Source organism: Fodinibius sp. GM108 (assembly GCF_058386985.1).
Map to the genome: position 1 here is coordinate 1 of NZ_JBYEIR010000003.1, position 115,343 is coordinate 115,343.

The window sequence follows — 115,343 nt, forward strand, 5'->3', positions numbered from 1 at the left end:
TGATGGTTGAAGATCTCTAATCTAAGTGAGGACCTCCTTTTTGGAAAGATCCCGCGCATTAAGGGACGCACCTCGCCAATTCTTTGCCGCTATTGGTTTTAAAGTAAATCTTTTGTTAGTTGCTAATTCAATAGTAATGCGCGTGCAGCTTATGCGCTATATCGTTATACAGCTTGCTGCGTCGTGGCTGGCACCAAGCATTTTTCTATGCACGACCGCGCTTCTTTTAATCAGACCATAGATCTTCCATGAAGCGACTTCTCGCAGGTATCCTCCTTGTTTGTTCCTTCACAGCACCGGCACTCGCTCAGAGCATTCCTTCTGTGGACAGTACCCATGTCGTCGCTGTCCACGCTGGCCAGCTCATTGACGGAACCGGAGCGGAGCTCCGTGAAGACGTCACGATCCTCATTCGTGGCGAACGTATTGCGGCAGTCGGCGCGGAGGTCGAGGTCCCCGACCAGGCCCACGAGATCGATCTCTCAGAGGCCACGGTTCTCCCGGGACTTCTCGACATGCACGTCCACCTTACCCAAGACCCCGGTTTGCGGAAGTCTTCACAAGGCGGACCCCGGGCTACAGCGCTCTTGTCGGGGCAAAAAACGTGCGCAAGACCCTACTTGCCGGATTTACCACGGTCAGAAACACCGCCGATTTCAACTGGTCGTCGGTGGGGCTCAGAAACGCAATTGAGGATCGTCTTCTGCCGGCCCCCCGTCTCTTTACGGCCGGCCGTTCCATCAGTATTTCCGGGGGCCACGGAGACCCTACCAACGGCTTTAGGCCGGGGACGGTGAAGGAGCTAGCCCCTAAGGAGGGAATTGCGAACAACGAGGCCGAAGTCCGAGAGGCGGTTCGCAAGCAGATCAAGCATGGGGCCGATCTGATCAAGATTCAGGCCACCGGTGGAGTGCTGTCTGAAGGCGATGAGCCGGGCGTCCAGCACATGACCGAAGAAGAAATGCGCGTGGCCGTCGAAACGGCCGAAATGATGGGAGTCAAGGTCGCTGCTCATGCCCACGGGACTACCGGCATCAAGGCAGCGGTCCGGGCTGGGGTCCACTCGATCGAGCACGGAACCTTGATGGACAAGGAGGCCATTCAGCTCATGAAAGAACACGGGACCTATCTCGTGCCGACCCGGATGGCTCCCCACACGGCCGTCCAAGCAGCGGAGGAAGGACGCCTTCCTCCCCACGTGGCCGAAAAGGCCCTGAAGATTGGGCCGAAGAGCCACGATCGTTTTCAAAAGGCGGTAGAAGCGGGCGTCAAGATCGCCTTCGGAAGTGATCCACCTCTCTTTCCCCACGGTGAGAACGCTGAAGAATTTGCGCTTATGGTCAAGGGGGGAATGGCGCCGATGGAGGCAATTATTGCCGCTACCCGGGAGGCGGCGAAGCTCCTTGGCGAATGGGACCGGCTCGGGAGCGTAGAGGTCGGAAAATACGCTGACCTTGTGGCCGTAAGCGAAAATCCCTTAGAAGACGTAAGCGCCTTAGAGGAGGTAGACTTTGTCATGAAAGGCGGGATCGTCTACAAACTGAAAGGACAACCTGTCGCAGCACCGGGCGGAACGCGAGGGCTGGGCCTCGAGAGGCGGGACGAATGAGAAGCAAAATGCACTGTATAACAAATCATTGCAGCCGACAACGGGCTGAGGCTGTTTTCGAAGGTTGGTGCCTCATGTGCTCTCTTCGTTCGTTTCGAAGTCCGTCGCGGCTGAATTAACATAAATCACTCATAGTGTATGAACATATTTGAAGTACTCAAATCAAGGTAATTCAAGATTACATGAACCCAGTATTTCTACAATGCTGGGATATTTACTTGATACCCATCGCGATCACGGTTTGGGGGATACTTTTTTTAGAGAATTTCTGTCTCTATTAAACAAAGAGAATAATGACAAAAGGATTTTTATGTAAATCGGTACACCGGAAAAGCAGAGTCGTTATTTGATGAAATTAAGAAAATAGAGAATGAACAATAGTAATTATTGTACCTAACCCCTTTAAAAAGGAAAATGTCAAGCAGATAGTCCTCACCCAGGGTTCTTCTTCTCACTTCTCATTCATAAATCCTCATTTCAAACCATTAGCTGGCAACCGGTGTCGCCGATCAAGCTCGGATTACCTGCCGGCATCCAAACCTCCGACAGCTGTCGGAGCTTATCTTCTGCCAATGTGAATCATGAGGTCCTCCTTAGTATCGTTTTGGGTTATAAGGTTGTCCATTTTTCCACAGCGCCCACCGGCGCCTGCCGGTTATACGCAATGTCGTTAGCGCTCGTAGAACTATCCAACTTGAATTTGCTTACTCAAAAGATGGTATTAATTTAAATTTCAGGCTAATACATAGGGAAAATTTCAAAAATAGTATGAGTAAACAACGATCTGAATATTTGTTTCCTTCAGGTTCCCGATTTGGGAAAGACAACCTAGTACTTCATGCAAGGGCCAAACGACACTCTGTTGAGAAGTTTGAAGGTACGTTATCTATCAAAACGGTTTTTCGGGGACGGGTTGCCTGGATTATCAACGGGCGCCCCCTTTACGTGGATTCCAACACATTTTTGATTCTTAACGAAGGAGAGAGATATTCCTTAAATATTGATGAACAACAACCAGTAGAAACCCGGTGTGTGTTTTTCCGACGTGATTTTATCGAGCAGATAGCCTACGAGATAACAAATCCCGTTGAGGGTTCTCTTGACGATCCTTCTGGAAGAACTTCTCCTGTGTATTTTCCAGCACGACTCCACCTAAACACAGATAATTTGCTATCCAAAGTATGGTCATTGGTTAAACAATATAGCTCTCAAATCCAGCCAAGTGGATTTCAGGAAGATCTTTTGAAGCTATCAGTAGCTCTGCTAAACCTGCACGACGGAATTACCGATCAAATTTCAAAGGTACCTGCAACGAAAGCTTCCACACGGGAAGAACTTTTTCGGCGGCTCCAGATTGCAAAGGAATATCTTCATAGTTGTGTAAATCAGACTGTCTCTCTAGAAGAAGTAGCTAAAACAGCTTGTTTGTCTCCTTATCATTTTCATCGAGTATTTCGACAGACCTTTCAAATAACCCCCCACCAATATTTAACAGACCTAAAACTAAAGAGAGCTCATTCATTATTAACCAGAAATCAAAGCGTGTCCGAAACAGCAAATGCAGTCGGCTTTAAAAGTATTTCTTCTTTTAGCAGGTTATTTTCAAACTATTTTGGGTTTTCACCCTCCACACTCATTGAAAATTAGCAAGATTCGACAAATCGTCTTTATGAGAAAAAAACTATAATTAGATGTTAACCATAAAGGAAAAAGAGCATCTATTATGAATCTTACACAAATTGGTCAAATATCACTTACCGTCGATAATGTTGATACTGCAGAACATTTTTATGAAAAGACTCTCGGTTTGCAGAAACTGTATCGTTTTAACCATCTTATTTTCTTTAATTGCGATGGTATCCGGTTGTTTATTACTGAACCGGAAGAGGGAGACTTTTCTCCTGCAAGCTCCATTCTTTATTTCAAAACATCGGATATAGCGGATGCTGTACATAAATTAGAGGCGAAAGAAGTATCATTCATTCAAGAACCTCACTTGGTCACCGAAATGGAAGATCACGATCTCTGGATGGCTTTTTTTGAAGATCCTGCCGGTAATACGCTCGCGCTTATGCATGAGGCCTCTAAAGGATATAATCCATCTTTAATACAACGGCGCTAACCCGCGCTTCAGCTCGTATGTGGATCGCCCTGCCTCTCCAGATACTGGTCGCTCTTTCTCGGCTTTTTTAAGAAACTGCTTTTACAAAGTTGGGCTGCAACAAGTGGTCCCTTTTCCAGAATTTTTGCTGGTTTCTTCAGATTGTCGCGAGTGTTGCCCCTCGGATCGCTCCCTTCTGCTTGTATTTTTGGCTGCAGTTGTTAATTTGGTTTTCCGGCAGAATCCACGCCGGGGAATTTTATGCGGTCTTTAATTGCTTGTTCTCAAAATTCACAATAAAATGAGGCGAATATGAAGTATCAACAAATCATCAAACGATATTATCAATCGTACAATTATGCCGACAAAGAGGCATTGAGAGAAATTTTAACCTCTGATTTCAAACATATTAGTGATTTTGCAACCTATACTAATCGAGATGAGATGATTGAAGAAATTTGGCCTACAGTTGGTCAATCGTGGGCCGAGGATCTGCAAATATTTGGATCCCATCCCGAATTCATGGTTCGTTATAAAGTGGTAGGTGGTGAGAGACCATCTCAAAACCAGTCTAATTATATTAGATTCGAAGGTGACAAAATCACTGAAATAGAAGTATTTATGGGACGAGAATTGGAATAAAAATGGTCGGGCTGTATTTACAAGTAATCTATTGGATTTACGAATTTTAACTGAGGTGATCGCTTAACAAAATCGCGTAGTATAGGAGCATGACCTGATCCAAAGATCACAATTATACGATCACCTTGAGTTGCCATATTTTCAATATTAGCAAAGATGTAGATGTTTCGCTTATACCACTCAGCAACAACTTCAGCCCCGACGTGTGATGAATCATCTCCCACCGATGCAATGCGCGCATATGGCTCTCGACTTTTCTCAAGTTGATTCTGCTGGTTTCTCAATATCAAAGCCTCCCTTATTGTTCCATGCAATGTAACGCTATCTTCATAGGCTACGGACTCTCTGTTAAAATAATCTTCAAAATAGTTTACAAATGTGGTGTCATTTTCTTTTGCATACTTTTGAACTTTTCGGAAAGCAAAAGGGGTCTTGTAGTTAATCGCATATACTTTATCGTGATTAAATCGCTTTGCAAGTCGAAACCCAATTTGCTGATCTTCAGATCGAGTAAGTGAGTGATGATCATTTTTGTATTGATCAAACAACAGATTTAAACTATCCGACTCAGCAGGTAATCGTTCAACCGCTATTTTCGTCGGTTTAAATTTTGCAAGTGAATCTACGACGGCCAAAATTTCTTTCTGTTTTTTCGGAGACTTTACATCCTTAACTTTTGAATTGTGGACATCTTTGCCCGGATTGGCGAAATGGAAGGTTCCTAAAAATCATTACTTCAGCAGGCCTGTCAGCCGTAGGAGTCTGGGCAGAAGCTTCAATATTAAACAAAAAAGAAATTAGTAGTGCTAAAAGAACTCGAGCATTCATTGATATAATATTTTTGATGTTAGAAAAGCTATGAGCAAAAAAGACTATAGGTAATCTAACGGATCAACCAGTTTCATTTCAGGGTTGGCTTCAACTAAATCACGTAAAATTGCTGAGTGACCCGATCCATAAAAAACGATAATACGATCACCGGGCTCAGCGATATGTTCAATATTGGCAAAGATTCGAATATTTCGATGATGCCAATTGGTAACAAGCTCAACACCCGGATAATCAGAGTTGTCGCCGACCGTTGCCGCCTTAGCATACATCTGTCGTTGGGCATCTTCGAAAAGAGAAGAGTTTGAATTTTTAAGAGCTTCCCGGACCGTTCCCTCTCGTTGTATTTTATTGGCTTTTTGCATTAACGTCTTTCCCCAATTCTGTAAGTACTCATTAAAATTGGTGTCATTTTCTTTGGAATACTTTTTCAATGGATCAAGATCAAATTGATACTTGTAGTCAACGGCATAAATGTTGTCATGTCCCGACATTTTTGCCAACCGGAAACCCAGCTGCTGGGATTCTGTTCGTTTTAGCTCGTACCTTTCTGCTTTGTATTCAGCATACAGACTATCTATGAATGACTGCTGATGAACCTGGGATTCAATTGCTATTTTATCAGGTTGAAAATCTTGTAACGATTTTGTTACTGATATTATCTCCTGCTGTTTTTTGGGTGTCTTTACATCTGCGGCATTAATATTAAACTCATCCTGATTGGGATTAGCGAAGTGATACGTGCCCACTATCATAATTTCAATAACCGGACGTTCTGGGTTTGGATGAATTTCCACAGGTTGAGAATTTGAGACAATAGGCGAGACAAGAAAAAAAGATAAAACTGTTATAAAAAAATAAAGTGTATTGTTATAAACATTCATTTGAAATTATTTTTAATTGCATAGCTATTTTACAAAATACAAGTACGAACGATGTAACTTTATGTTACAAATATAGTCTTTATGAAAAGTATTAAGTACCGCTAACCCGCCTTCAGATTACCACTAAGAAAAAAACTTACTTTGGTGGAATAATCCGCCGCTGGCCAGCCGGGTGACCTAGCTAACCTTGGGGTTATTATTCTCATATTTAATTTTTTATGGTCACCCTTATATAACTTAGTGTATTGACAATAAAAGGTGATGGTTATGAAATTTAATGTTCTTCCTTTTCTCGCACTTCTATTAGTTTTTACTTCCTGTACAATTTTAGGGAGTGATTCAACTAAATCTCAAATCGTTGGAGAATGGGAATGGATTAAGTCGACTGGCGGATTTGCTGGACATACTGTTACTCAGGATTCAACTGGATATTCTAAGCAACAAATTCATTATAGTGACAATAATGATTTTTCATTTTTTCGAGCGGATACTTTGGTAATATCCGGCAGATATTTAATCGAGAAGGATAATGGAAATCCAGTTATAAAGTACAATACATCTTACCCTCCGAATCAAAAAGTGGAATTTGATAACAATGATATACTGATACTTAAGGATAGATGTTTGGACTGCTATATAAGCACATATAAGCGTAAAAAATAAAAACTCGTCCCGTGAATAAGCGACTGCAGTTTCACTTGGTTCAAGCTTATCACAAATGATTGGTTTTCAGTGATCAGCCGTGATTACAATATCTGTACTACCTTAATATTTAATTCATATATCGATAACACCGGAAATAAACTTAAACATTTGGCCTGAATATTATTAATATCATTTTGGAAGTACCAAGACAAGTTAGTTCTTAAATAGCTGAAAATTTGGTGACAAAATTCCAATCAGTAAAATAGAGCTCTCAACCTGTAATCTTGTAGATACCCATCAACGTCATGAGCCTCTTCCCTTTTCCAAAAGAACTTCGGTTGAAGAAAAGCCCAGCTGCCGGTTTCGATTTGGGTAGTTTCCGTATTACATTTGAAATTAATTTCTACGTCGACCTGTCATCAGGTTTATAAGTAAGATTGATTAATAGAGATAAAAAGTTCAATACTATTCAAATGAGTCGTTTTAAAGGGGAAGGTTCAAAAAATTATAATCAGCGAATTTCCAAATTAATCCCGGGTTATGAGTTATTGCATCAACTCACTGCAGCTAAGCTTAACATATTGCTTCCCCGAAAAGCTAACATCCTGGTGGTTGGAGCTGGGACTGGAAATGAAATTCTTAAGCTCTCAATAATTAATAAAAGTTGGCAATTTACTGCTCTCGATCCCTCTAAGGATATGCTGGACATTGCCTACTCACGATTTAAAGAAAATGGAATTCAACAGCGGGTAAAATATCATAATGGCACGATAGAGAGCTTTAAAAAAACACAGAAATTTGATGTGGCCCTCTGCTTTTACGTCATGCATTTTATACAAACTTTATTAGATAAGGAGAATCTTTTAAAATCTATTCGAGATCATTTGAAACCAAAAGCTGATCTTCTCATTGCAGATCTGATGAAACCCCTTTCTGATAATGATAGGCTTGCCCAAGGCGAAGTAAGTCAAATGATGGGATTAACGGCAGAAGAAGCAGAAAATATGCTTTCCAGACTATCCACGGATTTCTATCCGCTTAATCGGGATGAACTTACTTCATTAATAAAAACAGCGGGATTCCAAGATATAACCCCCTATTTCCAGGCTCTACGCTTTTCGGCTTTCCATATTGCCAACTGAATTGTGTTTCAACTGAGACAAGTCTTATGCTTTGTTTCTTGTTTTTGCTTCAGTAATTCAAGCTTAGTACTCTTTAAATAAATCCAATACTGCAGTACAAATTGGTAAGTGGCAATTTCAATCCTCAAGACTATGTCATCAATAAAATTTTCGTATGGCCCCAGATGTTAGTTCGCTATAGATAACTGGATTATTTCAATAACTTTAATTTTCCTAATCAGTAGCTATGTGTTAACTTTCCGAAGTATAAATAGTTATAAATTTTAAACTTACATCAAGAGAGAGAAATATGGATCTTATCAAAATTATTTTCGCTGTTATACTCCCTCCCCTCGGCGTATTTCTGGAAGTTGGATTAACGGGTGCTTTCTGGTTAAACATTTTGCTTACTCTGCTCGGCTATATCCCCGGAATAGTTCATGCAGTTTGGATAATAGCTCAAAAATAATCTGCCTGTGGAAATTTTCTCCCAGAACTTCCAAGAGGAATTATAACACGTAACATGTTGATATGGCCCGAAACAGCATTCTGATACTATTGTGCCTCGTGGTTATGATTACTTTACCGCAACCATTAGACGCACAAGATAAAACTCAAACTCAGGAAAGTGACGAGACCTCCGTCCCGGAACAAGTGGATGTAAAACCGGCAGTCGAAGATTCCGAAATCCAAGAGCGTCTGTCGGGAATTTTATCCGCTACGGGATGGTTCACCGAAACAGAAGTAGAGGTAAATGACGGTGTAGTATTTCTCAAGGGATCAACAGAAACGGTTGAGTATAAGGAATGGGCAGGAGATTTGGCTCGAAATACCCAGGATGTGGCGGCAGTCGTAAATCAGATTGAAGTTACAGAACCTGATATCTGGAATTACGAACCTGCTTTTACTGGTATGCAAGAGCTGGGAAACAGTATTATGCGCTCATTTCCATTCATCGTCTTTAGCATACTTGTTTTACTTCTTTTTTGGGGAATTTCATTGCTGGTTGCCAAAGCTACTCGTGCTTATTTAAAAAATCGGGAAATGAATATCCTGTTGCAGGATATAGCCGCAAGAAGCATTGCAGTGATCGTCTTCTTGTTTGGAATATATGTTGTTTTCCATATTGCAGATTTAACAGGTGTGGCTCTAACTGTTCTGGGCGGTACGGGATTATTGGGAATTATACTGGGTATTGCTTTCCGTGATATCACAGAAAATTTTCTTGCCAGCATATTTCTGAGTCTGCAAAACCCTTTTCATGCGGGAGATCTCGTGGAGATCAACGGTCAGAAGGGTTTCATCGAACGCCTTACAATCCGTGCAACTCTGCTTATGACTTTGGACGGGAATCACCTGCAAATTCCCAACTCCACGGTATTTAAAAGTAGTATCCTCAATTTGACAAGCAATCCGAACCAGCGGACTACATTTATTATAGGTATCGGATATGATGACAGTATTGCCGTGGCTCAAGAACTTGGAGCGCAGATTTTGAAAGATCATCCTGCAGTGCTGTCTGAACCTGCACCATGGATTCTGGTGGATAAACTAGCTACTTCTACCATCAACCTACAGTTTTATTTTTGGGTAGATGCAAGTAGGCATAACCTGCTAAAAGTCAAGTCATCTGTGCTGCGTCAAGTGAAATCAGCTTATCTGAAAGAAGGTATTTCCATGCCTGATGAAGCCAGAGAAATGGTGTTCCCAAAAGGTGTACCTGTACAAATGACAAAAGATGATTCCGCCACAACAACTCCTCGCAGGGGAACTGGAAAAGCGGCTGATGAGCAGTATGACGATTCAAAAGTAGCTACCGATGCCGAAGGGCGCTTGAAGAGTAATGATGAAGAAATTCGTGAACAGGCCCGCAGATCTCGCTCACCCGGAGAAGGAGAAGATCTCCTCAAGTCTTAAATAAAGAGGAGAGTTTAAGAGAGTGTAAATCTAACTCTGTCTAATTATTAGTCTTCCTCGTGGTTACGGTTGATGTCAAGAGGAGACCGATACCCCAAATTTTATTCAGCTTTCTTTTACCTTTTCAGGTTAAAAAGAAACTAAATAAATTGAGGGCTCTGCGAATCTCTGTGGATTCCTCCGCGCCCCTCTGCGGTATTTATCCCTATTTTTACTACAGCTCAAGAATAATAAAATTTTCGACTCCCTCTTTTATTTTCTCCCTTCACATAGTTCATGAGCATAGGCCAGCAGCCTGTAAGGATGATCCCAAGGAATGTTCAGCATTCAGGACCTACCTAACTTCCCTGAGAGGTGTAAAACGTAATTTAACCCTGCTCCACCTCTTCCTGAATAGCTTCCAATAGTTCATCGCGTTTCATTTTTGAACGACCTGAAATATCTCTTTCTGAAGCTATATCATATAGTTCGTTTTTACTCATTTCACTGAAGCCATCCTTTTTTAGCTCCTCATTTTTATCTTCTTCCTCCCCGTCATTAGCAATGGCGTCCAGCAGTTCATCACGATTCATTTTTGAACGTCCGGAGATGTCCCGCTCCGCTGCAACATCATATAGTTCGGATTTAGTCATCTGGCTCAACCCATCCAGCTTTTCTTTGGGAACTACCTCTTCGGTCTCTGCTTTCATATCCTCCTGAATAGCTTTCAGCAGCTCGTCACGTTTCAGTTTAGAACGACCAGAAATATCCCGTTCCTTAGCTATGTCGTAAAGTTCCTTTTTGGTCATATGTTTAAGACCGTATATCCTCTCTTTTTCTTCATTTACCGTATAGGGAATCTCTTCATCTTCTCCCGCCTCTTTTATATCCTCTATGACTTTCTCCAGGAAGGCAATTACCTTTTTCCGCTGTGTCTTCTCATTGATATTCCACTCACCCTTGTTGGCCCGCAGATGAGCAACTTTAAATTTTTTACCGTCGAGACAGGTCATATAATTGTTGGCGTCCAGCTTGTCTACACGCTGGTGTGCTACAATCAGCCAGTTATAGCCGGTACCTACAGGCGCTCCGGATCCTTCCGGCGCCTTACCCGCTCTGGTTTTCCTGGTCTTATAAAAAACGTCCCATTCTTCAGGAGTTTTTTTCCGTTCCTTCCATTCTCCTTTGGCATAATACCACTTGTGTTGGCCGCCAATTTTCATTCCCGTATATCGCTTACCTTTGAACTCTTTGTACTTGTTGTACTTCTTATCTTCATCAGACATAACGCTATTGCTTTAGGACTGTGAATATGAAAATCTGCCGGGTTATTCACCTCTCTTTGAACAAAATTACATTTCGCATGTTCCACTTTACTAGATAAAACGTGCAGTTTACATACTCTTTTTCACAAATCAGTGTGCGATTTCAAAAGCGCGTTTCCACAGTGTTTCATCCCCCTCTTTTAAGACTTCCAACAATGCTCTCATCTCTCTCAGGTAGACACGGGCAAACCCCGGATCTTCTTCCCGAATGCTTTTGGAATTGTGAATCAGATCCGCAAGCTTGACCGTTTTCGCCTTTGGAGCTGCTTTTTTCAGATGCTGCCGATCTCTTTCTTTTCTTACTTTTCTATTTCCGTCTTCGGGTTTGCTGATATCGGTAAGCATCTCAACATATTTTGGAATTGGATCTCTAAATTCACTGTTGATTTCGTCCTGCGTAGTATGAGTGTCCTCCACTGTATCATGAAGCCAGGCGGCCGATAGCATGGCTGTTGTATGGGGAACGCTTCGTACAAGTTCAGCCACAGCATAAGGATGGACGATGTAAGGTCTGCCTGAATACTTTCTCTTTTGATTGATCTCAGAATGCCTTTTATGGGCAAATATCATAGCCTTCCGCTCCACTTCATCCATTTCTCCAGGCAGATCAATTATTGTCTGCAGCTCGGCTATTGCTCGGCGTTCTTCATTCATATTAATTTCATGATTTGTTAAATAACTCTGGAGATTATCCTTATTTAAAACGAAGTCAGGTACGTTTTAGTTTATTTTGCCGAGATGATATGTCAGCATTAAATATATTTTTGAACATAATCTCGTCTGCTTTGTACAATAGACTTCATCAAGAGATAATTTGAAAGTGTCAGGATATGAGTTCACTTATCATTATATATATCGCGAACATTATTATGGTCAGTTGGGTAAGCATTACAAGTCTGTTGTTCCCAAAAACAGCAAGGCGACTTGTATTCGCTAATGCTTACAATGATCCAAAACTTCTCAAACTGGTTGGATCTTTATACATGCCAATCTTTTTGTTGTCCTTACTGGGTTTGTTTTTTCCTTTAAAAATGAGCGTGATCCTGTTATATCAACTTATCTACAAATTTGTCTGGATCGTAGTCGCAGGTCTGCCTGCCATATTTAAAAACTACCCCTATCCCAAAGTTATGGCTGTCGTTTTTGTAATTTATCTGATCGTACTGCCCTTTATCATTCCCTGGGAATATCTGTTTTCTTGATAGAAACCGCATTAATTAATTTAATTTATTTCTCTCTTATTGATCAAAAATAATAGCGTATACCAACAGCACCGTTGCCTGCTAATTCTATTTCAGGCGTCAGACCTAAGATGGGAGCCGCTTCCACAAACATATCAAAAGGGATGTTAGAGAAAACGTAATTTAATCCGACAGGTACTCGTGCCCCGACTGCGGCTTCATCGGCAAAAATAATTCGTCCGCCCAGACCGTAGTACAATGCAAGATTATCAGGATCACTAAACCATGAATGCAGCAGAAAATCAGCATGAAGATGTAACGCCTCACCTTCCCTGCCTGTGAGCGACCATGCCGCTCCGATATCAAAAGCTGATCGGCTACTATTCCAGGATTTAACCGATATCCCTGTTGGTTCTCCAAGTAAAAAACCCAACCCTAAATTACCCCTTTCCTCGTCTATAATTTGTGCTTCAGTGGTATTCGGACTTAAAACAACTGCCAATCCAATAACAATTACGACTCCAAGTAGCTTCAGTGATTTCATGATTTTTTGGTTGATGAAGAGTTACTATTTGTATGTTTTTCTCTCTATTAAAGTAACCCGTGTTGGTTTCTAAAGTTTCAACCGAATTTAGTGAAGTCAGTATATGCTTCGTCGCTCTCCTGTGTCCTGACGTGAAAAACCAGGATCTGTTAAACATTCAAGGAGCTGAGCCTATTCTATGACAGGAACGGCGGATGTATTTCCTGCAATCCAGCTTGTCATCTCACGAAAAACTTCTCGGTAAGGTTTTACAGCAGGCCAATCTTGTTTTGTAGGCTCAATGAATTGAGTTCGTTTTTGCTCTCTAATTTTACTTAGAGCCTCAATAAGCTCCTGCTTTTGCTCATCGGAATAAAAGTCATTGTTCTTTATCTCTGCGATTTCTTCTTCATGGTCTGCCCTGCTCTCCGCCAGCTCTTCAGATATATCTATTGCCGAAATAGCGGCATGAATGCGTTCTTTTACGGCATCAAACTCATCTACCGCCCACCCATTTGATTGTAAAAGATCTGCTCTTTTAGTATAGAATTCTTGCACTACATCGTCATAAGCGGAGGCATTATTTTTCATCTTCTTTTGAAGTTTTGCTACGGCAATTCTGGTTTGCATCCAAGTTTTCACTTTCTGTTTAGTCAACAAAAGAGAATCAGGATGTGTGGTCTTTTTGTCATAAAAAGAGATAGCTGATAAATAATTCACGCATGCTGATTTATCCGGTAATGAATAACTGCCAATAAGCACTGTCATGATAAGCAGAAAAGAAATTAAAGATGCGGGCCTTAGAATCATTATAACAAGTCAGTTATTATTTATAACAATCTACAAAAAACCTCATCAACAGTCATCAGTGATAAGGTTTTGCTTTTTTTACTAATGATAACACTTCTGTATTTGCAGTTTTCTAGCTGTCATTCAATATTAAACTATCTATTACATTAAAGGTTGCAGCGGAATGATCTTCTGCTTCTATTCATTTTCATGATAAAATAAATACCTATTTAATTTAAAAAATCAGGTTATGCATAATATTAATTATAGCCTTTTGATAATTTCAATAGCTTTATTTTTGGGATGCGGGGGATCCACAGGTACCAACCAAAATTTTAATTTTTCGGAAGACAATGGTGGAATAACCCTGCCCGACGGATTCCAGGCTGTTGTTGTCGCTGACAGCGTAGGTCCCGCAAGACACATTACCACAGACGACAATGGAGATATTTATATAGCTCTTTCCGAAGAGCAGAATGGGAAAGGCATTGCTGCGTTGCGAGATGAAAATGGCGATGGACAGGCCGATATTGTAGAGTACTTCGGAACTCTTACGGGTACAGGTATTCGTTACCACGATGGATATCTTTATCGCAGTTCCGATACATCTATTGTGCGATATGAGCTAAATAGTGATGAATTAGTTCCCGAATCAGAAGCAGAAACGGTAGTCGGTGGATTTCCTGATCAAAGTTCACATGCTGCCAAATCTTTTACTTTTGATAATTCTGGTAACCTGTATGTAAATATTGGCGGACCTTCTAACGCCTGTCAGGAAGAAGCTCGAACTCCCGGTTCACCCGGTATGGACCCCTGCCCTCAGTTAGAAAATCATGCAGGTATCTGGCAATTCGATGCTAATACGACCGGACAGACAATGCAGGATGATGGAACTCGCTACGCGACCGGAATCAGAAATTCCGTTGCTCTAAACTGGAACGAAAATGCTGATCAACTTTATGTAGTACAACATGGACGCGATCAGCTGAATTCTCTGTGGTCGGATTATTTTAATGAAAAAGATAACGCTGAACTACCGGCTGAAGAATTTTTACAAGTAAATGAAGGTGATGATTTTGGCTGGCCCTACACTTATTACGACGGGACTAAGGATCAGCGAATGCAGGCGCCCGAATATGGCGGCGACGGTGAAACACCCGCCGAAGGTGACTATGAGGATCCAATAATGGCTTTCCCCGCCCATTGGGCTCCTAATGACCTGCTTTTTTACAACGGAGATCAATTTCCTGAGAAATACCAGAACGGAGCATTTGTTGCCTTCCATGGAAGCTGGAATCGTGCTCCTGAACCTCAACAAGGGTACAACGTGGTCTTTGTACCATTTGAGGACGATAAGCCCGCAGGTGATTACGAGGTTTTTGCTGACGGATTTGCGGGAGCGGATACACTCCGTTCCCCCGGAGAAGCCGAGCATCGTCCCATGGGGCTGACTATTGCTAATGATGGATCTCTGCTAATTGTTGATTCAATGAAAGGGAAAGTTTGGCGGGTCATAAACACTGATTAAATTTAACTACTGAATTATTTATCCTCTGCCCTCATCATTAGTCATGATGAGGGCTTTTTTTAGCAGTTATCTCTCTGCCATTTTGATACAGAGTCAAGCGATCCGGCTGTTCTCCATCGTTGACTGAAAATTGGATTTTCGCATTTACAGCTTTATAGACAAAAGTTTTTTCTGATTTTGGGTACACAGGCAGTTTATTCTGTCCCGTTAGCTGAACATAAAGCTGATTGTTGTTATGGCTTACACGAAATGACGCGCCATTTCCAACCCGATATTCTCCCACATATTTTTCAAGCTGATCGGCGGTTAGTGAAATAAAATTATCTAACTGATGATCCTGATCAAGGATATGAAATCCGATATCATCAATACTCTCATTGGTGTTGCTCAAAACTATAGCTCCTGTTTGATTTTCAAGATTCATCCCGATAAATGAATGAAATCCCCCGGTGCCTCCATTATGCCACAGAATACTATCGGCTTGGGTAGAAAGTATCCATGCCATACCTATTTTATCCTGAATTTTTCCTTGCTCTTCATTGATATCGAACAATATTTCCTGGGACTTTTGTATAGCCGCTTGCAAATCGGTATTCCTAAAGCCAAGATGTGCCTTTAGGAAAGACGTCATATCAGCGGTGTTAGATGTCAACGCACCGGCTGCTTTAATTGGTCCAAAATCCCACCGAGGCACCTCTTCTCCGGCTCGATGACCACTAGCGACAGAATGGGCTTGTGAATTAATACTTACTCCGCTGCTCGTCATATCAAGCGGCTCCAGGATCTGCTTCTTTATCACCTGCTCATATGAGGCATCATATTGATGCTCAAGAATGTATCCTACTATAGCCATGCCCAGGTTCGAATATGCAAATTGTGCTCCCGGTCTACGGGGTAATTCATACTCCGACAAAAAGGCCTTTAGCTTAGATTCCGTATATCCATCATACGGATTTGAAGCATCTTCAACAGATAAATTACCAGGAACTTTTGGAAGCCCCGATGTATGAGTCAGCAAATGTTTTAATGTAATGGATTGTCCTTCATATTCGGGCAAATCAAAATCTGTCGGGAGTAAATTTTCGGCATTGGAATTCAGCGAAAGTTTCTTTTCTTGAATAAGATTTGATATAGCCAGAGCAGAAAAAACTTTCGTTATTGATCCTATTTCAAAGATTGTATTCTTATCTACCGCTGTATTTTCTTGTTGAGTTAAAGTGCCTTTTGTATAAAAAGATGTTTCTGCCTCTGGCGAAACATAGCCAACGGCAACACCTACCATCGGACCGTTATCAACTTTCTTGTCAATAATTTCCTGTGCCTTTTGTGGTATGGTATCCTGCGAGATGGCTGAAGAAATTATTAGAAAAACGAAACAAAATCCGATGACAAATATTCTACAGAAGGTTTTCATTATACTGATAGATTTACGATTAACATTTGTTTAATTATTTGACTCTGTAATGGAGTCGATGGCCTCATTTATTTCCAAAATGAGAGGATCATATTTGTGTTTGACTGTATTTTGATTATACCTCCACACTATAAGAGCAACAATAAGTACAAGTGCCATATAGCCGATCTGAAATAGTAGACTGGTCTCAAATCCAATCGTAATTAAAAATAAGCCGGCAGTAATCGGGGCGATATACCACCATGCAATATTTTGTGATAACTTTTTTTGACGTTTTACTCGCTCCAATTCTTTGTTAAGATGTTTCTTCAGAGAGTGATCAGGTAATTCTGGTGCATCAATCTTTTTTATCTGATTCTTTTTAAGCGTATACCAGATAAAGATGCCGGCAAAAATAATGACAGCGCTTCCTGCTTTTATCCAGATTGAATGTGAGTACAGAAGATAATATCCAAAAATCATGATCAGGATGATGCAGGTTATAATTTCCAGCCGGTCACGTGATTTAATCTCTTTCTCCAGCGCCAGCATTTTGTTGTTGATCAGCATCATAATTTCTGATTGTGAGTAATCCTGCTTCGTATCCACTTCCTGTTGTCGCCAGATTTTCTTCATTTCATCAATTTCCATCGTCAACACCTATTATTTTTGAAAGTTTTTTCTTAATTCTGTTCAATTTCACACCTACGTAATTTTCTGTGATATCAACTACATAACTAATTTCAGTGTAGCTAAATCCTTCTAAGTGCATGGTAATTATAGCTTTTTCGGAATCATCTAATGTTGAAATAGCTTCATAAATTTTGTCTAACTGCTCATTTTCACCAGAGCGATATGAGGAGTTTTCACGATTCTTTTTTGCTGCTTTTCTCTCCTCTTTAAAGTCAGAATGATATTTTTTTCGGGTATTTTTTCGCCGATTGAAAGAGATAGCTGTGTTGATAGCCAGCCTGTAAATCCAGGTATCAATGTTAGCCTCACCATTAAAAGATGGTAGTGACCTCCAAATCTGAATAAGTATTTCCTGGAAAAGATCATCTTCATCGGCTTTCCGATCGCAGTAAACCCGACAAAGATGGCCGAGCCGATCTCTGTTATTCTGTATAATTTTTGTGAACTCTTCTTCTGAAATATCCACCAGTAAAATTAAATTCGGTTTAATTAACCTCTTACATTATGTTAGTCGTTTTTCATTTGTAAAAACTTACAGATAATTTTCCCCTTTGATTTATTTTGGAATAAATATAGCTCATAATTTTATTTAGCTATTACTAGTAGAGACCATTAATCTTTATATCAACAGTATATGGCAGCTTCTTCTAAAAAAGTGATATATGCAGCGCTCATCGGAAATGCTCTTATCGCTATAACTAAATTTTTCGCCTCTTTCATCACAGGTAGTTCGGCCATGCTTTCCGAGGGTATTCACTCTTCTGTTGATACGGGTAACCAACTGCTGCTACTTTTAGGTTTGAAGAAAGCAAAACAGCCGGCTAGTAAAGAATTCCCATTCGGTCATGGCAAAGAGGTATATTTCTGGAGCTTTGTGGTAGCTATTATGATTTTTGCTGTGGGAGCCGGAATTTCTACTTATGAAGGCATCCACAGCGTGATGGATCCTCATCCTATAGAAAACCCGCTGATCAACTATATCGTACTGGGACTGGCAATGATCTTTGAAGGATTCGCTCTCTATTTTGCCTGGAGGGAGTTTGATAAGGCGCGGGGTAAGCGAGGATACTATGAAGCCGTGCGAAAGGAGAAAAATCCCACTATCTTTGTGGTTTTATTTGAAGATACGGCCGCAATGTTGGGATTAGTCGTTGCATTTTTGTCAATTGCCATCGGGCAATTGACAGGATTACATATACTAGATGGCGTTGCCTCTATAATTATTGGAATAATATTAGGCGCCACAGCCGCTTGGCTGGCTTATGAAACAAAAGGTTTGCTTATTGGTGAAAGTGCCGACCCTGAAATTGTATCCGGAATCAACAAAATTACATCCACCCATTCGGCTATATCCAGCGTTAATGAAGTTCTGACTATGCACATGGGGCCTAACTTTATCTTAGTAAATCTAAGTCTGAATTTTAAAGACAAGCTTAAGATTTCAAACCTCGAAGCCGATATTGAAATACTCACCAAAGAAATCAAACAAGCATTTCCCAGGGTTAAGCGCGTATTTATTGAAGCTGAAAAAGCTCGGGAGTAATTAAAAATTTAATAGAAGGCATCTAATGGATCATCCACAATACACTGGCATTTTAATAATTTTGCTAATGATTACCAGTGTAACTACCTCAAAGGCACAATCTGCAGATACAACATCAGATAAAGAACAATCGGAAAAAAGGTATGCCAATTTTTTAGATAAGTTTGAGTGGGCCGACTCCCAGCGTTCGGACCTTCATGAGATTAATTTCATCGGTGGATATTCTTTTCACTCTACACGCGGGTTTTGGGGCAAAATTCCTCAGGCACGACTCAGTATTTTTACCTTACGGTATAATCGAAAATTACTAGTTGTCAGCGACGTTCACCTTCTGGAATATGTGGGTGAAGTCAACTTATCGGCCAACTATCAGATTTCAGAAACTATTAAGTATCCGGGAGGCTCGTTTTCCGGTTACGGGTTTAGTCCTTTGGGTTTTCAACTCAATGTAAATCAACAAAATGATGTACAACTTTTCTTTAAATCCTCAACAGGGTTTATGTTTTTTGATGAACCTTTTCCGGATCAACGAGGCGTAAAATTTAACTTTACACTCGAGCTGGGTGGCGGCCTTGAATTTATAATCGCCGAGCATATGTCGCTATCTGTCGGATATAAGTATCATCATATGTCCAACGGACAGATCGGCCAAATAAATCCGGGGGTTGATTCAAATGTTTTTTATACAGGCATAACTATTTTTTAAAGGAAAATTACCCGCCTTTTTTGTTTAAAGAAGGTTTTGAAAATCGGGTCATCCTGTCCACCAGCCCCGTGGAACATACCAACGGGTTCCAGCCGGCGGATCAGAATCTATAGATGAAATACAGCTTAAAGCTTTAGATGAAACCTTAGCAACAGATGCTTACCCGAAAGCATTCGGGACAGCATGACATAGTTGGTTTTCAAAACCTCTCTTAAACAAATTGTTCTTCCGCTCGTAAACGATTTCGAATCCCAATAAAAACAAACCTAATGCGAACGAAGGCTATTGTTACTTTTGTCATTACTTTATCCTTCTTAATGATTGAATTTCCTGCCCTGGCACAAGAAAATTCTAACAATAACCAAGAATGGAAGAAGTATGATCTGGAATATCGAATGTTCCGAGCATCACTGACTCCAGGTCTTAGTACAAATGGATTTAATGCCACAAATTACGCATCAAAATATTCACTGAACATTCTGGCAGGTTTTAACGGTGCGCTCGTTGACAGTGGCTTTGAGCTGGGAGGAATTTTTAACGGGAATAAATATTATGCTCACGGTGTACAAATTGCCGGATTGGTCAACTATTCCGGCAAGGAAACTGCAGGGATCCAACTGGCGGGATTGGGAACTGTGAGCGGAGAACAGTTGCAAGGTATTCAACTATCCGGACTGGGAAATTGGTCGGGCGACAATATGCAGGGAATTCAGGTAGCGGGGCTTTTTAACCGATCTCAGGGTACGTTGCAGGGGCTCCAGACAGCGGGTGTGCTTAATATGTCTCAAGATGATATGCAGGGACTCCTATCTTCTGGAGTAGCAAATATATCGATGGGCAGTATGCAGGGACTGATATTTTCAGGAGCGTTAAACATAGCGCGTGAAGATATGCAAGGCATTTTAGCTTCAGGAGGAATAAACTACTCCCGATCTTTTCAGGGAATCGGGATGGGTAGTATTAACATTACCAAAGAGTTTCAAGGGATTCAGGCCGGAGCTGTAAATATTGCCGAGAATGGTCAAGGTATACAGTTGGGTATTATCAACTTCGCCAATGAATTTGAGGGCGCTCCGATAGGAATAATCAGCTATTATGGCAATGGACGCCAAAATATTGAAGTCTGGTCCAGTGAAACTGGGTTTACCAATGCAGGATTAAAATTAGGTACTCAGGAGGTTTACAATACGATTTCAATTGGTGTAAACCCATTCCTCAATCGAGATGTCTGGCAAGTAGGTTGGAGTATTGGTAAGCTCGATAGGTATCGAAATCACTATGAATACAAAGACTTTTCGTTTCATAAAATTAATGAAGGCGGCTGGACTAAAGATTTAAACTCTTTATTTAAATATCGGCTGTTATTCGGAAAAGAAGTTGCAAATGGACTCAATATTCATGGCGGTCCGACCTTTAATATGCTGGTTTCCAGTTTGTCACAGAGCAGTGACTATACGTTTTATCGGCTCTTCGATATTGAAACCAGCAGCCGGCAATATGTTTTCTGGATTGGAGGTAGTGTAGGAATAGAACTGTTTTAGTATTTGATATTCTATTATCGGCCAAGCAAAACCTCTCTGGCAATTCTGTCATTGACCCGAAGTATTGGGAGGTTGGACTGATCTCACAACAAGAGAGGAAACGAATGGAAGATCAGCCTGTATTGTTATACATTCGGATAAAGAAATAAATCATTTGCTATGAGAATATTTTTACCATCTATTCTGCTAGTGCCAATACTAATTTTTTCCGGCTGTACGGAACCAAAAATAGATAAAAAGAATGATGTAAAAGTATCCGCCGTGGCAGAAAAAGAGATGTTGGCTTCCCAAGCCAGTGATACTATGGAATACGAAGTAACAAAATCGGAAGAGGAATGGCGTGCTCAGCTTTCACGAAGCGAGTACAGAATTCTGCGTAAAAGAGGTACGGAACTGCCTTATGTAAACGAATATTATGATAATAAGAAAGAAGGCGTTTACTATTGCAGGGCGTGCGGACAGCCCCTATTTACATCAGAAACTAAGTATGAGTCAGGTACGGGGTGGCCTAGCTTTTGGCAGCCGATCAAACCATCTGTAGTGGGTGAAAAAGAAGACAACAGCCTGTTTATGACTCGTACTGAAACGGTTTGTGCTCGCTGCGGTTCACATCTTGGACACGTCTTTGAGGATGGGCCTGAGCCCACGGGACTCCGATACTGCCTAAATTCCCAGGCATTAAACTTTAAAGAAACGGATCTCTCCTCTATTGATCCGGATACACTTTCTATCCTCAATGAATGAATCTTTTGTTCTCAGCCCCCGTAAATAATCCAGTATCAAATTAAGGCCCTAGTTGAAAAGACGGTGCTGAAAGTTATATTAGGGTGACGAAAATATCCCTAACAAAAAAATTGTACTATGGCTGAAGATGCAAAGATTCTACTAGAGGGGCAGTTTAATCCGAAGATAAGAACCTATTTGCTGGTTTACGGATCTTTAATTTTGACCATAACCATTGTGGGAATTGTATTGCTGCCTGTTTACTGGATAGCCGGTCCTCATTTTCTAAGGAAGTATTTTGAGCGATTGAGTGCAGAATTAACCACTCGTGCTCTGCGCTTCGAAAAGGGCGTTATTTTTCATGTTGAACGAACGATCCCGCTGGATAAGATTCAGGACCTCACCTTTAAAGAAGGTCCGCTGCTAAAGTATTTCGGCCTTAGCATTCTTAAAGTTGAGACCGCCGGAGGCAGCAATCAGGGACAGGCGGATCTTACTTTAATTGGAATTGTAGATGCATCCAACTTCAGACAACGCGTGCTACAGCAACGGGATAAGGTCACTGAAAATAAATATAGTGATGATTCTGGCTTCCAAACGAGTGAATCTACCCTGGCAGTTCTTAAAGAGATTCGAGATTCACTGAAGAATATCGAAGGGAAGATTAGTTAGCTTCTTTTTAACAAGATTATCTAAGATGTCCATGTTTTTAATAGCTGATATCTTTGCAAAACCTAACATGTCATGCTGAACCTTTAGTCCTGAACTTGATTCAGAGATCTCTTTCAGCATCTATTGCAATGAGACGATAGATGCTACTAGTTGGTACATCCAGTGATAGACCCTGAAATAAATTCAGGGTGAATTCAATATCCTCCACTGTTCCGAGGGAGTTGAACTCCCGAGGTGATATAGTTCGAGGGTACAACCCTCTCAGAACTATCTTTTGTACTTTTATCTCGTTCCCATGCTCTGAGTAAGAACGAGTATAGTTGAGGATAACAAGTAGTTAGCACCCAACCAGGCAGAAGTCTGAACTCAACCAAGGCAAAGACTACTTTAGTATCTCTTTGGAGAAGCCTCAACTTTTTCCTCGTGGTCAACAGTCCTACCAGCAATTCTGTCGTTATAAAAGTAGAAGAGTCCCATTGCAATCGCCCACTGCACAAACACCGTTGCCAATGAAAAGGTGCTTATCGGGTTATACCAAGCTTCAACAGAGGCACTTTGATATATCCACCAGATGAGCAGCGATACCACCTCAACCGGTACTACATACTTTATGATGAAATCCCACCAGCTGCCAAGCGTATATCTTCGCTCTTTTACATTTACTAATGTTGAGCGGAATTTGGTCGGATTGAATTTAATGATCGCAAACGACATAAATGCGCCAGAAACCAGCAATCCTATTCCCCAGACGGTATCCTGATTGACCAGGAAATCGGTAGAGATGGCGGAAGGCAATCCGAATAAAAAGCCGGTAGCACAGACTGCAATTGTAGCTCTGGAGCGTGAAATATTCATATCAATCAAAACGCGGCTGGCTAACTCAATCATAGAAATAAGGGAACTAAAAGCAGCAAATGTAAGACCGAGGAAAAAGATAATCGCAAAAAATCGTCCGCCGGCCATCTCGTTGAAAAGCTGCGGCATCCACATAAAGGTAAGGCCGGTACCTGCCGGACCTGATTCCTGCATAATATTCAGGATTTCACCGTTGGCCATACTGCTTCCCAGCGTCCCAAAAACAGTAGAGAAAATAGTAACTGCAGCAAGCAGTGAAACGATATTGTTACCTATCCCCGTCTGGAAGGCACTAATAGTTACATCATCGCTGCTACGCATGTAAGCAGCGTAGGTCAGAATTAGTCCCCAGGCGGCACCGGTATCCCAGGCATTTTGTGTTAGAGCCTCAATCCAAAGCGTTGGTTCAGACAATGTTGACCAGTCAGGTGTAAAGAGGTATTCAATCCCCTGAAAGCTGCCCGGAAGCGTCAAAGCTCGAATCATTGCCACCACTACCACAACAAGCAAAGACGGTATTAATATCTTGTTGATCCGCTCGATCGATGAAATACCTTTTATGACAATAAATCCACCGGCACCGATCATCAATGCATGAAATACAGAAGGCCAGGCCGTCCCCTGAAATCCATACCATACTGTTTCGGCCTGTTCCACATTAGCGGGCAAGGTGGCGGTCACAGATTCTATCAAGTAGTACAGGCACCATCCCGCTACCACGCTGTAGTAAAACATGATAGCCGTGGCTACAAAACCAATAAAGGTGCCCATCCAGGCATATTTTTTACCAACCAGTTTGATAAAAGAGCCTACAACTCCTTTGCGTCCATTGCGTCCGATCCCATATTCGGCGATAATCAGAGGGATAGAAAACAAAAACAGACACGAAATCCAGGCAATAAGAAAAGCACCGGCTCCCTCCTGCCCCCCATTCTGTGCGGCGATTCGGGGGAATCGCCAAATGTTGCCGGTACCTACAGCGATGCCTAATACACTGAGAATCAATCCCAATTTGGACGAAAATAGATCGTTACTGCCTGTTTTGGAACTCATAAATAATTATTTGTTATCGATTTTATCTGATTGGCCGGTAAAAAAGCCCGCGCCTATTTTTAATGATTTTTTTTGGGAGTGGCAACCGAATGTGAAACGAATATCAGGATTTAAAAATATTTATCAACTTTTACCGTTAAACAACTCTTATTCGTTGGCTTCTAATTCTCCTCCAACATTTTGATTCTATCTGACCTATGGCTATTATTGCCTGCTGACAAAAAGGAATAAATGAGCATTAAACATATAAATTAACTGGCCCGAATGTTTTCAGAACACAAGACTACTAATCGAGCTTTAGCCTTATTTACCTTTGTTGCTTCTCTTATCTTATATGTCATGACGATGGCCCCGACGGCAAGTTTTTGGGATGCCGGTGAATTTATCGCCGTCGGTCATGGCCTGCAGGTGAATCACCCTCCCGGGGCTCCTTTTTATTCGCTGCTGGGACGTATTTTCTCGATGTTCATGCCCACAGCATATATAGCGGCCAGTATCAATTTTATCAGTGCTCTCAGTTCCGCACTTACAGTAATGCTGCTTTATCTTATTGTCGTCCGACTTGTTCGGGAGTGGAAAGGCGATCCCGAAAAGATGATAACCATTGACAGAGTTGGAATGTACGGTGGAGCACTTCTCGGAGCTTTTACGTTCGCCGTCACGGATACGTTCTGGTTTAGCGCCGTTGAAGCCGAGGTTTATGCCCTCTCACTTTTCTTTACAGCCATGGTAGTATGGTTGGCGCTGGTCTGGGCAGAAAGGCATGATGAACCATACAATGAGCGCTGGCTTATCCTGATCGCCTACCTGTTCGGTATTGCTTTGGGAATTCACTTGCTGAATCTGTTGGCCCTGTTCTTCGTCGGACTGATTGTCTACTTCAAAAAGCAGGAGTTCAATTTTACATCTTTTGGTTTAGCCACGGCTATTGCCTGCGGAGCTTTTTTGCTGATATATCCCTTTACCGTGCAGGGGATCCCCTCTTTGATGGAAGCAGTTATAGACGGTAGTTATGGTTTGATAGGTCCAGTAGGATTCGCGATTCTTGTTGTGCTTATTCTGGTTTCTGGACTTTACTACACGCACAAAAATGGTTATCGAATGGCAAATATTGTTATTCTCTGCTATGCGATGATTATGATTGGTTATTCCTCGTATTCACTTATCTTCATCCGCTCTATTGCTGATCCGCCTATCGACGAAAATGATCCGGAAACAGTTGAAGCTTTTATCAGTTATCTTGAACGAGAGCAATATGGAGAAACACCGTTGCTGACCGGTCATACTTTTGATAATACACAGGGGAATATTAATCGGGATGAGGAGGTATTTTTCCCCCGTCGTTATTCGACCAATCCGCAACATATCCAGCAATATGCCCGGTACTCCAGTGACCTGGATTTCTTCTGGAACTACCAGATAAAGCATATGTATATCCGCTATTTCAACTGGAATTTTATAGGTCGCGACTCTGATATTCAGGATGCCAGCTGGCAATCCGGGTTTACAGAAACCGAAAACGAAGACAATCCGGCCCATAACAGCTACTTTTACTTACCATTTTTACTGGGCATTTTTGGTATGCTGTTTCACTTTCAGAAGGATTGGAAACGAGCCTTTTCGGTGATGGTATTATTTATTATGACCGGCTTTGCCATTATCGTATTCCTGAATCAGACACCCATGCAGCCGCGCGAGCGGGACTACGCCTACGTGGGATCATTCTTTGCATTTGCAATATGGATTGGTATGGGTGGCATAGGAATAGTAGAATTAGTTAAAGATTACCTGAACTCCAGTAAGGCCGCTGCTTTTGGATTTTTAGCCTTACTGTTTGCAGCATGTCCCCTTTGGATGGGCATGGAAAATTATCACGATCATGATCGGAGTGAGCGCTATGTTGCGCCGGATTATGCCTACAACCTGTTGCAGTCCACAGCTCCCAATTCGATCATCTTTACCAATGGCGATAATGACACCTTCCCACTCTGGTATTTGCAAGAGGTTGAAGGGGTGCGCACAGACGTGCGAATAGTCTGTCTGAGTCTGCTAAATACCGACTGGTATATTAAACAGCTGCGTGATCAGTGGTCCCACGAATCTCCGCCACTTCCCATTTCGCTTACTGACGACGAAGTTGACGAGCTAACGAGCGGCTTATCTCTGCATCAGCCTGATACGATTAGGATTCCGGTGAATAAAGAGCTGTTGCGGGATGCTTTCTCTGATGACAATCAGTACCGGGAAAAGATTGGAGTTAAACCTGATACTGTTGACGAGATGTATACCACAGGCGTCGACTTTGAAATTCCTGTAGATTCACTTGATGATGAAGTTGCTTGGTATTATGAAGGACGATCGGCCGGTGCCGACAGGCAGGGAAATGAACGTTATTATACACAGGTACAAGATGAAGTAATTCTTGATATCCTGAAAACAAACCGCTGGCTGCGACCGGTCTATTTTGCCAATACCGTCTCGCACCAAAGCCAGATGAACCTGCAGCCCTATTTCCGTTTCGAAGGCAAAGCATTTCGTGTTGTCCCCCAGCGCCACGATGGCGGTAGATACGGCTGGATCAATCCCGATATACATGCCGAGAGACTGGAGAATTTTCAGTTTCGCGAGTGGAACAATCCCAATGCCTATTTCGATGAAAATATTCGCAAGATGATGGGAAATTATCGTTTCAGTATCACTGAATTAGCTACCAAGTATAATGAAATCGGCAAACCTGACAGCGCCAATTACTGGCTCAAATGGGGAGAAGAGCAACTACCATTCCGAGTCAATAGTGATAATTTAAACTCGATTATTCTGTATGCTTACAAATATGCTGAAGTGGGTAATACCGAAGATGCTGTTAAATTAGCCCGCAAAGCCGAGGATAAACTTTTGGCCGATCTGAAATCCGGTATGGATGACTATGATGAGATTCAATCACAAATAGCCCGCTTGCAAAATGAGATGGAAAATGCTCGTTCTAATGCCAACGTGGATGCTCAACAACGGATAAAAAGTCGCTTTCAGAACATTAATGATCAGCGTCAGAGCATTGCCCAGGATATATCTTTTGCCGTTACTCACTTAACCATAATACAGCGTATACAGTTTTTGGACGGCAATGATGAACAGGCCATTAACCTGGCGGAACAGGTTAATGAAATTACTACCGGACGGCTGACCATGCCTACTACAAAAGAAGAGAATAAAGAACAAGTTGATCAGTATCAGCTGTAGCAATAGTAAGAGGTCTTTGTGAAACCAACGTGTCGCCCTGAATAAAACTCAGGTTAGGGTTCAGTATAACATGCTTGGTTTTGCAAAAGTCCTTAGAAATATATCTTTACTTTGATGCTAAAAATTTCTAATTCTGTACAGGGAATAGTATATTTCACAGAATCAAAACAATGATTGCATAAAGATTCGAAAATGGTCCATCAGTTTACCAAAGAAAATATTGATGCTATCGCAAAGGTTTTAGGTTCAAAAGCCAAACCTTTAGGTAACGATGTTTACAGGCTTGAGGTTATCAATGAAGAAGAAAACCGAAAACTGGCTCTTGAAATCCATTTGGGAATGGATGTCAATGGCGAAGATATGAATATGGTTTCGGTATATGCGCAAAATACATTTTTGCAGTTGCATAACTGCACCGCCTTTATCGCCAGTGATATGCTCAAGCAGGTAACCTTTTTTGGACGCCAGGGGAATCGTACATCCGGTCTTATCGTTGAAGAGGCAGCTGGTTGCAGCTTATATGCCAATGTAAGCGAGTCTGTGCTTAACAGTGACTTTACCCAGCTGCCTGAAGATTTAATGATGTGTGCCATCGCCTTATCACTCACCGAATCGGTCGATCTGGATAACTTTTCCTTCGATGAAGATTGATTGACATGGCTGACTCTCAGCCCGATATCCAGGTTTTTAACGAAACATCTCGTGACATTCCGATTGCCTCATTCCTGTTTCAGAAGTTGGCAGATGCCCTATCCCAAAAAGAAAATTGCCGGTTTAATTTTGTAGAGGTTGTATATGTAGACGAGAATGAGATTGTCCGGATCAACAACGAGCATCTCGATCGGGATTACGTAACGGATATTATCACGTTCCGCTATGACGAATCTGATGCAGATGAAATCGAAGGGACGATGTTTTGCTGTGCTCCGCGCATAGCAGAACAAGCCGAAGAGTTTAATGAATCCCCGGAAAGAGAGTTTTTACGCATTTATATACACGGTCTGCTGCATTTGATAGGCTATGAAGACAAATCAGATCAGCAGAAAAAAGAAATGAGGGATAAAGAGGAAACATATCTCGATTTGGCAACAACATTGTAAAAAAGAGCATTTGCTCCAACCTAACTACTTGTCCATATTTACGTAATAGCTGTAGTGGTTTAATTGGATGAAATAATCATGAGCAAAAATCAGCTGAGTACCGATAAAAAATCAGAAAACGCGCTCGATATCGCGAAGAATAAAACGCGTCAGCATGCGCGTTATCTCTGGCAGATTGTGGCTCGTTACACACGTATTGAGGAGATCACTAAATCCCCTGCTCCTGACGATAAATCAGGCCCCGAACGCAAACAGTTCCACAGCTCTGCCCTTTTAAAAGCCCTTTCTGCTGTCCCCTACTTGCTAGTTCTCACTTTTACAATCTCTTTCTTTTGGGATTTTGAAGGCGCCTCTGCAGAATTGTGGGGGCAGACTCTGCAGTTCCAAGGTCTTTTGAAAATTCTTAGTGTAAGTGGACTTATCGGCTTTTTCACCAACTGGCTGGCCATTACAATGCTTTTTAAACCCGCCGAAAAGCGTCCTATTTTGGGACACGGTTTAATTCCAGCGCAAAAAGACCGTATTGCCTTCCGTCTTGCCCAGGCTGTTTCTGATGATCTGATCAATCCTGATATCATCAAGAAAAAGATCAGTGAATCGAATGTGATTGGCCGGTATCGTGAAGAATCCACAAAGTATATCAAAAACATTATTGATGATCCGGCTTTTCGTGAAGATCTGAAGCAGTGGGTAGTGCAATATCTGGATGAGATGATAGCCGACCCAGAAATTCGTGCTGCCCTCGCAGAACGTATCCTTATCCAGATTGAGGAGGCACTCCATAACAAAGCATTCGAGAAAGTAGCTCTGAAAGCCTACACCTTTGTCAAGGGACAAGAGATGCAGCACATCATTGAAGAAGCACTTATTGAAATTCCCACCTCTGTTGAAAATGGATTGGATAAACTGGATGATCTGCTTGATCAGCTGCCTAAAAAAATAGATGAACACAGTAACGCTATTGAAAATATTGTCACCACATTGCTTTACAAACTCATCAACCAGCTTGATGTCCATACATTGGTTGAGGATAATTTACGGAGCTATGATGAGCAAAAAATTTCTGATATCATCCGAACCTCGACCAATGAGCAGCTTCGTTATATCAAATACCTGGGCGCTGTATTAGGCGTTATCGGGGGCTTTGTAATCTGGGAGCCACTGATTAGCGTTATCATACTTGCAGTACTTTCTGGATCTATCCTTCTGTTGGACCAGTTGCTTTATAAACAGAAAGCTGTCAGATAGGTTATACCTTTCGTAGAGTCCACTTAAGTATTTAAGGTTGTGTATATTAAGATTCACGTTACGTACCTCTGCTGCGTGATGGAAAAAAGCAATAATCCTCGTTGAATGTCAGGGTTAGGCATCCTGACGAGATATTCAGGGAACTTACCATTTGTCTTCTTGTTGAACCTCCGCTTGAAGATAAATTATCAGACTAATATAAATTTCGTAGCATAATCCCCTATCGCCTGAAGATGAATCATCAGGCTACGAACGTGAAAACCAAAGCTCACTTTAAGTGAGCTTTTACAAATTATTCTTAGCCCATGGATTCATCCGTGGGCAAGAGTTGATCTCAAACTAATAGTTTCTCCTAATCTATACCTTATTCCCAAGCTCCTGCTTGGGAATGTATAGTCTTAGGAAGAGCATCTTCGGAACGAGGATAAAATGACGAATATAGTATTAGAGAGCCATCCGGCCGCTGGTCTTGCGGTCACAAAACCCGCCGAATGAATCCCTCCACACAATTTGGTCAGTAGAATTTCCGGTGGTTCAATGATGGAATTTTTCGTCTGGCTTTTTGTATCTCTTTGGGATCAATTTCTCCGATTGCATATCCCGGCTTGGATCCGGCATCCGCGATAATATTGCCCCACGGGTCTACAATCATCGCATAGCCCCAGGTTTGCCTGTTTTGACCGTGTAAGCCGGTTTGAGCAGGTGCAAACACATATGATGTGTTTTCAATAGCACGAGCCTTTAGCAGCGTTTTCCAGTGGACTTGCCCTGTAGTGTACGTGAATGCGGAAGGCACAGAAAGAATTTCAGCCTCTTGCTCCGTTAACTTGCGATAGAGCTCGGGAAATCTAAGATCATAACAGACCGAAAGTCCCCAATTGCCGATTGTATCATTTTTATAGACAACAGGTTTGGTTTCACCTGGCTCGATATAATCCGACTCGCGGTAAGCTTCTTCATCGCTCAGATCCACATCAAAGAGATGAATCTTATTATAATTGGCCAACTCTTCACCGTCAGGTCCGATTAATGTAGCATGATTATATACTTTGTCTTTGCCCGCCGGTACCGGATAACTTCCGCCAACGATATATACTTCAAACTCTTTTGCGGTTTCTGCAAGAAATGTTGACACACGCTTCTCAATCTTGTCGGCGTTTTGTATTCGCATTGAAAGTCCGCCGAGGAAGGCGAAATTTTCCGGTAGTCCTACTAACTCCGCCCCATCATCGACAGCATCATTAATAAATTCATACGCCTGATCGAGATTATCTTCCAGATCAGTTTGACTGTTCATCTGTATGACGGCGGCTTGATATGGAAAAGAAAACATAAAACTGGTTTTTAGATGAATACTAAAATGGTAAATCTGTAAGATCCATACTGAGGCTATATAACAACAAATAAAAAAGGTGTGACATTTATTGCCACACCTTAGAGATTATTATAAAATGATAAATACTTGGAATCCACCTCAGAGGTGGACTCCAAGTAATAAATAATTAATTAGTTATTTGCTTCCGCTCCGCGGTCCAGGTATTCATCATACAGTTGAGTATGGCGACTAATCATCGGGATTTTCTTCCCGTTAATGAATACCTGCTCAATATGGTTCATCGGCTCAAAAGGATCGCCATCGGCAATAAACAGGTTCGCCTGTTTGCCTTCTTCTATACTGCCAAGTTTGTCATCCACGCCAAAAATTTCGGCGGCATTAATCGTAATGGCTTTCAGGGCTTCTTCTTGACCTAAACCATAGTTCGCAGCAAAGCCTGCATGATATGGTGCATTGCGCACATTCTCCACATCGCCAGTAGCAATAGCCACTTTTACACCAGCTTCGTGCAGCAATCCGGGATTTTGATACGGCCGCTGATAATTGTCATAGTCGCGCTCAGGCGTATAAAGCGTTGAAACCAGTGCCGGAAGATCCGCATCTGCAATTTCATCGGCAACACGCCATCCGTCCTGCACGCCAGCCAGGATAAATTCTGCATCTGGTCGTTCTTCGATCCATTCCAGCGCATTCAGGATATCTTCTTTGGCATCTACCGATACAATTACCGGGATCTCACCATTAACAACTTCTCGCATGGCTTCCATCTTTTTATCCACATCAGGTTTACTTTTGTTTTGCGGATCATCTTCGTAAGCAGAAACCATTTTGTCATAGAACTCTGCTTTAGACCAAAAGTCGTTAAGCTCTTTCAGATCCTGCTTATACTCTTTCTCAACTTCTTCCTCAGTACGGTCGTCCCACCAGCCGCCTTTCTTGGAACTCGGCCAGTTCAGGTGCAAGCCCGCATTGGGTGTTACCGCCATAGAATCCGGTGTATAACCATACAGATCGATGAGTGTAGCCTTTCCTGCCATGCGTCCCGATACCGGCATTGAAATAACATGAGTTACCCCGTTAACACGCGTCACCGGAATACTGACACTACTGGGATTGATTGCTGTAAATGCGCGGACATGGGGATTGAAATCACCCAGTTCTGCCTGATCATTTGTAACAGCAACCGCTCCTATTTCCTGCAATCCTAATTGTGTCCCGGCATCAAAAAAACCGGGATACACATGTTTGCCGGAGGCATCAATGCGTTCAAAATCAGGAGTGATTTTAGCATTTTGCCCAACACCAACAATTTCTTCACCGTCAATCAGGACAACCCCATTCTCGATCACACCATTGGTAACCGTATGGATAGTTGCGTTAGTGATGGCAAACTTGCCTGTTTCTGCTTTTTTTGTAATCTGTGCCTCTGCACTTGTCCCCAGAAACAATACCAAGAGACAAGCCGATACAATTGTTTTTAAATACTTCATAATATGATTTGCGTCTTTGGTCATTTCAATTAGTTGCTCTGGAGTTTCATGCCTTGTTTGGTAAAGCGGATTTCGGCTCCTTGCAGACAAGAATCAGACTGGCGTCCGTTCTCTTTATACCAGCGTCTGCTTCCCTCATCAAAATCAACTTCCGGGTTTGGCTCCAGTCGCATATCATCGGGATCTTCATACCGATCGAAATATTTCTTTCCATCCACAAACGTTTGTTCTGCCGTACTATAGATACTAAGTGGATGTCCATCCCAGATCGCAATGTCGCCGTGCTTGCCTTCTTCTATACTGCCCACCTTATCATCGATACCCAGCTGTACAGCGGGATTTATAGTGATCATTTTTAACGCATCCTGCTTGGAGGTGCCGCCGTAATGCACAGCTTTTGCTGCCTCATGATTGAGGTGACGAATCAACTCTCCACTGTCAGAATTGATACTGTTTCTAACGCCGTTGTCATTTAAAATAGAGGCATTGTAGGCCGTAGAATAATAGACCTCGAACTTGTATGCCCACCAGTCGGCAAAAACTGAGGTATGTGCATTATGCTTCTTCAGCTCGGGTGCCACCTTGAAGGCTTCATTCGCATGTTGAAAGGTGTAATTTTCGATTCCATAATCATCAAAGACACGCATCAGCATGTGTATCTCATCGGCACGGTAAGAGTGTGTATGCACTAATATCTCACCTTCCAGAATATCAACAAGTACTTCAAGACGCTCATTTTTTGCTACCGGAATGGGCGGAGTATTAAGCTGGCCATTTTCATAGGCTTCTTTGTCGTCAAGGTACTCTTGGCGGTTTCGCTGATAATCCAGTGCAGCATCAAAATTATCGCGGATGACCTGTTCAACACCCATTCGTGTACGGGGCTGAACGTCAAACCCTTGTCCGTGGACGCGTGTTGGATTTTCGCCGAGCGCAAATTTGATAGTACGTGGTGCACCCTCAAAACGCATTCCGTCCATACCGGTTCCATAACGCAGTTTGAGCGTTTCATTTTGCCCACCAATCACATTGGCAGAGCCATGCATCAGGTGAATCGAAGTAACACCACCAGCCAGTGCCCAATAAATGTTGATATCATTGGGATCGATCGACTCTTCCATGGAAACTTCGGCTGTCACAGGATTGGTCCATTCGTTAATGTCTACGCCCGCAATATGCGAGTGCGCATCGATAATACCCGGCATCACATATTTGCCGGAGGCATCGATGGTTTCCACTCCGCTCGGTGCCGAAAGATTCTGACCAATGTCAGTGATTATCCCATCTTCTATTAAAACATCTGTATTCTCTTTATCTCCGTCGGTGATGGTCATCACCGTTCCGTTTTCAATCAGTACGGAACCTGTATCCTGTGCAAAGCTGCTGAAGCTCAAACACAGTGCAAAAATCAATAACAATACCTTCTTCATAGTGCTTATTGTTTAGAAGATTCTGATTCAAATTCTGTGATCTCGCCGTCTGTGACCGAATACTGAGCTTTGGCCTCTTCATTCGTAAACGGCTCCGTAAAAACAGTAAAATTAGCCATTTGTCCCTGTTGCAGGTCGCCAAATTTCTGATCATATCCGAGAATATCAGCCGTTGACTGCGTAAGCATCTGCAGCACTTGCGTCTCGGAAAGATCCCCCTCTTCTATCAGCGTGTTTATATTCTTTTTGATGTCGGAAAGCGTTAAGCCGTTGGATGCATATCCAACTGTAACACCGGCATCAAGAAGCTTGGCAATATTGGTAATATGAGCTTCATAAGCCTCGAGCTGCTTATCGCGGAATATCCGCATCTCTTCGGTTACCTCTTCTTCTATCTCCTGCTCTTCATCCTCTTCAGCAGCTCTCCATTCGGGTTCTTCGGGCAGATCGATACTGGCCAATACAGGGATATTTCGACGATTGAGTTCATCGGCTTTTTTGTAAGCCTCTTTGCCGGATACGATTACAACATCAAACCCAAGTTCATCCTGCAGCCAAAAAAGTCGCTCGATATTCTCTTTTGTATCAACCACAAAATAAAGCGGCTGCTCTTGCTCCATCACCGGATATAATGCTTCTAAAACTTTATCCTCTTCCGGTGCAGAATAGTTCGATGATGTGGATGCATAATAATTCTGCTGCTCCTGTAAAGCTTCAGCATCATTAAAAAGCTGACGAAACTGACTCATCAGTCCCATAGTTGTAGACGGATATGCTGTTCCGCCGGCTTCTTCAAACTGGGCCAGAACACCAAGACCGCTTTTCAGCAGTTTATCTTCAGTATCTTCTCCATTGATCGAAAACAGATCAACCTGTCCGGCCAACATACGACCCTTTAAACTTAATGCAGCCGTTGTAAAGCCGTGTTTGGGAGCTCCTTCCAATGTCTTATCATCCCATTTCAGCAAATCAGAAGGAGTACGTTCTGGTTGGATACCAGCCCGCTCGTAACTGGGATTTCCCGGCTCATCAGGTGTTCTTCTGTTTTCTTTAAGTTCCGGACTTCCCCAGTGAGCTAAGCCATCTATAAAGCCGGGATAGACATGCAGGCTATCTCCTCCGTCACGAACATATGCATCAAAAGGAATGGGAACATTTTCTCCAATGTCGGTGATTACCCCATTTCGCCAAACAATAGTGCCACTTTCGATTGTATTTCCGTCTGCAGTGTGAATGGTCACATTGTCAAAGGCCTCAGCTGGTGAGGATTGCGACCATGCCTGCAGAGAAAACACCATCAGAAGGGCAGTACAAAAAGCTGTAATACGCGCTAACTTCATAAAAGATAGTGTTTAGATTTTAGGTTTTGAGCATTCGAATAATAACATTTTAAGGAGCTTTCGAAAGCCCTTAAAAGATAAAAGATGTAAAGCGTATCGCAGATTAAGTTGATTTAGCTGATTCCACTGATTGATCTGATTAATCAGATTTCTCTGATTACAGATTGTATATCAATTTTGATATGTAATTCGTGATGCGTAAGCCTGACTGCCTCACTTTTCACTGACATACTGATCACTGTCAACTGCACTTAAACCTGCAAAACGCCTGTTTTAAATTCTTCGATTTCCGGGTTGTAGTTGGCGCATTTTATAGAATGAGAAATTCGGTCGCGGGTTTCGATGGGATTAATGATACCATCTACCCAAAGACGGGCGGCAGCATAGCGGACATCAGTTTGCTCTTCATAGCTTTCACTGATTTCTTTCATAATCTCCTGCTCCTCTTCTTCCGTTATTTCTTTGCCCTGTTTTTCAAGGGATGAAACCCTGATTTGCGTCAACACTTTCGCTGCTTGCGTACCCCCCATAACCGCAATCTGTGCCGATGGCCAGGCATACATAAACCGCGGATCGTACGCCCGTCCACACATAGCATAGTTGCCGGCCCCATAGCTGTTACCAACAACAATCGTAATTTTTGGTACCGTGCTGTTTGATACGGCGTTCACCATTTTGGCCCCATCTTTAATTATACCGCCATGCTCGCTGCGCTTGCCGATCATGAATCCGGTAACATCCTGCAAAAAGACAATTGGTATCTTCTTTTGATTGCAGTTCATAATGAATCGGGCCGCTTTATCCGAAGAATCGGAATAAATGACACCGCCAACCTGCATTTCTCCTTTTTTTGTCTTGGTAATCTTCCGTTGATTTACAACAATACCTACACTCCAGCCGTCGATGCGGGCGTAGCCAGTAATTAAGGTTTGCCCATACCCTTTTTTGTATTCTGTAAATGAATCCTCATCAACAATACACTCTAAAATATTATACATGTCGTACGGTTTGGTCCGATCATCAGGGAAGAGATCAAAAATTTCAGTAATATCGCGGGCCGGCTCAACCGGCTCTTTACGATTGAATCCGGCCTTGTCAAATGGACCTAATTTGTCAACTAAATCTCGAACTGTATGCAAACACTCTTCGTCGTCTTCCATCTTATAATCAGTAACTCCGCTGATTTCGGTATGTGTGGTGGCTCCGCCCAGCGTTTCATTGTCTACATCTTCGCCGATAGCGGCCTTTACAAGATAGCTGCCGGCTAAAAACACGCTCCCGGTGCCATCGACGATAAGTGCTTCGTCACTCATAATTGGCAAGTAAGCTCCTCCGGCCACGCAACTGCCCATGATGGCAGCAATCTGTGGAATCCCTTTGGCACTCAATTGGGCGTTATTTCGAAATATTCGCCCGAAATGCTCTTTATCAGGAAATATTTCGTCCTGCATCGGAAGGTAAACCCCCGCAGAGTCTACGAGATAGATAATCGGAAGATGATTCTCCAGTGCTATTTCCTGGGCACGCAGATTCTTCTTTGCTGTGATAGGAAACCAAGCTCCCGCTTTGACGGTCGCATCATTGGCCACAATAACACAATCGCGTCCGTTGACAGATCCAATGCCGGTTACTACGCCGCCTGAAGGACACCCTCCTTCATCTTCATACATCTTATAGCCGGCCCACAGTCCCAGCTCATATAATCGAGTATCATCATCTATCAGCATATCGATGCGTTCGCGGGCTGTCATTTTACCTTTATCATGATGCTTTTTAATGCGCTTCTCTCCCCCGCCCTTTTTAATTTCAGCTTCGGTTTCATTTATTTCCTGAATTATCGTTTTCAAATCCCGCGATGAAGTTGAATTATTTGAACTCATAACACCTGCTTATTTTATGAATACTAGTATATAACTGTGAAGCGTTTCAAAAATAAAGAATTTTAGCAATCGCAAAAGCATTTGTTTGTGTTTATTTCGCTTCAAGTTCATTAATTTGAGACCTAATTATTAATAAACCTGCAGACCTGTGAAAATTTCTAAACGATATCTGTCCGCTTCTTTTATTCTTCTATTTTTAGTTTGTACAGTATCAGACCTGTGGGGCCAGCGCAATGTAACCTATCGCGAACTGGCAATGCGTAATCAACAACCAAATGTGTCATTCGATTTTATAACATTGCCGGGTAACAATGATAATACGGTTAATTTTGTATCGATCTTTAGCCTTCCGTATAACTATCTGCCATTTAAAAAGTACCAGAATCGATCATCTGAAAATGAATTTTTCAGTACGGTAAATCTAAGCTTGGAAGTGTTTGAAGCAGGAAAAGAGAATATCAATCCTAAAAGAGGCGGACTCAGAAATATTGATGTAGAAGGTCTGGAACCGGCTGGACGATCATTTTGGTCTGATACCGCTTTTGCCAAAAATTACGAGCAGAGTCAGTCTAAAAAAGAATTCTTAAGTGGACATATAAGCGTTTCTCTGAAACCGGGTAATTACCATTATATATTGCAGATGAAACGTGGTGAAGAAAAGGATAGTCGCATTTCACGCACACAATCCAAGCATATTGAGCCATACAGTAAAATGAGCATTGGCAGTATCATTATGGGAGAAGAGATATCGAAAAAAGACGGTAATCCGCGATTTAAACTTTCAACGATGGGTAAAAACGTAGAATACACCAAAGATTTTTACGCTCTGGCCTATCTGCCACAGTTCGACAGTGAAGCTAATTATGAATTACAGGTCACAAGCTTAACTGTTGCTAATGAAGATACAAGTACCCAAAATCAAGTTTACAGTACTGAATTAAACCCCGATAATATCCGTACAGGAATTAAGCCTCGAATAAAATCATCCGAGGATGGTTCTTATCTGAAATTATCTGATGCTGATGACGGCTTTACCTATGCCCTTGTAAAAATCCCCAACAGTAACTTCCCGAATTCTCTGTACCGCATGACCGTAACCAAAGAGGGAGAAAAAAAGCCCGCCGCACAAAGTTCATTTCGCTCGCTGTGGATTGACATGCCCACAAGTCTTCTGAGCCTCGATGTGGCTATTGATATGCTGCAATATATCGTAGACAGGGAGACGTTAAATAGGATTTCCCGCGGCAGCCGCGCAGAACGAGAAAAGAAATTCCGTGAATTCTGGAATAAAAAAGATCCCACACCGAAGACGGAATTTAATGAGCTGATGGCAGAATACTACCGTCGAATAGATTACGCGTATGAAAATTTCACAACCGAAGAAATGTTGGGGTATAATAGCGACCGGGGTGAAATCTATATTAAATTTGGCCCGCCCAATGATGTCCAGCGTAAATATCCCACAAACGACTCAACAACAGAAATCTGGAAATATGATAACCGTAGATTTGTATTTAAAGCAACTACCGGATTCGGTGATTTCAAGCTGGTCTCGGACGAAACAAGATAATAGACTGAGTTTTATTTTATGAGCCAATATATTGTAATAAGCGCCGGCGATTTTAACGGGATTGGTCCGGAGGTGGTATTAAAAACCTTGCACTCCAATAAGTTAGAAGAAATTACTCCAATCATTCTAAGCAGCTCTGAGGTGATAGACTTCTACACGGACCTGTATGGAATCCGGATTGATTATCACCATATACATACATTCGATGAAACTGAAGATAATGTAATTAATCTCTTTGAGAGCTACAGTGATGAAAATCCCACTGTTGATCCCGGAAGCTTCACTAAACAATCCGGAAAATGTGCAATGTTGGCCGTTGAAAAAGGCATTGAATTGTGTATGTCGCAACAGGCTGATGCTCTTGTAACTGCACCGATATCCAAGGAGGCGGTAAATTTGGCCGGATATAATATTCCCGGGCATACCGAATTCCTGGCAGAACATACCGGCACTAATAACTTTATGATGATGCTGGTACAGGATAAGCTACGGGTAGGTTTGGTTACGGGACATATTCCCGTATCAGAAGTTAGAGAACAACTTTCTGTTGAAACCATAATGCAGTACATCCGCACGATGCATAATTCTTTAAAACGGGATTTCAACATTGTCAATCCCGAAATTGCGGTGCTGGGGTTAAATCCCCATGCCGGTGATGGGGGGGTCATTGGGAAGGAAGAGCAAGAAATTATCCACCCTGCCCTAAATAAAGCACGTAAAGAAGAAATCAGCGTTTCAGGACCGCATCCTGCAGACGGATTTTTCGGCAATCGCAAGTATGAATCCTTCGATGGTGTTTTAGCTATGTATCATGACCAGGGGCTTATTCCTTTCAAAACGCTCTCTTTTGGCAAAGGCGTGAATTTTACGGCAGGGTTGCCGATCATCCGAACGTCGCCTGATCACGGAACCGCTTTTGATATTGCTGGAAAGAATAAGGCCGATCCATCTTCGTTTAAAGAAGCTTATATGTTGGCTATTAAGTTGGCCGGAAATCGTAAGAAGCAGAAAATAACATAATGCCCAAACCCAAAGAACAACCATTATATTCTAAACTGGCGGATATCTATGATACCGTCATGAAGGATGTGAATTATGAGTTATGGGCGGACTTTATCGATGCATTGATTCTTGAGCACCATCCGGATCCCCAAAAGATACTGGAACTTGCCTGTGGTACAGGCTCAATTTCGCTGTATCTCGATGAGTTGGAATGCTATGAAATTGTTGGCACTGACAAGTCGCCGCAGATGATTGAGAAGGCGCGTAAGAAAAATGAATCCATGCGTTGCAATGTTGAATTCCGGGTTATGGATTTTTTAGATATACAGTTGGACCAAACTTTTGATATATCTTTTTGCGTTTTTGACAGCGTCAATTATCTGCATTCGGCGGACAAAGTGCTAAGGTTTTTAGAAGAAAATCAGAAAACTCTAAAGCCCGGCGGACTCCTTATTTTTGATTTCACCACTCCCAAAAACTCTATCCAGGCTATTCAATATCTCAATAACGAAGAAGGTTATACGGATGACAATCACCGCTATTTTCGACAGAGTTCATATGATCCATCACAACAGATCCACAAAAATGAGTTCAAAATAGAGAAGCTGGATGACGATCAGGAAACAGTATTAAGACAGTTCCGCGAAACACATCAACAAAAAATATATACGCTGCAGCAAATGCTTGACATTATTAACCAAACAGCGTATAAGATAATAGCAAAATACAGCGGCTTCGATTTTGAAGAAGCTGATGAAAAAAGTTTAAGAATTACAATGGTGTTACAATGTCCCAACAATCGGTAATCGAATTTAACAACGTTACGGTTTCGTATAACCATAGACCGGTGCTCAAAGATGTAAACTTTGCACTTGAAAATGGGGAGTTCACGTACCTTATCGGCCAAACCGGAGCCGGTAAAAGTTCTTTTCTTCGCCTCATTTATCACGACCTTCTTCCCGATCAGGGTAGTGTTCGCGTTGCGGATATGGACGTTACTGTCCTACCGGATGATAGAGTCCCCTACTTGCGCCGCCGGTTGGGTATTGTATTCCAGGATTTCCAACTACTGCCCGATCGCACCGTCTACGACAATGTTGCCTTTTCACTGCAGGTAACGGGAGAAAAAAAGAATTTCATCAAGAAACGGGTGCTTGAGGTTTTGGGAATGGTGGGACTCAGTCATAAACGAAAGAACATGCCCGACGATCTGTCCGGCGGTGAAAAACAACGCGTTGTGATAGCGCGTGCACTGGCCAACGAGCCTCGAATTCTTCTTGCTGATGAACCTACGGGCAACCTGGATCCGGAAGCTTCAGAGTCGATTATGGAGCTCTTGAAGAAGATTAATAATCGCGGTATGGCAGTTTTAATGGTCACCCACGATTATGATACGGTCAAGAAATATCCCTTTCGAACATTAAAACTCAGTGATGGGAGATTGAAGGAAATAGACGTTAAAAAACTATGAGTTCTTCCTTATTAATTGTAGTAAAAAACAATAATCCCGCAGAGAGATAGTTTGATAAGGCATATCAAGTTCTCTTGTCAGAGATAAAACCCTTAATTTATACTAGCTAAATATCTCTTATTAGCCCTAGTATAGCTCACTGTGATGAATTTGCGCAAAAGAACCCAAAAAGTACGGGAAGCAGCTCTTCGACTGGGCTTTAATGCCTGCGGATTCGCCAAAGCCGGTCGTCTTGAAACGGAAGAGCGTCGCCTTCGGGAATGGCTTAACCAAGACCGCCACGGTACTATGGGCTGGATGGAGAATCATTTTGATAAACGGGTGGATCCTACAAAATTGGTACCGGGTGCAAAATCTGTAGTTTCAGTTATTGGGAGTTATTACCATCCAAAGCACGAAAAACAAATACAACAAGAAAATCAGCCCAAAATTGCCAAATATGCACAGGGACGGGATTATCACAAGGTGTACAAAAAAAAGTTAAAGAAACTTTTTGCCGAGACTGAACAACTGCTGGGAGGACTCGAGGGACGTGTATTTGTGGATTCGGCTCCGGTGCTGGATAAAGCGTGGGCCGTACGTGCCGGACTCGGCTGGATGGGGAAAAATTCAAATATCCTCAATAAAAATATGGGTTCGTTCTTTTTTATCGGTGAAATGATTGTTAATGCTGAATTTCAATACGACAGCCCTGTTACTGATCACTGTGGCAGCTGTACGCGCTGTATTGATGCTTGTCCTACCGATGCTATTTATGAGCCCTATCGTGTGAATGCCAATAAGTGCATTTCATATCTGACGATTGAACTTAAAGAGCAGATTCCGGAAGAATACCGCGATGAACTCGGAGAATGGATGTTCGGCTGTGATATCTGTCAGGATGTTTGTCCCTGGAATCGCGACGCCAAATACGGAACTATGGAAGATCTGACCCCGCGTGATAAAATCCTGGATCGGGATATTGACTTTTGGGAAGAGCTGGATATCAAACAATATGATGAACTCTTTGAAGGCAGCGCTATTCGCAGAGCAAAATTTGAGAAGTACAAAGATAATGTGGCGGCGGTGGCGGGAAACGTAAACCGCGATACGTAATTCGTGATCCGTAATACGTGAACTATGTATCTCAAAATATCCCAGGGAGCGATAACAGATTACACATCACGTATTACGGATTAAAACTGCCCCTTCTTATCTTTGAGTGCTTTGTAAAGGAGTTCTCGTGCTCGAAAAATATGTGCCTTCACTGTACCAAGCGGCAAATCCAGCACTCTTGCAATTTCTTTATAGCTTTTCTCTTCCATATGCCGCATTTCAATTACCTTGCGGTACTTTTCCGGAAGATTTTTAATAGCATTCTGTACAATTTTTTGACGCTGTTTGCGAATTATATCCCTGTCAGTACCCGCTGACTCATCCTCCAGCTGCATATCCATTTCGCCGTCTTTCGTCCGCATCGGCTCATCAATGGAAAGCGTCTTCAATTTCTTTTTTCGCAAATAATCGATCGTGTGATTAGTTGCAATGCGGTACAACCATGTGGAAAAAGCGTAATTTGTGCTGTATGTGTTTAAATTATCAAAAGCTTTGACGAACGTCTCCTGAACAAGATCTTCAACCTGCTCCTTATCTTTAATCATTTTTAAGATATGGAAATAGAGAGCGCGCTCATACTTATCTACAAGCTGAGTATAAGCATCCTCATCACCACCAATGGCCCGTTTGACTAATTTATCATCCTCAAGACTACTCTCGGAGGCATTTTCGCGAGGCGACTCATAATCTGTTTCGTTAGTTTTCGTATCGTCTGGCATTACAAAAATAAAAATTGAGCTAGTAGCGTATTACTTTAAGGCACATAACATACTGAATCATAAACATTTTTCCCATACGCTTTTCAAGACATTAGAACTGTTTTTAAAAGTATGAGCTTATTATAAAATTTTACATATTTATTATAAGTATCTGATTGTGAGTTTTAACTCACCAGATAATCTTTCATCAGGTAATAATTTAAAAAACAAAATAAAAAGAGGGAGAGACTATGAAAAAGCTATTAACATTAAGTTTGGTCTTAGTTCTAACGCTACTAATCCATTCCAACGCTTTTGCCCAGACAGGATTTTCTACAGGTCCCGGGCTAGCTTACGGTACCGACATTGAAGCCATTGGTATTCAGGGAAGTGCCGTATATGGATTCACTGAAGAAGTGAGAGGTGCAGCTGACTTAACAATATTTTTTCCCGATGAGGAAAATGGAGTGGACCACTCTTTCTGGACAATTAATGCCAACGTCCATTATCTGCTAATGGTTGATGACGGGAGTAATTTTTATGGATTAGCGGGACTCAACTATGCCACGCAAGAAGTCTCGAACGGAACTTCTATCTCTAACTCCGAGGCAGGGCTAAATCTTGGAGGCGGAGCCGAATTCGGGATGGAATTTGGCGGTATATATTTAGAGGCTAAATATGTCATCAGCGACTATGACCAACTTGTATTGTCAGGCGGAGTTCGTTTTGAAATATAACTGTAATATGTCTTTGGGAGGTTGGGATTGGTTTTGACTCTCAAACTCCCCAGACTTCAACATCAGCTAGTAAATGCCTGTTTTGAGTAGCTGACTGCTAGCTTCCATTCTCTTTACATTAAAAGAAATATAAAAGGCGCTCTAATTGGGGGCGCCTTTTATTTTCGTTGCACTTATCTATTCTATTTTCTCATCATATCTTTTTTTTAAAAAAATCTGACCTCATTTAAGAAAATTTATCGCATATTAAATGTAACCTGTTTTACAACAGGCTAGTAGGGAACACTTCATCAGTTTGTAGTTCTTACTTAACAATACTTAATAACTTAAATATCAGAGGCGATGAAAAAACTAATAATCGGATCATTGTTTTTAGGGATACTTTTTTTTGCAAATCAAGACGTAACAGCACAATCCTTTCAGGAAGGAGATGCTGTTATTAATGGAGGATTAGGACTTGGCAGCACATATTCTTGGGCAGCCGGATTAGGTGTTCCATTAGGAGCAGGATTAGAATATGGTGTCGCAGATCTTGAAGTCGGTTCTATAGGTGTAGGAGGTGACTTTGGATTTATATCTGGCACTGGGGTCAATATCATGTATATCGGTGGTAAAGGTTCATACCATTTTAATGATTTGTTTGAAGTCGAAAATGATGATTTAGACTTCTACGGCGGACTGGGAATCTATTATCGAACCTTTAGCTGGGATTCCAGCTTTATAGGTTCTTCAGATGGCATTGTTGCCGGCTTCCATGTTGGTACAAGGTACTATTTCTCAGATAATATCGGTGGATATGCCGAGCTCGGCAATAACTGGGCATGGCTTAACCTGGGAGTTGCTATTAAGTTGTAACTAAAACCCCTTGTATTTCTCGTTCCCTGGAAAGCCAGTCCAAAATAATAATATCGTGGGCTGGCTTTTCTTTTTTTCGCTGAATCAGCCGAAGAAGGGATATAACCTTGATTGAAAGTTGACACAAGCTTTTAAAAGATATCTTCCTTAGATATTAAGAGAATCAATGATAAGACCGTGTCGGATCCCTCCTGTAGAGATCGTTAACTGATCAAAGTTATACGTTTTCATTACTTGTTCCAAGATCAACAACCCTGCGAGAAAAATATCTGCCCTGCCCTTCATAACTACGGGATATTTTTTCTTCAACTGCGACGCCGGTAACTTGCTTATGCGTCGGATATATTCTGTAACTTTCACTCCGGATAAAACATGTCCCGTCAACTCTTCACTTTTATATGTCTCTATCTGCTTGTCAATAAATGCTAATGATGTAGCCGTTCCGGCTACACCGATTAAGGTGGCTTCTCTAGATATTTCAAATGTATAAGAATCAAGCATTTGGCGAATAGCTTTTCGGCAGGTCTCAATTTGATCTTGATCAGGCGGATCATCCCTCAAGAATCGCTCGGTAAACCGCACACATCCCATATCAAATGAATGCCGGTCTGTAAGTTTTTGTCCGTAGCCAAAAGCTAATTCAGTACTACCTCCGCCAATATCAACTATAAGATTTTCTCTGTCTGCGGTTTGATTATCGAGCATGCCCAAGGCCCCCAAAAACGTCAGATATGCTTCATCATCCCCACGTAATACCTGAATAGTGAATCCAGTTGTTTCTGTTACCTTCTGCAAAAAATAAGACTGATTTTGAGAATCGCGTACGGCACTTGTAGCTGTTACATGGATATCGGTCAGTTCAGGATATTCACGCTCTAGCAGATTTTTGTAATGTTTTAATACATCGATGACACGCTCAGCAGCTTCGTCGGATATTCGTCCTGAATGATCGACGCCTTGTCCCAGTCGCGGCACTCGTTGTTCCTCTTTTAAAATAATCAGACCACCTTCCCCAGCTTCGGCTACCAAAAGAAGAACGGTATTTGTGCCGATATCTATGGCTGCTTTCATAGGGTCTTTTTCTGAGCATGAATGGCTACCCATTCATTTTCCTGTACACTATTAACTATGGTAAAACTTTCTGCTAATTGATCCTCAACAGTTTTCTTATCTCCTTCTAATAATCCTGATAGAACAAGTTTTCCTTTTTCTTTTAGTGCACGTTCGAGATCAGGCAATATTTCGAGGATAGTATTTCGCTCTATATTAGCCAAAATGACATCGGCTTCTTCTCCCTCGGGAATAACTTCCGTCGAGCCTTGTTTTACTGTAATGAAATCCGAGACCTCATTCAGTATAATATTTTCCTCGGTATTGGAAATACTCCATTCATCAATATCAAAAGCAAGTACGTATTTAGCTCCCAATTTTATGGCTGCTATGGATAATATACCCGTTCCTGTCCCTGCATCAACAACCTTGTCCCCTTTGTTTATAACGTCATTTAATATCCTCAACATCAATCGTGTCGTCTCATGATATCCCGTGCCGAATGACATTTTGGGATCAATTTCCAGTAAAATTTTGCCATCGGGAACTGGTTCATTCGACCAGGTAGGCTTAATAAAGAACTGCTCAACAGTCTGAGGTTGTATCGTCTCCTCCCACTGCTCATTCCAATTTTGGTCCGCTACAACTTCCTCTGAGCTAATAAATCCATCACCGGGATAAGCGGCAAGCAAGGTGTCGATACGTTCACGATCAGTTATCCCAAAATTTTCCTTTGTGATATAGGTGATAATTTGATCTTCACGCTGTTCAAATGAGTCGAAACCCATATCAAAAAGCTCGGCAATTAAGCTTTCCTGATATTCATCAGATACTTCAATGACTAATTTGATATACTTCATAAAACCTGTTGATTAAGCTTCAGGCAAATTACTGAGAAGTTGTTATCCGATTATAAATCAATTCTGTTAACACATCTCCCACTCCGCTCAGTGTTTCTTTACTGATTATAGACATATCATCGTTATGTGTGTGCCAATAAGGAGCAAATTCGGCTCCATCAACAGACGGCTTATGACGGATAATATCAATTGTCGAAATACCTAAAATACGATTAACTACTACATGATCATCTGATATGGCATTTCCTTCGATATCTAAAAAAAGACTGTCGGCTTGTCCTTCATTCGCAATGTTCCACAACTCATTAACCAGTGCCGGAGCTAATTGCATAGAATATTGCTCCTTTGGAAATTGAGCATTCTCTCCGCCCACCATATCCAATAAAATAGCGAAGCGCGGTGAATACCCTTCAACCGGTGGATTTTGAGACCAATAACGTGAGCCTAAAAAATACTTGCTCATATCGCCCTCTCTACCGTAATCTTCACCGTCAAACAGTACAATATCAACGCCAACAGGCGGAGGATTGTTGCTGAAAATACGGGCCAGCTCCAGCAAAACTCCCACACCACTTCCACCATCATCTGCTCCAAGAATAGGCTTATTTGTGTCTGAAGCAGCTTTTTCAGCACGGGGACGGGTATCCCAATGAGCACAGAGCATGATACGATCAGTACTTTGGGGATTAAAGGCCGCAATAATATTTGTCATTGCTAACGTATCTCCCTCGTAGCTCATTGACGTAAAATGTTGAGGATATACACTGCGTTCTCCGGCATATTGCGTTAGTTTTTTCAGCAGATACTCTTTCGTTAGCTGATGCCCCTCGGAGCCGGGATTACGGGGGCCGAATGATACCTGCCGTTCTATAAATCGATAGGCACTGTCAGAGTTAAAGCTGGGTACTTCCCTGCCCTGGGACTCAAAATTTAACCGGGGTTCCTCACTTCCGCTGCATGATAACATTACCAAACCTGCAAAAAGAAGAAAAAAGAAAAGTTTGAGGCTATTCATTTTCTCGATGAACCATCGTTGACGATGACTGGCTGACAGGGAATATCACTGTATCCATAATGTTTACATGTGGCGGTCGGTTGGCTACAAAATGAATAATTTCTGCAATATCATCGGCCACCAGCGGGGTAAGATCTTCATAAACTTCGGCAGCCTGTTCTTTGTCACCTTTAAAACGGACCTCGCTGAACTCTGTTTCAACAAGTCCGGGCGATACCATACTCACCCGCACATCCGTACCATGCAGATCTTTTTTTGTCGCTTCGGTAAACGCTTTAACAGCATGCTTGGTAGCACAGTATACCGACCCGCTGGGATAGCTTTCGTGTCCTGCTATGGATCCGATATTGATAATATGTCCGCTGTTCCGCTCTTTCATCTGCGGCGAAATGAGACGGGTCATTGTAACCAATCCTTTGATATTGGTATCGATCATCGTATCCCAATCGTCAAAATTGGCATTATAAACGGCATCCAGTCCCAGTGCCAGCCCAGCATTATTAATCAAGATATCGATGGTTTGAGACAGATCGGAGACAAACTTTTTGCAAGCCTCGTGATCGCGAATGTCGAACGAAGCAATTTCTGCCTGAATATCAAAATCGGATGTCAATTCTGTACTGATTTCTTGGAGTCGCTTTTCCCGGCGTCCTGTTATGATGAGATTACATCCCGACTCTGCAAAAATTCCAGCCGTGGCTTCTCCAATACCCGAAGTAGCACCCGTAATGATTGCCCATTTTCCCTCAAGCCGATTCTGCATAGTGACCTATGTTTATTACCCTAACTGTTCTACAAGACGTGCAGCATTAAAAAGTTTTCCTTCCTCAAAAGGTGCTGCCATAAACTGCATGCCGAATGGCAATCCGTTGGAATGTATTCCGCCGGGAATGCTTATTCCACAAATACCGGCCAGGTTAGCTGAAATAGTGTAAACATCATTCAAATACATCTGCACCGGATTATCCATCTTTGCTCCAATATCAAAAGCGGTAGTTGGCGCTGTAGGTGAAACTATGACATCCACATCTTCAAAAGCGTCGGTAAAATCCTGCTTAATAAGCCTGCGCACTTTTTGAGCTTTGGCGTAATAGGCATCATAATAACCGGCACTAAGGACATAAGTACCCAGCATTATTCGTCGTTTTACTTCGGGTCCGAATCCTTCGGTGCGGCTTTTTTTGTACAGGCGGATAAGCGAGGAATCCATTTCATCGAGCTTTTCGCCCAACTTTACTTTTTGATCGCCCTCGGCTTTCTTGATCTGTTCCTCTAAGGCCTGTCTTTCTTGTTTTAATTCTTTCTCAACCTCTTTGACGTCGGCACGATGTCCGTAGCGAATGCCATCATAACGAGCCAGATTGCTTGAAGCTTCGGCTGTGGCCAGTATGTAATAAGTAGCTATCCCATATTTCATATGCGGCAGGTGAATAGGTACAAGCTCCGCTCCATTCTTTTCCAGTTCGCCAAGCTTACTTTGAATACCGTCACGAATCTCATCATCTAGTCCTTCACCAAAATATTCTTCCGGCACACCAATTCGAATATCAGAGTCAGGATTTTTAACAAAGCGTCGATAGTTTGGCACTTTACGGGTCGAAGATGTGTTATCATTGTTGTCAAAGCCCGCGATCGTTTCGAGAAGCAGAGCCGCATCTTCAACCGTATTGGTGAGCGGACCAATACAATCAAAGGAAGAAGCAAACGCTACAAGTCCATGGCGCGAAACGCGTCCATATGTAGGCTTGACCCCCACTACTCCACAATAAGAAGCCGGTTGCCGAATAGAACCTCCGGTATCGGATCCCAGAGAAGCCGTACAAAATTCCGCTGCCACTGCGGCGGCGCTTCCGCCCGAAGATCCACCTGGTACTTTGGAGGTATCACGAGGATTGCGGACAGGACCGTAAATGGTGTTTTCGTTGGACGATCCCATGGCAAATTCATCCATATTTAATCGCCCCAGAAGAATGGCATCCTCATTACGCAACTTTTCAGTTACAGTAGCGTCATAAACGCTCTCGAAATTAGACAGGATATTAGATGCGCAAGTAGTTTGCTTATCCTTTTCACAGATCAAATCCTTGACTCCCATAACCATGCCGGCCAGTCGTCCGGCACTACCGTCATCAATACGCTGCTGGATCTCCTCTGCTTTTTGTAGTGCCTTCTCCTTATCGAGGTTTACAACGGCGTTAATCTCGTCGTTGTCTTGCTCAATTTTTTGGATGTAGTAATCTGTAATTTCCGGAAGTGAAACATTACCAGATTCCAATTGCTGTTGAATCTGGCTCAAGCTAGAATAATTCAATGGACTATTTTATGATTCCTTGGTTAATCTTGCTTTTTAGTTTGAACGTCTTCTTTTGTACCGGAGTTAAATCCTTCTTTTTGTCCTTGCTCCAGTTCCTTTTTAATCTCATCGGATGCTTTGCGAAATTCAGTAATACCCTGCCCTATTCCACGAGCCAATTCGGGTATCCTTTTTGCTCCAAAAAACAAAAGAATAACCAGCAAGATTATCAAAACTTCAAAACCGCCAAAACCACCAAACATATGATATACCTCTTTAAATTTGGTTATTAATTAATAACGAGGGAAGATAACAAAATTTTCCGGACTTTTGAGCCTATCCTCCAGAAAAAACAATACTTGCCCTTAGATCAGATTAGAGAAACCTCTTTCTTAGCCTGATGATTTATCTTCAGGCGGAAGGTTAAAAATTACTTCCAAATGATAAGACTGTCAATTAATATTGTATCAACATGCTGGACCAAACAGCGAAAATAGATTTCAACCTTTTTCTCTATTACCGAAAGCTCCAGTTTCTAAATTAAATCTCAATAAAAAGAATAATGGCATACTATTTATATTATACCTCATTTTGAGGTACTATATTTAAAAATTACTTGACAAAGTCGCTAAAGATATATTTCCTATTAGATACAGTTAATTAAATCTCTTTATAAGCTATTATAGCAAAAGGAATTTTATCAGAATATCTGATGGAATGAATTAAACATACGTTTTGTATGAAGCTTTGAAGAACAATACAAAACGCTCTACCGCGTTGGGTAAAACCCCGGCAGGGCAAAAATGATTAACTAAACTACTGACAGTGCACTTGATAATGAGGAATATTACTTGAATTTAAGGTCTTAAACCTTTTTATATCGTGCTAAGAATTTTATTTGAACTCAAAACCACAAAGAACTTTTTATGATTTGGACTGTAGAACTAGCAGCGGCATTAGATGATGCACCTTTTCCTGCCACGCGGGAAGAACTAATTGAATGGGCAGAACGAAACGGATTGCCTCAACAGGTGCTCGATAACTTGTATGAACTAGAAGAAATTCAAGAAGGCGAAGATGTTGTATATGAAGGCATTGAGGATATTTGGCCCGACTATATAAGCACCGAAGATTTCTTCCACAATGAAGAAGACGAAGGTTTTAACTATGATGATGTTTAAGATCTGATTATAATAGTTTTTATTATTGCGGTTGCATGATTTTTTTTCGTGCAACCGTTTTTTTTGAATCACATTAACATCATTCGTCTCTTGAAATCCAAAGGTGGTCTTTTATTCTGTACATTTCTTTTAGTTTGCGGGTTATTTCTCCGCACTGAAAAAGGACTGTCCCAAAATGTTATTGCCGAAGGCGATACCACAGATAAAGTTGTTCGTATTGTCCGCTTTGTTGGCAATGATAACGTAAAAGATAATACCCTTAAAACCCTTATCCGCACCCAGACAAACCGGGAGTTTTTGGGGATCCCCCGCTTTACGCCCTGGTATTTTATCTGGAAGCTTACCAAGAAGTTCGGTGAACCTCCCAGCTACCTCAACAGAGCTACCGTTGCTAATGATATAGAACGTATTGAACAGTACTACCAAACGATTGGCTTTCTTGATGCCGAAGTAGATACTAATATTGTAGAATATAAAGAGGATCGTGTTGAAGTTTCGTTTCTGATTGAAGAAGGCAATGCCTTTCATATTAATACGCTTGGCTACATGGGGATGCCAGAATTTGAGGATTCTACCCTGGTACCGCGCTTCCTTGAACGAAGTGCTCTTACCCGTGATCGCATTAATGACTCCACATTTACCGTAAGACAGCGCTATTCGCAAAATCAGCTCAACGAAGAGCGCAGCCGGATCATAACCTTTCTAAAGAATAATGGCTATGCTTCAGTACAACGGGATTCGGTGAATGTACTCATAAAACAGGATTCTGCTGATCGGCATCAGATGGACGCCCTTTTCACTATCAATACGGGAAAGAAATATACTTTTGGTAATCTGTATATGAGTCTGCAAGGTCCGGATGATGATACGGGGAATTATGACAGCGGTGATACACTCCGCAAACCTCCTTATGCACTGGGCGACAATGCAATTTTCATTCAGAAAGAGGAAAGTGCACAGACTAAAACCAGCCTCTTGACAGACCAAGTACTTTTTAAACCGGGTGATACTTTTAATCATTCTCTTTACATCCGCACGGTCAATGAGCTTCAAAATCTGCGTATGCTAAATATCCGACAGTTCGGACTTAGCGAAGATGGTTCTTTACCCGATTATTCACGGGATGAAATACCTGTAATGTTTTCATTGCAGACGCTGCCTAAACACTCCATAAATCTGAATCTTTTTGGTATGGAAAGGTATGGATTTGGAGCCGGTGCAGGTGTTACATACACTAATAATAACCTGTTTGGCAAAGCCGAAAATCTACAACTCGGGGTTAATGGAAGTTTTGAATACGTTACCTCCGAGACCATACAAAGTATCCCCTCTGATTCTGCCAGAGAATCTGTTGATGGGCAATTTTTTCGAAGTTTTGAAACACGGGCAGAATATTCCCTGCCCCGCCTGATTTTTCCTTTTGCTGCACTTGATGATTTTGTATTCTTCTCTAATGCCCGTACCCGATTTTTACTCTCATTCACGAGATCAAATCAGCTGCTTTTCGATATTAATTCAGATATACGTTTTAATACCCGTTATGAGGTACAGCATAGCAATCGATTTACCAGTTTTCTGGATTTGCTTGAACTTGATTTGCTAGATACCGATCCTGACCCGGACTTTGAACAGTCACTGAAAGAAGAATTTGGAGAAGATTCTTTTGAATACCAGCGTATTCTCGAAGATTTTCGTCCACAGGTCTCTTCCATTTTGCGCTATACCTTTCGCAGCCAACGTACTGACTTGATCAAAAGAAACTATGGCTATTTCAGCGAATATTCTATCGCTACTGGTGGCAATCTTCCTTATTTAACTGATCGCTATATTATCACTCCGGATACTCTGGAAGGAGATCTTCCTTCCCTTATCCCTACCAGTGAAAACAGCCTGGCCTACAGCCGCTTTATCAAAGGCACAGCCGATTATCGAAAGTATATTCCCATCGGTAATAACGCCGTATTTAGTTATCGCGGATTTGCCGGAGTGGCTCTGCCCTATGGAAACAGCAGATCGATCCCCCTAAACCAGCGGTTTTATGCAGGTGGTGCAAACGACATTCGCGGATGGGATATCTACAGTCTGGGACCCGGAGGAATCCAGTCTGATGATGTAACAATTAACGGAGGTGAAATAAAATTACTCGCTCAAACTGAAATCCGCCAGCGTCTGGCGGCCAACTTTCTTTCTACGGATTGGATTGGAGCCTGGTTCACCGATGCAGGCAATATCTGGTATGGACCTCGTACGGAATTTCCCTCATCAGATGAGCAGGCAAACGGACAACCAGTTATAAGCCAACGAGAAGAAGTAATAGAGATGGGAAAATTCAAATATGATGAATTTTATAATCAAATTGCCGTCAGCTCTGGAATCGGATTGCGTTTAGACTGGGAATATGTGGTAGCACGCTTTGATTTTGCATTTCGTATTCACGATCTACAAGAGGGATGGTTTAACAATCGAAATGCCTATTTTACATTTGGAATTGGACACTCTTTTTAGAAATCCTGATAGTTAACATATTTCTGTTAAATTAAGTAGCTATCAGGTAAGTCACTTCAAATCAATAGTTAAAGTTATGTTTGGATCAGAGCAGTTTAAAAAGACGAAAAAAAAGGCTGATATCATTTTCAACTCCCGGTTCTTAAAAAGTCTGACAACGCTCGAACGGGCCGAGTTTATACAGTACTGCCATCGTCGTCAATATAAAAAAGATGAGTATATCTACTATCAGGGAGATCCGGGTACGGGTATGTATTTCATTGAAGAAGGTAAAGTAGAGCTGATTGTCGAACCTGATCCCGGTGCAAATGGTGACATCCAAAGTTATGTTATTCAGTCACCAGAAAGTTTTGGAGCTTTGTCTATCGGCTATGAACTTCGGCGAATTTCGAGTGCAAAATGCTTAACTGATTGTACACTCAGGGGATTTTTCAAACCTGATTTTGAAACATTGAAGAAACGACACCCTGCGATTGCTGTTAAATTCATGGAGACCCTTGCTATGATTGCCATGAAACAGCTCGAGATTGTAACCAAAGAACTTCAAAAAGTTAGTACAGCTGAACGGGCTTTTTCACTGCAATTCAAAACATATCTCTCCCCAGAAACAGAAGAAACTGCAGAAAATGAAGATAAAGAAAGGAGCTGATGTTGAACTCGAAATTGATTCAGCGGCTTATAAAGGAAAAGGAATTGGAAAAATAGATGGTCTGGCCGTCTTTGTACCAAATACGGCGCCGGGAGATCGGGTTAGGGCCAGAATTATCAAAAAGAAGAAAAATTATCTTGAGGGGAAGCTGCTCGAAATTATTGAAGAAGGCCCGAATCGCATTACACCGCGTTGTCAACATGCGCGTAATTGTGGCGGATGTAACTGGCAGCATGTCTCCTACGACCATCAGCTGGCATTTAAACAAGAACAGGTGCAGGATCATATGCACCGCATCGGCGATTTAACCCATCTGGAAGTGAATGAGACCATCGGTTGCGATGATATTTTCTATTATCGCAATAAGATGGAGTATTCAATCGGACATAAACGTTGGCTAAGTCGCGAAGAGATTGAACGCGATGAGTTTGTTAGCGACCGCTGTTTTGCCGCCGGCCTGCATGCTCCGGGGCGTTTTGACAAGATCCTGAACCTGAATGAGTGTCATCTTCAGGATCCGATCTCTTACGAAATATTAGATTTTGTCCGAAGTTGGTGCAAAGAATATGATGTACCGCCGTTCAACCGAATAGATCACGAGGGATTTATGCGCAATGTGGTGATTCGAAAAGCCTATTATACTGATGATCTGATGGTCAACCTGGTGACTTATCAGGACGATCAGGAAATTATGAAAAATCTTTCGGATGCTCTGCTGAAAGAATTCCCGGAAGTTACTACGATTGTTAACAATGTAAATGACACCCGGGATCCTACAGCGGTCGGTCGCTATGAAAAAGTTATTCACGGCCCTGGCTATATCACCGACCATATCGGCCCCTATCATTTTACGATTGATGCCAATGCTTTTTTTCAGACCAATACACGTCAGGCCGAGCGACTGTACGAAGTAGCAAAAGACTATGCGGATATTGAACCTGGCGACATCGTTTATGATCTGTACTGTGGTGTAGGAACCCTTAGCCTTTTTCTAAGTGGTAAGGCTAAAAGTGTTGTGGGCATAGAACTAGAAGAAACAACCATTAATAACGCCCGGAAAAATGCTGAAGAAAATGATGTCGGAAATGTCTCATTTATTGAAGGAGATATGAAAGATGTCTTTACCAAAGAAGTTACCGATCAGCATGGTGAGCCGGATTGCCTGATTACCGATCCTCCGCGTGCCGGTATGCATCCTGATGTAGTAGAGCGGCTAAAGGAGTTACAAGTACCGAAGCTTGTATATGTAAGCTGCAACAGCTCTACTATGGCGCGGGATCTCAAGGAACTGAGAGAGGAGTACGACATCCTGGAAGTACAGCCGGTAGACATGTTCCCACAAACCTATCACATCGAAACAGTGGCCAAACTGCGGTTGAAAAGTAGCGGGTGAACAGTTTCAATAACTATTTTACCGGTATTAATTTAAGGCATACCGGCTGTGAAACCTCAATTTCTTTTCCGGTAGGTGAAAGGTCTCCTGTTTCTTTATCCCTCTGAAAAATTACAATATTATTGGTATGGCGATTTGCCGCCAATAGATATTGACCTGTGGGATCGATCACAAAATTTCGCGGATGAATGCCACCCGAGTCATACGACCCGATCTTTGTCAATGTCCCCTCTTGTTGGTCAATGGAGTAGGCAACGATATTATTTAAATCTTCTCGATTTGAGGCATAAAGATACTCTCCATCGGGCGAAATATGAATATCTGCTCCTGATACAGCCCCCTCATAATTCTCCGGTAACGTGCTTATTGTCTGAATTTTCCGCAGAGAGTCAGACCCAGATTCAAAAGCAACTACAGTACCATTTAGCTCATTGACTATGTAAGCAAAGTTCCCATCGGGATGATACGTCAGATGACGAGGCCCGGCCCCTGCTTCGGCCTGATAAGTAAATGATGGTTTCTGACGCAATTCCAAGATTTCTTCGTCAAAAGCATATGCATATACCTTGTCGGTGCCTAAGTCGTTAACTAACAGCTGGCTGTTATCCGGTGAAATAAAGGTACAATGTACATGCGGACTTTGTTGCCGATCTTTATTGATACTGCTCCCCTGATGCTGGATATTTGCACTAGCTTTACCCAGGGAACCATCTTCTTTTACAGGAAACATCGATATTGATCCTCCGAGATAATTTCCGATAAAAACTGCCTGTCCACTGTTATCAATGCTTACATAGCAGGGAGCACCACCCAGGCTTGATTGCTGATTTAAAAAGGTCAGGGTTTCCTTATCTTTATCAAAAGCAAAGGCGCTAACCGAAGCTTCAGCAGAATCAGCCAATTCATTTACTGCATAAAGATGGGAATGATCGGGTGAGAGGGTAAGATAGGATGGATTTTCCACGCCTTTTGTTACCCCCAACGAATCAACGCTTCCGTCATCGGCATTAAATTTATACAGATAAATGCCTTCACTGTCTCCATCGGTATATGTTCCAACAAAGAGGTAATATTCCGAAGATGAAGTCGCGGAATTGCATCCCCAGCCAGTAATGATGAGCAGGCTTCCCAGCAATAAATATTTAACTGTTGTCATAAATCTGTATTTAAAACATGAGCGATATTTGAACAAAATGTATTCAAGCTTAGGGAATCATTTGATCAATGGAAAGGGGATTGAAGCCACGCATTTTTCTTGAACGAGCGTTCCGGCAGCTGTACGAATGTGCACACGGCACGCCCGGACCAGAAATATTCCTTTCGGCTCTTATCTTGATCACCTATCTCGTCAATCAACGAAGCCGCTCGCGGAAGAAAAAAATATAATTAGCGCGGGAATTAATTCCCGCGCTAGTGATTTACCGTATTCATCAATACTTGGCAGGTCTTCCCTCTTCCGGAATTGATTGTTCTATAAAATTCCGAATGTCATCATTGGAAGTTTCCAAATCTTCTTCACGCAGATACATCATATGTCCGCTGCGATAACCTTTAAAATCAATGCGGTCTTGCAGCTTGCCGCTGGGATCCATATTCCAAATCGTGTACTTAGCATCAAAGTAAGGCGTTCCGCCGTCGTAATAACCAGATTGTACCAATACATTAAGGTATGGATTTTCTGCCATTGCAGATCGGAGGTTTTCGCCGGTGCGGTTGTTGTCACGATCCCACGGATGAACCGGTCCGAACATCCAGTATTGGAGATCAGTTTCATATCCAAGATTATTTCTCAGATAATGGTTAATGGCTGGTGTAAAGGCGTGATTCCAGGCTGTAAGCGCAGGATCATAGTCATACCGTTCTCCGCCCGTCTCACGATCCTGTCCCCGGTATCGGGAGTCCAGACGCCCTACTGTAAGCTCTTCTTCATCCCTGAGCAGTTCTTTCCAAAAAAACGAAGTGGACATTCGTAAATTTCTATCTAGGATTTTCTGCTTGTCGATTCCGGAGTAGTAAGAAACCTGTTCAGCAATTTTTTCCTTTTCGGATTGATCAAGCGATCCTGAACGCGTTAGCGCAGGAATATATTCATTCACCGTCCACTCTTCAGCTTCGGGCAGAATATCATTCAGGTCTTGCTGCTGTAGTTCACCGTTCAACGCATCATGATACCAGGCGGTAGCTGTAAAATAGGGAAGTGTAAGTGCGTCAACTACGGGGCCGTCACGATCTATGCCAAGTCCCGTCGGAGAAACTAGTATGACACCATTCAAAAACATCCAATGCGATGACTGCAGCTCGTCAGCCAATCCGGAAACTCTAGTCGTACCGTAGCTTTCGCCGATTAAAAATTTGGGTGATTTCCATCTGTCTTCGCGAGAAACGAAGGTATCGATCCAGTCAGCCAAATATTCAATATCACTGTTTACACCAAAAAATTTCTCGCGATCTGCTTCTTTATCAACAATACGGGAAAAACCTGTATTTACAGGGTTGACATACAAGATGTCCGCGACATTCAAAATTGAATGGGGATTATCTTCCACACCATAAGGCTGTACGGGAAATCCTTCATTATCAATCTTCACTTTCTTAGGACCGGTGTAGCCGATATGCATCCAAACAGATGCTGAACCAGGACCACCGTTAAAGGAAATTACCAGAGGACGTCGCTCGTTGTTGTCCACACCAGAACGCTGATAATAGGTATAGAAAATAGACGCAATGGGATCACCGTCGTCGTTCCAAACCGGCTGATTACCAACCGTTGCCGTATAGGGAACATCTTGCCCATTAATGGTCACATTATGACTTGAGGTAAATGCTGTATCTACCTTTATATCAACGGATTGCGCCATTGATATGGCGGACAGCCCACCAACTAGCATTCCAATTAAACAACAGAATACTGGAATATTTAAAAAACGATTTGTAGCTAATTTCATAGTCAGACTATCGGTTTTAATTATGTTTCCTCGCTAAATACTAAGCTGCTTCATAAAATAGTTCACAATCATTTACTTATAAGCAAAACCTCTTTTTGAAACGTCAAAGTTTGTTAAACGACAGGGTTGGGCCTTCCCTTATAAGGAATTAGAACTAGAACAGTTAATTATAAGCCATCCATCCGTTTATCCGAAGAAACATGTTCTACTGGCGTATCTTTCGGTCTTGGACTGGCTGATGGATGTTCATTTTTTGTGAGCAAACCGCCGACAGCAGTCGGGACCAGAAAATCACTGGAGCGAACCAAAAAACTCCCGGGGGAATCGCATCCCGAAAGATTTCGGGACCGGACCCTATTTTTAAAAACTGTGAAATTGAGTCACTGTTTTTAAAATCCTACCGGATTCCACGTATGTGGAAAAACAATTACAAATAACTACTCATCGTTAGCTAAGTGCATTTTTGCTAATTTTACGGTTTTAGCTCCGCAACTAGAGGCCCAAAGGAGGTTGGAAGAAATCATCAATACAGCTCCACAAAAACTTCATGCCGGTTACTCTCTTTTCTGGCTGTTACTCAATACTCATTACTCAATACTAATCCCTATCCCCCTCTCCTGCCCAGATTGATAACCTCCATATCCCGAACTTTGCCTTCATCAATGCTAAAGCGCACGCACGTCCGATATACCTGGAAACCGTGACGACCAGCTGCTCCCGGATTGATAAAAAGCATCTTGTCTTTATCCTGGTCACGGCCAATTTTAAGGATATGAGAATGGCCACAAATAAAAACATCGGGTGGATTCTCTTCCATCTCTTCACGAATAGGAATACAGTAGCGTCCCAACGTTCCCCCAATATGAGTTATCCAAAAATCTACACCATTACGTTCAAAACGCTGATGTAGCGGATATTCCTGCCTGATATCTTGCCCATCGATGTTACCATAGACACCAATGACAGGAGCAATCTCTTTTAATTGATCCGCTATTTCTATAGTGCCGAAATCTCCCGCATGCCAAATTTCATCCCGGTCTTCAAAATATTCAAAAACCTGAGGATCAAGATACGAATGTGTATCCGAAATTAATCCAACTTTGATCATATAAAATTCTTTATCATTTTCAGCTCAACTATGATAGCGATGTTTTTTGCTTATGTAAATCGTTTAATAGAAAAATTAGCAATAACTTACTGATCTTCTAGTACTTCATGCCTTTTTTTAGCATTATTATTGTTTCTTGGAATGCACTGCATCATCTAAAAAAATATTTACCGAGTGTTGCTGAAACCAATTATGCCAACTACGAAATAATTTTGGCTGATAACGCTTCTGCCGATGGATCAAAAGCATGGGTTCGGGAACATTATCCCAACGTTAAGATTGCCACTTTTGATAAAAACTACGGCTATTGTGGGGGGAACAACCGAGCGGTGCCCCATGCCAAGGGCGATATTCTGTTATTTTTGAACAATGATGTTCGTGTTGAACCGGACTGGCTGCAGGGACTGGCCGAATGCTTTAAAAAAAATGAAACTATAGCTGCAGTACAGCCTAAAATGTTGTCGGATAGAAAACCGGACTATTTCGAATATGCCGGAGCCGCCGGAGGCTTTCTGGATCGATTTGCTTATCCGTTTTGCAGGGGACGCATTTTTGATACGCTCGAAAAGGATGAGGGACAATATGATTATGAGACCGATATTTTTTGGGCCAGCGGTGCCGCATTGGCTATCCGCAAACAGGTTTTTGAAGAATTAGGAGGTTTCGACGAAGATTTTGAATTCCACATGGAGGAGATTGACCTCTGCTGGCGTTTGTGGAATCATGGGTATAAAGTACGCTTTTGTCCCGACAGTACTGTTTATCATCTTGGCGGTGGTTCCATGGCCATGGGATCTCCGCGTAAAATCTATTATAACTATCGCAATAACCTCCGCATGCTGTGGAAAAACTGTAGCACCGATACCCTCATATGGCGATTTTTCGGCCGCTATACGCTTGATATCATAGCTGCTTTGCGATCACTGTTTGGCGGTCATTGGAATGAATTTAAAGCTATAGCACGAGCACATTTCGATTTTTGGAGGGGATTCACTGCAACCCATGAAAAAAGAGCAGCACTCCAGGATCAACGAAGAAGGGACTCCGATCCCGATACATTGCTACCGGTAAGTATTGTCGCTGAATATTTTGTCAGAGGTAAGAAATTTTTCTCGGAAGTAAATAATTAATTTTATGGATTTTGATCCCCAAGCCGATAAGTAACTTTACAAACCTTGAATACAGACCAGTTACAATTTATAGGCAAAAAAGTCCTGAAAAAGTGGTGGGGATCACTGCTCATTTTATTTTTTGCCATTTATTCGCTACACCAGGTCTATTGGGCTCTCAATTTTAACATCTTTTTTGCTGTCAATTACGACTATCCCTTTCCGCTGGGTATTATCCATTTTTTTGTAGATAACTTTCTGCTGATTGTCCACGAAGCGGGACATACGTTTTTCGGATTTCTTGGCAATCGATTCCTAACTATTCTGGGCGGATCACTGTTCCAAATTCTGCTTCCATTGGTTATCGTGTTCTATTTCTGGATAAACAGGCAATACCTGGGATTGCAGTTTTCCCTGGCATTGTTAGGTTTTAGCTGGCTTGATGTTGCAGGATATGCCGCAGACGGTGGTGCTCGTCAACTGCCTCTTATCGGCGGACTAGGAAAGGAATCACACGACTGGTACAACCTGCTGGTGCGAATAGATGGCCTAGAGCACGATATAACCTTTGCCCTTGTTTTTGTTGCCATTGGTGCAGCTTGTTATTTGTTAGCTATTTTGCTTCCGCTATTTAGGAGAGAGTATCAAGAAGTGGATCTTGAGCTGAACCTGGAATAACTCCCACCAATTGAAAAACCAGATTACGAATCATCAATATTAAGTTCAGCTTTTCTTACCTTTATAAGTTTAGAGCAAGCAAATGCAGGTAAACAAATGAAAATTTTAAACACACGTTTCCTGGTATTTTCAATCTTCTTTGTGGGATTGTTAACCAGCTGCGAACAAAACCAATCTGACAGCGAATACAAAGCCGAGATTGAACAGTGGCATTCCGACCGCATAGACTCATTAAAAGAAGAAGACAGCTGGCTGAGCCTGATTGGGCTCTACTCCCTTGAAGAAGGTACCTATAGCTTTGGATCTGATTCTGTAAATGATTTCGTGTTTCCTCCCAAAGCTTCCCCAAATATTGGCACGATTACACGAAATGGTGATACATTTAATTTTGATATCCATCCCCGGGTTAAAGTAACAACATCAAATGGAGATAATGTTAACGAACTCACAACCGGTGCAGATGGAGATTCTCATGCATTCAACCACGGTAACTTACAGTGGCATATCATAGAACGAAGAGGCAATTATTATCTACGTCTTAAAGATACCAATCATCCTAATTTTTCTACGTTTAACGGAATTGAACGATTTCCCGTATCTCAAAAGTGGAAAGTAGAAGCAACATTCAATCGATTTAACGAGCCTCGTGAAATAACGATTCCCGATATATTAGGAAAAGAGTATCAGGATTCCTTGTACGGAATGTTGGAATTTACCATCAATGGAGAAGATTATAGTCTGGCTCCATTGGGGCATCCCGACAATGATGAAGAGTTTTTTATTATTTTCGGCGACCAAACCAATGGTGATGATACGTACGGCGGCGGACGATATATTTATATTCCAACTCCAGAGAATGGAATGACGTACATCGATTTTAACAAAGCATACAACCCGCCCTGTGTCTTTACGGAATATGCCACCTGTCCCCTTCCCCCGCCAGAAAATCAGTTAGATGTGGCAATAACAGCAGGTGAAAAGATGTATGAGTAACTAGCTTACGAAACTTCCGAAGTTTGCAAAACTACCTATGTCATGCTGTCCCGATAGCTTTCGGGATCAGCATCTGTAAGCAATCGCTCTTTTGAAGCTTTTAATGGAGCTTTTGCATCAGACCATGAAATAAATTCAGAGTGACACTGGTTTTGCAAAGCCCTCGTTTAGTAAAGCTATTAATTTTCTTTCCATTCCTGATGGAGCGGGTTCTTTTCACCGGTCACCGGATCCAGGTTGGGAATAGTTACGTTCTTGATGTTCTCAAGAACCTGTGGACGTTCATCGTCCTTGCCAGTACATAAATCGTAGTTTTGACCACCAGGATAAGTGCCCATCACCCGAAAGTCACCGGAACTGCCCAGGTTGCAATGTCCTACTCCAGCCGGAATAACAATTACATCTCCCTTTGATATTGCCAGCTCTTCTCCCTGTTCACCGCCCATTTTGACTGTTGCCGATCCGCTCAATACAGCCAGCACCTCGTGTGTTGTACTGTGATAGTGGTGATAAGAGTAGATGCCATTTACCCATTCATTGCTCCAATTTCGCTTATTCAGAAGCTCTCTGCATACTGCTTCACTAGTTTGATCCGCAGAAAGAGCATCGGGATACACCAACAAGGGAAAATTAGGATTATTTGGGATTGAGCCATCATCTTCGAAGAGGTATGTTTTGCACTCCATGTTTCTGTGTGTTCTAATCTCCACTTTTATTTAGATTATCTAACATAGATAAGAATTCAATAAATCCTTTTTCAGCAGTTTCCAGAAATCTGTCAATGTCCGTCCTACGAGTTACATTAACGCAGAGCGTTTATCCACTGTCCCAAGAAATTGACCTGGCTGGCTAGTTTCAAGCGTCCACGCTTGAAACACTCCTGTGATAAGCGTGGACGCTTATCACAGGAGGAAATAGGTCGTCCAATTCCGACGGTGTCGGAAGCACGCAGGAATCTGTATCACTTTAAAACGTCTTGGAAGCTACGACAAAAGAAACTGCCGATTCACTGCGGATGAGATTTTTCGGCTCCGTCCGCCAGTTAGCGGACTCCGCTCGAAATGACAAGTAAAGGAGATATGCTTGTAAGGTTGCGCCCTCGAAACGGTCTTACTATTAAAGCTTAACAAAGTACTGAAGCATGTATTATGTATATATTACAGCCAGCATTTCCAGAGTGATATACTGGGATGACCAATAGTCTTTACCATCGAATTAGGCAACATAAAGCAGGAGAAGATCCGGAGGCATTTACAACCAAATATCGAGTAAACCGGTTGGTTTACTATGAGTCTTATGTACATGTGCATGATGCCATTGAGAGGGAAAAGCAAATTAAACGCTGGAGCAGACGAAAGAAAGTAAAGCTGATAGAATCCATTAACCCGGAATGGAAAGATCTATCCCTTGAGCCTGGGTTTGACAAAGGACAAGAAAGTTAACCCCACTTTGTTGTCATTCCGACCAATTCCGACGGAGTCGGAAGCGCGGAGGAATCTCTATCATGTGGAAATAGCCTCGTAATTATGTCGACACTTATCCTGCAGAGATTCCCATGTTAGATTCTTCGACTACGTCAGCTCCCAGGTGGACCGTTTAAACAGGTTCCATGGGCATAACGGAGTGACGCCGAGGTAGAGGACTTGGCTCCTGCCCGTTGACGTCAGATGGTACCCGATAATTGGGCCTCAATAAACAAACCTCCCTCCATTATCATCTGACCATTTCCGAGCAATGGAATGTTTACCCATCGCAGTTTGATTATATGAGTAAATCGAAATAAACACTGAAATGGAAAAGCGATTTTCAAAACAGTCGGATTTATATGCCCGATATCGCCCTGATTATCCGCAGGAGATGTACGATTACATTTTTCAGCATCTTTCTGACTATATTGCAGCGTGGGATTGCGCCACAGGATCCGGGCAAATTGCAAAATATCTATCCAGGCATTTCGAAAAAGTTTATGCCACCGATATCAGCGAAGCACAGCTGGTGCATGCCCCCCGGGAAGAAAACGTTATCTATCGCACAGTACCGGCCGAGAATTCGGGCTTGCCCGACAATTATTTCGATCTCATTACCGTCGGACAAGCAATTCACTGGTTCGATTTTGACTCCTTTTATCAGGAAGTTAACAGGGTGGGCAAAACGGGTGCATTATTAGCGATAATAGGATATGGTATGGTGCGTATAGATCCAGAGGTAGATCCTATTATTGACCGTTTATATGATAAAGCTTTTGATAGCTACTATGGTGGGAGTCGCAAATATCTGGATAACCATTATACAACGCTACCATTCCCGTTTGAAGAGATTGCTACCCCATCCTTTGAAAATACCTTCCAATGGTCGATTGACGAGCTTGAGGGATATTTTAACTCATGGTCGGCCGTTCAAAAGATGAAGACCGAGCAACATATAAATCCGGTAACAGAAATAATCGAAGATATTCAAGCTGCAATGCCGTCAAGTACTGTGATGGAGGTAAGATTCCCCGTATTTATGCGGCTGGGAAGAATCGGTACCAATCAATAGTTTCTATTTTAAACTCTCTCAACTTGTTCGGCCAGAGTATACAGCATTTCAATCTCTTCGGGCCATCTGTCAGTATTTGGTGTCTCCAGTATCATAGGGATCTCATCAAGGCGGCCATCCTGCATGAGTAGCTCAAAGGCTCTCATCCCGATTTTACCCTCTCCTATATTGTCATGTCTGTCTACACGGCTGCCCAGCTCTTTTTTGGAATCATTCAGATGCATTCCCTTCAGATATTCGAAGCCGATAGTTTGCTCAAACTCATCCCACATTGCAGTGTATCCCTCGTCGGTTGAGAGATCATAACCCGCAGCAAAAGCGTGACACGTATCAATACAAACACCGATCCGGCTCTTATCCTCAACGCCTTCGATAATAGACGCAAGATATTCAAACTTATAGCCAATACTGGTGCCCTGTCCGGCTGTATTTTCAATAACAGCTGTTACATTCTCAGTCTGATCCAGTGCCCGGTTTATAGACTCTGAATTACGCTGAAGGCATTCCTCTATGGTAATTTTGTTCAAGTGATTACCGGGATGAAAATTCAGCAGTTTAATCCCCAGCTGCTCACATCGCTGCATCTCGTCCAAAAAACCGTTGCGCGATTTTTTGAGCTGATCACTCTCGGGATGGCCTAAATTAATCAGATAGCTGTCGTGAGGCATTACATAATCCATCGGATAGGAAAACTGCTCGCAACGCTCTTTGAAGCCGTCAATATTCTCTCTGGTGAGCGGAGGCGCCTCCCACCGCCGCTGATTTTTTGTAAAGAGAGCAAACGCCTTTGCCCCTATTTTATTAGCCCGTTCCGGGGCATTTTCTACTCCACCTGCTGCGCTGACATGAGCACCAATATATTTCATCAATAAAAAATTTTAGGATTGAATGATTAATGAAGAAGAAAAGGAAAAAAATGTCGAAGTGGAAACCGTGAAGTGATTTTTTACCACTTAGTCACTGAGTGCACTAAAGTTGTCAGAAAGAGCACGGGGGATTAAATGACCTTCAAGAATAAATGCAAATAGGGACTCATGAATTACTGGTTTCTTTTAAAAGCAACTAGAATCGTAAATTTTTAAAGCCAACTTTTCTTCTAAGATTTATCAATAGCGCGGGATTAATTCCCGCGCTAGCCATATTCTTACCTCAAAGAATATTTAATCAAAAAAAGCACTTAGAGTGTATAACTGCATAAGAATCTCATACTTCTGCTCCAATCGTTTGAGGGCATTGAAAACCTTCTGTTCATAAAATCGATAATAGCCCCGCGTTTAACGCCGGGGCTATCGAAAGCAAAGTAATCAAATGTAGTCCCCCCCCCATTATTGTTACCTTGCTAAATACGTATATCTTGAAAGCAATTTGCGGCGGGCACAGGGAGTTTTGCAAAACATAATACCATCACAAACAATGATTTACCCCGATCGCTGACTACTTATGTCCAGGCTCCCAAAATCAATCCCATCACTGTAAAAGATACAGTCCAGTAACCGCCATTTATAAATATATATTTCCAGGATTTTTGTTCGTATAAGCTGTTTACGGCCAAAGCAAAGAAAATCCATCCGAAGCCTGCCAAAAAGCCGTAAAATGCACCAGCTCCGGCATTCATTTGAGCTGCGGCTTCGGGCGATCCCGTTAAAAACATTGCCAGATTAAACGCCATAATGAATTCAAAGACAAAGGAAAGACCAAATATCTTACCCATATTACCTTTCTCTTCAATCTCCTCTTCGGTAACTCCCACAGCCGACAACCATGCCTTGCCAAAAAGCGGTCCATACCAAAGCCAACCAACTAAAAAGGTAGAAAGAGTAGCCACAATTACTGCCAAAAAATTGATGTTCGATAAGTCCATAATTTTTACACCCCATATCATTTTAATGATTTATAGAATTCCCAACGACTATCTTATGCTGTGGGAAACATTTGCACTATCTAATTATTTGAGGAAAAGATCAATTAGAAAAACTTAAGGCAAATTTTTTATCCTAATAAAAACGGGCGTTTAAACGATCTGTCAATAAATTAAATAATCTATCTTCAATTATGGGCAGTATCAGAATCTTTCTGATTGTGAGACTTTTTGTCTCCCTTATTGATCCTTGGAAAAGTTATTATAAAAGTAGCTCCATGACCGTTTCCTTTACTGGTTACGTTTATATCCCCTCCCATTTCAGTGATATAGTTTGCACTTGAATGTAAGCCAAATCCATGTCCATCTTCCTTCGTGGTAAATCCATGTTTAAATATATCATCCAGATTCTCTTGCTGTATCCCCTCTCCACTATCTGTTATGGAAAGATAAATCTTATTTGAATCTTGCCATGTACGGATTACAAGCTTTTTCTCTTCGCTATCAAAACTCTCCATTGACTCTTTGGCATTTTTAAAGATATTCACCAGTACATGGATAAGTTTTGATCGATGAGCCTCAACAAAATCTACAGGTTCAAATTCCTTTTCTATATCTATACCATGCCTCTGAATAGATCCCGCTTGTAAAGCAAGGGCATCATTCACAATCTCTGGGATTGAAATCTCGTCATCATGCATCCTTGGCCCAACATAACTTTGCTGGGCTGCTATAGCATCATTAATTAATCCTATCTTTTTGATAAGACGATTTGAATGTTCTAAAACTTTAGCTCGCTCATTTTTCAGAGGCTTTTCAAGTTTCAGGTAATAATGCATCAATTTCTGCCCCTTGGGATTATTGGCAATGAATTCCTCAATATGATCGATGTGCTCTCGTAGAAGAGTATTGGCTTCCTCTAAACGTTCCAGCTTAGATTTTTTAGCGGTACTCATAATTAAAGAGGCCGAAGTGTTCACACTGTTTAGTATATTTCCCACATTGTGAAGGATTCCCGATGCGATATCAGCCATTCCCGCCTTGTGAGCCTTTTCAACCAGTTCGTTTTTGGTCTCCTCCAGCTCCTCTATGGTTTCATTCAGCAGATTATTCTTTTCTTCCAATTCTACTTTTATTTCAGCCAAACGACGAGTCTGTTTATAGAAGATTCCGGCGGAACTATAAATATATCCCAATAGTGCAATCATGGCTGAAATTTCTATATAAAACGGGGCGTTCAAATCAGTCTCAAAGCCTGTAAAAAATCCGCCAATCAAGATTCCCAATACATATAGTCCCATCCCCTTAAGCAGTTGAAGACGTCCTCCTACCATAATATGGTTAAGAACAGTAGACGCCAGGAAAGCAAATGATACCCAAAGTGAAAAGTAAATAAAAGATGTCCAGATCCCAAGCATTAACGCATCAAACATCATAGCTCCAACTTCAATCATCTTCTGCCTGGGAAATATTTTTGACACCAAAAGTACCAGATGAGGATATACAAGAAAGTATATGGCCATATAAAGAAAATACCAGGATGACCAGTCCTTGGTAATGACTAACAATGAGACCAACACAAAGCTCGCAGCGAATCCTATTATCCGGGGAACGTAATTAGATTTCGCAAGGCGATGAGCCTTACCTAACGATGCATAGAATCCATTTAAGCTATTCGCCTCTGAGGAGCCATCTTTTGAAAACCCCAAAATTAATACCATAGTTATAAGTGTCACTGAAAAATTATATATCACAAAAATCCAGACATAAATCAGGTTTCATAAATAACACTACACCCGGTGTTATATATAATAAACCAAAAATATTTTGTACTTATTTTCTTTCCGCTCATTGTCTTATTCCTCAGGGTATTAAAGTCTGCATAGATGTTAAAATCAAATCCGTTCAGCTACTTCTTATTTGAAAAGTTCAAGATAAATGTAGCGCCTTTGTCCTTCCCCTCACTTTTGACCATAATTTCACCTCCCATCTCAGTCATATAGTTGGCACAGGTATGTAAACCATACCCGTGGCCTTCTTTCTTAGTAGTGAAACCATGATTAAATATTTTATTTAGATTTTCATTACTTATACCTTCTCCTTTGTCAGATATCGACAGAGAAACACTATCTTCATCCTGATAGGTACGTATAGTAATTTTTTTCTCTCCGATATTTTTCTTAGCCATAGCTTCCTTTGCATTGCTGAATAAATTAATCAAAATGTGGATAAGTTTACTTTTCTGCACCCTTACCTCGTCAGTATTAGCAAACTCTTTTTCGATATCTAGATCATGTCGTTCTATGCTACCGGCTTGTAGCGTCAGGGTGTCTTCGACTATTTCTTCCAGTTGAACCTTTTCGCTAATTCTTCCCACCTTTGCAAAATCTTGCTGTGCATCAATGACTTCCAGCATAAGCTGAACCTTATCTGTCAACCGGTTACAGTGAGCCTGAAGCTTTTCATACTCTTTACCCATCGGATCATCAAGCTTCAAATAATAGTGAAGCAATTTCATACCGCGTGGATCCTCAAACAAAAACTCTTTTAAATTATCTTTATTATTATCCAATAACTCATTGGCTTGCAGAAACTTAGGGATCTTAGAATTTCTTAGTGTTTCATTAAGGACGGTCGTAGAAATATTTACGCTATTCAAAATATTTCCAATGTTATGCAGTACACCTGTAGCAAGATCTGCCATCCCGGCCTTGTGGGCTTTTTGCATTAACGTACTCCTTGTTTTCTTTAGCTCTTTTAATGCTGATTCCAGATCCTCATTTTTTTGCTTTAATTCAGAAGTACGCTCTGAGACTTCCTTCTCCAGTAACCTGTTCCTTTCCTGAATACTGTGTATACGATATCGATATATCAGAACTAAACCACCGACGATAAATAAACCCGAAAACAGATAAAACCAAGATGTTCTCCAAAACGGCGGTGGAATCACTAACGTTAGCATGTCTGTTTCCTCTCCCCATACCTCAAAACTGTTTGCAGCTTTTAATTTAAACTCATACTCCCCTGGATCCAGGTTGGTATAGGTAGCTGATCGCTGTCCGCCCACATAGTTCCACTCATCATCAAATCCTTCTAATTTATATGCAAACTGCATGTTCTTCTTTGGACTAAAATCCAATGCCACATAATTAAAAGTAAGGACACTGGCATCAGGGGATAACACCAAACGATCTGTTTGACTGATATGCTTTTTAAGCGGTGAATCGCCACCCACGGGTACTGATTTATTAAACATCTGCAGATCGGTCAGTACTACAGGAGCCACTTCCTGTCCCAGCTTTACACTATCGGGATGGAACCGATTAAAGCCGTTCACGCCCCCAAAATACATATACCCCTCCCGGTCTTTATAATAAGCCCCTTCATTGAACTCCAAACTCTGTAAGTTATCTTCAAGTCCGAAGTTGGTAAACGTTTCTGCTCCAATATCGAACTTAGTGATTCCGTTATTTGTGCTAACCCATAAATTGCCGTGATCATCTTCAAGGATACCATTAACAATATTACTTGGTAACCCCTGCTTCTTCGAATAGGTTTGAATCTCATGCGTTTGTTGATCAAATAGCTTTAATCCTGCTCCCCGGGTGGCGAGCCAAAAGTTCTCTTCCGAATCTTCATGCATAGAATGGACAACACTGCTGTGCAAGTCTCCGGTATTGATATTGATAAATTCAAACTCCTCGGTCTCTCTATCGAATTTGGTCAACCTCCCGCCATACGTTCCAATCCAAAAATTTCCGTTGCTATCTTCATAAAAACTTCTGATATCGTCATTGTCGATTGTGGTGGAATCTTCTTCATTTTGCATATACCGAACAAACTCTTCAGATTCCGGCCGCAACATGTTTACGCCTCCACCATTCGTGCCAATCCATAACCGATCTTTTTTGTCAACATAAAGTTCAAAAATATCGTTACTGCTTAAACTTGTGGAATCGGATGGATCATGCTGGTAATGGCTGAAGGTTTCCTTTTCAACATTAAAGAGACTGAGTCCTCCGTTGTAAGTCCCCAACCAAACACGCTCATTATCGGGATGTGTCTTCAGGTCTAAAACAACATTGCTGGGAATGCTGTTGCTATTCCCCTTCTCGTGCTTTAAAGCTGAAAAATGTCCTGTCTCTCTGTCGAAAAAATTAATCCCACCTCCGTCGGTACCGATAAGAATTCTACCGTTCGGGGTTTCCAAAAAACTACGCACTGAATTATGGCTGAGACTGGACGACCGGTTGGGATCATTCTTATAGTGATAAATTTGGGGATCTCTTTTTTCAGTATAATTCACACCTCCCGCAAATGTACCGACCCACATCCTGCCATCAGCCGCGTAAATACTATTAATACCATTATTATTGATGCTGTTTGGATCATTCGTGTCGTACTGATGATTGTGAAATTCATTACTTGAGCGATCAAATAAACTAAGTCCGTGATTGCCCGTACCTACCCACAGGATACCTTCGCTATCTTCGTCTATGGCATAAATGGTATTTCCGCCAATACTATTGGGATCATCTTGATCAGGCAGATATTTTTTAAACTCTTTATTTTCATAGTCATAATAATTCAATCCTCCCCCCTCCGTTCCAATCCATAATCGGCCTGTTTGATCCTCATATATTGTGGTAATATGATTGTCACCAATACTTCCCGGATCTTGAGGATCGTTCATAAATCGGCTGAACTTTCCCGTTTCTCGATCCAAAATATTCAACCCATTTTCTGTACCAATCCATAAATTTTCTTTGCTGTCTTCATAAATAGAAGTAACCTGATTTGAGCTTATACTATTAGGATCATCTTTGCGGTTAGTATAATGGGTTACTTTTGACAAGTAATTTTCATCCTTTTCTCCGTCTCTCTCCATCAGGTTTAACCCCCAGCTGGTACCAACCCAGAAATTGCCGAGTCGATCTTCATAGATATCCCAAATTGAATTATCGCTTAGCGTTTGCTGCGGATGATCGATATCCCCTTTAAAACGAATGAAACGATCGCCTTGCCGGTCATAGAGATTGATACCTCCTCCTAATGTACCCACCCAAAGATTTCCTTTGCTATCTTCATATAGGCTTCTGATTTCGTACAGGCTTATGCTATGCGGATCTTCTGGCTCGTGAGTATAAGTAGTGATATTATAGCCGTTATACTTGTTCAAGCCATCTTGTGTAGCAAACCACATATACCCAGCACTGTCTTGCAAAATAGAGTATACCGAACTCTGGGATAATCCATCTTCGGGAGTAATGTAATGAAACTGCACGTTCCCTTGCTCCTGTCCCTTCACCTCTAAAGCAAAAAGCAAAAAAAATATTATAGGTATAAAACGATATAAACTACGTATAATCAAAAATAAGGATTTCTTTAACTATTATTGTCACTCTACAATGCTTTGTCACTGTCTTGAGGAAAGTGCAGGGTAAAAGTTGCTCCCTTATTCTTTCCGTCACTTTCTACTGTTATTTTGCCCCCCATCTCAGCCATATAATTGGCACTACTATGAAGTCCGAATCCATGCCCATCTTGTTTAGTCGTAAATTCCTGGGTGAAAATTTTACCTAAATTCTCTTTTTTTATACCCATTCCATTATCGCTGATAGACAGATAAACCCAATCACCGTCCTGCCAGGATTTTATCTTAATTTTTCTATTATCCGGTGCATTTTTTTTCATGGATTCCTTGGCATTTTTAAAAATATTGACGAGCACGTGAATGAGTTTTGAACGATGAGCCATAATAGAATCCACCGGTTTTAAATCTTTTTCAATATCTAACCCGTGGCGCTCGATTGACCCGGCCTGTAATGCCAAGGCGTTATCGATCATCTCTGAAAGTGAAGTTTCATCAGCATACATGCTTGCACCTGCATAATTCTGCTGAGCGGCAATAGCTTCGTTAATTAGCTCAATCTTTTCGATCAGCCGTTCTGATTGCTTAAGTACTTTTTGCCTCTCATCCCTTAGTGGCTCCTCAAGCTTTAGATAATATTGCATAATCTTTTTTCCCTTGGGATGATTAGCAATAAACTGATCAAGCTGGTCGATATTCTCACGCAGGATAGCATTGGCCTGCTCCAGTCCCTCCAGTTTTGACCTCTTCATTGTATTTTCGATGAGCGTAGCCGAAGTATTTACACTGTTTAGAATATTTCCAACGTTGTGTAAAATACCAGTAGCCAGATCGGCCATACCCGCTTTATGGGCTTTTTCCACCAGTTCGTCTTTTGTCTTTTCGAGCTCCTCGAGTGCCTCTTTCAGCTCTTCGTTTCTTTCATTCAGCTCCAATGTACGATCTGCCACTTCTTTTTCAAGCCTCTTACTATATTCTTTAATACTTCGTACACGCATCCGGTACCCTGCAAATATCACCCCTGCAATAAACAAACCTGCCAGTAAATAAAACCAAGTAGTTTGCCAGAAAGGGGGCGTAATTACCAGTGCAAGCGAGGTACCTTCCTCATTCCAAATCCCGTCATTATTCGAAGCTTTTACCCGAAAAGTATATTTACCGGGTGAAAGTTCGGTGTAGGTTACAAAATTGCGATTATTTATATAGTTCCAGTTGTCATCAAATCCTTCCAGTTTATAGGCATACTGGTTTTTTTCCGGGATGGTAAAATTCAAAGCCGCAAATTCAAAAGAAATAAGATTGTCTGAATGAGAGAGGGTAAGTGTATCAGTATAGGTTATTGATTTTTCTAATATTTCCCTGGTGTCCCCACTTTTTTCAAAGTTTTTTTGAACGGGCACTGACTCATTAAAAAGCTGAAAATCCGTTATAACAACCGGCGGTGGATGGGGATTCCCTCTAAGCTCAGAAGGGAAAAAGGAATTGAAGCCATTTGTGCCCCCCATATAAATTTTACCGGTCGATGATGTGAAAGCGGCACCGGCATTAAATTCATTACCCTGTAACCCATCTCTTTTATCGAAAATACTAAATGTCTCTGTTTCTGAATCCCAAACGGCCAGTCCCAATGTTGTCCCCAAGTAAATTGTTCCGTTCTCATCTTCTGTTATCCCCCAAATTGTATCATCAGGCAATCCATCTGATCTGGAAAAATAGTTCAGGATTTCATGAGACTCAGTATCTAGCACGTTTACTCCCATGGCTGTACCCACCCAAAGACGTCCGTTCGAGTCCTCATGGATATCCATTACAGAACTATTATCAAGGCTGTGCGGGTTATCCGAAGAAAAGGGAAAGCTTTTAAAATTATTACTATCCGGCTGGTATATATTCAATCCTCTTCGAGTACCAACCCAAATTTGATTATTACGATCGACGTAAATTTCGGTGACAGATGAGGCTTTTAAGCTATTCGGATCATCAGGATCGTGATCGAAATGCGTGAAATTTCCCGTCTCGGGATTTAGTATATCAAGCCCTCGGCCGATTGTAGCGATCCAAACTTTGCCTGTGGAGTCGATATCAAGGCTCCACAAGGTGTTATAACTAAGTGAATTGGGATTATCGGATTCGTGTACGAAACGTTCTACATTGCGAGTATTGGGATTCAGTTTATTGACTCCTTTGATAGTAGCCATCCATATATTTCCGGAGGAATCCATCTCTAGGTTAAAGACACGATTACTGCTTATAGAATTTTCATTGTTTGGGTCATGAACAAAATGATCGAACTCTTCGGTTTCGGGATCAAATCTGTTTAATCCTCCATCGGTACCTATCCAAATATTATGATTTTTATCTTCTAAAAAATCCCAAACATTGTTGTCACTTATACTACTTTCTGTTTCAGGTCTGTCGAAATAATGTTTGATCCCTTTTTTATAATAGCTAAACTTGTTGATACCAGTTGACCAGGTCCCAATCCATACTGTATTGTGCTTATCTTCATATATGCTGTGAATACGATTTGAGCCGATGCTTTGCTTATCCCTGGAGTCTGACTTAAACCGAATAAAATCTCTGGTTTCCGGCTGGTAAAGATTTAACCCGTTTTCTGTACCTATCCATAAGTTAGCTCGACTGTCCTGATAAATAGCATTAATGGTGTTATCACTTAATGAGGAAGGATTGTTAGTCTCATTTCGATAGGCTGTGGCGCTATTACGTTCCGGGCTTATTTGGAATAAACCGGATTCAGTGCCAATCCACAGATAGCCGGCATCATCTTCGTGAATAGCCTTTACTATCTTATCATTTAACAAGGCTATTTCACTATCAACCAACTGCTCATTTTCCTGATCAACATAAAACATACCTCGTCCAAAAGTACCGGCCCATAAATCTCCCTGTTTGTCTTTAAATACATCCTGAAAATTACTTTCTCCGTCCTCAATAAAAAGATGGGCAAAAACCCCTTCTTCCTTATCAAGCAGTTTGTTTAATCCATTGTCCGTAGCTATCCAAACAGCACCATCTGTATCGCAGTATGTTGCATTAACCGTATTGCTGCTTATACTCTTAGGGCCATCCTCTGCATAATATCGGCGAAACTGCTCAGTTTTAAGATTGAAATAAGTAAGCCCATTGATTGTAGCAATCCACAGATTTCCCTCTGAATCTTTGCAAATATCAGTAATTTGTTTGTTACTAAGGCTATTGCTATCAACGAGGTCACTCTGATAAACCGTTATTTTCTGTCCGTCATAACGATTTAACCCTCCCACCGTTCCAAACCACATAAAACCTTTATTATCCTGGATAATGGCAGAAACAGAAGCTTGAGAAAGCCCGTCTTCAAGACCTAAATGCTTAAACTGAAAAGAGTTTTCTTGCGAGTAAGCCGGAAGAGCTGATATATGAACCACTCCATATAAAAAGCATATAGGCAATATATATTTTAATACTTGCTTCATATTTTGTTTGCCAACGATCCAAATGGATTTGTTGTAACGAACTTAACGTACATATCAATTTGCTGGTATAAACTTACAGATCCTTATTGACTGCTGTAAGCCATACAGGGAAAAGTTAGAATAAAAGTGGTCCCCATCCCTTCTCCTTCACTTTCAACTGTAAGCTCACCTCCCATCTCAGCCATGTAATTGGCGCTGCTGTGTAATCCGAATCCGTGACCACTTTCTTTAGTGGTAAATCCTTGCGTAAAAATTTTATCAAGATGTTCTTGACGTATCCCAATCCCATTATCAGAAATAGAAAGGCAAACTTTATTGTCGGTCTGCCAGGTTTTAATAGAAATCTTTTTCTGGCCGGCGGGTACATCAGTCATTGCCTCCTTGGCATTTTTGAAAATATTCACCAATACGTGAATCAACTTTGCACGTTGAATCATAATTGGTTTTGTGGACCCAAAATCCTTTTCAATAGTTAAGCCATGTTTTTCAATAGACCCTGCCTGCAGGGCCAGCGCGTTATCAACCAATTCCGAAAGCGAAGTTTCATCAGCTTCCATATTTGTGCCTGCATAACTTTGCTGGGCAGAAATAGCATCATTGATAAGCTCAATTTTTTTTATCAGACGCTTTGACTGCTTAAGCATTCTATCTTGTTCCTTGATCAACGGTTCTTCAAGCTTCAGGTAATAGCGAATCAAATCTTTACTTTTGGGATGATTTGTAATAAAGCCCTCAATATCATCAGCATGTTTCCTTAGAATAGTATTGGCTCGACTAAGTCCTTCTAGCTTCGACTGCTGTATAGTATCTGTAATCAAGGCTGCCGAAGTGTTTACGCTGTTCAGTATATTACCCACATTGTGTAATACTCCAGAGGCAATATCAGCCATGCCCGCCTTGTGTGCCTTTTCCACCAACTCATTACGCGTTTCCTTAAGCTCCTGAAGTAACTCTTCCAGATGTTCATTCTTATCAGCAAGCTCTTTATTTTTTCGATCAAGTTCGGAGGTTCGCTCTTTAACTTCCTTCTCAAGACGTTTGTTACGGGCCTTTATGCTGCGAAGCCTGTATTGGTATCCACCCCAAAAAACACCTGTCATAAATATAGCAGACAATATGTAAAACCATGTTGTTTGCCAGAAAGGCGGCGTTATTGTCAGGTCCAGGCTCGTTCCCTTTTCGTTCCAAACCCCATCATTATTAGCAGCCTTAACCCGGAAAGTATAATCCCCTGGTGAGAGATCAGTATAGGTGGCAAAGTTTCGACTTCCCACATAATTCCACTCTTTCTCAAACCCCTCCATCTTGTAGGCAAACTGATTTTTTTCTGGAATAGAATAGTCAAGGGCGGCAAATTTAAACGAAAAAACTTTATCGGTGTGGGAGAGCTTCAGATAGTCGGTATACGAGATATTTTTGTTTAAATAATTTCCGCCATTAAATTTTCCAATCGGCACAGGTTCATTAAATAGTTCAAAACCAGTAATGACTACCGGAGGTTTGCGAGTATTTCTTCTAATACTATCGGGATGGAAAGAGTTAAAACCGTTAATTCCGCCAAAATACATCTGTCCGTCAGATGCTTTTAGTGCTGCTCCAATATTAAACTCATTGTCCTGCAGACCATCTCGGACATCGTAATTTGAAAATGTTTCCTGATCGGGATTAAACTTAGAAAGGCCGAAATTCGTACTTAAAAACAAATTGCCATGGTCATCCTCAGCAATGGCATAAATAGTGTTATCAGGCAAGCCATCCTTTTCAGTATAATATGTAAAGGATTCAGTATCACGATGATAACGATTCAATCCTTTGGAAGTCCCAATCCACAGCCTACCTTTTGAATCTTCACAAATACTGGTGATTAGTGAATTACTTATACTTGTTGTATCATTTAAATCATCTTTATACTGAATAAAGTATTCTCCTTCCTCAACGAAACGATTTAAGCCAGAGTAAGTGCCAACCCATAATGTTCCTTCGCTGTCTCGATAAATTGCAGAAACATTTTGTCCGCTCAAGCTGGATGAGTCCTGTGTATCAGATTTATAGTGACTAAAGCGGCCCGTTCCACGATCTAATTTATTCAAACCGTTACCGCTGGTTCCTGCCCAAATGGTTTCCCCGTCATTATCAACCCAAAGCGAGAGCAGTACATCGTGTGAAATACTAGCCGGATCGTCAGAATTATGCGTATAACTTTTAATATCCCTATTCCGGATATTGTATCGTTTTAATCCCTCTGAACTGGCTAGCCACAGATTTCCGTTACTATCCCCCTGAAGTTCAACTACTACATCTCCTGAGGCACCACTAATATCCGTCTGAAACTTCTCTGCAGCGGGATCAAATCTGTTTAGTCCCCCATTGGTTACAAACCATATATTCTGCTGGTCATCTTCCCAAAATGACCAAACATTTCCGTCGCTGCTTTCATTATGAAAATCTCGTCCATTCTTATAATGGACAAACCCTTTTGAATTAAAATTGTATAGGTTAACTCCGCCGGTCCAGTTCCCCACCCAGAGGATATTTTGATCATCTTCATATATCGAACTAATACGATTACCGATTAAGCTTTGCGGATCAGAAGAACTGTGTTTGTATGTGTAAAAACGATCCTCATCATAATCATAGAGATTAAGCCCATTTTCAGTGCCGATCCACAGACGTCCTTTGCTGTCCTGTAAAAAACTCTGTATATCGTCGTTACTTAATGTGCTCGAATCAGAAAAATAGCTTTCTATTCTATTTCTGTCGACACTAATTTTTTTCAATCCCTCTGTTGTACCAATCCACAAGGTCCCCCGTCCATCTTCGTAAATCTCATTTATAAAGTCGTTACTTAATGATGAAGGTCGATCTGAAAAGTTGTGATATGGTACCAATTCCTGCTTTTTACGATCAAATATCATTAAGCCATTACCTCCAGTACCCACCCACAATTCCCCAGCATGATCTTCAAAAACAACAGAAAGGTCAGTAGCTTCAAAACGATCAAAATGATCTTTTTCCGGTAAATAGCGATTTAATCCACTTACAGTTGTCACCCAAAGAGTACCATTAGAATCCACTAGTAGATCAGTAGTTGAATTATTGCTCAGGCTGTGGGAGTCATTTTCATCATGCAGATATCTTTTCATTCTGTAAGTTTCCAGGTTTAATCTGGATAACCCGTTATTTGTAGCGGCCCACAGGTATCCGCTGCTATCCGCTTCAAAGCTATTAACAAATCCGCTGCTCATGCTGTTTGGATTGTCAACTTCGCTCTTAAAAGATTTAAATTCTTTTCCATCATACCTGTTAATACCATCCAGAGTTGCTAGCCAGATAAAGCCCTTTTTGTCTTGATATATATCAGTAATAGTACTTTGAGTCAGGCCATCCTCAAGTGTAAGGTGGCGGAACTTCATATCTACCGGCTGGGCTATACTTTTTCCGATACTAATAACCAACAACACAATTAGTACTACAAGAATATTAGCAGCTGTAGTCTTTAGCCTTTTCTTTGGATGGAATTGTTTAATTATTTTCGCCATTTGCCAATCTGCATTTATCCATTGAATTATAGCCCGTGCTTGGTCTCTTTTAGATACACTATAAATTAATTTTGGCTTATTATTCTTTGATGCCCAGACAGCTTGAAAACAGGAAATCCTGTTTAAGAAAAGTCATTTTTTGACAATACTGTTTCTTTTAGGGTTCTCATCAACCTTTCTTTATCAACGGGTTTGGGTACATAGTCATCCATTCCGGCATCAAAACACAACTGACGGTCCTCTTCCATCGCTGAGGCTGTCAATGCAATGATGGGAATATGTTCACCGCTTATTTTCTCTGTTTACCGGATGATGGAAGTAGCTTCATAGCCATCCATTTCGGGCATCTGAATGTCCATCAGTACAAAAGCATAATCATTTTCCTCGACAGCTTTAACAGCTTCTATACCTGTCTCGACTATGTCCACTGTAAAGCCTTCTTTTTCAAGAATTTTTCGGGCTACTGTTTGGTTTATATGATTGTCTTCTGCTACTAATATCCTCTGTTTATTTACAAATTCGTCATCAAAAGACTCGGAGCTTGAGGGGGACACTGTCTCTTGAATATCTTTTTCCTCAGCCTTTTCTAATGGTAGTGAAACCCAAAAAGTCGATCCTTTACCCACTTCACTTTCTACCCCTACTTCACCATCCATAAGTTCTGCTAATTGCTTGCATATCGCCAATCCAAGTCCTGTCCCTCCGAATTTGCGGGTAGTAGAAGAGTCAGCCTGGGCAAATGAGTTGAAAATTGTTGATTGTTTCTCCTCTGGTATTCCGGGACCAGTATCAGTGACAGAAAACTTAATCTGATCTTTCTCACTATCACTGTTTATCTTATTAACTGAAAATAAAACTTTCCCGCTTTTAGTAAATTTAACAGCATTGCTGCCATAATTAACCAGTATTTGGCGTATCCTTGTTGGATCACCTGTCGCTTGTGACGGAACATTGTCATCTATTGAATAATCAATTTCCAGGCTATCTGCATCCGAAGAATATGAAATGAGATGAATAACTTCTTCAATAGTATCTTTAATGGTAAAGGGAACCTCCTCTATATCCATCTTGTTAGCTTCCATTTTCGAAAAGTCCAGGATATCATTGATTACCCGCAATAATGATTTAGCACTCGTTTTGACTAATTTAGATAGTTCACGCTGCTCACTGTCCAAATCTGTTTCGAGCAAGAGATCATTCATCCCTATGACGCCATTCATCGGAGTACGAATTTCATGGCTCATATTTGCCAAAAAAGCACTTTTCGTTCTCGTTGCTTCTTCGGCTTTATCCTTCATTTTTTTATAATCTCTAACCAGCTCGTTGAGTTTTTTTGTACGCTCCTCAACCTTTTTCTCAAGCTTCTCGGTATATGCTATGGTCTCTTGCTGCAGTTTCCATTTCGTAGTAAGCGTTAACGCCGTCTGCTTCAACGCGGTAGCATCAAAAGGCTTTTTGATAAATAAAAGCTTATCGGTAGTACCAAGATTTTGGATAATTTCATCCAGTGAATAGTCCGAATAAGCCGTACAAATAACAACTTCAGTATAGGGATACTTATCCCATATTTTCTTAATAGCTTGAATACCGTCGATACCGGGAGGCATCCTGATATCCATGAAGACCAATGAATATGGATCACCTGCTTCATGAGCTTCAGCCACCATTTGCACAGCTTCATTCCCCTGATATGCATGATCTATCTGATAATCAGTTGGAATAGATTTATCCTGCTGATCCGCTGGCGTATCAAAAAGCTCCCCTTCAATTTCTTCTAGTTCACGATCTGCATCGCTGTATGAATTTGATAAAATTGTCTCGATATCTTCATGAATCGATTCATTATCATCTACAATTAGTATATGATTGTACCCCATATATCAGCCCGCCTATTATTGCCTTTTGCTAGTCACTTTTTAGATACTTAAGGAAAATCTAATATTAAAGAAAAACAATATTTGTAAAATAATATAATATTTGTAACAAATATAGTGGAATAATACATTTGGTTTTAACTACTCTCTTGTGCAAATAGCTTATCAATCAGTGCAGTAAAAATTACAACACACCCTCCCTTGGGTTAGGAAGTATCGGCAGAAAAGAAGAATAGTTAAAAACTAAACCATTAGCAGGTCAGTTCACAAGAACCCTACAACAAAAATTGAAAGGATGTAACACTGATTAGGTGTTTAAACCAGTCTTTCTATCCTAACCAGGAAGATTTTACCTCTTATCTATAGATAATTAATAATCATTCTGAAACAAGTCAGCCCAGCCCTGCTGGTCCCCATAATAACATGATGCAACATTAAACATGGTTCTCTTTTCCGAGGTATTACCTTGCTCAAATCTTCACAACCTTGCCCTCAGCTTGCACATAATTGAGAAAATGCTCATATGTTTCATGCTTCGTAATCGTAGAGCTGTCGCCAATCACAATAAGCTTTCGACGGGCACGGGTAAGCGATACGTTAAGGCGGCGGACATCTTCGAGAAAGCCAATCGCATTATTGGCATTACTTCTCGTTAGTGAAATGATCACGACCTCTTTTTCTCTGCCCTGAAAACCATCGACCGATTTAATCTCTAAATCCTCAACATCAATTTTTTGATCAATCAGATCAACCTGATCATTATATGGACTAATTATTGCTATATCTTGAGGTTCCATCCCTGACCTTAAAAGATTGTAGGTCAGCTGTTCCACGATTAATGCTTCCTCGGGATTTTCTTTGGATGTGGAGCCTTGCCGGGTTCGCTCACTGGCATCACGTTCAACGGTGTCTACGTAAACCACCGGCTCGTGTGGATCCAAAATTGGCGCCACCTCGTTGCCAAAAGCATTAACATCTAACTCAAAATCCTCAAGTGTATGATCCTTTACACTTTCATCAGCCGATAAATCTCCGCGGTAAAACTCTTCGTCGGAAAAGGACATAATCTTCTCATGCATCCGGTACTGGACTTCCAGCAAGTTTTTTATATCCGGGTAATTCTCTGCCAAACGTTCAAATAGAGTATCATTAAGCCCCTTTTCAGCTGCCTTTCTGTTTTTCACTGTTGGCGGCAATTGCCGGTGATCACCCGCCATAACTACTTTTTTTGCATGAGTTATAGGCACAAGGCAACTTGGTTCTGTTGCCTGTGTCGCTTCATCAATTACCACAAGATCAAACAACCTATCTCTTAGCAGATCACTGCCGGATGTGCTATTGGTGGTGCAAATCACCTGCTTTTTATCCAGAATTTCATTCACCGCTTGTTCCCGGAGTTCGTCAGCTTCTTCAAAGAGTTGGTCCACTTCTTCCTCTATATCTATCCATCGTGCCATCTCTCTTATGCGTTCTTGCGGCACACCACGGGATCCTTTTCCCTCTTCAGCCAATTTTTTAATCTTCGTATTACTCATTCCACGGCGATATTTTCCCGAAGGACGAGTATACTCATCCTGTTCCTCTTTTTTGGCAAAAGCCTCATCTCTCAGCTTCTCGGCTTGTTGATAGTTCTCATTTTCTTCAATCAGACTGTCCAGGGTATGCTCTTTCAGCTTGGGTGTCACGCGTGCCGGATGTCCCACTCTGACGGCAGATATGCCACGGTCCAGCAAGAAATCCAGGATGTTATCCACAGCAGTGTTAGAAGCAGCAGTAGTCAACACTTTTTGATCATCGGCCACAGCCTGTTCAATTACTTCAATCGCTGTTGTCGTCTTACCGGTGCCTGGCGGCCCGTGTATGAGGTGAAAATCCTTGGCACCCAGCGCATTTGTCACAGCTTTTTTCTGGGATTCATTGAGCTTCTGATTAAACCACTGCTTAATTTCCGTCTCTTTCGGTTTTGCAGGCGAATTAAATCCCACAATAATATTACGAAGTTCGGCAAGTCGACCGTCTGCCTCCTGCAGCGTCTTCAGCGCATCCTTCATTCGCTGATAGGTTATATCGTTAACATACAGATCCATGCGCAGGTCTTTTCTGAATAGGAAACTGCGGGGATTATCAAAGGCAACGGTGATTGAATAATTTGTTTTCTGTACTACCGTTCCCGTGGGATTGTCGCTCATCAGCGGATCTCTGCGCGATACCATTACCAAGTCACCCACGGTAATTTCTGTTTCGGGTAACGGCTCTCCCTGATATTGACGCAGAAATTTAATCAGCTTCCCCTCAAGTGCCATACCTTCGTCACGACCTTTGAGGTGTAAGATAGCTTTGCCCTCAGCTTGTCGGCGCTCGGCTGAGTGGTTACGAATACTTTCTTCATGCTCTCTCATCTCCTGTTCGCGCTCCAGCTCTACAAGTTGACGGAATTCATCGGTATAATTCAGGATCTGCTTTATATTTTCCTGCTCCGCTTCATTAATACTACTGACCGAAACGCGTGAGCGGGCAATTTTCCTACCGTCCAACTGCGAAGCCAACTCTTTGGCTTTGCCATTACCCACTTCTACAAGAGCCCTGCTATCTTCTATATCAATATTACCTATTATTGCCGGATCAATATCCGTTTCTCCGCCAATTGCACCCAGAATATCTCCGGGACCTTGATTTTCAAGCTCAGTGATTAAAATACTGCTCATAATTTAATCTGCTCTTAATACTTTGGTTTAAAAAATGCGTTCTAAGTCATATAAACATCAAAGATAGGTTGAGCAATTCCAAGCCATTCCCTCATCCGAATGCTGGTTTACAAGCGGATGGGTGGATACAAAACCAGCATCTTTTCAATCCATGGGATAGCTGACTAAATTTTCTGCAGCCACTCTCTAGTCCAATCCGGCTCAAATTCAGATAAGTCTTTTTTGCTAAGACTGTCTCTCATTATCTTTTTAATTACCGGATGATCTTCTTTGATCCACCGTTCCATGCGGGGCTTTCCCTTTTCAGGTAATATTCTGGCAACAACACTCCAGCAATCACTAAGAGCTGCTTCTAACATCCTGAACTCCTCTTTATCGCTGTATTCATCCTCCAGCATTGATGCCGTTGCCCAATCCAATAGCTCAATAACTTCTATGCATACCTTTCGATTGGAAAGCATATCCGTTTCACTGAAAGCTGCAACAACAGACCTTTGCTCTAATAAAGAACCTCTTATCCACATCTTGGAATATTTCAGTAATCGGAAGATCTGCTTTTTACCAATGGTACGAAGTGCTATTACAACGCCATCTCTTATACGTTTCCGTGGATCATTTGCCCTTTTTCGAAGCTTGTACAGTAATCCTGCGTCATGATAATCAGAAAGATACTGTCCCAGACCTAAAACACCACAAAGTGCCAAAAATTCATCCGGAGTATTTTCAGGTGCCGCTCTATGATCTAACTGGATGAACTTTTTAAAATCCATGAGCGTACCAACTCTGGCAAAAGCTTTTGCCAGTTCCAGATTAGCTTTTGATTCTGGCAAATGAGAATGCTTTTTCAGATATAGTTCCCACTGACGTGGAGATATGTTCAATAGTTTTAGATCATAGTTTGCCTCTTGTTGCATAAACCCCCCTCTCTTTACTTCAGGAATCTGTCACTATTTTATAATAACAATTAAAGGAATCCTATTCCATCAAAAGTTCTGTATTCTTGGGGGAATAGGAATCTATGCTTAAATTCCAGAGGTTATAAATTTGTTACCAATTTAGTTAGTGAAAGTGTAAATCAAACCTGATTCCTTGAATATTTCCGATTTCCAAAAAACGATACCAATCGACGAAGTTGGTGTTGAAGAAAGGGTAAAACGTCTGAACAGCCGTAGTATAAAAAAAGAATCGAAAATACAGGCCTTAACCCTGGCATTAAGCATGATTGATTTAACAACCCTTGAGGGAATGGATACCCCCGGAAAAGTAATTCAGCTTTGTCAAAAAGCCAAAGAGCCTTATGCCGGACTTCCTGATCTGCCTTCGGTAGCAGCAGTATGTGTTTATCCCAACATGGTAAGTGTTGCCCAGAAAACGTTACGCGGGACCGACATAAATGTAGCCAGTGTCGCTACGGCTTTCCCCAGCGGTATGAGCACACTTGAAGCCAAGATTGAAGAAACAAAAAAAGCTGTAGAAGATGGCGCTGATGAGGTCGATATGGTCATCTCTCGCGGTGAATTTCTAAAGGGTAATTACGGATATGTATATGATGAAATTGCGGCCGTCAAAGAAGCGTGTGGCGAAGCTCATCTCAAGGTAATTCTGGAAACGGGTGAATTACAAACATACGAAAATGTACGGAAAGCCAGCGACTTGGCTATGCATGCCGGTGCTGATTTTATAAAAACATCCACTGGAAAGATGAAACCCGCTGCCACACAACCAGTTACACTGGTCATGCTCGAAGCAATTAGAGATTATTATTACGACACTGGACAAAAAATCGGGATGAAGCCGGCGGGCGGAATTCGGAAAGCAAAACAAGCGTTGCAATACTTGGTCCTTGTTAAAGAAACCCTTGGTGCAGATTGGCTCACTCCCGAATACTTCCGGTTTGGCGCCAGTTCACTGACCAACGATCTTCTTATGCAGATCGTAAAACAAAAAACGGGCGTCTATCAGGGACCCGATTATTTTTCTAATGATTAATTATCGGCTACATTTTCACTAAATGACCTCTTAATTATATAGAATTTTTCAATATGGCTGATGATAAACAGACTACAGAAACGGTTGAAGAGAAACCTTATAAACCCTCTTCTCCCAGCTCCAAGCTAGATTTTGATGGGCTTTGGGAGTATGATGAAGCTCCTCAAAGTACTGATCACGCCGATTATAAAGATCAGTATGATCTTTTTATCGGAGGGGAATTCATTGCCCCTGAGAAAGGCCGATATTTTGATTCTGTCAATCCAGCTACTGAAGAGGTTTTAACAAGCTTTGCTGAAGCTACTCAGCAAGATGTAGACAAGGCAGTGAAAGCGGCCCGAAAAGCGTATATTAAAACATGGTCAACTCTTGAAGCCAAGGAGCGTGGAAAGTATATCTTTCGACTGGCCCGCCTCATTAAAGAACGAGCACGGGAATTTGCCGTGCTGGAATCGATGGACGGCGGTAAGCCAATCCGTGAATCACGCGATGTTGATGTCCCCTTAGCTGCGGCTCACTTCTTTTACTATGCCGGCTGGGCCGATAAGTTAGAATATGCCTTCCCGGGCAAAAAAGCAGAACCGCTGGGTGTGGCGGGACAAATTATCCCCTGGAATTTTCCGCTGTTAATGCTGGCCTGGAAAATTGCCCCTGCCCTGGCCACGGGTAATACTGTGGTCCTCAAGCCAGCTGAAACCACTTCGTTGACTGCACTAAAGTTTGCAGAGCTGTGTCGGGATGCCGGTCTGCCGGAAGGCGTAGTCAATATTGTTACCGGTGCAGGACAAACAGGATCAGCTATCGTCAATCATGAAGATGTCGATAAAATCGCCTTTACCGGTTCTACTGAAGTCGGCAAAATCATCAAAAAGTCACTGGCCGGTACGGATAAACGCTACACGCTTGAACTCGGCGGTAAGGGACCGAACATCATATTTGAGGATGCTCCCCTTGATCAGGCCGTTGAGGGTATTATAAATGCAATTTTCTTTAATCAGGGGCATGTATGCTGCGCGGGATCTCGCTTATTTGTGCAGGAAGGGATTGCGGATAAGGTAATCCAGAAATTGCGTGATCGTATGGAAACACTTATAGTCGGAGATCCGCTCGACAAAAATACAGATATTGGTGCTATTAACTCTGAACAACAGTACAATAAAATTAATGAGTACCTGGAGATGGGCGTCAATGAAGGAGCGGATATGTATCAAAGCTCTTGCGAAATCCCCGAAAAGGGATATTTCTGCCGCCCAACCCTGTTTACAAATGTGGGACAGTCGAACCGCATTGTGCAGGAAGAAATTTTTGGTCCGGTATTGACGATTCAAACCTTCCGTACAGCAGAAGAAGGAATTGAGAAAGCGAACAATACACCTTACGGACTGGCCGGCGGCGTTTGGACCGATAAAGGATCCAAAATCTTTAAAGTAGGCAGTAAAATCCGCAACGGTGTAGTATGGTCAAATACCTATAACAAATTTGATCCTACATCTCCTTTTGGCGGGTATAAAGAAAGTGGAGAAGGCCGTGAAGGCGGTCTGCAGGGTTTGTATCCCTATGTGAAGTTGAAATAGAATACATATTACGCTAATGAAGCAGATGAGCACAGATTTTACCCGTCTGTGTTATCAGCGTTCCAAAAAATAAGCTAATTATGTCTGACAGAATAGAGGTATTAAAAACATACAAAACATATATCGGCGGCAATTTCCCGCGTACAGAGTCGGGTCGGTACTACAAGGTATACGACGGCGATGATAATGTGCTGGCCAATGCATGCCAGTGTTCCCGAAAAGATTTGCGTGACGCTGTTGTAGAAGCCCGGAATGCACTGGATGATTGGAGCGGGCGTTCAGCTTACAACCGCGGACAGATACTATATCGCATTGCCGAAATGCTAGAAACGCGCAAAGGACAGTTTATCGATGAACTAGAGACAATTGGGTATAAAAACAAAGAAGCAAAGCTCGAAGTCAATGCTTCGATCGATCGGCTGATTTATTATGCCGGATGGTCCGATAAATATCAGCAGGTATTCGGAACTATTAATCCTGTTGCCAGCTCTCACTTCAATTTTTCACTCCCCGAACCGATGGGTGTTATTAACGTCTGGGCTCCGGAAGAATCACCGCTGTTGGGACTCATATCCGTAATGGCTCCCGTTATTGTAGGCGGAAACACCTGTGTTATTCTGGCGTCGCAAAAATATCCGCTCAGTTCCATCAGCTTTGCCGAAGTACTAAATTCATCGGATGTCCCCGGCGGTGTGGTCAATATCCTAACCGGTTATAAAGAAGAACTGCTGGAACATATGACGACTCACATGGATGTTAATGCTTTCTTTTATACAGATCCCGACATCGGTGAAGAATCCGGGAAACAAATTGACGAGCATAGTACTTTAAATCTTAAGCGTGTGGTTCGCAGGCCTGTGGATGATTGGAAAGATGACGAATCGCAGTCGCCTTATTTTATAACGGACTTCCAGGAAACAAAAACTACTTGGCACCCTGTGGGATTTTAAAATTATGAGTACCCTTTTTAAAACTAGTACCTTCCTTTTATTAATCGTCATATATATGGGATGGGGATGTTCTCCATCCGAAAAAACAGCTGATGATGATCAGCCTGAAACAACGGTAGAAGAGTCGCCCGAAGTTACGGATGAGAAGCTTAGTGAGTTTCAAGCTACTCTGGCAGAAAATCGTAGCAAGCTTAGTGATCTTCACGTTTCGCAACAGCATGACATGCCCAAAGCTTTTCTTAAAACTGATTCGAATAACGGTTCTATAAACAGGAATCCCCGAGACGGATACCGTGTGCAAATCCTGTCAACCCGTGATCAACCGCTTGCAGATTCTGTGGCTAACGAATTTCGGATGTGGGCGGATACTACCATTACCGGATATGATGCCGAAGCATACATCTCGTTTAATCAGCCATTTTACAGAGTACATATCGGTGATTTCCAGCAACGGAAACAGGCAAACAGCTTTTCTCAATTGATTAAGCCCAAGTTCCCCGATGCCTGGGTTGTTCACGATCGCATCGAACCATCAAATGTACCAGCGGATACAGCTACATTTGCTTTCAAAGAAGAAGTTGACGAGGAAGATATGCAAGATGAGGATTCGGATGAAGGCGAGAGTGAAAGTGAGGATGACGAATCAGAAGAAAATGAATTGGAGTAATTAAATGCATCCATCGAATGCTTCCATCGGTCGGCTGAACTTGTCCTCAGATGGATAAAACAAGCAAGAATCTACTATCTTCCATCTCGTTCCGATGCTCCGCGTCGGAACACAACCATTGACGCTTTGCGTCTAACTAAAACTGATTCCATCGCAGCTCCCGAAAACTCGAAGTGAGGTGTATCTTTGGCTTGCCCTTGTGGAATCCTCCGAAATTCGGAGGGCCACAACGTGGCATTCCACGGGGCTTGATCCAAAAGATACTAAAAGATCAAGGGCCTACTGCGCCGAAGTAGCCATGTGCCTGCACTGAAATTTCAAAAGAGTTTTGCTTTGGCTACGTAGGCTGTACTTCAAAATCTAACCCGCTAAAATCTACGGATGGGATAATTCTGATGGTCCGTCTCACCATTGCTTTTTCCTAGATTAACCGGTGCAGAATTATCCTGTTCATCCTCCGATTTCCGCTCAGAATTTTAGGCCAACTGGAAAACCGGCACTAGCTTTTCTAAAGATAAATGCCCCCATCGGTTCCATCCGATGGATGCACATAAACTCTGAAGATCTGTCATTTAAACATTAAAACGAAACAGTATCACATCGCCATCCTGAACGATATAGTCCTTGCCCTCTTGGCGCATTTCGCCGGCATTTTTGATCGCTTTCTCCGATCCCAACTCCTTATACTTTTCATAGCTTACTGTTTCCGCTCGGATAAATCCGCGCTCAAAGTCACTGTGGATCACACCAGCCGCTTCCGGAGCCTTTGCTCCTTTTCGTACCGTCCAGGCACGGGTTTCTTTCGGACCGGTTGTAAAGAAGGTTATCAGTCCTAATTCCTTATATGCTGCACGAACAAGCCGTTCAAGTCCACCACTGTCCACACCAAGTTCATCGAGGAATGCCTGTTTCTCTTCTTCATCAAGTTCGGCGATCTCCTCTTCAATTTTGGCGCAAAAGGTAACAACTTCATCACCAAAACGGTCGGCAACTTCCTGGACTTCATCCACCCATTCATTCCCGCTCTGCAAGTCGTCTTCCGAGACATTGCATGCATAAAGCACCGGTTTATCAGAGAGCAAAAACAGCTCGCGATAAGCTTTACGCTCTTCCTCGTCAGCTTCAAACGTCCGGGCCGCCTTTCCTACTTCTAAATGCTCTTTAAGTCGTGTGATGACCTCCAGTTTTTTCAGATCCTCTTTTTTACCGCTTTTTGCTTCTTTTTCAACCTTTTCCAGACGTTTTTCGACCGACTCCAAATCCTTCAGGATAAGCTCATCTTCAATAATATGTATATCACGTTTAGGGTCCACATCGCCTTCTACATGCACTACATTTTCATCATCAAAACAGCGGACTACATGCACGATAAGATCCACCTCCCGGATATGTGAAAGAAAGGCATTGCCCTTTCCCTTTCCCTCAGAAGCACCCTTTACCAGGCCGGCAATATCTACGAACTCTACGCTCGTAGGTATTTTTTCTTTGGATTCCACCAGGTCGTAAAGAGTGTCCAGACGTTCATCCGGTACGGGAACAACACCAATATTGGGATCAATCGTGCAAAATGGGAAATTTGCGGCGTCAGCGCCAGCATCACTCAAAGCATTAAATAGCGTAGATTTTCCCACATTGGGAAGTCCTACAATTCCACAGCGTAAACTCATCTGTTATAAAAGTTTATAAATATTAGGTAAAAATAGTTCTAGTTATCAAGGCAGGGTTGCTGCATAAATTCTTCTTCGGGGAGTTTTGCGGCGGTAAGTTTGCCGTATCCGACGCGATCATAAACACAGCCGGTATCTATACCAATCATTTTATCTTTAATAAATGGATTAGGACGCGGCGTGTGTCCGAAGACTACCGTCTTTTCCCAGGGGGTTTCGAAAGCATTCAGGTGTGAACGCTCCCATAAGAATTCCTGAACTTCTTCTTCGTCTTCTAAACTTTGGGCAATTGTCTTGCCGGGTGAAACTCCTGCATGTACAAAGAAATATTTTTCGGTATTATAATAGAGTTTCGTGTTTCTGTAAAACTGCTCATGCTCTTTTGGCAATGAAGCCGCCGATTTAGAAGAAAATCCATATGATTTCATCGTCATCCGTCCGCCGTTCATCATCCACAGACGATGTTCATTACGGTTAAATGCATCTAACAACATTTGCTCGTGATTTCCACGCAGAAAAACACAGTCTACATCTTTTTGGAATTCAATCAGGTAGTCAACCACCTGTTTTGAGCTGGGACCGCGATCAATATAATCCCCGATAAAGATAAACTTGCGGTCGTAAAAAGATGACAGTTTATTAAGCAATGCTATCATTGACTTTAAACATCCGTGGATATCACCGATGGCTATAAATTTTTCTTCACTCACAATAGAAACAGTCTAGATATTCAGGATGTTTCGATGAGACCTCTGCCCTTTTTCTCAATTCGTCCATCTTCTTTTAGCTGTTCAAGGGCAGAATCAAGGATTCCATTAATGAAGTTGCCGGATTTTTTGGTTGAGTATGTTTTGGCAATTTCTATAGCTTCATTAATAGTGACCTTGGTGGGTATCTGTTCGAAAAAAAGAAATTCGGTGATAGCCATCCGCAGAAGCTGCCGGTCAACGGTCATCAACCTGTTCAGACTCCAATTCTTGATATGCTTTTCAATAATTTCGTCTACGGTCTCTTGATTATTGACCGCTTTCAAAAACAAGCGTTCGGCAAATTTAAATGTTTCATCGTCATCGGGAATCCGACGTTTAATGATTGAATTCGTGATATCCTTCCACTTGCCTTTTCCTAATTCGTTTGCGTAAAGAGCCTGTAAGACCGCTTCTCGTGCTTCTCTGCGTTGAGCCATTCTTGTAATTTCTTGCTATTTTAAGAATCCTAAAAATACAAAACCTACCTTACAGCTGAAAGCAAAAAGGATAACAAAATTTTGTAGCATTTTACTGTAAATGGGGAATCATTTTTTGCTATCCTAATAAAAAGATATGTATATTAGGCGCTGTCCTTCGCGCAAAGCTTCGGACAGCAAGCTCTGTTAAAGGGGGTGCTTAGCCCTCCGACGCTAAAGCTTTGGAGGGCAGGCTCAATGGTTTAGAGCAATAATATATTTGGGTGCTTAGCTCAGTTGGTTTAGAGCGCTACCCCGACACGGTAGAGGTCGCTGGTTCGAATCCAGCAGCACCCACTCTTTTCTCTCATCTTTGCCGGTTTTCCTTTCTGTTATTCTGCCATTTATCAACAAGCTGTACTATTGTATTGCGAAGCAGTGCTTCGCGGTTCGAATCCAGCACGACACTCCTCCTCAGTTCTGCCTGTGTACCTCTCTGATACTTTTCCAATTATTTCAAGAAATCATGTTATTGCATAAAGGCTTGCAATGCTATCTCTTAATACAAAGATCCCTGTAAGCTTCAAAGCCTACAGGGTTTTTGTTGCTTAAGCTGAATATAAGTGGGAAGCAGGATCATTCATATGTAACTATACGACTGTATTTATTCTGTTCTGTTGCGTTTGCAGCTGCCATTTTAGAGTACTTCTCCCCCTTACAACTATAGTTGATTCCAATATTTCCTCCAATATCCACATCAATATCTGTTGCACCCTCAGTGTCTCCAACTAATACAGAACCATTAATAGTGGGAGTACCATGACCATCAAAAAGCTGCGCATTTTCAAAGATAACCAAACCATTGAAAGTAAAATTACCCCTGATACTTACAGTATTACCATCAGAGTCCTCATAATCCATATGGGCACTGTCTTTTATAACCATAATTCCATAACCCTCACTTTGCTGGCCTGTCAATTTAACATTGCCATCTATGAAAAATACACCAGGGTTATCAGCAGTTCCCAAATTTTCACTATAGTCAGAATTGACAGTAGTTGCGTTACCAGAATTTTCAAGTCGGGCAATTAACTCATCAGTAGGTTCATAGTTTAATGAAGAATCAACAGAAACAGGATCGCTGGCATCCGTATTCAGATCTTTACTTTCCAAATCAGTTTCCGTTGTATCCGAAGCAACTGTAATTGGCGATTTGCTTACATTACATTCACTATCCGTTCCGTTTATTTCATGAGCATTGCCATCAACGTTTATCGAACCATATCCTGTAGGAAACTGAAGTGCTCCTTCAAATTCCGGCACCAAGGTGCTGAAAGCACCATATTCGTACACACTAACTACTTCTGACTCATAATTATTCATGTAAGTAGCTTTAGAAACCATTCGAATAGAATCAGGCTCAAAATATTCATTTGTATCCCAATCTCCATTCAAGTATTCTACATACAACGTTATTTCGGAACCATCAATAGTTGGTGTCCACGGATTGGATTCATCATGCTCATTCGCCCAATCACCAGAATGAGTACGGTGATTTTTCTCATTTATTTTCTGCATAGCCGCCTGAATTGCTGTATGTGCAGCATTTTTTGCTGTAATTTCATTAGCATACGTAACAGCATTATTTGTCATCATCTTACCTTGCTGAGATGTGCTCATGCTGATAATTCCCAACGATATCAAGGTTCCGGCACAAATAATTAACATTGCTCTTCCCATAACAAACCTCTTTTGGCCTTAAATTAATTATTAATTCGTTTTCTCAAGATTTGGGGGCGAAAAACGTTTCTCCCAAACAGAGCGCATATAATTTCCATCACCACCGGGACTATTGTACAGTTTTTCCGGACTTTGAAGATTAATTTTTAAATACAGCTGCTTAACATTTTCCATCTCTGAGGAAGAAAGAGGGGTACTCATGTCATCTGTACCCACTTCAGCCCCGTAATGATCGAAGTAACTTATTTGAAATTCAGTTACTCCCAGCCGAATAGGTGTTTCTTCAATAAGATTACCCGTATCGGCATCACGTACGGTGCGTATCAGCTCATAATCATTGGGATTTTCAGTGCTCGTAACTTCATTACCTGAAACTTTTTCAAATTCCCAGCTTACCGTTTCTACAGATCCACTATTATCTATATTACTTTTGAATTTAATTCGATTATCAGTAGCCTCTAATAGAATTTTATCCGTCTTCCCTTCTCTGTCGGCACCCATTTTTTGGATGTCATGCGACACCAAATCGGATATCGAGGAAAGTTTCTGCTGATTAATCTGCCGTTGTGTTAGCTGAATAGAACTGCTTTTGACAGACATGTTCATCGCCAAGATAGAAAGCAGAAGAATACCTCCAATAATAAAGCTTGTTGTGAGTCCGAGATTCATAAGCTTAATATTTTATTAATCCGCATAATAATTTCGAATAAACTCAAAGTTGTATTCTGTCTCTTCACCACTTCCCCCGGTGAGATAACTACTTGTCACAAGTACCTGCATTTTCTTAAAAGAGGTTCGATACGTAACACGTTGGTAGTATTCATCTACATAAAATACTTCTATTGACAGGTTGAAATCACCATGTTCAGTCTTAACCACTTCTTTCCATTCATGGTAATCATCAAAATCATCAAATTCAGAACGTGTAGATTCACCCTCAGGACCTAAATAACCAGGTCCTGTAAAATCCCCTGGAATATCTGTAGGTGGTAGAGCCTTACCCACAACTATCTCGTCAAAATCCTGGGTGCGGCCTTCTTCAATAATATCCTGGGCAACTGCAATGACCTCTCGTTCCATCTCACCCTCTATCTGCATATAGGTATTTCTCTGGATTAAACTGGTAGCACTGATCAAAATCAGTGAGAAGATAACCATAGCTCCGATCGTCTGTAGTAATTCCCCGTATCCAATCATAATGTCTTTTGCTACGTTATTTTCAAAAAGATTAAGAAATGTTAATGTTTATCACAAAAAATCAAGGCCAATTCTAATATTAGTGTCATAAATGCTCTCAATTGATTTGATGGCCTTATTTTGAAGCTTCAAAGTCTAATCACTTATTCCAGTTCCAAAGTTTCTTTCCTGAACTGTAATCGAAATTGCGTACCATTACCATTTAATGACGCATAACTGTACTCAGCCTGTAATTGTTTTGATAACTTATCAATGAGGTGGAATCCAAGTGATTTATCGGGTTTTGGTTTACCATCCTCATCAGAGAAGCCAACGCCGTTGTCTTTTATTAGCAGATCGACTTCGGAATCATTTTTTTTCAGCGATATCGTCAATTTACCCTGTTCCCTGTCTTTAAAGGCATGTTTTAAAGCATTTGTAATTACTTCGCTTACAATTAATGAACAGGGGATGGCCTGATTTAAATTGAGCTGAATGGAGTCTAGCGTGATATCAAGGGCAATTTCCGTTTGTGACTGCATAGTATTGATCAGCTTATATACAATAGTTTTCAGATTCTCTGAAAATTGAAGGGTGGCAAATTTTTCTGATTCGTATAAATTCTCATGGATTGATGCCATTGTTCCAATCCGGGCCACATTGGCAAAAAGCTTTTCTTTCAAATTCGGATCGTCTTCTTCGAATGCTTGTAATTGCATAATACCGGAGACTACAGCCATATTATTTTTTACACGATGATGTACTTCGGCCAATAAGGTTTCTTTTTCTTTAAGCGCTTCTGAAATTTCTTGTTCAGCTTTTTTGCGCTCGGTAATGTCTGTGAGAGATCCTACAATAGCCACTGTTTCGCCCTCTTCGACAATGGGAGCTTCGTTAACTTCAACCCAGATAATCTCTCCGTCTTTTTTCTGCAATTCGAGCTCAAAAGGGGGTTGTGTTTTACCGGTATTTATAGCTCGCTCTGTATGTTTTAACCCTTCTTTGTTTATGGGATTATCGGTCACAAATTTCGTCCATCGTGTTTTAGCTTCTTCAGGCTCGCAACCGAGAAACTGACGGGATTGTGGACTCACATAAGTTAGTACATGATCCGGTGTATGCCTGTAAAACATATTCGTACTATATTCGATAATCTCCCTCATCTTCCGCTCGGTCTTTTTCAGTTTTTCTTTAGTTCGCTTCCAATCAGTGATATCAGAAATAAATCCCTCCAAACAAAGTTCTTCATCAGATTCATTAGCTATAACACCACGTTCCCATACCCAACGGATCTCTCCATCTTTATGATAAATCCTGTAGGTAAGTTCATACTGTCGTTCATCTTCTATTGCTTTTTGAACAGTGTTCCAAACATATTCTTTATCGTCTTCGTGAATGATATCTCCATAAAACATCTCCGGAGGCGTCTCATTATCAACGAATGTATCTGGCGAATGACCTGTTATTTCTGAACACCCTTCACTCAAAAATTTCATAGCCCAGTTTTCATCATTTATACAACGATAAGCCATACCGGGCAGATTAGAAAATAATGTTGCCATACGCTGACGACTACTCTTTAGGGCATCTTCTGTCTTTTTTTGCTCTGTGATATCCTGCATTGCTCCAATTACACGAACAGGCTCTCCATCAACGGTAACTACAAACGCCCGGTCATAGATATATTTGTAGGTTCCATCTGCACATCTGAATCGATACTCCAACTGGAAGCGATCCTTCCCATTCTCTAAGGCATCATTCAAATTGTTAGATACATACTCCTGATCATCGGGATGGATATTTTCTTTCCACCAGTTATCTACCTCTTCGACTTCTTTTTTACTGTGTCCAAACATATCATGAACCACATCGTTATACCGGATTTTATCTTTTTTAAGATCGAGCTCCCAAATTGTATCACTTGTGGCTTTAAAAGCGATATTATACCGTTCCAAGCTCTCCTTCACCTCTTTTTCTTGCTTTACCTGCTCAGTAACATCGTGTTTTATAGCAACAAACCGCGTGCAATTTCCTTCTTCATCAAAAACAGGATCTATGGTGGCGTCGAGCCATATTTTATCTCCTGTGCTGGTATAATTTAAAATTCTCTGCTGCACAGATACTTTTTGGTTAATACTGTCTCGCAATTTTTGGGCAGCTTCAGAATCAGTTTCAGGACCATGTAAAACCTGTGCTGGAGTTTTGTCTTTAATTTCATTTAATGAATAGCCTGTGGCTTGTTGAAATGTATTATTAACCCACTGTATTTGTCCGGCAGAATCCATGATAATTACCAGGTCAGTTGTCTTTTCTGCCACAAGCGAGTGATCCGCCAATTCTTTATTCAAAGAATTTATTTTTCGTAAATAGCTCGAAATTATAGCATAACCTATTCCAACAATCAGGATACCTAATCCTAGTATTATCCAGAAAATAAAATCATGGATCCTATTCGCTCCTTTAGTGAGGGTAGATGAAAAAGAATTCTCCAGCTCTGTTAAGCGATCATCTATACTTCGGACATTATGGATGAAACGATCTCTCGTCTCCTCTGATACATCATCAGATTGTATTATTTGATGAAAATCTTTAGCGAGGCTGTCTAATCTTGCTATTTGTTGATCTCCCTGTTCCCAAATTCTAAACGCTTCTTTGAGATATGGCATGTCGTTAAAATAACTGCCCAGCCAAATCATCAGTTCAATATCATCATCAGATAAATTACTCACCTGGAAACCTTTCCGCGCAACTTCATAATCCGGATTGGAAGAGTTTATTGTCTCACGCGCCCTGGAAAAACTATACTGTAATTTTATAGTTTCGTTAAACTTTTCATAGTACCTGTCATCCTGATATAAAGCATATTCGAGAAGTTGTTGTGTAGCTTCTTTTTGGGCTTTTGACCATATTCCCTCTCCTGTTATATAAGCTCGTACACTGGACAAGACCTTTGTCCCGTAATATGTAGAGAAAAACAAGAAAACGGCCAGACTTATAAAAACGACGATTATCTTCAACTGACCCGGTTTCTTCCACAACCCCAGCATGGACTTCACAATGATATCCCTTTAATTAAATAGAAAATGCGGGCAGGTTTAATTGTGTCGTATAAAAATCAAAAACAAAAAAAGTTTAGATTTTTTAAAACCTTGATTTAACAACCAGCCAACGTACATTAATATTTTTTAATAAAATACATTTTCTGGGATTGATTACAAGATCAAGTTTGATGGGGATTGAGAATTTAACAAAAAATAAATAAAAGACGAGGTGGCACTAAAAAGGCAGATGATCAGAATAAAAAAAGTTATACAGAACAAATATTATATCCCTGCTCCAACGATTCGAGTTTGTCATCCCAGGTGGGTATAAACTCTTGTCCAATCATACCCTCATAGCCGCTATCAGCTATGGCTTTAATAATTGCCGGATAATTGAGTTCCTGCGTCTCATCAATTTCATTGCGTCCCGGTACTCCACCGGTATGAAAGTGGGCTATATATTCAATATTCTCCCGAATCGTTCGAATCACATCCCCTTCCATAATTTGCATGTGATAGATGTCATAGAGAAGCTTAAAATTTTCAGAACCGATCCTCTCACAAAGATCTACGCCCCATTCAGTGCTGTCACACATATAGTCGGGATGATCTATCTTGCTGTTAAGCAGCTCCATACATAGCGTTACATTATGTTCTTCAGCGGTGGATAACAGCGGTGTTAATCCTTCCACACAGTTTTTGAGCCCAATTTCATCCTCCATGCCGTTCCGGTTTCCGGAAAAGCAGATCAGATTGTCAAATCCGGCTTCCGCAACTTTGGGAATCATCTCCTCGTAATTTGCAATCAACTGCTCGTGATGCTGTGGATCATTGAATCCCTCTGTTAGTCCCAATTCTGCACCATTAGCCATCGCGCAGTGCAGATCATGCTTCTGCAGTATATGCCATTCATCCGGACCAACAAGCTCAACTGACTGAAAGCCGATCTCTTTTACGGCCGCGCAAAATTCATCCAGAGGGATGTCATTGTATGGCCATCGGGAAACGGACTGTTTGATAATAGAACTATTTTCAGCAGAGAAAAGAGATACTGATACGTTAGGTAAGAAAGCTGTACCTGCCAACGCACTTAATTTCTTCAGAGCTCTTTTTCGGGATATTGGCACAGTAGTGGTTTTGGTTAAAGATAGTCTCTCTAAATCTACTTAATATAATTAGTAATGTACATCTGAATGCTGAAGTTGCAATCGTATGGGTAAGATTTAATCCCAGCCCTTTCCAATCCATCGGATGGCAAGACCAGCCATCCGATGGTAGCTCAGCCATCCGATGGGGAGTTATTACTTTTTATAATGCACATCAGATAACTCTTTTAACAGATGAGCACTGGCTTCGGGCGTAATGTCGCGTTGGGGATTACCAAGCATCTCGTATCCCACACGAAATTTTTTAACGGTAGCAGAACGCAACAAAGGCGGATAGAAATGCTTATGAAAATGCCACTGCGGGTAATCTTCTCCATCAGTTGGGGCGGGATGAAATCCGGCCGAATACGGAAAAGAAACCTCAAAAACATTATCATATTTTACCGTAATCTGTTTAACGATATCAGCCAGAGCGTCTTTTTCTTTTTCGGTCATATCGGTAAAACGTGAAAATGGACGACGGCTGATAAGGAGCGTCTCGAACGGCCAAAAAGCCCAATAAGGTACAACGACAACGAAGTGAGCATTCTGGACAACTACCCTCTCATCGAGCTCCAGCTCAAGATCCAGATAATCGCTAAGTAATGTATTTCCATTCTCATTATAATATTCAGTCTGCTGCCTCAATTCTTTTGCCGGCTCATCCGGAATGGTATCCTGTGCCCAAATCTGTCCGTGTGGATGCGGATTGCTGCATCCCATGATTTCTCCTTTATTTTCAAATATCTGCACGTAATTAATATACTCCTGATTCCCCAACTGCGTATACTCATCCACCCAAAGGTCAACAACATCACGAATTTGGGAAAGCTCCATTTCGGGCAGGGTCAAATCGTGGCGCGGCGAAAAACAGATTACCCGGCAGATCCCCTTCTCTCCTTCGGAAACAAGTAAGTTACCAGTGTTCAGGGTTTCGGATGGCGTATCCGGTTTAAGGGCACTAAAATCATTGGTAAATACAAACGTAGAATCATATTCCGGATTTTCGGCGTCACCTGCCCTGTCGTTGCCGGGACACAAATAACAATCAGGATCATATTTTGGTTTTTGCTCACCCGGCGTTTCCTCCTCTTGTCCCTGCCACGGGCGTTTAGCCCGATGCGGAGACACTTGTATCCATTCGCCTGTTAGTGGATTATAGCGCCGGTGAGGATGATTTTTAAGATCAAGCTCCATAGTACTGACAACTAAAATTTAGTTTTGTGCTTAGGTTTATGACGATGCCACATTTTCCTGTTCCAGAAGATGCGTACCTCCCGAAACTTTGGTCTGATAAATACTTAATTCATCCCCCAGCTGTTGTTCATACTTTTCCTGTATTTCACTGACAAATAGATCCAGGTGCTCATCGTCCACCAGATTAATTGTACAACCCCCGAATCCGCCCCCCATCATGCGGCAACCGATTACGCCCTCCATTCCCCACGCGATATCAACCAACGTATCCAGCTCCTTACAGCTTACCTCATACTCGTAACGAAGTCCGATATGCGACTGAAACATCCGCTGACCAAATGACTTCAGATCATTATTTTCCAAATCCGTACAAGCCTGGAGTACGCGTTTATTTTCTTCAACAACATATTTGCAGCGCTTAAATACAATGGAATCCATATCCTGCTCATGGCTCATCAATAATTCAAGCTCCACATCGCGCAAACTTTTTATTCGGGGATTATATTTCTTCAAGGCAGCCACTCCCTGCTCACATTGTGATCGTCTCACATTATATTCAGAAGAAGCAAGTTCACGCCGTATCCCCGTATCACATAATACAATATGTGCATCATCAGGATTAAACGGATAGTATTCATAATCCAAAGATCGGCAATCAAGTTTAAGTGCATTGTCCTTTTTACCGTTAAGGCTAACAAATTGGTCCATAATACCACACTGAACGCCCACGAAATCATTTTCTGCTTTTTGTGCGATACGAGCCATCTCAACAGCCGGAATTTCAAGATCAAACAAGTTCGTCAGTCCGAATAACACTCCTCCCTCTAACGCTGCAGATGATGACATCCCTGCCCCAATAGGCACATTGCCACCAAAGACACAATCAAAACCGTCTACTTCATATCCATGATTACGAAGTTCAACAACGACTCCCAAAAGATAATTAGCCCATCCGCGCTCCGATTTTTTTATGGTGCCGGAAATATCGGTAGAAAATTCCTCCTCTTTGTCAATAGAATAATACCGAACCTGATCGGTATCGTTAACATTCATTGCCAAAAAAATACTTTTATCAACAGCAGCCGGCAGTACAAATCCTTCATTGTAATCTGTATGCTCTCCAATAAGATTCACACGTCCCGGTGATTTGACCAGGATATATTCATCATTAAATCGATTTGAAAACTCGGTCGCTATTCGTTGCGTTAATTCTTGCATCTATTAAAATCGTTCTAGAAGCTTATCACTATAGTTTACCAAAATACTGCATACAGCACTGCTGTCAGTATTAATATGATGTATGCCCCGATATTGAAGGCAGGGCTAGTTTGAAACATTTCTGCAGTCGTATGAATGGCTTTGGGATCTTCATCATGTGGATTCGTTGTTAAGCTGACACCAGCGATTATAGCTATAGTGCTAATAAGGGTGTAAAACATCTGATCCAGGAATGGGAGATCAACGGCCGGTGTTTTCAAAAACACCGCAATTACAATAGATGCCAACACTCCATAGATAGCACCTTTTGAAGTCGTTTTCTTCCAGAATAATCCCATTAAAAATACAGCCAGTATTCCGGGACTGACCATGCCCGTATATTCCTGAATGTATTGAAATACCTGGGGTACATTATCTAATTGAGGTGCCATAAATCCAGCAGTAATAAGAGCTACCCCAGCCGAAATGCGTCCCATATTGACTGTTTCTCTGTCGGTTGCGTCCTGATTGATATACGGTATATAAATATCCATCGTAAAGATTGTAGCTACCGAGTTCAGCATCGAAGCCATTGACGAGACAATAGCAGCCGCCAGTGCAGCAACAACCAATCCTAAAAAGCCCGGTGTAAGAAACACCTTCATAAGCCAGGGATAGGCATTATCATATTGAATGCTTCCATCCGGTTGAGTAAAAGCATCAACTATTCCCGGAATTTCGGTAGTTCCTTCTGGCTGATTAAACAGTACGTAAACAATAATTCCGGGGATGACCACAATCAGTGGAATAAGCAGTTTGAGAAATCCAGCAAAGATAATCCCCTTTTGGGACTCTTCGAGCGATTTTGCGGCCAGTGTTCGCTGAATGATGTATTGGTTGAATCCCCAGTAATAAAGATTAGCCACCCACAGACCGCCTATTAAAACGGCAATACCCGGCAGATTATCAAATTCCGGATTTGACTGCTCCAGAATCATAGTAAATTTTTCTCCGGCTACATCATACACATGTACCAGCCCGTTTATAATTCCCCCCTCGGGAGTAACATTGTAAAGGCCGGCAAAAGTCACTACAAAACCGCCCAGAACCAAAAGTCCAACCTGTAACACGTCGGTCCATGCAACAGCTGAAAGCCCTCCATATAGAGAATAAGCAGCGGCAATTGCAGATAATCCGATAAGAGCATATGTCATTAAACTGCCGTCGCCTGTACCCATAATGGTGTCAAGGGCTAATGCACCTAAATAGAGTACTGTAGTAAGATTTACAAAGACAAATAGCGCAATCCAGAAAACAGCTAAAATAGTTTTTAGTGTTGTATTGAATCGCTTTTCAACAAATTCGGGAATGGTGAAGATTTTCTTTTCAATAAAAATAGGCAGAAAGTATTTACCGACAATAATCAGGGTAACCGCTGCCATCCATTCGTAAGAAGCAATAGCAAGTCCTACTGCAAACCCTGATCCCGACATTCCGATAATTTGCTCGGCAGAAATATTTGCTGCGATAAGGGAAGCACCAATAGCCCACCAGGGAAGAGATTTACCAGCCAGAAAGTAGTCTGTTGCATCTTTTTGGTGTCCCTCTTTCTCCCGTGAAACCCATAGTCCCAGGGCAACAATAAGTAAGGCGTAACCACAAAATACAATCGTATCAATTGTGGAAAATTCCATATTTCAAATAGTTTATTTTCTGATAAAAAATTACAGGATAAATAAATGATTTTTTTCAGCTCGTCGAAAGTCGATAAATCGAGAGCGAATTATAAATGCTATCGGGCTCCAGAACCACCGACGGAAAATGTGGCTGATTGGGAGAATCCGGAAAATGCTGGGGTTCCAGGCAAAAGGCAGTGCGATATTCATAAGGTTCTCCTTCTTTACCAGTATCAGAACCATCTAAAAAATTACCCCCATAAAATTGAATACCCGGTTCTGTAGTAAATATTTCCAGTACTCTTCCTGATTCAGGGTCGACAACTTCCGCAGCCCGAGATAATGTTTGGTCTTCTTTCTTATTCAGTACAAAATTATGGTCGTATCCCTCTCCATTAGCTAATTGTTGGTTATCTTCGGAAAGATCGTTCTCAATGGTTTTGGATTTTGTAAAATCAAAGGGAGTGTTTTTAACAGATACTATCTCTCCGGTGGGAATCAGCGTAGAGTCAACAGGTGTAAACTCATCAGCATTTATAGTTACCCGATGATTATTGATAGTCCCTGAGGCAGCTCCTCCCAGGTTAAAAAATGCGTGATTCGTCAGATTGACTACTGTTGTTTGATCGGCGGTAGCAGTGTAATCTATTTTAAGCTCATTATCATCGGTTAAAATATAGTGTACCTTTATTTTCAGATTTCCGGGATAACCTTCTTCACCAGCCTCGGAAAAGTAACTTAACACCAAATGTTGATCGTCAAGCTGCTGTGCATCCCAAACCACGTTGTGAAATCCGCCGGGTCCGCCGTGAAGGTGGTTGGGACCATTATTGGTGGCCAACTCATAATCTTGTCCGTCGAGGTTGAATTCTCCACTGGCAATACGGTTGCCATATCTCCCGATTAACGCTCCAAAATAGACTTCATTAGCATTCAGATATCCATCGATGCTGTCAAATCCCAGTACTATATCATCGAAATTGCCATTTTTATCCGGAGCAAGCCAGCTAACAATTCGACCGCCATAGTTTGTAATAGCTACTTGTATGCCATTACTGTTTTCTAAAGTAAACAGATCAGTGGTTTTCCCATTTATGTTCGTTTTGAAATCTTCGCTGGTTACAGGCAAATCGATTTGTGTATTTTCAGATTGATCATTACAGCTAGTCAAATTTATCATCAAAAGAGAAATCAGAAATGTTAATAGTATTCTCATATCATTTGTACCGGGATCATTCAAAATTGGTTATCGTTATTTTAGCTAAATGTTACTTTTGCAGGTATAAATATTCACCCGGGATTTCTTGCCTTTCAATTCCGGGACCTTCCAGCTCTACACCAAGTTCAAACGGACCATAAGCCTGAAAATATCGCAATTCAATTTCGTGCAGGCCCACTTTTAAAGCCACGCGTTCGGAATCATATGCAGTGTCCGGTGACTGGCCCAGGCGATCAAAGATCTGTTCCCCGCCGATATACATTTTAGCATCATCGTCAGCAGCAATATGGAAGGTATAGACTCCATCTTCAGGAATTTCTATATAGCCGTTAAATTCGAAAGCAAATAACTCATCGCGATTTCGCTCCGAGAGATTAAAGTTTTCGCTTACACCTTCTGATTTGGGATCGAGCACCTGTTTAGGTCCTCTCAACTGGTTACGCAATGGCCAATGTTTGCGGTATCTGGTCTGATCATTATCCGGACTTTCGAAATATGTGTAAGATACTCCCTGCGACAAATCTTCGGATGTTTTAAGATCGGGCTCTCTGCCATCTACTTTTGTAAAAATTTCAGAATGACCATAGCCGACAGGGACATTATTTTTGAAGCTGCGAGCCCGAACGGTATCAGAATCAGTAAGCGTAAAGGAACCTTCATAGAGCATTGATGCAGTATCAGGATCGCTTCCATCAAGGGTATACCGGATCTCCGTGTCGTCAGCCCAGTTCATAATCTCAACTTCTACTTCATCCATAAAATCACCATCTGCGGGATGAATATAGGGCGTCACTCCTTTATTAACCGATGCAAACTGTTGAGGCGCAGCTTTGGCTACTTCTCTGTCGTAGGTCAGCATGCCGTTCAGCTCGGTCTCAAGATCCGTAATCTGCGTATATACTCCGCCGCTCATACCATATTCTTCACTCATCCATCGCAGATTATGGACCAGCTCTTCGTACCGATCGATATAGGCTTCAGGTTTGCGGATAATATCCTGATAGCCCCAGCCGCCTCCGCCCCAGATGTGATCATTGATTATATAACCAACGCCACCAAACTCACCGACGACAGCCGCCCTGTTCTCTTTGGGTTTAAGTGCAGCCGGTCCGGGATATCGGTGAATATCGATGATATCGCCTTCGCCAGAGTGCTGCCATCCGCTGGCATCGGTGATGATGCGAGACTGATCCAGCTCTTCTATTTCATTGGTAATAGATTCTGTATCAAACTGTCCCCACCCTTCATTGAAAATCACCCAGTTCACGATGGAAGGATGATTATAAAATTGGGTGACCATCTCTTTCAGCTCATGCTTATACTGATCTTTGCTTTCTTCAGTGGTATTACTACCTGTGACCATATCCTGCCAAATTAAAACACCCAGCTTGTCGGCCCAGTAATACCAGCGGTCGGGCTCTATCTTTACATGCTTTCGATTCATGTTAAAGCCCATCCGTTTCGTCATTTCCAGATCATAACGCAGGGCTTCATCAGTGGGCGCAGTATAAAGTCCGTCCGGCCAATATCCCTGATCCAGCGGACCTAACTGAAAGGTAAATTCATCATTCAGAAATATCTTTTCGTTGCCATCTTCATCTTTCTTTATTTCGATTTTTCTCATTCCGAAATAACTTTTGACCTCATCAACTATCTCTCCATCTTTCAAAAGCTCCACTTTAAGATCATAGAGATAGGGATTGTCAGGACTCCATAACTGTGGTTCGGGTACAGCTAATGAAAATTGTTCTCCGACACTCCCTTCGGCACTGCCAATCTCTTCATCTCCGGCATAGCCGGTGGCTCTGACGGTTAGATTATTAGTTCCCATAACCTCGGCAGTAATTTCCAGCTCCTCATTGTCCACATTCGGAGTCAGACGTAAGTCAGAGATATAATTTTCGGAAACCGGTTCCAGCCAAACCGTCTGCCAGATACCTGTAACAGGCGTATACCAGATTCCCTGCGGCTCTTTAACCTGTTTGCCACGTGGCTGATCACCGTCATCAGTCGGATCAAATACCTTTACAATAACTTCGTTTTCGGCTCCCTCCCGAAGGTAATCTGTTATATCAAAACTAAAAGCGTCATATCCGCCTTTGTGATTTCCAACTTCACTGCCATTCACATATACCGTAGATTCCCAATCCACCGCACCAAAATGAAGCAGCACCCGTTCTTCCTGCCAGTCAGCGGGTATATCAAAAGTATGACGATACCACAGACTGTCGGCCCGCTCTTGAACGCCAGACAAAGCAGATTCAATGGCAAAAGGAACTAAAATCTCTCCTTCCAGTTCCTGGCCAAATGGAGGTGATTTAACTTCCTCTCCCTTTGCATACTGCCAGAGACCATTCAGATTTTTCCAGTCTTCACGTTCCATCTGTGGACGCGGATATGCGGGCAAAACATTATCCGGAGAAACATCCTTTGTCCACCGGGTTTCCAAAGGTCCTTCGGCGGGTGCCCAGTCACTTTCTGTGATCTTATCATCATCGGAGCTTGATTCCGCTTTTTGAGTTTGTTGCGTTGGCGTACAGCTGAAAGCGAATAAAGCACTGACTATAAAAATGAAAAATGATCTCATCGTTATTTTGTTAGTTTCTTTACAGGGCTATGTTATCGATAACATTAAGTACTGCTAAAATAATCATTTCACTTTATTTTGCAAGAATATTTATCTGCAGTAATTATAAAAAAGGTTCTCAAGAACTATTGTTTTACCAAAATACTACAATTAATTTCCGAAGAAGTGGTTGACATTCCCAAAACGGAATGCCAATCATAGTTCCTTACTCCCAATCACTCCTGGGACGCGGTTTCGTTGCTTCCGGCTGTTGGTCAAGGATAGCCCGGAGTTCCTTAACCAGTTCCGGATTTTCATCAGCAATATTTTCTTCTTCTACTAATCCGTCGGAATAATCATAAAGTTCAATCTCTGCCGTTTCGGGATCAGCACCTATCTCCTTCCATTCTACCAGACGGTAACGATCGGTCCGGATGGCCCGGCCCATCTTTCCTCCGCGAGGATAGGTGTGATAGGCATAATCTCTGACGCGTGTTTCCGGATCCTCAAGTACAGGAACCATACTTACCCCATCAAACGGCTGCTCTGTTTCAGGAATGGGTAAATTTGCCAACTCTGCCAACGTGGGATAAATATCAACCGTTTCTGTAGGCTGCTCAGTACTTGATCCCGACTCGGTCACTCCCGGTGCTTTTATAAGGAGCGGGATCCGATTAGCCATTTCATAATTTACATGCTTGGTCCAGATATTTAACTCACCGAGGTGGAAGCCATGATCGCCCCAGAGTACTACGATAGTATTTTCATCAAGCCCCTGTTCTTCCAGGGCATTCAGTACTTTTCCTATTTGCGTATCGGCATAAGTGGTACTGGCATAGTATCCGTGAATGAGATTTCGTTTCAACTCATCAGAATATGGCTCATCTCCATCATACTCTTCATTAGTCGGTACGGGAAAATACTGTGCAATTTCTCCACCCGTCTTTCCGGCGTATTCCGGTGCACCTTCCGGCATCTCTTCGATCTGAGGCATCGGCAACTCACTCGGATCATACATATCCCAATACTTCTGCGGAGCCGAGAAAGGTAAATGCGGACGTGCAAATCCCACGGCAAGGAAAAACGGCTTGGAGTTGTCACCTAATTCCCGGAGGCGATTTATAGCTCGTTGTGCAACGCGTCCGTCGGCATATGCTGTATCAGCCACTTCCGGGGATTCCCAGGCAGCACCGCGCTCGAGAGAACGTGCGAAATCCCAGCTTCTGTTTGAGAACAGAGCTTCCTCTCTGGTCAGCTCATCTCCCTCGGGCGTACTTTCCGGATCATTGTATTCAATAACCTTATCGTGATAAGAGTCCACACTCCATGATGCGGAATCATCGTACGTATTATGTCCAATATGATAAACTTTGCCCATAGCTTCAGAATGATAGCCGTTTTCTTTAAAATACTGCGGCAGCGTAGTGGCATCCGGATAAAAATCGCGGGGATTTCGTCCGAAGTTATAAATACCGGTTGAGGTAGATCGACTACCCAGCATCAGGTTATATCGGGAAGGTGCGCATACCGCCTGGTTCGAATAGGCTGCATCAAACCGCATCCCCTCGTTGGCCAACTCATCCATTTCCGGCGTTATAGCCGTCTCATCACCATAAGCGCCGAGTGCGGGTTTCAGGTCATCGACCATAATTAACAATACATTTGGCTGCCCTTGCTCTTCGGCACTGTTGTTACATCCTGAAAATACAAACGGCATTATCAGCAAGAGGCACGACCATAATAGTATGCTATGCGGTTGCTCATTAAATTTTGTCTTGCTCATAATTTTAGACCTTGTCTTCATTTTTTAGCTAGTTGAAATTTCTGTTATCCATAAATATTCACCATGCACCTCTCCCCTCATCGCCTTGTTGGTCCATCCATTCTTCAAGTTTCTGGCGTAATTCATTTTTTATATCCTCATACTGTGGATCTTCGGCCAGATTATTCAGTTCATGAGGATCCTCATTTAAATCATACAGTTCTTCTTTCGGACGGTGTTGGTAAAAGCGGATTCTATCTCTTGCCTCAGAATCCTGATTGGCTAATTTTAACCATGAATCCCATAGCTGCTCGCCTCCGTTTTCTTCAAAATTGTTGGAGTTTGTAATGTGATTGGTGAAAGCCCTTTCCGGGGCCAGATTCAGGATATATTTGTAGCGATCGGTCCGGACGGTACGCATGGGAAAATAATTCATATTGAGATCCCGCGTATGTGTCGCATAAATCTCTTCACGATGATCACGGGTTTGCCCCGTAACAACATCAAGAATACTTCTCCCATCGATATCTTCGGGCATTGTACCTCCGGCCATCTCTATAATCGTCGGCAAAAGATCTATTAAACTTACCATCGCATCGCTTGTAGCACCTGGTTCTACCATTCCGGGCCAGCGAATAATAAACGGCACCTTGATGCCATAATCATACAGTTCCCACTTGCCGTGGGGAAACTGAGGACCATGATCAGAGGTATAGATTACAGCCGTTTCTTCTGTAAGACCGTTTTCATCAAGAAGATCCAGCGTACGGCCTAATTCGCGATCCATCTTTGTTACATCGCTGTAATAGTTCGCCATCGCTTTTCGCGTATCTTCGGTATCGAGCAGAAATGGATGCAGATTCACATCTGCCTGATCGTACTCGTTTTCACGCGGCCACGGAACGTGTGGATTATTCGTGGCTATGACCAGAACAAAAGGTTCATCACCGGCCGCTTCGTCCGACAGAAACTGTTCTACTTCACTCCCTTTATCAACGATAACCGCATTCCAGTCTCCTTCAGTATCAAGATATTCGAAGGGATAGGCATTGAGCGGCTTTACGTGGGTCTTACCTGCTAGCAACACTCTATAACCCAGGTCAGACAGGTAGTGCGGCAACGTTCGAACCCCCTTGTCTATACGGCTGTGATTCTCGTGAGAACCGTGCCGGTGCGGAGCAAGTCCGGTATAAATAGAAGCACGAGACGGTACACAAGTCGGCGTAATGGCAAAAACTTTATTTAATTGCATACCTTGGTCAGCTAACCGATCAACGTTGGGTGTATTGATGACATCATTGCCATAGGTGCCGGCATCCCTTTGAGCATGATCATCAGACAAAAACAGCACGATGTTGGGCGGATCGCTGTCATGCTCCAATCCGAAAGCATGGGCATGAAGGATCAATACCATTCCTAACAAACCCAGTGCTATTTTTTGTAAAAAATGCACGCTGTCCATACGATGACCGGTCATAGCTGGCTCGGCTATTTAATTTTCTATTAATTCCTCATGCAGGTTTTGCAGAAACTCTTTATCAAACTTGATGACTTCCCGATCGTAGGTCATTATTCCATTGACCTCTGACTCAACATCGGTAGTTTGGGTATAAACAGCTCCGGCCAAACCTTTTTCTTTCAATTTCATAACTTCATTAAGCATAATTTCATAGGTGTTGAATAGCTCATCTTCAGATTGGGATGTTTCATAGTGTCCCGGAGCGCGGGAGAAATCCTGTATCCAAAGATGATCTTCAACTACAAGAGCCTCACCCCCGAATTCACCTAAGATAGTAGCCCTATCTTCCTCGGGTTCAGGCATATCGGGACCCGGATATTGGTGAATATCGTGCATGTCACTCACACCCCGATCCTGCCAGCCGCTTACGACATTAACCAGTCGGCTCGGATCAAGTTCTTCAACTAACTTAGCAATACGCTTAGTTTGAAACTGTCCCCAACCCTCGTTGAATGGTACCCAGGTAACAATTGAAGGATGATTGCCATATTGTTCAATCATCTCCTTAAGCTCGTGCTTATAGTTATAGGCCGACTGAGCCACCCGCTCGATATCTTCTTCGCCGCGTCGGATGTGACGATCGCCGTTGGGCATATCCTGCCAGACCAAAATACCAATTTTGTCGGCCCAGTAATACCAGCGATTGGGTTCTACTTTTACATGTTTTCGGATCATGTTGTAACCTAAGTCCTTCGTCACCTGGATATCATATTTCAGAGCTTCGTCAGTGGGAGCCGTATAGATACCGTCCGGCCAGAAGCCCTGATCAAGAAGTCCAAAGTGGAAAAGCGGTTCATCATTGAGGAAAAGACGTACATAGCCATCATCAGCCTCACCAATGCGTATTTCCCGCATCCCGAAATAACTTTCTACTTCATCCACTTTTTCACCATTATGATGGAGCGATACGGTTAAATCATACAGGAATGGATTATCGGGAGACCAGAGCTTCATATTTTCAACGGGCAGCTCCAGATCTTCTCCAAGACTGCCTTCAACTTCGCCTACACTGGTCTCACCATCATAGGCTGTTGCTCTTACCGTATAATCCTGATCTGCAGCACTGCCTTTCACCTTAAGCTCCAGATTCTCATTGTCGATATCAGGCGTCATTTCCAGATCTTCGATCGCTACTTCAGGCACCGGCTCCAGCCACACAGTCTGCCAAATACCAGTTGTGGGAGTATACCATATTCCGCGGGGATCCCTTACCTGCTTGCCTCGGGGCTGAAAACCATCGTCGGTCGGATCCCAAACAGAAATTGTGATTTGCTGCTCATTTTCTTCATTCAGGGCGTCGGTGATATCCAGCGAAAACGCCGTATAGCCCCCGTCGTGGCTGCCAACTTTCATACCGTTAACCCAAACCTCAGCTCTCCAATCCACAGCGCCGAAATTCAGCATCACACGTTCTTGATCCCAATCCTCTGGCACCGTAAATGTTTTTTGATACCAGAGTTTATTATCGGGCCCTACTCGTTTTTTCACACCGGAAAGAGCCGATTCAATACCGAATGGAACTAAAATGTCGCCGTCCCAATTTTCTGGCTTCTCCTCTAAAAGAGGAACTACAGCATACTCCCAGAGGCCATTCAGGTTTTTCCATTCGTCTCGCTCTAACTGCGGACGCGGATATTCGGGCAAGGGCTCATCAGGATTTACCTCCCCTGCCCACCGCGTCATCAGTGGATTATCTGCCGGCTTCCAGTCTTGGGCAAAAGTTGACAGGGGCAAAATTAGACACAAAAATAAAATTGCTAACAGTTTTTGATTTTTAATCATCTGTTTATTCCCTTAATATTTTCGGTTTCTGAAATTAGTTAACAGTTGAAGGTTTTAGGATTTCAGTCACTTTCTGCCAGCGGACAAAACTGTCAAACATGCCGTAGTTTACCGGTGTTTCCTGTGAATCAGACTGAATAGTCTGCGGCATCAGAAGTTGGTGAATATACCAAGGCGTGGACTTTTCGCTAAATTCCGGGTTCCTGTCTACGTTGGGATCAGGGTTCTGCGTGAAAGCATAAGTTGCCACATCCACTCCGTAGTTCTCCAAAAGTCGCCCCATCACATCCAGATAATCCGGCTCATACCATTGCTGAGACTGTAAGAAATCACGCCATTCATTATAAGAAACAGGATTAGCAAATACATGTGTGGAATAATCGGCGACCGTCATCTCCGGATCTAAATCATATTTTTCTGCAAACTCTTTGCCGGCCTCTGTTGCACCGATTTCGTCTCCCAAATGAGATCTCCATTTCCAGATCAATGAAAACTCAGTAGTTATGAGAGATTTTTCCGGCATAGCTTCACGTGCAAACTTAACAGCTTCTACCGTGGTTTTGTAATCAGGCTGATGAATATGAAAATTAGCCCCGGCCAACCGTTCGTCTTTATTCACCCATTCGATGACCGCACGATTAGCAGGACGATCTTGCTGTTTTTGCTGATCCAGTCGCGTAAAACCACCGGCATAAATTGGAAGAGGCTCACCGCCAGCACCTTTAGGTTTTAGACTGCTGACGTGATCCAGCAGTCGCTTCTGAAACCGTACAAAAGGAATAACTCCCTCCTGGTTCGGCTGTAAATCTTCTTCAGGTGTATCTATGGTCAACTCATTCACCAGCACAAGTTTATCTAACTTTCCTTCCAGTTCATATAATAAATCTTCGGCAAATTTTAGCCATTCTTGTTCCTCATCACTGCCGGGTTCAGGAACGCGCCAGCCGGCTTCTTTGAGATTCCATTTAATGGAAAGAATTATCTTATAGCCTTCATCGGCTACCCGGTGCAGCGCATCCACTCTGAAATCATCATCTAATGCCCGATCACCTTTGATATAATGTGAGGCCTCAATAAAAGCACGGGTCCAAGTCGTCTTTGTTTGCTCCAACATTTCGGATTTCAGCCAGTGTGGACGCTCGTTAACATTTACGCCCATTTCCAAAGGTTTATAATCCTGCGCCGCGACTTGTGAAGTAAAAACCAAGCAAGCTAAAATCAGGCTGGTACAAAGGGACATAATCTTTTCCATCGCTGTATAAATTGATTAGTTATTTTCAGGTTGTTCCTTACCCCATATCACGGAGTCCTCTTCGAACTGACGCTGCCAGGCCTGCCGCCATTTTTGGATATCCGCAGGATTTATAAAGTTTTTAGGCTCACGTTCTTCTTTGGACGGGAGCGGCGGAAATGGCTTATGCGGTTCTTCCTGATACCAGTATGATACTGAGGATAAATCCAGAGTCAGGTTGTTATTATGCCCATGTTCTATACTAAATTCTATGGACTCATCGAAGTAAACAGGATCAGTGATATGAAATCGATAGGTATGTGTTCTGCCAAGCCAGCCTGTTCCGTTATTCACCCGTGAAAGTCCAAAAAATGGATGCACAAATTTCGTTTTCGGCACCCAGGCTGTATTAAAGTAATCTTCAGTTCCTGTACCGTGCAACGAGGGCGGCCACTCTTCTCCATCAATAAAGAACATGTCGTCGCCTTCACCATACCAGGCGGTTATAGGCGAATGAATATAGTAGTTCACACCCACGAAATGGCCTTTGCCTTCGATATCGGCAATCAGATAATTTCCTTCTCCGGTGGTATTTTTTTCTTCACGAAGATTGTTAGCAATACCTTGAACCTTGTCTTTTGTGGATTTTGGAGAGCCCTCCATCGGATCCGTAAGCTCATGGCGATACTGTGCATGAAAGCGGCCCATTTCCTCCGGAAGTTCATCCATTGCCACATAGTCAATATAGAAATAGAAAGCATTTATGGTCCGCCCGGTTTGATTCTCTATCTCAATTCTGGCGTTTTCGGAAAACGGCATCGTAAAATAACTGACCAGTGATCGACCGTCCCGGGGTCCCGCCGACAGTGGCATGGTGTTGAAGGGATACGTTTCTTCCCAGCCCTGACCAAAAAACGGACCGATAGGCGATTCCACACTGGGCTCCTCTTCCCCATCCCAATACATGCGCAGGATAATGTCATTGCGACTCAGTACATTCGGCGGCGGAGCAATGGTTATCCAGATATGATTAATGATACCGGTATCATCGACATCCATAATCGTTCTGGTTTCGCCATCCTTGATGTCTTCGAAACGGTCGCGGTTGGCTCCGTTAGTGTTATAGCTACTGACTCGTTTGCTCTGGACTCCTTCTTTAATTTTCGCCAGGTCCATCATTAGATTATCCGATTCCTGTCCGAATGCTGATGAACTGCCCATCCAAAAAACAAGAACAGCAGTAAAAATGTAAAAGCTTATTTTTTTGATTTTGCGGTACATGTTGTTTTTCATTTTGTAGTTGTTCAAGATCTATTTTCTACTCATTTAATCCAGCCAAACGAACTGTGAGAAAGCTCCGTTGACAGCAGTATCCCAAACTTCAACTCTGACCCAGTCGCGTCCGGACAGATCAGTTGCAACAGTAAAAGTATCCTTACCAAAAGCTTTTGTCTCGTTAAGTGATATTCGCTCTCGGTATACCTGTTTCCCATCGCCGGATATTATTTCTGCATAATCAAGCGGGAATGTCCAATTGATGCCGAGTTTTATTTCGGCCTGTCCGTCTCCATCTAATGTCAATTGCTCACCCGACTGCTTGCCATTCACGGTAAATTCCGGCAGTAAAATCTCACCGGTCGTGACAAAGAACTTACCCTGCTCCACAGCTTCCAGTATCGAAGACCATCCACCTTCGTAGTCGGGAAGCTCATCCAGCCGCAGGTAATTAACATTCATATGGCCATAAAATTCAAAATACGGTTCCAGCTTGAAAAGGTCTGCTTCTCCAAGCATATACTTTTTTTGGCCCCAATTGGCCATATCATTCATCAGGTCGAGCGCTCTTACTCCCAATTTATCTTTTGATAAATCAGCCGGGAGTGCTTTCCACGCGGCCCCTAAAAATCGATCAGATTTATAGAATTCCTCATCCTTATATTCATCGGGATGGTCGGCGGAACCTTTGGTACGGGGATGAGCTGTCCATGCCAAAGCATTTTCTTCTTTCAGCAGCCGCAGCATTTCTTCCTGATTGCCTACGCGATAGACCTTTCCATATTCGGGATGTTCCTCAACAAACGGCTGATTTTCACCTCGATTCATATGCCAGTAAACCGGTTCCGGGAAAAAGACCATCCAGTGTCCCCCGAAATGCACGTTGGGCTCTTCACCGGGGAGCATCAGGAAATTGCCGTCGGAG

91 protein-coding genes, 1 tRNA gene and 1 pseudogene (1 of these 93 running past the window's edge) are annotated in these 115,343 nt (G+C 42.0%); 39 read left to right on the forward strand and 54 right to left on the reverse strand.

Annotated elements, in window-relative coordinates; genetic code table 11:
• The first annotated feature begins 604 nt into the window (after positions 1-604).
• The 4 genes from ACT3ID_RS06060 to ACT3ID_RS06075 all read left to right on the forward strand — a co-directional run bounded on the left by ACT3ID_RS06060 (position 605) and on the right by ACT3ID_RS06075 (position 4,352).
• Positions 605-1,609 carry a metal-dependent hydrolase family protein gene (locus tag ACT3ID_RS06060; RefSeq protein WP_491541108.1) on the forward strand — a complete coding sequence of 335 codons (1,005 nt, stop codon included), beginning with the start codon at positions 605-607 and terminating at the stop codon, positions 1,607-1,609.
• 768 nt (positions 1,610-2,377) lie between these two features.
• Complete coding sequence (locus ACT3ID_RS06065; protein WP_491541109.1) at positions 2,378-3,256, forward strand: helix-turn-helix transcriptional regulator; 879 nt, start codon at positions 2,378-2,380, stop codon at positions 3,254-3,256.
• Positions 3,257-3,332: 76 nt separating this feature from the next.
• On the forward strand, positions 3,333-3,731 hold the full coding sequence (locus tag ACT3ID_RS06070; RefSeq protein ID WP_491541110.1) for a VOC family protein: 399 nt from the start codon (positions 3,333-3,335) through the stop codon (positions 3,729-3,731).
• Positions 3,732-4,022: 291 nt separating this feature from the next.
• Positions 4,023-4,352: a nuclear transport factor 2-like protein gene (locus ACT3ID_RS06075; protein ID WP_491541111.1), complete on the forward strand. Its 330-nt coding sequence runs from the start codon at positions 4,023-4,025 to the stop codon at positions 4,350-4,352.
• Positions 4,353-4,369: 17 nt separating this feature from the next.
• Here the strand turns inward: ACT3ID_RS06075 and ACT3ID_RS06080 are convergent, their stop codons facing one another.
• Together ACT3ID_RS06080 and ACT3ID_RS06085 are read right to left on the reverse strand one after the other, a co-directional pair.
• On the reverse strand, positions 4,370-4,987 hold the full coding sequence (locus ACT3ID_RS06080) for a DUF5694 domain-containing protein (RefSeq protein ID WP_491541112.1): 618 nt from the start codon (positions 4,985-4,987) through the stop codon (positions 4,370-4,372).
• A 237-nt stretch (positions 4,988-5,224) separates the two neighbouring features.
• Positions 5,225-5,977 (reverse strand): DUF5694 domain-containing protein, encoded by a 753-nt coding sequence (locus ACT3ID_RS06085; RefSeq protein ID WP_491541113.1) that lies wholly within the window; start codon positions 5,975-5,977, stop codon positions 5,225-5,227.
• Positions 5,978-6,331: 354 nt separating this feature from the next.
• On the opposite strand from ACT3ID_RS06085, the gene ACT3ID_RS06090 reads away from it, so the two are divergent.
• The 4 genes from ACT3ID_RS06090 (at position 6,332) to ACT3ID_RS06105 (ending at position 9,747) form a co-directional block, all read left to right on the forward strand.
• Positions 6,332-6,727, forward strand: a complete 396-nt coding sequence (locus ACT3ID_RS06090) for a hypothetical protein (RefSeq protein WP_491541114.1) — start codon at positions 6,332-6,334, stop codon at positions 6,725-6,727.
• A 455-nt stretch (positions 6,728-7,182) separates the two neighbouring features.
• Positions 7,183-7,851, forward strand: a complete 669-nt coding sequence (locus tag ACT3ID_RS06095; protein ID WP_491541115.1) for a class I SAM-dependent methyltransferase — start codon at positions 7,183-7,185, stop codon at positions 7,849-7,851.
• 289 nt (positions 7,852-8,140) lie between these two features.
• Complete coding sequence (locus tag ACT3ID_RS06100) at positions 8,141-8,299, forward strand: YqaE/Pmp3 family membrane protein (protein ID WP_491541116.1); 159 nt, start codon at positions 8,141-8,143, stop codon at positions 8,297-8,299.
• Positions 8,300-8,403: 104 nt separating this feature from the next.
• Positions 8,404-9,747, forward strand: a complete 1,344-nt coding sequence (locus ACT3ID_RS06105; protein ID WP_491541117.1) for a mechanosensitive ion channel domain-containing protein — start codon at positions 8,404-8,406, stop codon at positions 9,745-9,747.
• 368 nt (positions 9,748-10,115) lie between these two features.
• On the opposite strand, the gene ACT3ID_RS06110 is transcribed toward ACT3ID_RS06105, so the two are convergent.
• From ACT3ID_RS06110 to ACT3ID_RS06125, 4 genes are all read right to left on the reverse strand, one after another.
• A complete protein-coding gene (locus ACT3ID_RS06110; protein WP_491541118.1) occupies positions 10,116-11,012 on the reverse strand; it encodes a Rho termination factor N-terminal domain-containing protein in 897 nt (298 codons plus the stop codon).
• 129 nt (positions 11,013-11,141) lie between these two features.
• Positions 11,142-11,705, reverse strand: coding sequence for an HD domain-containing protein (locus ACT3ID_RS06115; protein ID WP_491541119.1), 564 nt, complete (start codon positions 11,703-11,705; stop codon positions 11,142-11,144).
• Between the two features lie 591 nt (positions 11,706-12,296).
• The gene (locus ACT3ID_RS06120) at positions 12,297-12,776 is read right to left on the reverse strand and encodes a hypothetical protein (protein WP_491541120.1); all 480 of its coding nucleotides are present in this window, start codon (positions 12,774-12,776) and stop codon (positions 12,297-12,299) included.
• A 171-nt stretch (positions 12,777-12,947) separates the two neighbouring features.
• The gene (locus ACT3ID_RS06125; RefSeq protein ID WP_491541121.1) at positions 12,948-13,475 is read right to left on the reverse strand and encodes a hypothetical protein; all 528 of its coding nucleotides are present in this window, start codon (positions 13,473-13,475) and stop codon (positions 12,948-12,950) included.
• A gap of 319 nt (positions 13,476-13,794) precedes the next feature.
• Here ACT3ID_RS06125 and ACT3ID_RS06130 point away from each other — a divergent pair, with 319 nt between their 5' ends.
• Complete coding sequence (locus tag ACT3ID_RS06130; protein ID WP_491541122.1) at positions 13,795-15,072, forward strand: PQQ-dependent sugar dehydrogenase; 1,278 nt, start codon at positions 13,795-13,797, stop codon at positions 15,070-15,072.
• 37 nt (positions 15,073-15,109) lie between these two features.
• Here ACT3ID_RS06130 and ACT3ID_RS06135 read toward each other — a convergent pair whose 3' ends face one another.
• The 3 genes from ACT3ID_RS06135 to ACT3ID_RS06145 are packed head-to-tail and all read right to left on the reverse strand — an operon-like array spanning position 15,110 to position 17,624.
• On the reverse strand, positions 15,110-16,486 hold the full coding sequence (locus tag ACT3ID_RS06135; protein WP_491541123.1) for a serine hydrolase: 1,377 nt from the start codon (positions 16,484-16,486) through the stop codon (positions 15,110-15,112).
• Between the two features lie 30 nt (positions 16,487-16,516).
• A complete protein-coding gene (locus ACT3ID_RS06140; protein WP_491541124.1) occupies positions 16,517-17,116 on the reverse strand; it encodes a hypothetical protein in 600 nt (199 codons plus the stop codon).
• Positions 17,106-17,624, reverse strand: coding sequence for an RNA polymerase sigma factor (locus ACT3ID_RS06145; RefSeq protein ID WP_491541125.1), 519 nt, complete (start codon positions 17,622-17,624; stop codon positions 17,106-17,108). Before ACT3ID_RS06145 ends, ACT3ID_RS06140 begins: the two co-directional genes overlap by 11 nt.
• 168 nt (positions 17,625-17,792) lie before the next feature.
• Between ACT3ID_RS06145 and ACT3ID_RS06150 the strand changes: the two genes are divergently transcribed.
• The 5 genes from ACT3ID_RS06150 (at position 17,793) to ACT3ID_RS06170 (ending at position 22,343) form a co-directional block, all read left to right on the forward strand.
• Positions 17,793-18,701 (forward strand): cation diffusion facilitator family transporter, encoded by a 909-nt coding sequence (locus tag ACT3ID_RS06150; RefSeq protein ID WP_491541126.1) that lies wholly within the window; start codon positions 17,793-17,795, stop codon positions 18,699-18,701.
• Positions 18,702-18,768: 67 nt separating this feature from the next.
• Positions 18,769-19,407, forward strand: a complete 639-nt coding sequence (locus ACT3ID_RS06155) for an acyloxyacyl hydrolase (RefSeq protein WP_491541127.1) — start codon at positions 18,769-18,771, stop codon at positions 19,405-19,407.
• A 269-nt stretch (positions 19,408-19,676) separates the two neighbouring features.
• Positions 19,677-20,948: an LA_2272 family surface repeat-containing protein gene (locus ACT3ID_RS06160; RefSeq protein WP_491541128.1), complete on the forward strand. Its 1,272-nt coding sequence runs from the start codon at positions 19,677-19,679 to the stop codon at positions 20,946-20,948.
• Between the two features lie 159 nt (positions 20,949-21,107).
• Positions 21,108-21,692, forward strand: coding sequence for a peptide-methionine (R)-S-oxide reductase MsrB (gene msrB, locus ACT3ID_RS06165; protein ID WP_491541129.1), 585 nt, complete (start codon positions 21,108-21,110; stop codon positions 21,690-21,692).
• Positions 21,693-21,809: 117 nt separating this feature from the next.
• Positions 21,810-22,343, forward strand: a complete 534-nt coding sequence (locus ACT3ID_RS06170; RefSeq protein WP_491541130.1) for a PH domain-containing protein — start codon at positions 21,810-21,812, stop codon at positions 22,341-22,343.
• A gap of 387 nt (positions 22,344-22,730) precedes the next feature.
• Here ACT3ID_RS06170 and ACT3ID_RS06175 read toward each other — a convergent pair whose 3' ends face one another.
• A complete protein-coding gene (locus tag ACT3ID_RS06175) occupies positions 22,731-24,251 on the reverse strand; it encodes a sodium-dependent transporter (RefSeq protein WP_491541131.1) in 1,521 nt (506 codons plus the stop codon).
• Between the two features lie 264 nt (positions 24,252-24,515).
• Here ACT3ID_RS06175 and ACT3ID_RS06180 point away from each other — a divergent pair, with 264 nt between their 5' ends.
• The 4 genes from ACT3ID_RS06180 to ACT3ID_RS06195 all read left to right on the forward strand — a co-directional run bounded on the left by ACT3ID_RS06180 (position 24,516) and on the right by ACT3ID_RS06195 (position 29,839).
• Positions 24,516-27,491: a protein O-mannosyl-transferase family gene (locus ACT3ID_RS06180; protein WP_491541132.1), complete on the forward strand. Its 2,976-nt coding sequence runs from the start codon at positions 24,516-24,518 to the stop codon at positions 27,489-27,491.
• 174 nt (positions 27,492-27,665) lie between these two features.
• Positions 27,666-28,142 (forward strand): hypothetical protein, encoded by a 477-nt coding sequence (locus tag ACT3ID_RS06185; protein WP_491541133.1) that lies wholly within the window; start codon positions 27,666-27,668, stop codon positions 28,140-28,142.
• Positions 28,143-28,147: 5 nt separating this feature from the next.
• On the forward strand, positions 28,148-28,591 hold the full coding sequence (gene ybeY, locus ACT3ID_RS06190) for an rRNA maturation RNase YbeY (protein WP_491541134.1): 444 nt from the start codon (positions 28,148-28,150) through the stop codon (positions 28,589-28,591).
• Between the two features lie 78 nt (positions 28,592-28,669).
• Positions 28,670-29,839 (forward strand): DUF445 domain-containing protein, encoded by a 1,170-nt coding sequence (locus ACT3ID_RS06195; protein WP_491541135.1) that lies wholly within the window; start codon positions 28,670-28,672, stop codon positions 29,837-29,839.
• Positions 29,840-30,353: 514 nt separating this feature from the next.
• Here ACT3ID_RS06195 and ACT3ID_RS06200 read toward each other — a convergent pair.
• The 5 genes from ACT3ID_RS06200 to ACT3ID_RS06220 form a co-directional block, all read right to left on the reverse strand.
• Positions 30,354-31,172: a carbon-nitrogen hydrolase family protein gene (locus tag ACT3ID_RS06200; protein WP_491541136.1), complete on the reverse strand. Its 819-nt coding sequence runs from the start codon at positions 31,170-31,172 to the stop codon at positions 30,354-30,356.
• Positions 31,173-31,345: 173 nt separating this feature from the next.
• Positions 31,346-32,665: an amidohydrolase family protein gene (locus tag ACT3ID_RS06205; protein ID WP_491541137.1), complete on the reverse strand. Its 1,320-nt coding sequence runs from the start codon at positions 32,663-32,665 to the stop codon at positions 31,346-31,348.
• A 29-nt stretch (positions 32,666-32,694) separates the two neighbouring features.
• Complete coding sequence (locus tag ACT3ID_RS06210) at positions 32,695-34,095, reverse strand: amidohydrolase (RefSeq protein WP_491541138.1); 1,401 nt, start codon at positions 34,093-34,095, stop codon at positions 32,695-32,697.
• A 5-nt stretch (positions 34,096-34,100) separates the two neighbouring features.
• Positions 34,101-35,435, reverse strand: a complete 1,335-nt coding sequence (locus tag ACT3ID_RS06215; RefSeq protein ID WP_491541139.1) for an amidohydrolase family protein — start codon at positions 35,433-35,435, stop codon at positions 34,101-34,103.
• A gap of 251 nt (positions 35,436-35,686) precedes the next feature.
• Positions 35,687-37,315: an acyl-CoA carboxylase subunit beta gene (locus ACT3ID_RS06220; protein WP_491541140.1), complete on the reverse strand. Its 1,629-nt coding sequence runs from the start codon at positions 37,313-37,315 to the stop codon at positions 35,687-35,689.
• A 148-nt stretch (positions 37,316-37,463) separates the two neighbouring features.
• Here ACT3ID_RS06220 and ACT3ID_RS06225 point away from each other — a divergent pair, with 148 nt between their 5' ends.
• From ACT3ID_RS06225 to queG, 5 genes are all read left to right on the forward strand, one after another.
• The gene (locus tag ACT3ID_RS06225) at positions 37,464-38,885 is read left to right on the forward strand and encodes a GWxTD domain-containing protein (protein ID WP_491541141.1); all 1,422 of its coding nucleotides are present in this window, start codon (positions 37,464-37,466) and stop codon (positions 38,883-38,885) included.
• A gap of 18 nt (positions 38,886-38,903) precedes the next feature.
• Positions 38,904-39,905: a 4-hydroxythreonine-4-phosphate dehydrogenase PdxA gene (gene pdxA, locus ACT3ID_RS06230; RefSeq protein WP_491541142.1), complete on the forward strand. Its 1,002-nt coding sequence runs from the start codon at positions 38,904-38,906 to the stop codon at positions 39,903-39,905.
• Complete coding sequence (locus ACT3ID_RS06235) at positions 39,905-40,693, forward strand: class I SAM-dependent DNA methyltransferase (RefSeq protein ID WP_491541143.1); 789 nt, start codon at positions 39,905-39,907, stop codon at positions 40,691-40,693. Before pdxA ends, ACT3ID_RS06235 begins: the two co-directional genes overlap by 1 nt.
• A complete protein-coding gene (gene ftsE / locus ACT3ID_RS06240) occupies positions 40,675-41,358 on the forward strand; it encodes a cell division ATP-binding protein FtsE (RefSeq protein WP_491541144.1) in 684 nt (227 codons plus the stop codon). Before ACT3ID_RS06235 ends, ftsE begins: the two co-directional genes overlap by 19 nt.
• 144 nt (positions 41,359-41,502) lie before the next feature.
• Positions 41,503-42,453, forward strand: a complete 951-nt coding sequence (gene queG / locus ACT3ID_RS06245; protein ID WP_491541145.1) for a tRNA epoxyqueuosine(34) reductase QueG — start codon at positions 41,503-41,505, stop codon at positions 42,451-42,453.
• Positions 42,454-42,533: 80 nt separating this feature from the next.
• Here queG and ACT3ID_RS06250 read toward each other — a convergent pair whose 3' ends face one another.
• Complete coding sequence (locus ACT3ID_RS06250; protein WP_491541146.1) at positions 42,534-43,172, reverse strand: RNA polymerase sigma factor; 639 nt, start codon at positions 43,170-43,172, stop codon at positions 42,534-42,536.
• Positions 43,173-43,402: 230 nt separating this feature from the next.
• Between ACT3ID_RS06250 and ACT3ID_RS06255 the strand changes: the two genes are divergently transcribed.
• Both ACT3ID_RS06255 and ACT3ID_RS06260 read left to right on the forward strand, forming a co-directional pair.
• Positions 43,403-43,888, forward strand: coding sequence for an outer membrane beta-barrel protein (locus ACT3ID_RS06255; protein ID WP_491541147.1), 486 nt, complete (start codon positions 43,403-43,405; stop codon positions 43,886-43,888).
• Positions 43,889-44,230: 342 nt separating this feature from the next.
• Positions 44,231-44,743 (forward strand): hypothetical protein, encoded by a 513-nt coding sequence (locus ACT3ID_RS06260; RefSeq protein WP_491541148.1) that lies wholly within the window; start codon positions 44,231-44,233, stop codon positions 44,741-44,743.
• A 147-nt stretch (positions 44,744-44,890) separates the two neighbouring features.
• On the opposite strand, the gene ACT3ID_RS06265 is transcribed toward ACT3ID_RS06260, so the two are convergent.
• Genes ACT3ID_RS06265 through ACT3ID_RS06290 form a run of 6 tightly spaced genes read right to left on the reverse strand, consistent with a single transcriptional unit; the run spans position 44,891 to position 50,224 of the window.
• Positions 44,891-45,814, reverse strand: a complete 924-nt coding sequence (locus tag ACT3ID_RS06265; protein ID WP_491541149.1) for a Ppx/GppA phosphatase family protein — start codon at positions 45,812-45,814, stop codon at positions 44,891-44,893.
• Positions 45,811-46,653 carry a 50S ribosomal protein L11 methyltransferase gene (prmA, locus tag ACT3ID_RS06270; RefSeq protein ID WP_491541150.1) on the reverse strand — a complete coding sequence of 281 codons (843 nt, stop codon included), beginning with the start codon at positions 46,651-46,653 and terminating at the stop codon, positions 45,811-45,813. The genes ACT3ID_RS06265 and prmA overlap by 4 nt, the downstream gene beginning before the upstream one ends.
• 28 nt (positions 46,654-46,681) lie before the next feature.
• Positions 46,682-47,668, reverse strand: coding sequence for a M28 family peptidase (locus tag ACT3ID_RS06275; RefSeq protein WP_491541151.1), 987 nt, complete (start codon positions 47,666-47,668; stop codon positions 46,682-46,684).
• A complete protein-coding gene (locus ACT3ID_RS06280) occupies positions 47,661-48,431 on the reverse strand; it encodes an SDR family oxidoreductase (protein WP_491541152.1) in 771 nt (256 codons plus the stop codon). Before ACT3ID_RS06280 ends, ACT3ID_RS06275 begins: the two co-directional genes overlap by 8 nt.
• 15 nt (positions 48,432-48,446) lie before the next feature.
• Positions 48,447-49,964, reverse strand: coding sequence for an amidase family protein (locus tag ACT3ID_RS06285; RefSeq protein WP_491541153.1), 1,518 nt, complete (start codon positions 49,962-49,964; stop codon positions 48,447-48,449).
• Between the two features lie 38 nt (positions 49,965-50,002).
• Positions 50,003-50,224 (reverse strand): Sec-independent protein translocase subunit TatA/TatB, encoded by a 222-nt coding sequence (locus tag ACT3ID_RS06290; protein WP_491541154.1) that lies wholly within the window; start codon positions 50,222-50,224, stop codon positions 50,003-50,005.
• Between the two features lie 663 nt (positions 50,225-50,887).
• On the opposite strand from ACT3ID_RS06290, the gene ACT3ID_RS06295 reads away from it, so the two are divergent.
• The 4 genes from ACT3ID_RS06295 to rlmD all read left to right on the forward strand — a co-directional run bounded on the left by ACT3ID_RS06295 (position 50,888) and on the right by rlmD (position 55,689).
• Positions 50,888-51,142 carry a DUF2795 domain-containing protein gene (locus ACT3ID_RS06295; protein ID WP_491541155.1) on the forward strand — a complete coding sequence of 85 codons (255 nt, stop codon included), beginning with the start codon at positions 50,888-50,890 and terminating at the stop codon, positions 51,140-51,142.
• 63 nt (positions 51,143-51,205) lie between these two features.
• The gene (locus tag ACT3ID_RS06300; protein WP_491541156.1) at positions 51,206-53,647 is read left to right on the forward strand and encodes a BamA/TamA family outer membrane protein; all 2,442 of its coding nucleotides are present in this window, start codon (positions 51,206-51,208) and stop codon (positions 53,645-53,647) included.
• Between the two features lie 76 nt (positions 53,648-53,723).
• Complete coding sequence (locus ACT3ID_RS06305) at positions 53,724-54,296, forward strand: cyclic nucleotide-binding domain-containing protein (RefSeq protein WP_491541157.1); 573 nt, start codon at positions 53,724-53,726, stop codon at positions 54,294-54,296.
• Entirely contained in the window at positions 54,274-55,689 is a 1,416-nt protein-coding gene (gene rlmD / locus ACT3ID_RS06310; protein WP_491541158.1) for a 23S rRNA (uracil(1939)-C(5))-methyltransferase RlmD, read from the forward strand. The genes ACT3ID_RS06305 and rlmD overlap by 23 nt, the downstream gene beginning before the upstream one ends.
• 13 nt (positions 55,690-55,702) lie before the next feature.
• Here rlmD and ACT3ID_RS06315 read toward each other — a convergent pair whose 3' ends face one another.
• From ACT3ID_RS06315 to ACT3ID_RS06325, 3 genes are all read right to left on the reverse strand, one after another.
• Complete coding sequence (locus ACT3ID_RS06315; RefSeq protein ID WP_491541159.1) at positions 55,703-56,845, reverse strand: lactonase family protein; 1,143 nt, start codon at positions 56,843-56,845, stop codon at positions 55,703-55,705.
• Between the two features lie 274 nt (positions 56,846-57,119).
• On the reverse strand, positions 57,120-58,634 hold the full coding sequence (locus ACT3ID_RS06320; RefSeq protein ID WP_491541160.1) for a S10 family peptidase: 1,515 nt from the start codon (positions 58,632-58,634) through the stop codon (positions 57,120-57,122).
• Between the two features lie 604 nt (positions 58,635-59,238).
• Complete coding sequence (locus tag ACT3ID_RS06325; RefSeq protein ID WP_491541161.1) at positions 59,239-59,742, reverse strand: metallophosphoesterase family protein; 504 nt, start codon at positions 59,740-59,742, stop codon at positions 59,239-59,241.
• 107 nt (positions 59,743-59,849) lie between these two features.
• Here ACT3ID_RS06325 and ACT3ID_RS06330 point away from each other — a divergent pair, with 107 nt between their 5' ends.
• From ACT3ID_RS06330 to ACT3ID_RS06340, 3 genes are all read left to right on the forward strand, one after another.
• A complete protein-coding gene (locus ACT3ID_RS06330; RefSeq protein ID WP_491541162.1) occupies positions 59,850-60,872 on the forward strand; it encodes a glycosyltransferase family 2 protein in 1,023 nt (340 codons plus the stop codon).
• Positions 60,873-60,917: 45 nt separating this feature from the next.
• Positions 60,918-61,529 carry a hypothetical protein gene (locus tag ACT3ID_RS06335; protein WP_491541163.1) on the forward strand — a complete coding sequence of 204 codons (612 nt, stop codon included), beginning with the start codon at positions 60,918-60,920 and terminating at the stop codon, positions 61,527-61,529.
• Between the two features lie 96 nt (positions 61,530-61,625).
• Positions 61,626-62,522 (forward strand): DUF1684 domain-containing protein, encoded by an 897-nt coding sequence (locus ACT3ID_RS06340; protein ID WP_491541164.1) that lies wholly within the window; start codon positions 61,626-61,628, stop codon positions 62,520-62,522.
• Positions 62,523-62,701: 179 nt separating this feature from the next.
• Here ACT3ID_RS06340 and ACT3ID_RS06345 read toward each other — a convergent pair whose 3' ends face one another.
• Entirely contained in the window at positions 62,702-63,208 is a 507-nt protein-coding gene (locus tag ACT3ID_RS06345) for a cupin domain-containing protein (RefSeq protein ID WP_491541165.1), read from the reverse strand.
• Positions 63,209-63,712: 504 nt separating this feature from the next.
• Between ACT3ID_RS06345 and ACT3ID_RS06350 the strand changes: the two genes are divergently transcribed.
• The gene (locus ACT3ID_RS06350; protein WP_491541166.1) at positions 63,713-63,964 is read left to right on the forward strand and encodes a GIY-YIG nuclease family protein; all 252 of its coding nucleotides are present in this window, start codon (positions 63,713-63,715) and stop codon (positions 63,962-63,964) included.
• A gap of 349 nt (positions 63,965-64,313) precedes the next feature.
• The gene (locus ACT3ID_RS06355; RefSeq protein ID WP_491541167.1) at positions 64,314-65,060 is read left to right on the forward strand and encodes a class I SAM-dependent methyltransferase; all 747 of its coding nucleotides are present in this window, start codon (positions 64,314-64,316) and stop codon (positions 65,058-65,060) included.
• Between the two features lie 8 nt (positions 65,061-65,068).
• On the opposite strand, the gene nfo is transcribed toward ACT3ID_RS06355, so the two are convergent.
• The 9 genes and pseudogenes from nfo to ACT3ID_RS06400 all read right to left on the reverse strand — a co-directional run bounded on the left by nfo (position 65,069) and on the right by ACT3ID_RS06400 (position 84,794).
• Positions 65,069-65,926: a deoxyribonuclease IV gene (gene nfo, locus ACT3ID_RS06360; RefSeq protein WP_491541168.1), complete on the reverse strand. Its 858-nt coding sequence runs from the start codon at positions 65,924-65,926 to the stop codon at positions 65,069-65,071.
• 572 nt (positions 65,927-66,498) lie between these two features.
• Positions 66,499-66,921: a DUF1761 domain-containing protein gene (locus ACT3ID_RS06365; RefSeq protein WP_491541169.1), complete on the reverse strand. Its 423-nt coding sequence runs from the start codon at positions 66,919-66,921 to the stop codon at positions 66,499-66,501.
• A gap of 185 nt (positions 66,922-67,106) precedes the next feature.
• Positions 67,107-68,639: an ATP-binding protein gene (locus ACT3ID_RS06370; protein ID WP_491541473.1), complete on the reverse strand. Its 1,533-nt coding sequence runs from the start codon at positions 68,637-68,639 to the stop codon at positions 67,107-67,109.
• A 188-nt stretch (positions 68,640-68,827) separates the two neighbouring features.
• Positions 68,828-72,289 (reverse strand): ligand-binding sensor domain-containing protein, encoded by a 3,462-nt coding sequence (locus tag ACT3ID_RS06375; RefSeq protein WP_491541170.1) that lies wholly within the window; start codon positions 72,287-72,289, stop codon positions 68,828-68,830.
• A 32-nt stretch (positions 72,290-72,321) separates the two neighbouring features.
• Positions 72,322-75,762 (reverse strand): two-component regulator propeller domain-containing protein, encoded by a 3,441-nt coding sequence (locus ACT3ID_RS06380; protein WP_491541171.1) that lies wholly within the window; start codon positions 75,760-75,762, stop codon positions 72,322-72,324.
• Between the two features lie 83 nt (positions 75,763-75,845).
• Complete coding sequence (locus ACT3ID_RS06385; RefSeq protein WP_491541172.1) at positions 75,846-79,301, reverse strand: ligand-binding sensor domain-containing protein; 3,456 nt, start codon at positions 79,299-79,301, stop codon at positions 75,846-75,848.
• 122 nt (positions 79,302-79,423) lie between these two features.
• Positions 79,424-81,178 (reverse strand): annotated as a pseudogene (locus ACT3ID_RS06390) (response regulator).
• Positions 81,179-81,645: 467 nt separating this feature from the next.
• Positions 81,646-83,880 carry an IGHMBP2 family helicase gene (locus ACT3ID_RS06395; protein ID WP_491541173.1) on the reverse strand — a complete coding sequence of 745 codons (2,235 nt, stop codon included), beginning with the start codon at positions 83,878-83,880 and terminating at the stop codon, positions 81,646-81,648.
• A gap of 164 nt (positions 83,881-84,044) precedes the next feature.
• Positions 84,045-84,794 (reverse strand): hypothetical protein, encoded by a 750-nt coding sequence (locus ACT3ID_RS06400; protein WP_491541174.1) that lies wholly within the window; start codon positions 84,792-84,794, stop codon positions 84,045-84,047.
• 175 nt (positions 84,795-84,969) lie between these two features.
• On the opposite strand from ACT3ID_RS06400, the gene deoC reads away from it, so the two are divergent.
• The 4 genes from deoC (at position 84,970) to ACT3ID_RS06420 (ending at position 89,060) form a co-directional block, all read left to right on the forward strand.
• Entirely contained in the window at positions 84,970-85,869 is a 900-nt protein-coding gene (gene deoC, locus ACT3ID_RS06405; RefSeq protein ID WP_491541175.1) for a deoxyribose-phosphate aldolase, read from the forward strand.
• Between the two features lie 53 nt (positions 85,870-85,922).
• Entirely contained in the window at positions 85,923-87,443 is a 1,521-nt protein-coding gene (locus tag ACT3ID_RS06410) for an aldehyde dehydrogenase family protein (RefSeq protein ID WP_491541176.1), read from the forward strand.
• 80 nt (positions 87,444-87,523) lie between these two features.
• The gene (locus ACT3ID_RS06415; protein ID WP_491541177.1) at positions 87,524-88,393 is read left to right on the forward strand and encodes an aldehyde dehydrogenase family protein; all 870 of its coding nucleotides are present in this window, start codon (positions 87,524-87,526) and stop codon (positions 88,391-88,393) included.
• 55 nt (positions 88,394-88,448) lie between these two features.
• Complete coding sequence (locus ACT3ID_RS06420; protein ID WP_491541178.1) at positions 88,449-89,060, forward strand: SPOR domain-containing protein; 612 nt, start codon at positions 88,449-88,451, stop codon at positions 89,058-89,060.
• A 572-nt stretch (positions 89,061-89,632) separates the two neighbouring features.
• Here ACT3ID_RS06420 and ychF read toward each other — a convergent pair.
• From ychF to nusB, 3 genes are read right to left on the reverse strand one after another with little or no spacing between them, the layout of a single operon-like run.
• Positions 89,633-90,727, reverse strand: coding sequence for a redox-regulated ATPase YchF (gene ychF, locus ACT3ID_RS06425; protein WP_491541179.1), 1,095 nt, complete (start codon positions 90,725-90,727; stop codon positions 89,633-89,635).
• A gap of 38 nt (positions 90,728-90,765) precedes the next feature.
• Positions 90,766-91,437 carry a metallophosphoesterase family protein gene (locus tag ACT3ID_RS06430; RefSeq protein ID WP_491541180.1) on the reverse strand — a complete coding sequence of 224 codons (672 nt, stop codon included), beginning with the start codon at positions 91,435-91,437 and terminating at the stop codon, positions 90,766-90,768.
• Positions 91,438-91,457: 20 nt separating this feature from the next.
• A complete protein-coding gene (gene nusB / locus ACT3ID_RS06435; protein ID WP_491541181.1) occupies positions 91,458-91,913 on the reverse strand; it encodes a transcription antitermination factor NusB in 456 nt (151 codons plus the stop codon).
• A gap of 261 nt (positions 91,914-92,174) precedes the next feature.
• Here nusB and ACT3ID_RS06440 point away from each other — a divergent pair.
• Positions 92,175-92,249 (forward strand) — tRNA-Val (locus ACT3ID_RS06440).
• Positions 92,250-92,528: 279 nt separating this feature from the next.
• On the opposite strand, the gene ACT3ID_RS06445 is transcribed toward ACT3ID_RS06440, so the two are convergent.
• The 16 genes from ACT3ID_RS06445 to ACT3ID_RS06520 form a co-directional block, all read right to left on the reverse strand.
• The gene (locus tag ACT3ID_RS06445) at positions 92,529-93,632 is read right to left on the reverse strand and encodes a hypothetical protein (protein WP_491541182.1); all 1,104 of its coding nucleotides are present in this window, start codon (positions 93,630-93,632) and stop codon (positions 92,529-92,531) included.
• Positions 93,633-93,662: 30 nt separating this feature from the next.
• Positions 93,663-94,301 carry a hypothetical protein gene (locus ACT3ID_RS06450; RefSeq protein WP_491541183.1) on the reverse strand — a complete coding sequence of 213 codons (639 nt, stop codon included), beginning with the start codon at positions 94,299-94,301 and terminating at the stop codon, positions 93,663-93,665.
• A gap of 15 nt (positions 94,302-94,316) precedes the next feature.
• Entirely contained in the window at positions 94,317-94,829 is a 513-nt protein-coding gene (locus tag ACT3ID_RS06455; protein ID WP_491541184.1) for a type IV pilus modification PilV family protein, read from the reverse strand.
• Between the two features lie 143 nt (positions 94,830-94,972).
• On the reverse strand, positions 94,973-97,855 hold the full coding sequence (locus tag ACT3ID_RS06460) for a PAS domain-containing sensor histidine kinase (protein WP_491541474.1): 2,883 nt from the start codon (positions 97,853-97,855) through the stop codon (positions 94,973-94,975).
• A gap of 260 nt (positions 97,856-98,115) precedes the next feature.
• Positions 98,116-98,976 (reverse strand): hydroxypyruvate isomerase family protein, encoded by an 861-nt coding sequence (locus tag ACT3ID_RS06465; protein ID WP_491541185.1) that lies wholly within the window; start codon positions 98,974-98,976, stop codon positions 98,116-98,118.
• Between the two features lie 174 nt (positions 98,977-99,150).
• Positions 99,151-100,191, reverse strand: a complete 1,041-nt coding sequence (locus tag ACT3ID_RS06470) for a UDP-glucose--hexose-1-phosphate uridylyltransferase (protein ID WP_491541186.1) — start codon at positions 100,189-100,191, stop codon at positions 99,151-99,153.
• Between the two features lie 36 nt (positions 100,192-100,227).
• Positions 100,228-101,409 carry a galactokinase gene (locus ACT3ID_RS06475; protein WP_491541187.1) on the reverse strand — a complete coding sequence of 394 codons (1,182 nt, stop codon included), beginning with the start codon at positions 101,407-101,409 and terminating at the stop codon, positions 100,228-100,230.
• Positions 101,410-101,444: 35 nt separating this feature from the next.
• On the reverse strand, positions 101,445-103,082 hold the full coding sequence (locus ACT3ID_RS06480) for a sodium/sugar symporter (RefSeq protein ID WP_491541188.1): 1,638 nt from the start codon (positions 103,080-103,082) through the stop codon (positions 101,445-101,447).
• A gap of 55 nt (positions 103,083-103,137) precedes the next feature.
• A complete protein-coding gene (locus ACT3ID_RS06485) occupies positions 103,138-104,280 on the reverse strand; it encodes an aldose epimerase family protein (protein WP_491541189.1) in 1,143 nt (380 codons plus the stop codon).
• Between the two features lie 52 nt (positions 104,281-104,332).
• Positions 104,333-106,870, reverse strand: a complete 2,538-nt coding sequence (locus tag ACT3ID_RS06490; protein ID WP_491541190.1) for a PA14 domain-containing protein — start codon at positions 106,868-106,870, stop codon at positions 104,333-104,335.
• A 205-nt stretch (positions 106,871-107,075) separates the two neighbouring features.
• Complete coding sequence (locus ACT3ID_RS06495; protein WP_491541191.1) at positions 107,076-108,632, reverse strand: sulfatase; 1,557 nt, start codon at positions 108,630-108,632, stop codon at positions 107,076-107,078.
• Positions 108,633-108,690: 58 nt separating this feature from the next.
• A complete protein-coding gene (locus tag ACT3ID_RS06500) occupies positions 108,691-110,088 on the reverse strand; it encodes a sulfatase family protein (RefSeq protein WP_491541192.1) in 1,398 nt (465 codons plus the stop codon).
• A gap of 15 nt (positions 110,089-110,103) precedes the next feature.
• Complete coding sequence (locus ACT3ID_RS06505) at positions 110,104-111,912, reverse strand: glycoside hydrolase family 2 protein (protein WP_491541193.1); 1,809 nt, start codon at positions 111,910-111,912, stop codon at positions 110,104-110,106.
• A gap of 34 nt (positions 111,913-111,946) precedes the next feature.
• On the reverse strand, positions 111,947-113,164 hold the full coding sequence (locus ACT3ID_RS06510) for a hypothetical protein (RefSeq protein WP_491541194.1): 1,218 nt from the start codon (positions 113,162-113,164) through the stop codon (positions 111,947-111,949).
• Positions 113,165-113,179: 15 nt separating this feature from the next.
• Complete coding sequence (locus tag ACT3ID_RS06515) at positions 113,180-114,436, reverse strand: glycoside hydrolase family 172 protein (RefSeq protein ID WP_491541195.1); 1,257 nt, start codon at positions 114,434-114,436, stop codon at positions 113,180-113,182.
• A gap of 33 nt (positions 114,437-114,469) precedes the next feature.
• Positions 114,470-115,343, reverse strand: partial view of a CehA/McbA family metallohydrolase domain-containing protein gene (locus ACT3ID_RS06520; RefSeq protein ID WP_491541196.1) — the 3' end only. 1,262 nt of this gene lie beyond the right edge of the window; 874 of the gene's 2,136 nt are visible here — the last part of the coding sequence; the start codon falls outside the window, past its right edge; its stop codon occupies positions 114,470-114,472.

What these genes read in the sequence shown, in the direction of transcription:
- ACT3ID_RS06065 (WP_491541109.1), top strand. Translation starts at nt 2,378, where the DNA reads ATGAGTAAACAACGATCTGAATATTTGTTTCCTTCAGGTTCCCGATTT.
- ACT3ID_RS06070 (WP_491541110.1), top strand. Translation starts at nt 3,333, where the DNA reads ATGAATCTTACACAAATTGGTCAAATATCACTTACCGTCGATAATGTT.
- ACT3ID_RS06075 (WP_491541111.1), top strand. Translation starts at nt 4,023, where the DNA reads ATGAAGTATCAACAAATCATCAAACGATATTATCAATCGTACAATTAT.
- ACT3ID_RS06090 (WP_491541114.1), top strand. Translation starts at nt 6,332, where the DNA reads ATGAAATTTAATGTTCTTCCTTTTCTCGCACTTCTATTAGTTTTTACT.
- ACT3ID_RS06095 (WP_491541115.1), top strand. Translation starts at nt 7,183, where the DNA reads ATGAGTCGTTTTAAAGGGGAAGGTTCAAAAAATTATAATCAGCGAATT.
- ACT3ID_RS06100 (WP_491541116.1), top strand. Translation starts at nt 8,141, where the DNA reads ATGGATCTTATCAAAATTATTTTCGCTGTTATACTCCCTCCCCTCGGC.
- ACT3ID_RS06105 (WP_491541117.1), top strand. Translation starts at nt 8,404, where the DNA reads ATGATTACTTTACCGCAACCATTAGACGCACAAGATAAAACTCAAACT.
- ACT3ID_RS06110 (WP_491541118.1), bottom strand. Translation starts at nt 11,012, where the DNA reads ATGTCTGATGAAGATAAGAAGTACAACAAGTACAAAGAGTTCAAAGGT.
- ACT3ID_RS06115 (WP_491541119.1), bottom strand. Translation starts at nt 11,705, where the DNA reads ATGAATGAAGAACGCCGAGCAATAGCCGAGCTGCAGACAATAATTGAT.
- ACT3ID_RS06120 (WP_491541120.1), bottom strand. Translation starts at nt 12,776, where the DNA reads ATGAAATCACTGAAGCTACTTGGAGTCGTAATTGTTATTGGATTGGCA.
- ACT3ID_RS06130 (WP_491541122.1), top strand. Translation starts at nt 13,795, where the DNA reads ATGCATAATATTAATTATAGCCTTTTGATAATTTCAATAGCTTTATTT.
- ACT3ID_RS06135 (WP_491541123.1), bottom strand. Translation starts at nt 16,486, where the DNA reads ATGAAAACCTTCTGTAGAATATTTGTCATCGGATTTTGTTTCGTTTTT.
- ACT3ID_RS06140 (WP_491541124.1), bottom strand. Translation starts at nt 17,116, where the DNA reads ATGGAAATTGATGAAATGAAGAAAATCTGGCGACAACAGGAAGTGGAT.
- ACT3ID_RS06150 (WP_491541126.1), top strand. Translation starts at nt 17,793, where the DNA reads ATGGCAGCTTCTTCTAAAAAAGTGATATATGCAGCGCTCATCGGAAAT.
- ACT3ID_RS06155 (WP_491541127.1), top strand. Translation starts at nt 18,769, where the DNA reads ATGATTACCAGTGTAACTACCTCAAAGGCACAATCTGCAGATACAACA.
- ACT3ID_RS06160 (WP_491541128.1), top strand. Translation starts at nt 19,677, where the DNA reads ATGCGAACGAAGGCTATTGTTACTTTTGTCATTACTTTATCCTTCTTA.
- msrB (WP_491541129.1), top strand. Translation starts at nt 21,108, where the DNA reads ATGAGAATATTTTTACCATCTATTCTGCTAGTGCCAATACTAATTTTT.
- ACT3ID_RS06170 (WP_491541130.1), top strand. Translation starts at nt 21,810, where the DNA reads ATGGCTGAAGATGCAAAGATTCTACTAGAGGGGCAGTTTAATCCGAAG.
- ACT3ID_RS06175 (WP_491541131.1), bottom strand. Translation starts at nt 24,251, where the DNA reads ATGAGTTCCAAAACAGGCAGTAACGATCTATTTTCGTCCAAATTGGGA.
- ACT3ID_RS06180 (WP_491541132.1), top strand. Translation starts at nt 24,516, where the DNA reads ATGTTTTCAGAACACAAGACTACTAATCGAGCTTTAGCCTTATTTACC.
- ybeY (WP_491541134.1), top strand. Translation starts at nt 28,148, where the DNA reads ATGGCTGACTCTCAGCCCGATATCCAGGTTTTTAACGAAACATCTCGT.
- ACT3ID_RS06195 (WP_491541135.1), top strand. Translation starts at nt 28,670, where the DNA reads ATGAGCAAAAATCAGCTGAGTACCGATAAAAAATCAGAAAACGCGCTC.
- ACT3ID_RS06200 (WP_491541136.1), bottom strand. Translation starts at nt 31,172, where the DNA reads ATGTTTTCTTTTCCATATCAAGCCGCCGTCATACAGATGAACAGTCAA.
- ACT3ID_RS06205 (WP_491541137.1), bottom strand. Translation starts at nt 32,665, where the DNA reads ATGAAGTATTTAAAAACAATTGTATCGGCTTGTCTCTTGGTATTGTTT.
- ACT3ID_RS06210 (WP_491541138.1), bottom strand. Translation starts at nt 34,095, where the DNA reads ATGAAGAAGGTATTGTTATTGATTTTTGCACTGTGTTTGAGCTTCAGC.
- ACT3ID_RS06215 (WP_491541139.1), bottom strand. Translation starts at nt 35,435, where the DNA reads ATGAAGTTAGCGCGTATTACAGCTTTTTGTACTGCCCTTCTGATGGTG.
- ACT3ID_RS06220 (WP_491541140.1), bottom strand. Translation starts at nt 37,315, where the DNA reads ATGAGTTCAAATAATTCAACTTCATCGCGGGATTTGAAAACGATAATT.
- pdxA (WP_491541142.1), top strand. Translation starts at nt 38,904, where the DNA reads ATGAGCCAATATATTGTAATAAGCGCCGGCGATTTTAACGGGATTGGT.
- ACT3ID_RS06235 (WP_491541143.1), top strand. Translation starts at nt 39,905, where the DNA reads ATGCCCAAACCCAAAGAACAACCATTATATTCTAAACTGGCGGATATC.
- ftsE (WP_491541144.1), top strand. Translation starts at nt 40,675, where the DNA reads ATGTCCCAACAATCGGTAATCGAATTTAACAACGTTACGGTTTCGTAT.
- queG (WP_491541145.1), top strand. Translation starts at nt 41,503, where the DNA reads ATGAATTTGCGCAAAAGAACCCAAAAAGTACGGGAAGCAGCTCTTCGA.
- ACT3ID_RS06250 (WP_491541146.1), bottom strand. Translation starts at nt 43,172, where the DNA reads ATGCCAGACGATACGAAAACTAACGAAACAGATTATGAGTCGCCTCGC.
- ACT3ID_RS06255 (WP_491541147.1), top strand. Translation starts at nt 43,403, where the DNA reads ATGAAAAAGCTATTAACATTAAGTTTGGTCTTAGTTCTAACGCTACTA.
- ACT3ID_RS06260 (WP_491541148.1), top strand. Translation starts at nt 44,231, where the DNA reads ATGAAAAAACTAATAATCGGATCATTGTTTTTAGGGATACTTTTTTTT.
- ACT3ID_RS06265 (WP_491541149.1), bottom strand. Translation starts at nt 45,814, where the DNA reads ATGAAAGCAGCCATAGATATCGGCACAAATACCGTTCTTCTTTTGGTA.
- prmA (WP_491541150.1), bottom strand. Translation starts at nt 46,653, where the DNA reads ATGAAGTATATCAAATTAGTCATTGAAGTATCTGATGAATATCAGGAA.
- ACT3ID_RS06275 (WP_491541151.1), bottom strand. Translation starts at nt 47,668, where the DNA reads ATGAATAGCCTCAAACTTTTCTTTTTTCTTCTTTTTGCAGGTTTGGTA.
- ACT3ID_RS06280 (WP_491541152.1), bottom strand. Translation starts at nt 48,431, where the DNA reads ATGCAGAATCGGCTTGAGGGAAAATGGGCAATCATTACGGGTGCTACT.
- ACT3ID_RS06290 (WP_491541154.1), bottom strand. Translation starts at nt 50,224, where the DNA reads ATGTTTGGTGGTTTTGGCGGTTTTGAAGTTTTGATAATCTTGCTGGTT.
- ACT3ID_RS06295 (WP_491541155.1), top strand. Translation starts at nt 50,888, where the DNA reads ATGATTTGGACTGTAGAACTAGCAGCGGCATTAGATGATGCACCTTTT.
- ACT3ID_RS06305 (WP_491541157.1), top strand. Translation starts at nt 53,724, where the DNA reads ATGTTTGGATCAGAGCAGTTTAAAAAGACGAAAAAAAAGGCTGATATC.
- rlmD (WP_491541158.1), top strand. Translation starts at nt 54,274, where the DNA reads ATGAAGATAAAGAAAGGAGCTGATGTTGAACTCGAAATTGATTCAGCG.
- ACT3ID_RS06315 (WP_491541159.1), bottom strand. Translation starts at nt 56,845, where the DNA reads ATGACAACAGTTAAATATTTATTGCTGGGAAGCCTGCTCATCATTACT.
- ACT3ID_RS06320 (WP_491541160.1), bottom strand. Translation starts at nt 58,634, where the DNA reads ATGAAATTAGCTACAAATCGTTTTTTAAATATTCCAGTATTCTGTTGT.
- ACT3ID_RS06325 (WP_491541161.1), bottom strand. Translation starts at nt 59,742, where the DNA reads ATGATCAAAGTTGGATTAATTTCGGATACACATTCGTATCTTGATCCT.
- ACT3ID_RS06330 (WP_491541162.1), top strand. Translation starts at nt 59,850, where the DNA reads ATGCCTTTTTTTAGCATTATTATTGTTTCTTGGAATGCACTGCATCAT.
- ACT3ID_RS06340 (WP_491541164.1), top strand. Translation starts at nt 61,626, where the DNA reads ATGAAAATTTTAAACACACGTTTCCTGGTATTTTCAATCTTCTTTGTG.
- ACT3ID_RS06345 (WP_491541165.1), bottom strand. Translation starts at nt 63,208, where the DNA reads ATGGAGTGCAAAACATACCTCTTCGAAGATGATGGCTCAATCCCAAAT.
- ACT3ID_RS06350 (WP_491541166.1), top strand. Translation starts at nt 63,713, where the DNA reads ATGACCAATAGTCTTTACCATCGAATTAGGCAACATAAAGCAGGAGAA.
- ACT3ID_RS06355 (WP_491541167.1), top strand. Translation starts at nt 64,314, where the DNA reads ATGGAAAAGCGATTTTCAAAACAGTCGGATTTATATGCCCGATATCGC.
- nfo (WP_491541168.1), bottom strand. Translation starts at nt 65,926, where the DNA reads ATGAAATATATTGGTGCTCATGTCAGCGCAGCAGGTGGAGTAGAAAAT.
- ACT3ID_RS06365 (WP_491541169.1), bottom strand. Translation starts at nt 66,921, where the DNA reads ATGGACTTATCGAACATCAATTTTTTGGCAGTAATTGTGGCTACTCTT.
- ACT3ID_RS06370 (WP_491541473.1), bottom strand. Translation starts at nt 68,639, where the DNA reads ATGGTATTAATTTTGGGGTTTTCAAAAGATGGCTCCTCAGAGGCGAAT.
- ACT3ID_RS06380 (WP_491541171.1), bottom strand. Translation starts at nt 75,762, where the DNA reads ATGAAGCAAGTATTAAAATATATATTGCCTATATGCTTTTTATATGGA.
- ACT3ID_RS06385 (WP_491541172.1), bottom strand. Translation starts at nt 79,301, where the DNA reads ATGGCGAAAATAATTAAACAATTCCATCCAAAGAAAAGGCTAAAGACT.
- ACT3ID_RS06395 (WP_491541173.1), bottom strand. Translation starts at nt 83,880, where the DNA reads ATGAGCAGTATTTTAATCACTGAGCTTGAAAATCAAGGTCCCGGAGAT.
- ACT3ID_RS06400 (WP_491541174.1), bottom strand. Translation starts at nt 84,794, where the DNA reads ATGCAACAAGAGGCAAACTATGATCTAAAACTATTGAACATATCTCCA.
- ACT3ID_RS06410 (WP_491541176.1), top strand. Translation starts at nt 85,923, where the DNA reads ATGGCTGATGATAAACAGACTACAGAAACGGTTGAAGAGAAACCTTAT.
- ACT3ID_RS06415 (WP_491541177.1), top strand. Translation starts at nt 87,524, where the DNA reads ATGTCTGACAGAATAGAGGTATTAAAAACATACAAAACATATATCGGC.
- ACT3ID_RS06420 (WP_491541178.1), top strand. Translation starts at nt 88,449, where the DNA reads ATGGGATGGGGATGTTCTCCATCCGAAAAAACAGCTGATGATGATCAG.
- ychF (WP_491541179.1), bottom strand. Translation starts at nt 90,727, where the DNA reads ATGAGTTTACGCTGTGGAATTGTAGGACTTCCCAATGTGGGAAAATCT.
- nusB (WP_491541181.1), bottom strand. Translation starts at nt 91,913, where the DNA reads ATGGCTCAACGCAGAGAAGCACGAGAAGCGGTCTTACAGGCTCTTTAC.
- ACT3ID_RS06445 (WP_491541182.1), bottom strand. Translation starts at nt 93,632, where the DNA reads ATGGGAAGAGCAATGTTAATTATTTGTGCCGGAACCTTGATATCGTTG.
- ACT3ID_RS06450 (WP_491541183.1), bottom strand. Translation starts at nt 94,301, where the DNA reads ATGAATCTCGGACTCACAACAAGCTTTATTATTGGAGGTATTCTTCTG.
- ACT3ID_RS06455 (WP_491541184.1), bottom strand. Translation starts at nt 94,829, where the DNA reads ATGATTGGATACGGGGAATTACTACAGACGATCGGAGCTATGGTTATC.
- ACT3ID_RS06460 (WP_491541474.1), bottom strand. Translation starts at nt 97,855, where the DNA reads ATGCTGGGGTTGTGGAAGAAACCGGGTCAGTTGAAGATAATCGTCGTT.
- ACT3ID_RS06470 (WP_491541186.1), bottom strand. Translation starts at nt 100,191, where the DNA reads ATGGAGCTTGATCTTAAAAATCATCCTCACCGGCGCTATAATCCACTA.
- ACT3ID_RS06475 (WP_491541187.1), bottom strand. Translation starts at nt 101,409, where the DNA reads ATGCAAGAATTAACGCAACGAATAGCGACCGAGTTTTCAAATCGATTT.
- ACT3ID_RS06480 (WP_491541188.1), bottom strand. Translation starts at nt 103,082, where the DNA reads ATGGAATTTTCCACAATTGATACGATTGTATTTTGTGGTTACGCCTTA.
- ACT3ID_RS06485 (WP_491541189.1), bottom strand. Translation starts at nt 104,280, where the DNA reads ATGAGAATACTATTAACATTTCTGATTTCTCTTTTGATGATAAATTTG.
- ACT3ID_RS06490 (WP_491541190.1), bottom strand. Translation starts at nt 106,870, where the DNA reads ATGAGATCATTTTTCATTTTTATAGTCAGTGCTTTATTCGCTTTCAGC.
- ACT3ID_RS06495 (WP_491541191.1), bottom strand. Translation starts at nt 108,632, where the DNA reads ATGAGCAAGACAAAATTTAATGAGCAACCGCATAGCATACTATTATGG.
- ACT3ID_RS06500 (WP_491541192.1), bottom strand. Translation starts at nt 110,088, where the DNA reads ATGACCGGTCATCGTATGGACAGCGTGCATTTTTTACAAAAAATAGCA.
- ACT3ID_RS06505 (WP_491541193.1), bottom strand. Translation starts at nt 111,912, where the DNA reads ATGATTAAAAATCAAAAACTGTTAGCAATTTTATTTTTGTGTCTAATT.
- ACT3ID_RS06510 (WP_491541194.1), bottom strand. Translation starts at nt 113,164, where the DNA reads ATGGAAAAGATTATGTCCCTTTGTACCAGCCTGATTTTAGCTTGCTTG.
- ACT3ID_RS06515 (WP_491541195.1), bottom strand. Translation starts at nt 114,436, where the DNA reads ATGAAAAACAACATGTACCGCAAAATCAAAAAAATAAGCTTTTACATT.